The organism is Pseudomonas sp. S2_F03, from assembly GCF_054668335.1.
The window spans coordinates 3,033,493-3,148,835 of record NZ_CP162759.1 but is presented as its reverse complement, the minus strand read 5'-3'; the positions used below and the strand labels follow the sequence as shown (position 1 = coordinate 3,148,835).

The following is a 115,343-nucleotide window of genomic DNA, read 5'->3' as shown; positions in this document are numbered from 1 at the left end:
GAACAGTTCGGAGACGATACCGCCTTCAAGGTTCTGGATTTTCTGGATCTTGGACGAAGGAATCGCCTTGCCGTCGCCCTTGGTGACCTCATCGATCACGGCGTAATTGGCCCAGAGCATCAGGAACACGAAGAAGGCGATGATCGCCCAGATCGTCAGCCGCACCACACGCGGCGCGTCTTCGATCAGGGCTTTTTTAACCTCAGGCAATGGCTGCTCATGCAGCGACTCGGAGCCTTTGAAGTAACGACCGATAGAATCCTTGAAACCCGTCTTAAGCAACACTGATCTGCCCCTTCTTCAACGCTTCCATCACGGCGGCTTTCGGGCCATCGGCGAGAATCTGTCCACGGTCGATAACGATCAGGCGGTCCACCAACGACAACAGTGACGCCCGGTGCGTGACCAGCACCACGGTCTTGCTTTCAATCACCGCCGCGAGGCGTTGTTTGAGGCGTTCTTCGCCGGTGTTATCCATGGCGCTAGTGGGTTCGTCGAGCAGCAGCACCGGCGGGTCGAGCAGCAATGCGCGGGCCAGCGCAACGTTCTGGCGCTGACCGCCGGACAGGTTCTGCCCACGCTCACCGACTTGCAGTTCATAGCCTTGCGGGTGCAGGCGAGCGAACTCATGCACGCCTGCCAGTTCGGCGGCTTGCAGGACCAATTCGTCTTCGACATAACGTGCGCCCGACACCAGGTTGTCGCGCAAGGTGCCTGCCAGCAATTGGATGTCCTGGGCCACGTAGCCGATGTTGTGGCGCAATTCGCTCACGTCGATCTGCCGGATATCGACGCCATCCACCAACAGCGCGCCGTCGTCCGGCTGATACAGCCCAACCACCAGTTTGGCCAGAGAGCTTTTGCCCGAACCGCTGCGCCCGATGATGCCAATCTTCTCGCCGGGCTTGATGGTCACGTTGATGTTTTTCAGCGCCAGGTTCTGCTGGCCCGGGTAGGTGAAATTCAACTGCCGGCACTCGATGGCACCTTGCAATGTCTTGCGGCTCAGTGGGCGCTCTTCGAAGTTGCGCTCTTGCGGCAGCTCCATCATTTGATCGACCGAGGTCATGGTCACTCGCGCCTGCTGGTAACGGGTCAGCAGGCCGGACAACGAAGCCAGCGGGCTGAGGGCGCGACCGCTGAGCATGTAGCAGGCAATCAGGCCGCCCATGCTCAGGTTGCCGGCGATGATCTGGTACACGCCGAAGACGATCATGATCACCCCGGCCAGTTGCTGGATCAGCAAGGTGATGTTCATCGCCAGGCCGGAGAGCATTTTCACCCGCAGTTCGAGGCGACTGAGGGTGCCGATGGTCTGCTCCCACTGATACTGGCGTTCGCTTTCGGCGTTGTTGACCTTCACCGCGTCAAGGCCGGCAAGGGTTTCGATCAGGCTCGATTGCCGCTCGGCGCCCAGGGCCATGGTTCGTTCCATGGTCGCCACCAGCGGTTTCTGCAGGGCATAACCGATCAACAAGGCAATCGGGAATGCCAACACCGGAATCCACACCAGGTGCCCGCCGAGAATGGCAATGACCATGAAGATCAGCAGTGTAAACGGCAGATCGATCAGGCTGGTCAGCGTCAGCGAGGCGAGGAAGTCGCGCAGGCTCTGAAACTCATGGATGTTCTGGGCAAAGCTGCCGACCCGGGCCGGTCGGTATTTCATGGCCATACCGACGATGCGCTCGAACAACGTGGCGGAGATGATCAGGTCGGTTTTTACCGGCCAGGTCCAGGCACAAGCTGCGCAAGCTTTTGAGGATCAGGTCGAACAAATAAGCGCCAGTGATGCCGATGGCCAAGACCCACAGGGTCGATTCGGCCTGGTTCGGTACAACGCGGTCGTAGACGTTCATCACGAACAGCGGCGCGGCCATGGCGATGATGTTGATCAGGAAACTCGCGGCGATGGCGTCGGCGTACAGCCAGCGCGAGCGCTTGAGGGTGTCGCGAAACCACGAGCGCGCGCGCGGGATCAGCGTGCCGTGATTGACGTCGAATTTATGCTGGGGTTGGGCGAAAAACACTTTGCCGGTGTAGTCGTCGGCCAGCAATTGGCGGCTGACAACACTTTCGCCACCATCGCTTTCGCTGAGCAACACGCGAGCCTGATCGTCACCCTGCCAGCCGAGGAGAACGGCGCTGCGACCCTCCTTGAGTAACAGCAACGCCGGCATCGCGATCGCCGGGATCTGCTCAAGCTTGCGTTGCAACACCCGCCCTTGCAGGCCGGCGCGCGCGGCTGCGCGGGGCAGCAATTCGACGCTCAGGCGTTGCTTGGGCAACGGCAGGCCGGTGGTCAACATCGCGGCGCTGGCCGGCTTCTGATGCAGAGTGCAGAGGGCTAGCAAGCCATCCAGTAACGGATCGTCATGCAGCGTGCGTGGATCATGGATGAGTTCGACTCGACTGACTTCTGATTCCACGCTCGACACTCTTGGCTAACGGTAAAAAGGGAGGACTCAATTCATCCCGGGGAGCTGAACCTGCGGCTTCACGTTGTTCCGCACAATGGCGGCCAACAGTGCGACCACTCCCTGGCCCTTGAGCAACTTGCCCATGGTCGCCTTGATTCGGTATTGAGTAAATAAATGAATGTTTTTGATCTCCGCGGATTATTGACGCCCCACTTCACTGGACGTCGAAAAGCCGTCGAAAACCTTTTGTGACAAACGCAAATTCGACTCGCTACGGTTCAGTGTCTCCCAACGACTATTATTTGAAGCCTCTCGCGTAGTGACGTTGTCACTGTCGTCACGAACATAACCGCCCAGCAGGTCAACCCGTGGAAGGTATCCCCCTTTAACCGCCTTTAACTGATAATCCGCGGCTAATCGACTATTAACACCTGCCTGGATTTCCGAATGGACATCCAGCGCCTGTTGCATGGTCTGCGCAATGGCTGTGCCTTAACAAACGTGGCGGCTAGAGCGAAGGGTAAAGCCTTGAACAGTTGCAGACGGACGGTTCGAATTTCCCGCAACTACTTGTCGTGAATCACCTCACAACGCACGGCCGCGGCGGATGATGGCATCTGGCGCGACCGTATGTCGGAAAGTTTAAAGTTCGAACTGGATCACACTCGGCAGGACAACTCTGCAGGCAAATATCAATGTGACATTACGGGGTCGAGTGTTTAGGATGACAACTGCAAGGTCAATAGTTTGGCATATAGTTAATAGCGAAAAAACATAGACGGTTTATTGACGAATAACCGCGTCAAAGTTGCGTCTACCCTGTTTCAATGTACGCCAGGACTGGTCAGGCAAAAGAGCCGGCAGGTCATGGAAGTCAACTGAATGCGTTACCCGGAGAGTCTTCAATGAGCAGTGTTGTTGCCATCGTCAAAAGCATTGTTGGTCAAGTTTTCGCGGTGTCCCCTGAGGGCGTCCGTCGTGTACTCATTGAAGGCGATCGGCTGTTGGTTGGCGATCAGATAGACACTGGCGCATCGGGTGCCGTAACGCTCGAACTGGCTGATGGCCGGACCCTGGACCTGGGCCGCGATACCCAGTGGAGCGGCAGCCAGCCAGACTCCGGCGCCGACCTTGCGCAAGCAACCGCTCAAGCCGCGCCGTCGGTTGACGAACTGCAACAAGCCATCGTGGCCGGTGCCGACCCGACCACCGACCTCGAAGCCACCGCCGCCGGCCCTACCGCCGCCGGCCCTACCGCTGCCGGCACGGGCGGCGCGGCAGGTGGGGGCCACAGTTTCGTGATGCTGGATGCAACCGCTGGCCGGGTGGACCCGACCATTGGTTTCCCGACCGCAGGCTTTGGCACCGCGGCTTTGGCTGCACAGGACACTTTCGGCGGCCAGACAGCCGACACCAACCCGAACCCGCAACGTGAGTCGACCCTGAGCCTGAGCGCCACGCCGACCATCACCGAGGCCGGCGGCGTACTGGTTTACACCGCGACCCTGACCCAGGCGCCGCTGACCGACCTGACCATCACCTTGTCCAACGGCGCAGTGATCGTCATCCCGGCCGGCCAATTGACGGGCACCGTCAACGTGCCATTCGCGCCGAACGACACCGTTTATAACGACCCGACCCAGATCGACGTGACCGTTACCGGCACCACAGGCGGCAACGGCATCATCGTCACCCCGCCGACAACGCCAGCCGTGACCCAGGTCACCGACACCGTCGACACCACCACCGTCACCCTGAGCGCTGCCGCCAGCGTGACCGAAGGTGGCGTGATCACGTACACCGCGACCCTGACCAACCCGGCTCAGACCCCGGTGACCATCACCCTGTCCAACGGCTCGACCATCACCATCGACGCCGGCAACACCACGGGCACTGTCAACGTGCCTACCGCCGCCAACGACGTCTATAACAATGGCAGCACCGTCACCACCACGATTACCGGCGCCACGGGCGGCAACTTCGAGAACCTGGTGCCGAGTACGACACCGGCCGTGACCACCATCACCGACTCCAGGGACGACACAGGCCTCAGCCTGTCGGCGTCCTCCGAAGTGGCCGAAGGCGGCCAAATTCTATACACCGCGACCCTGACCAACCCGGCGGGCACCCCCGTCACCGTTACGTTGAGCAACGGTGCGGTGATCACCATCGCGGCCGGCGCCACTACGGGCAGCGTAAGCGTTCCGGCGCCAGCCGATGACGTCTACAAAGACGCCGGCAAAGTCGAAGTCACTATCAAGGACGCCGCAGGCGGCAACCTCGAAAACCTGGTCACCGACCCGGCGGCAGCAGTCACCAGCGTCACCGACACGATCGATACCAGCACCGTGTCGCTGACCGCCACCGCCGACGTTGCGGAGGGGGGCACGGTCGTTTACACCGCGTCCGTTACCGCGCCTGTGACCGGTTTGCCAGTGGTTGTGACCCTGTCCAACGGCCAGACCATCACCATTCCCGTCGGTGAAAGCAGCGCCAGCGTGAACTTCACTGCGCCGAACGATGCACTGGCCGGCGGCAGCTCTCTGAGCGTCACGATCGACGACGCCAAGGGCGGTAACTACGAGAAGCTGGAAGTCGACGGCAAGTCGGCGGACACCTCCGTCACCGATACCCAGGACACCACCACAGTCAGCTTGACGGCAACTGAGTCGGTCGCTGAAGGCGGTTCCATCGTCTACACCGCGAACCTGACCAACGCTGCCGGCACGGCCATGACCGTGACCCTGAGCAACGGCGCGGTGATCAACATCGCGGCAGGCGCCACCAGCGGCTCCGTGACCTTCGCCGCACCGAAAGATGACGTTTACAAAGACGCCGGCCAAGTCGAAGTCACCATCAAGGACACCACGGGCGGCAACTTCGAAAATCTGGTCAAGGATCCGTCAGCCGCAGTCACCAGCGTGACCGACACCGTCGACACCACCACCGTCTCTCTGACCGCCACCGGCAACGTCAACGAAGGTGGTTCGATTGTTTACACCGCGACCCTGACCAACCCGGCCGGCACGCCAGTGACCGTGACCCTGAGCAACGGCGCGACCATCACCATCGATGCCGGTAAAACCACCGGCACCGTCAAAGTCGATGCGCCGAAGGACGACGTCTACAAAGACGCCGGCAAAGTCGAAGTCACCATCAAGGATGCGGCTGGCGGCAACTTCGAAAACCTGGTCAAGGACCCGGCCCCGGCCGTGACCAACGTGGCTGATACCACCAACACCACACGCCTGAGCCTCAGCGCCGACTTGGTGGTCCTTGAAGGTTCGCACATCACCTACACCGCGACCCTGAGCAACGCCGCGCAAACCCCGGTGACCATCAAGCTGAGCAACGGCGAGACCATTACCATTGCCGCCGGCCAGACCAAAGGCTCGGTGACCATCGCGGCGCCGAGCGACGACGTCTACCGCGACCCTGATCTGCTCACCGTGAAGATGACCGACGCCAGCGGCGGCAACTTCGAAAAACTCGACGTCAGCAAGGTACCCGTCACCACCCTCGTCGTTGACACCATCAACACGACGTCGCTGTCCCTGTCGGCCAGCCACACCGTCAACGAAGGTGGCCAGATCACCTACACCGCCACCCTGAGCAACCCGACAGACACGGCCATGACCGTGAAGTTGAGCAACGGCGCGGTCATCCAGATCGCCGCCGGCGCGGCCAGCGGTTCGGTCAACTTCGCGGCACCGGCTGACACGCCGTACGTCGATGGCGGCAAAGTCGCAGCGATCATCGTCAGCCAAAGCGGTGGCAACTTCGAAAACGTCGCGGTCAATTACACCCCAGCGGTGACTACCGTCACCGATACAACAGACACCACCGGCCTGAAACTGAGCGCCACCGCTTCGGTGGCCGAAGGCGGCACTATCGTCTACACCGCGACATTGACCAATGCCGCCGGCACCGCCATGAGCGTGACGCTGAGCAATGGCGTGGTGATCCATATTGCCAAGGGTGCGCTCACCGGTTCGGTGAACTACGCCGCGCCATCGGATGACGTCTACAAAGACGCCGGCCAAGTCCAAGCCAGCATCACCAAGACCACGGGCGGCGACTTCGAGAACCTGGTCGCCGACAAGACACCAGCAGTCACTGACGTCACCGATACCATCAACAATGTAGTTGCCAAACTGACGGTGGATAACTCCAGCGTCACCGAAGGCGGCCAGATCACCTACACCGTGACCCTGACCAGCGCCGATGGCCTGCCGGTCAACAATCACGGCGACCTGAGCTTCACCCTGACTGACGGCACCGTGGTTAACATCGCCGCTAACCAAATTAGCGGCAGCACCGTGGTGACCACCCAAGACAACCACTCCGTTAATCAGCCGGTGACGGTGGTTAATCAACTGACGGGCGTCACGGGCACCAACAACTACGAAAACCTGGTCCTCGGCACCGACAAGACCAGCGTCACCATCACCGACAACGACCACGCGCCAGTCTCCGCTGGCGGTGCGGTCACCGGCCTCGAAGATTCGACCATCACCCTGAGCTGGAACGACTTCAAGGTCACCGACGTCGATAACGACAGCCCGTTGGGCATCACCATCACTCAGGTCGAGGGCGGTGGCACCCTGTTCTTCAACGGCGTGCCGGTCACCTTGGGCCAGACCATCAGCCAGGCCGATATTGCCGCAGGCAAACTGACGCTCCACCCCGGCGTCAACGAATCAGGCGCGGACGGTTACGGTGGTTCGGACATCGGCAACAAGGCAGTCGACTACGCGCAGATCAAGTTCACGCCTACCGACGGTTTCAACCAGGGCACTGAAGCGACGTTGAAAGTCGACATCACCCCGGTGGCGGATTCGCCAACGCTGAACGTCGCCGGCAACAACGTCACTTCAACGGGCTTGATCAAGGACGTCTGGACCGGCCTGTCCGGCCTTGGCACCAGCGGGAGTGGTGCGCCATCCGATACGCTGAAATCGGTGATCGATGCCGCCGGCAAACCGAACAGCAGCAGCACCGTCAGCAACGTGCAATCCAGTGGCGACGTTGCCGCCGGCACCGCGTCGAAAACTTCCGGCCTGATCTACCTCGAAGCCGGCAAGACTTACACCTTCAGTGGCACCGGCGATGACAGCCTGCTGGTGACCATCGGTGGCAAGAACGTGGCGGCCATTACGTGGGGCGCGGGTGCGAACTTGAACGGTTCGTTCACCCCGAGCACCAGTGGTTACTACACCCTGGACATCTACCACCACAATCAGAATGGCCCGGGCAACTATGACGTCAACCTGTCGGTCAACGGTGGTGCGGCAGTCGACCTGAGCAGCGCTGGCGTGCCGCTGTACACCGGCGTGGCGGATCTGGCCGCTGCCGGCGTGACAGTTTCCGACCTGCACGGCAGCAATGGCGAAGGCTATTACGATGGCTACAAACTCAACGAAGGCGCGCAAGGTACCAGCGTTCATCTGTCCGCCATCAACACGGCGCTGACCGACACCGACGGCTCCGAAAGCCTGAGCGTGAAAATCAGCGGCATCCCGGCGGGCTCGGTACTCACCGATGGCGCCGGCCATACCTTTACCGCGACCGCGACCTCTGGCGAAGCCAACGTCAGCGGCTGGAACCTCGGTTCTCTGACCCTGACCCCGCCGGCGTCCTACACCGGCCAGTTCAACCTGACCGTGACGTCGACCTCCACCGAGTCCCTCGGCGGTTCGGCGCCAAGCACCGCGACGATCCCGGTCACGATTTACCCGCCGGCTTCCGTCAGCGAAGTGGTCGCGACCCTCACGGTGGATAAGACCACCGTGGCTGAAGGCGGCCAGATCACTTACACCGTGACCCTGTCCAATAAAGACGGCATCGCCATCAACAGTCACGGCGAACTGACCTTCAAACTGTCCGACGGCACCCTTGTCACCGTGCCAGCCGACAAGACGTCCGGCTCGTTCACCATCACCGCCCCGGACGACATTCTGATGGGCGGTCAACCGTCCATCGTCAACAAAATCGAAAGCGTCAGCGGTGCAGATCACTTCGAAGAACTGACCCTGAGTCAGAACTCGTTGAAAACCAATGTGACTGACGAAGCCGGTTCGGGAACCTCAATCGACAACCACGGCGACCAGGTCGGCATCACCATCGTCGGCAACGGCGCGGTGCTGGAAAACCAGGCCCCGAGCTTCACCGTCAAGCTCGACAAGGCCCAGGATGTTGCCCTGACCGTGACGTTGAGCAACGGCCAGACCGTGACCTTCGCCGCGGGCGAAACGGAAAAAACCCATACCCTGTCGCCTCAGGGCGAAGACGTCTACAACGACGGCAGCACCGTGACGCTGGGCATCAGCGGCGCGACTTCCGGTGGCACCGCACTGGAAAATCTGGTGATGGGTAACCCGGCGTCGGTGATCATCACCGACACCACCAGCGAAGTCATCGCCAAACTGACCGTGGACAAAACCACCGTCACCGAAGGCGGTCAGGTCACCTACACCGTGACCTTGACCAACAAGGACGGCATCGCCATCGGCAACCACGATGCGCTGACCTTCAAGCTCACCGACGGCACCTTCATCACCGTGCCGGCCAACAGCACCAGCGGTTCCGCGACCGTGGCCACCCATAACGACGTGTACACCGGCGGCCAGCCGTCGCTGGTCAACAAGCTCGAATCGGTGACAGGCAGCGGCAACTTCGAAAAGCTGACCCTGAGCGACACCCAACTGACCACCACGGTTACCGATGAGCCTTCGGACCAAGGCGACAGGACCACCGTGGGTATCAGCGGCGACACGTCGGTGAACGAAGGCCAGGCTGCGCATTACACACTGACCCTGAGTAATACCGCTCAGACCGATGTGTTCGTCACCCTGAAGTACAGCGGCACCGCGACCAATGGCGTGGACTACTCCGGTGTGCTCGTCGTCAAGATTGCGGCCAACAGCAATAGCGCCGGGTTCGATATCAACACCGCGCATGACAAGCTGGTCGAAGGAACCGAGAACTTCAAGGTCACCATTGATTCGGTCAGCGGCGGCAACTTCGAGAACCTGGGTATCGACTCGGGCCACAAAGATGTCAGCACAAACATCATCGACAACGACCACGCGCCCGTCTCCGCCGGCGGTGCGGTCACCGGCCTCGAAGATTCGACCATCACCCTGACCTGGAACGACTTCAAGGTCACCGACGTCGATAATGACAGCCCACTGGGCATCACCATCACTCAGGTGGCGGGCGGTGGCACCCTGTTCTTCAACGGTGTGCCGGTCAGCTTGGGCCAGACCATCAGCCAGGCCGATATTGCCGCCGGCAAACTGACGTTCCGCCCCGGCGTCAACGAATCAGGCGCGGACGGTTACGGTGGTTCGGGCATCGGCAACAAGGCCGCCGACTACGCGCAAATCAAGTTCACGCCTACCGACGGCTTCAACCAGGGCACCGAAGCGACCCTGAAAGTCGATATCACCCCGGTGGCGGATGCGCCAACACTGAACGTCGCCAGCAACAACGTCACTTCGACGGGCTTGATCAAGGACGTCTGGACCGGCCTGACCGGCCTGGGCACCAACGGCAACGGCGCGCCAACCGATACGCTGAAATCGGTGATCGATGCCGCCGGCAAACCGAACAGCAGCAGCACCGTCAGTAACGTGCAATCCAGTGGCGATGTTGCCGCCGGCACCGCGTCGAAAACCTCCGGCCTGATCTACCTCGAAGCCGGCAAGACTTACACTTTCAGCGGCACCGGCGATGACAGTCTGCTAGTGACCATCGGCGGCAAAAGTGTGGCCAGCGCCTTGTGGGGCGCGGGTGGCGGCTTGAACGGTTCGTTCACCCCGAGCACCAGCGGTTACTACACCCTGGACATCTACCACCACAACCAAAGCGGCCCGGGCAGCTATGACGTCAACCTGTCGGTCAACGGCGGTGCGGCAGTCGACCTGAGCAGCGCGGGCGTGCCGCTGTATACCGGCGTGGCGGACCTGGCGGCTGCCGGCGTGACGGTTTCCGACCTGCACGGCACCAACGGTGAAGGCTATTACGATGGCTACAAACTCAACACCGGAGCCGAAGGCACCAGCGTTCATCTGTCCGCAATCACCACGAATCTGACCGACACCGACGGCTCCGAAAGCCTGAGCGTGAAAATCAGTGGCATCCCGGCGGGCTCGGTACTCACCGATGGCGCCGGTCACACCTTCACCGCCACCGCGACGTCCGGCGAAGCCAACGTCACCGGCTGGAACCTCGGCTCCCTGAGCGTGACCCCGCCGCCGTACTACAACGGTCAGTTCAACCTGACCGTGACGTCGACCGCCACCGAGTCTCTCGGCGGCTCGGCGCCAAGCACCGCGACGATACCGGTCACGGTTTACCCGGCGGTCTATAACGCGGTCACGGCCACGGCAGCCAGTGACATCCTCACCGGCACTGACGGCAACGACATCATAGTCGCCGACATCGGCGGCCTGACCGTGGTCCCAGGCACCAACTACAACATCGCGTTCATGGTCGACAGTTCGGGCAGCATGAGTTCGTCGTCGATCAACGCCGCCAAAGACTCGCTGACGTCGGTGTTCAACACCCTCAAGCAGAGCATGGGCGGCAACTCAGGAACGGTGAACATCTTCCTGGTGGACTTCGATACCCAGGTCAACAGATCGGTATCGGTCGACCTGAAAAATCCGGATGCCCTGACCTTGCTCAAATCGGTACTGGACTCGATGTCGTCCGGCGGCGTGACCAACTACGAAGATGTATTCAAAACCACGGCCAACTGGTTCCAGAGCGCCGCCGCCGTGGCCAACACCGGGGCGAAGAACCTCACGTACTTCATCACCGACGGCCAGCCGAACTACTACCAGACGGGCGAGCAGCCCAACCCGACGCTGTACGGTAGCGTGACGCTCGATGACGTGGTGAAAACCAGCAATTACAAGCCGGGCGATACCTTCTCCACGACAATCGACAGTACTCACAAACTGACCATCGACAGTGACGGGTTTGCGACGCTGTACACCTTGGTAGGCTCCAAGAACTGGAAAGCCAGCGACGTGGGCACCATTCACGCGCAGGGCGATGGTACTTACGAGTTGTCGACCCTGACGGACAGCGGCAATACACAGACCCTCGTCGATAACTCCACCTCCAGCTTCGCGCTGCTGAGCAATGTGTCCAACGTTGAAGCCATTGGTCTGAACAAGGGTGTCACCCTTACCGACCTGAAACCGTACGACTCGGACCATGCGCCGCAAACCAACATTGATCCGAGTAACCTGGCCAACTCGATCATCGGTCACACCGAAGCGACGCAACCAGGTTCCGACACGGTCAATGGCGGTGACGGCAATGACATCCTGTTCGGCGACCTCGTGAGCTTCAACGGCGTTGCCGGCGAGGGTTATCAGGCGATGCAGGCGTTCGTTGCCCAGCAGACCGGCGTCGACGTCAGCAAAGTCACCACCAGCAACGTGCACCAGTTCATCACCGAGCACTACACCGCGTTTGATGTGTCCGGCGCCCATGACGGCAGCGACACATTGTTGGGCGGCGCGGGTAACGACATCCTCTTCGGCTCGGGGGGCAACGACAGCCTCGACGGCGGCAAGGGTAATGACATCCTGCTCGGCGGCACTGGCAACGACTCGCTGATGGGCGGCCAGGGCAACGACATCCTGATTGGCGGTTCGGGTGGCGACACCTTCGTGTGGAAGTCTGGCGACACCGGTAATGACGTGATCAAGGACTTCAAGGCCAGCGAAGGTGACCGCATTGACCTGGGTGATCTGTTGCAGGGCGAGAGCGGCAGCACCATCGACAACTTCCTGAAAATCAGCACCGTCGATGGCGTGTCGTCGCTGCAAGTCAGCTCGGGCGGCAAGTTCAACTCCGGCGACGCGGCAGCCGCAACACCGGACGTGACGATCAAGCTCGAAGGCAACAACTGGTCCAGCGCCAACATCAACTCGTTGATTGCCGGCAGCGACCCGACCATCAAAATCGACCACAACAATAGCTGATCAAACGAAAAACGGCCGCCCTTATGGGGCGGCCGTCACGTTTGCGACCTTCACCACGGTGACGATTTCGTCGCCGCACCGCATACTCGCGTCCAGTTGGCCTATGCTGCTGACAGCATGACGCTGGTCCATTTCTGAGGGATGCTCAATGTTCTACGTGCAACGCGATGCGCAAGGCCAGTTAGTGCGCGTGGAAGCCGCGGCCTACGCCGAGGCCACGGAAACGCTGCCGGCTGACCACCATGAAATCCAGGCCTGGTATGCCAACGAAGTGATGGAGACCAGCCTCAAACAGCTCAAGCAGAGCGACCTGGAAATGATCCGGGTACTCGACGACTTGATCCAGGTGCTGACCAGCAAAGGCGTGATCCGCGTCACCGACCTGCCGCCAGCGGCACAGGCCAAGTTGATGGACCGGACCCAGGCCCGTGAAGCCTTGGGCGGATTGAGTCATTTGATTGATGATGAAGAGACGGGGTTGATCTAAGGCCCCGCCTTTTTTGGTGTCTGTTCTGGCGCCATCGCGAGCAAGCTCGCTCCCACAGTTGATCTTCAGTGAACACAGTTTGTGTGAACGACTGAAGACCAATGTGGGAGCGAGCTTGCTCGCGATGGCGGCCTTCAATTCACCTCAAAACCATCCCGCTAAACCTTGACCGACCCCGGCGCCAACTCTGGCGATTCAAGGAGATCCAGCGCTCGCTCCACCAGTAAATGAACCCCATCGGCCATTCGGCTAATCGCTAGCGCAACGCAGCGGCGTGAGCCTTCTACATCGTCTGCAAGATCGGCGGCGATGGCGCTGATGGAGCGCAGGTCTTCGGAGGCGTTGGCGAGAAGGGCTTCGGTGGGGATGTCGGGGGAGACAGTAAAGAGGTGCCTCTGCGGGGAGAAGGCGGATTTGGCGTTACTTTGAACATAAGAAAAACTCCTAAACAGTCAGTTAAGACCGTCACCGTTCACTTGCACGCGAATAGGGTGGCGGCCGTGCGCAGGTGTGCAAGACCGGGACTGTTTAGGACACCCAGCAGATCCGAAGATCTCCTGCGCGCAGCCGCCATAAAGCAGCGAGCATACAAATGCTCATCGTGAGATATGGCAATACGCAACCTAAACAGTTTGGTCGGACTTGCACGTCCGTGTCACCGAATTTTCAGTGACAAGGCCAGACTAGACCTGCGCATTACCCGGAACAAGTTCACCAAAACCGACGCAACTCGCAGGAAATATCCTAGGAATTTGCCTTCAGATTTTTCGGTGGCTGCACTGACGCCATCGCGAGCAAGCTCGGCTCCTACAGGGATTTCGGTCGTTCCAGATCGTTCCCACGCTCCGCGTGGGAATGCCTCAAGGGACGCTCCGCGTTCCGGTTCCAGCCTCGCCACCGGCATTTCGCCTGGCACCGATGTGACGCAGAGCGTCACGGGCTGCGTTCCCACGCAGAGCGTGGGAACGATCAAGAACTAGCCTGGCAATCCTTCCGAACCCGGCGCCAACTCTGGCGATTCAAGGTGATCCAGCGCCCGCTCCACCAATAAATGAACCCCATCGGCTATCCGGCTAAGCCCCAGCGCGACACAGCGGCGTGAGCCTTCGACATCGTCTGCAAGATCGGCGGCGATGGCGCTGATGGAGCGCAGGTCTTCTGAGGCGTTGGCGAGAAGGGCTTCGGTGGGGATGTCGGGGGAGACGGTGAAGAGATGGCCTCTGCGGGGAGAAGGCGGATTGGGCGTTACTTTGAACATGGCGTGGTCTCAATGATTACAAAGAGGCTGACCCGGTTCGCTTGCACGCGAATAAGGTGGCAGCTATGTGCGGGGTGCAAGACCGAGTAACCGACGCCCTAACCTCGGCAGACCCGAAGGTCTCCCGCACACAGCCGCCATAAAGCCGCCATAAAGCAATCGCAACAAGCATGAAAAATGCCTGATGAACGGCCAGAGGCAGTGTTTGGATGTGGTTTTTACCCGGACTTGCACGTCCGCGTCACCAATTATTCAGTGACAAGGCCAGACTAGACCTGCGCATTACCCGGAACAAGTTCACCAAAACCGACGCAACTCGAAGGAAGTCTCCTAGGAATTTGCCTTCAGATTTTCCGGTGACTGCACGGACGCCATCGCGAGCAAGCTCGGCTCCTACAGAGATTTTGGTCGTTCACACACGTTTCCAGATCGTTCCCACGCTCTGCGTGGGAATGCCTCAAGGGACGCTCCGCGTTCCGGTTCCAGCCTCGTCATCCCCTGTAGGAGTGAGCCTGCTCGCGATAGCGGTATCAGCCTCACTGCCAAGGCTTGGGCTCACCAAACAACTGCCCCTGAACCCCATAAATCCCCATCTCCCGAATTACCGACAGCTCCCCTTCGGTTTCGACCCGCTCGGCAATCAACGGCAAATCGATACTGTGCGCCGCGCGCTGGATCGCCTCGATGAACAGACGCTTGTCGCTCTCCTGATCAATCGCCCGAATGTACCCACCATCGATCTTCAGGTACGCCAACCCCAGCCGCGCCAGGTTGCCGATCATGCTGAAGCGGCCGCCAAAGCGCTGCAGGCTCAAGGAGAAGCCGAGTTCTCGCAGGCGCCGCGTCAGCTCTTCCAGCATCGCTTGCTCTGGCAGTTGTTCCTCGCCGATTTCCAGCGTCAGGCGCGGGCCCAGATTGGAATGGGCGCGCAAAATCTCGAAGATTTTATTCAGCGCCTGCGGATCGCCCAACGTCGCCGACGACAGGTTCAACGCCAGCGACTCTTCGTGGTCGGCCATCTGCTCAAGCACCAATTCCAGCATCAGCCGATCCAGCCGCGCGGTCCAGCCAAAACGCTCCAGCCATGGCAGGAAGCGCCCGGCAGGAATGGTCTGCCCCTGTTCGTCGAGCAAACGCGAAAGCACTTTGTAATGCAGCACCAACCGGGTGTCCTGGCTGGCCACGACCGGCTGGAAATACAACTGGAACCGCCGCTGCTCCAACGCCTGGTCCAGCAAGTTGTTCCACGCATGATGGTCATCGCCGACACTGGCCGATGCGCTGTGATCCAGGCACGCCCAACTCGGCTCGCCCTGGGCTTCCGCCTGGGCCAACGCCTGATCACCCAGCCCGAGCACCGCTTGCGGCGAGTCGCCATGAACGAAAGGCGCCAACCCGATCGACGCCACCGAGGCTACATCGGTGGCGCCTGTCGCATGCAGGCTCGCCAAGGCACTGTCGAGGTTCTGCGCCAGTTGCAACGCTTCTTCACGCACCAGCCCCGGCGCCAGCACAGCGAACTCACCGCCGCGAATCCGCGTGACGAGGTTTTGGGTTTCGGGGTACTTGGCACACTCGCGGGACAACTGCTCGCCCACGGCTTTCAACAACTGGTCGGTACGCTGGCCGCCCAACCGCTGGTTCAATCCGGCCAGGTCCTTGACCCGCAACAGCAGCAGATATCCCGAACTGGCCTGCTCCGGGTTGCTCACCCGGGCGTTCAACTGCATCTCGAAATAACGACGGTTGGCCAGCCCGGTCAGGTTGTCCTGATAGCTCTCGACCCGCAGTTTTTCACTGCGCTCGGCCTGCTCCTGGAACAGCGCCTTGAGCTTCTCGACCATCTGGTTCATTGCCTGCACCACGCGGCGCAGTTCCGGGGTGCGTGGCAGTTCCGGCAGGCTGAGGAACTCGCGGCGGGCGATGGCGTGGGATTGCTGGACCATGTAGTCCAGCGGCTTCAATTGCCGGCGCAACAACAACGCGCCCAGCGCCGCGCTCACAGCGCCGCAAAGCAACAACCAGCCCAGACTGCCCAACGCGCTCTGCCACAACTTGGCCAACGCGAACATCGGGTGGCTGACCACCTCGACCCGTGCCGCCTGCTCCCAGCCCCGGCTGACAATCGCATCGCCGCCCGCGGCTTCAAGGCCGATCATTTTGACGAACCAGTCCGGCACGTTGTTCACCGCCGGAATCCCGCTGCGTTCGACAATGGTTTGGTCGTTGCTCAGGTCGACCACGCGAATATTTGCGTAGTAACCGCTGTCGAAAATCGAGCTCACCAACAGCTCGACCATCGCCGGGTCGTCGATGTTCGGCGTCAGGGACAGCGCCAGTGCCGTCGCGGCGTCCTGGGCGTGGGAGCGCAACTGGTTGACGTACTGCGTGCGCGAGCTTTCCAGACTGACCATGAAGCTACCGGTGAAGGCGACGACCAGGAACAGACAGATTGCGATCAACAGCTGTTTGAACAAAGACATCTGAGCGCGTGCTCCTAGTTAGTCGTTTCGACCGGGAAACCTTCGGCCTGCATTTTCTTCAACACGTCCTGCCAGCGGGACAGGCGCTTGGTGTCGCCGACTTTTTTATTGCCCTTGGCGCCGGGCAAATACAGACCTTCGGCATTGAAAGAGTAGACGGGTAACAGATCGGTCCGCTGGCTGGCTGGTTTTATCTCGTTGATCAGGCTGTCGAGCACCAGCGGCATGGCCTCGGGGCTCGAATAGTAGGTCAACACCATGTGCGCCCGATTCTGGCGCAACGCCTTGACGTAGGTGATGCGTAACTTGTCACTGGAGACGCCGAGATGACGCAGGCTGAAATACTTGGCAATCGCATAATCTTCGCAATCACCGGCGCCCTTCCACAGCGCTTCGATGGGCGTTTCCCAATAGTCGACCTCGTGCCACAGGTCGATATCCTCGACGTAACGCACCTGCTTGTTGAAGAACAGGTTGACCACTTTGAGCTGTTCTTGCTCGCTGACTTGCTTCTGAGTGGCCAGCAAATGCTGCCAGGCATCGATCCGTTGCTGCCCTTCACCTAACGGTCCGTATAAGGCTTGCGCACGGCGGCTAATCAGCGAAAAATCCCAATCGGCCTGCAAGCCGCCCAGCATGAGGCCGGCCAGTAGCAGCGCACAGCACAGCCGGCGCAAAGTCCGTGGGATCGCGAAACGTACCGCCAATGCGAGGCATCCAGATCAGGCAAATGGTATTCGGTCGATGGTGCAGGTTAGCCCGATAAAAGACAATGGCACGGTGCAATCACGAACGGCACGCTAGACTTGTATTGTGATTGACATAAAAAGAGTGCGATTGAAAACCTGACTTGTTTGACAAGCTCCATTGCAGTCTCTAGTGTCCATTTGGATCCAAATATTTCAGTCGAATAGGGTGCGTAGTAGTGCCACAAAAGACCAACCCTCTCAGCAGCATCAAGGTCAGCGGGCCTATTCCCGCCCACCTTGCACGTTCGGTGATCGAAGAAACGCTGCGCGCGGCGATTCTCGATGGACGCATCCCTTGCGGCACTGCATTGCGCCAGCAAGACCTGGCCGATTTGTTCGGGGTTAGCCGCATGCCCGTGCGCGAAGCCTTGCGCCAGCTCGAAGCCCAGGCGCTGCTCAACGTAGTCGCCCACAAAGGCGCCGTCGTCGCACCGCTGGTGCAGGGCGATGCGGTTGAAACCTATGCACTGCGGATTTTGTTGGAATCTGAAGCGCTGCGACTGTCGATTCCACTGCTTGAGAAAGAAGACTTCGAAGCAGCGGCCCGTCATATCGACGACATGGAGACAGAGCACGACTACTCGGAGATCGGTCGGCTCAATCGCCTGTTCCACATGTCGCTGTACGTCAAGGCGCCTAACCGTCGCCTTCTCGGTCTGATAGAAGAAGGGTTGAACGAGGAAGAACGCTTCCTGCGCTTCAACCTCGAAGCGATGGGCTTGGGCAAACTGTCCCAGGATGATCACCGAGCGATGTTACTGGCGGTGGAAGACCGCGACATCGAGCGCGCGGTAACGATGCTCGAGAATCACCTCAATCGGGGTGTCGAGGTCATTACACGCTACCTCGCCAGCCCTGAAGCGCTGAACAAGAAAACCTCCCGGTAAACCGTTCTGGCAAGTTGAGCGAGCAGATCAAACTGCTCGTTTTCGCTTGTCACGACGGCGCAGAACCCCACGCTAAAGCCTTGCCCTCGATTTCCCCCTCCCAAGCCCCGTTATTGCACTGAGAAGATGACATCTCAGCGATAGCGGCTGCCGTGATTTACGCTCACTCTTGGACTGCCAACAACCAATGAACGGGCGACGCTGCGCACCTGTGCAACAGTCCCCGCACCAAGAACCTAAGGAAGGAGTCTTGTCACGGGAACGGAAGCACCGGCGTTGGTCCCGGCCAACTTCCACCCTCTAAAGTCACCTCATTGATTTATCTAAGAAAGTTGCTACGAGTGAGGCATTCACTCTTCATTTGAATTTTGACTTTCATTAGTCGAAAGGAGCAGCTACGTCCAAATAAAACTTAAACCCAAAGTTTTATCGGAACTTGTCGCACTCGAAAAATATGAACTTTCATTTAATTAAAAAATAACTTGCCGGATACTTTATTCGTGTATTAGTTTTTGTTCGCCCCACTGAACACAGGCCTGCAACCCTTTATCTGCGGACCACTACTCACTCATACAGCCCCATTAGCCTGAGGCCTTTGCTCGCCCACAGAAAACTTTAAACGACAGAGGCTTATTGGCCGAAACTTCCTTAATCGCACTTTCGATCACATATAGGTTCGCTCATGAAACCGAACAAAGACCGCCTCAACCAGAAGAAAGCAGAACTTAGTGCGCACCCGATCTTTTCTGAAATACATTCGCTGTCGGTACTTCAACGCTTTATGGAAACCCATGTATTTGCCGTGTGGGATTTCATGTCGCTGACCAAGCGCCTGCAACAAGAACTGACCTGCGTTCAGCTGCCCTGGCTACCGCCACGAGATCCGCAGGCCGCGCGCCTGATCAATGAAATCGTGTTGGGTGAAGAGTCCGATGATCGTCCTGCCCACGGTCATTACAGCCATTTTGAGTTGTATCTGGATGCGATGCGCGAAGTCGGCGCCAGTACGGTCGCGGTGGAGCGCTTTGTCGCGTTGCAACAAGAAGGCGTTAGCTACGACGTCGCGTTGCAAAGCGTGGACGTTGATCCGGCGGCGGCGCAGTTCGTGCGGCACACCTTGCACACGGCGTTGCATGCCCCGGGGCACAGTGTTGCCGCGGCGTTTTTACATGGTCGTGAGAGTGTGATTCCGCAGATGTTCCAGCGCATTCTCGACGATTGGGGTATTGGCATCGAACAAGCGCCGACCTTCCGTTACTACCTGGAGCGGCACATCGAAGTTGACTCCGAAGACCACGGCCCGGCAGCGGAAAAACTGCTCGCCCGGTTGGTCGATGGCAATCCGCAACGCGAAGAAGACGTCTACGCCAGCGCCATTGCCGCCGTAGAAAGTCGCATCGCACTGTGGGACGGCCTGCGTCTGAGCATGGGCGAGCCTTTGCCGGAGGTGAGCGCATGAACGCCGCCGACTACCAATCCTTCGCCGACGCCTGGGAAAGCCGCGCGACGATCCGCACTCGCCCACGGCGGATGTTGGAAAACGACGACAAGCTGATCTATCCCTTGAGTCGCCAACCGCTGGTGCTGAGCGAAACCTTCCTGCGCGAATGCCCGGAGCAACGGGACTTCGCCTTGGTGCAGACGCTCTACAAGTTCATCAATGATGTGGTGATTTTCGAAACCGAGATCGTCGACAAGACCGCTCGCAGCATCGCCAAGAATCGCTTCGCCGTGGCGTTCCCGTTCGCTTGCCGTTACGACGCCATGACCGTGGTGGTGGACGAGGATTACCACGCCTTGGTCGCCATGGACTTCATGCAGCAGACCATTGCCCTGACCGGCATTGCGCCGATGGTGCTGCCAGATGAAATCGAACTCAGTCGAGCCATCCCGGCAGCCGTGGCGCTCGCGCCGGAGCACCTGCGCAGCCCCGTCGAATTGATTTGCGTGGCCATTGCCGAGAACACCGTGACCGGCGATGTCGCGGCGTTTGCCAAGGACGACACGGTCAAGCAGTCGATCAAAGGCCTGATGGCCGATCACTTGCTCGACGAAGGTCGCCACTCCGGCTTCTGGGCGCGGCTGGTGCGCATCTACTGGCACACCGCGAGCGAAGACGATCGCCATTGCATTGCGCAGATTCTGCCGGTGTTCATTGGCCATTACCTGACCAACGATATTCAGAAGTCCTTCGACTTGCGCCTGATCGAGTCCTTGCAGATCAGCGAGACGGCTCGTCAGGCACTCAAGCGCGAAGTCTCGGGACTGGCCTTCCCGATCAACCGTCATCACCCGTTAGTCGCCAACATCGTTCGGTTTTTCCGCAGCAGTTCGCTGCTCGATTCGCCGTGCGTGCAAGACGCCCTCTGCGACTACCTGGTTTAACGAGGAGAACACCATGAGACGTCTCGACATTTTACTCATTGGGCAAAGCCAGGCCTTGACCGACCTGGCGCTGGAACTTGAACAGCACGGTCATTCGTTAGTGCGGTTCGACGCGCTCAACGAGCAGTCGTCGTTTGATTTGCTGATCGACGATGCGAGTCTGCCGTTTGCCGGCTTCGACGCAACACCGCGACTGACGCTGCAACTGGGTGTCGGCGCATCGCAGGCTTGCGGTTTGCCGCCGCTGGACGTGTTGTGCACGTATAACTCTGCCTTGTTCACTCGCGTACCGATCACCGACGAACCTGGCGGCAATGGCCAGGCATTGCGCCTGCGAGCCGTGGCAGAGTTGCTGGATCACGTCGCGCTGCTGGTCAGCCGCTTCTCCCGCGATGCCGACTATTTCCTGCACACCGAACCGGCCGCTCCCGCTCATTTTGAGCGGGTGGAAAACCTGCTGTTTCTGGAACACCTGGCCTTCGTCCACGCGCTCAACCTGACCGAGCAATCCTGGCTGCGGAAGCTGGCTCAGATCCCGATGATCGAGCGTCTCGAACAACGCCTCCACCAGTCGGCCGAGCGTCCCGCGCTGACGATCGGCGAGACGACGCTGAGCTATCGGCAATTGCACGCGCACAGCCGTGCTATTCAGCAGCGGTTACAGCCACTGCTCGATCAACATGAAGGGCCGTTGGTGGTCGCAATCTGCCTGCCCAAATGCAGCGCGCTGTATGCGGGGATCCTGGCGATTCTCGGCAGCGGCGCGGTGTATTTGCCGCTGGAGCCGAGCCATCCTCTGCAACGTCAGCAGTACATTCTTTCCAATGCCGGGGCCGTGTTGTTGCTGCATGACGGCCAGCATCCACTTGCCGATGACACGCCGGGGCTGGACATCAGCCGTATCAACGCCGAAGACGCGGACCTCGAACAACCGTTGATGCGCCACCGACCCGATCTCGATGCGCCGTGCATGGCGCTCTATACCTCGGGCACCACCGGGCATCCCAAAGGCGTGCTGCTCAGTCAGGCCAACCTCGCGCATTTCACGGCGTGGTATGCCGACTACGTGCAACTCACCGAGCACAGTCGGGTGCTGCAGTTTTCTTCGTTGAGTTTCGACTCATCGCTGATCGACATTTTCCCGACCTTGCTTCAGGGCGCCGAACTGGTCGTGCCCAGTGACGATCAACGTCGTGACCCCTTGCAACTGGTCGAACTGATCCGCCACCGACAACTCAGCCACGGTTTTTTGCCACCGGCCTTGTTGAGCATTCTGCCGCTGGATCAGTTGCAGGTGCTGGATCATGTGATGACTGGCGGCGACGTTTGCGAACCCTGGGTAATCGAGCAACTGACGCGCCAGGGCAAGCTCTACAACCTGTATGGCCCGACCGAAGCCACGGTGCTGATTACCGCGCGACAGTTGCGTACCGGTGACAGCAATCGAACCCTCGGCGCGCCAATTGCCAACAGCCAGGTGCTGATCCTCGATGAAGACTTGCAACCGGTCACCGACCACACGGTAGGCGAGTTGTACATCATCGGTCCGGGGGTTTGCCTCGGGTATCTGAACAACCCGCAGCAAACCGCTGAGCGCTATCTGAACCTGAATGTGTCAGGCGGCCAAACCCTGCGCGCCTACCGTACCGGCGACATGGCGAAGTGGACCGGCGACGGCGTCGAGCTGTGTGGGCGCCGGGATAATCAGGTGAAGATTCGCGGCTTTCGGGTGGAACCGGAAGAGATCGAGCGCTGCCTGCGCGACAGCCAGTTGTACCGCCAGGTGGCGGTGGTCATCGACAGTCAGCGGCGAATTCTGGCCTTCCTCGCGCAGCCTCAGGAAGACCGGCCCGGCGCCGCTCGCGAAGCCTTGAAGGCTCACGCGGTGCAGTTTTTGCCGGACTACATGCAACCCGGCGCCTGGACCGAATTGCAAAGCATGCCGTTCGCCAGCAACGGCAAAGTCGACCGCAAGGCGTTGCTTTCAATGTCGGTCAGCGTCTTGGAAAACACCACGCGACGTTTGCCGGCCAGTGCCGATGAGGGGCTGCTGTTGGAGATCTGGGCCGAGTTGCTGGAGCTGCCGGCCAGCGATATTTCTACCGACGAAAGCTTCTTCAATCTGGGCGGCCACTCGATTCTGTTGTCGCGCATGTTGCTGCGATTACGCGAGGAGTTTGGTCGCAGCATCTCCATCAATCGCTTCATCGAGCTGCCGACCATTGCGAAGTTGGCGACCTTGGTGCGTGGCTCTGGTACTGAAGAAGTGCTGAGCGAAAAGGCACTGGCCGATGCTTTCCGTGAGCTGGATATTCAGCCGTTGCCGGTCAGCAAAATGGGCGATGTGCACAAGGTGATCGTCACCGGCGCCAACAGTTTTGTGGGTGTGCACATTGTCGAGGCGCTGTTGGGTTGGGGCGCCACGGAAGTCGCGTGCCTGGTGCGCGATGGCGGGGGGCAAACGGCGGCTGAGCGCTTTGCTCATGCCTTGCGCGAAAACCGCTTGGAGCATCTGGACCTGAGTCGGGTGCGGGTTTACGCAGCGGACATTGCCCGTCCATTCCTGGGGCTTTCCAGTGAAGTTTACGAGCGCCTCGACCAAGAGTTTGGTGCACTGGTGCACAACGCGGCCAACGTCAATCACGTACTCGATTACGAGTCGCTGGCGCGGGACAACGTCGAGCCGATTTTCGAGTGTCTGAGGTTGTGTGAAGGGCGCAGCAAGAAAATTTTCAATTTCGTCTCCACGCTCTCGGCCTCCAGCACGATTACCGCCGATGGCCGAGTCCTGGAGTTACCCGCCGCGCCGACCCCGCCGATCTACATCAAGAATGGCTACAACCTCTCCAAGTGGGTTGGCGAACGGATTCTTGAACGGGCGCGCGAGCGTGGGGTGCGGGTCAACCTTTATCGCCCCGGCAACATCAGTTTCAACAGCCTGACCGGCGTCTGCCAGCCGCATAAAAACCGCTTGATGCTGATGCTCAAAGGCTCGATCCAGCTCGGTCGTGTACCGGAGTTCGCGCTGAATTTCGACCTGATGCCGGTGGATTTTCTCGCCCGCTTCATCGCCTTCCATGCCAGCCGCTATCAGCCTGAAAAAGCGGTGTTCAACCTGCACAACCCCGAGCCCCTGAGCTGGGACGACTACGTGGCGTCCTTTCGCGAGGCCGGGCGGGAGTTCTCCATGGTCAGCGTCGCCGACTGGCAGCAGCAACTGGACCGGGTCGACAGCGACAACGCTCTGTTCGGCGTGCTCGGGTTTTACCTCAACGGCTTTGAAGAAGACATCGGCGACATCTCGATGATCGGCCACGACAACGCCCAGGCCGGCGTGCGGCAAATGGGTGCGCATTACCCGGAAAAATCCCCGGCGCTGCTGCGTCGTGGCTGCGACTACCTGAAAGAAATCAACTTCATCTGATTCAACCCAAACGGAGCAAAACCATGAGCACTCTGCAACCCGATACCCTGATCAAAAATCCTCAAGGCTGCCACGTCGTGTCCTCGGTGGAAGTGCCGGCCGATGCCAAGGAAGTCTGGGCAATCGTCGGCAACTTTGCCGGCTTCGATCGGTTCATTCCGGCGCTGTCGCACATCGAAATGACGGGTGAAGGCGTGTCGTCCTTGCGCAAGAAATTCTTCAAGGACGGCAACCTCGTGGTCGAACAACTCAACTCGCGAAATGACCACGCGTTGAACATGACCTGGACCACGATCTACAACACGTTGGGCGTGGCCAATTTGTGGGCAGCGATGAGCGTTGAGCCCCTGGGCGCGGGCAAGTCCCGCGCGACCTGGACCATCATCGCCGAGCCGGCGCAGGGAGGTGCCGAGGCACTGCCGGGCTTCAAGGACTTTGTGCAGGGGTTTGCCGATGATGCGATGAACAATGTGTTGAAGTTGTTTGCGTAGGGCTTTCGTTCGGTGGTGATTGATCTACCGCCATAGCGGGCAAGTCTGCTTCCACAGGGATCACCGGAAACCTGTGGGAGCGGCGGTGCGACTTGCCCGCGATTGAACGATAACGCGGTTTTGAATCAGATTTTGAAGCTATCAACCAACTGCTTCAACCGGTTCGCCTGCTGAGACAAGGCATCGCAATCCTTCAATGTTTCATTGAGGTTGGCCACGCTCTGCTGGTTCAGCAGGTTGATCTGATTGACGTCGACGTTGAGCGTTTCCACCACGGCGGTCTGCTCTTCGGTGGCCGCCGCGACTGATTGGTTCATACCGTCGATTTCGCCGATGCGCCGGGTCACGCTGACCAGTCGCAGGCCCGCCTGGTTAGCCACTTCGACGCTCTGTTCACTGGAGAGCTGACTGGCGTTCATGGTGGTCACCGCTTCACGAGAACCGATCTGCAGCGAGGTGATCATCTTGTGGATCTCCTCCGCTGACTCCTGCGTGCGGTGCGCCAGGTTGCGTACCTCATCCGCCACCACCGCAAAACCACGACCCGCTTCACCGGCACGGGCCGCTTCGATGGCCGCGTTCAGGGCCAGCAAATTAGTCTGCTGGGAGATGCCTTTGATCACATCGAGAATGTGCCCGATGTTATCGGTGCTGGCGTTCAGGGTTTCGATTTGGGTGCAGGACAGGCTGATTTTCTGCGACAGTTCGGTCATCGCCAGAATCGTTCGCTCAACCACCTGACGACCATCGTCCGCCTGCTCGCTGGCACCACTGGCATGCTGCGAAGCGTCAGCAGCGTTGCGTGCAATTTCCTGGGTAGCAGCACCCAATTGGTTAATCGCTGCGGCCACACTGTTGGTGCGAGCGCTTTGCTCGTCGGAGCCGATGATCGAGGCGTTGGACGATGTCATGACCCGTTGCGACAGGTCATGAACCTGGCGGGTGGCCGAAGACACTTCGCTGATCGAGGCGTGAATGCGTTCCACAAACTGATTGAATGAACCGCCCAGCTCACCGAACTCGTCGTTGCTTTCGACGGATAGCCGTCGGGTCAAATCGCCTTCACCCTGAGCGATGTCTTGCATCGCGCGGCCCATGGTCGTCAACGGACGCATCAGCACATTGATCAGCAAGCTCAGCAGCACTGCAATGGCCGTCACGGCGATGAACATTGCGATCAATGCCGAGGTGCGGAACTGGCTCAATGGCGCGTAGGCCTTGTCCTTATCAATCGACAGACCGATGTACCACTGGGCATTCGGCAAACCACTCACCGGGGTGAACGAGAGGATGCGATCCTGCTTGTTCAACGTGACGTTCTGATTGCCCTTCTCGATCCGCACACCGGCGTTCGGGTAGATATCCTTCAGGTTCTTCATGACATGGTCTTTGTCCGGACTGACGATCACCTGGCCGTCGGCGCTGACCAGGAACGCGTGACCGATACCACCGAAGTCCACTGAGTTGATGATCTTCACCAAGGTCTCCAGGCTCAGGTCACCGCCGACTACACCAAGTAACTCGCCGTTCTTTTTCACCGGCATGGCGATGGTCACCACCAGACCGCCAACGGCTGCCATGTAAGGTGGGGTCAGCATGGTCTTGTCGACCGCAACGGCTTGTTTGTACCAGGGACGCTGACGCGGATCGTAGCCGTCCGGCATCTTCGCGACAGGACGCTGGGTGAACACGCCATTGGCCTGGCCAACGTAAGTGAACTGGAAGTTAGAGGTGAACGCCGGTTGGTCGATCAGGCCCGCAAGGTCCGCGCTGACGCCTTGGTGTGCAACGTTTTGCGCAAGGCTCTCCAGAACCAGCACCCGGCCACTCATCCAGTTCTGCACGCTGCTGGCGGTCAGATCACCGGCTTGCTGGACAGAGGTTTCGAGATTTTGCCGGATGGTGTTCCGCTGCAAATAGTCGTTGTACAAAGTGAACAACGCGAATGCCAGCACGACGACGCCGGAGGCGGCCAACAAGATTTTATGGCTGAACTTGAGATTCATTTCATAGGACTTCTTATGCAGAAAGTGGGGATGCGTTCCGAGTTGCAACATTCCATGTAACAGCGCAAACGGCATTCTGCGACCGCTCTACTTTGGTGCACGCATGTCTCAACAGTCTGTCGGCACCAGAGCGGGAAATCTTAGAAATTTGTATGAAATGCCCAGGACTCCGGTCGAACGGCGTACCAACGGGAATAGACACAAATAGAAAAGCCAGTTCCTGATTTCCAGAGGCTGGCTTTTTAGTTTCTGTGGTTTTTGGCGTCCTGAAACGACAAAACCCCTGTCTGCGTTAACAGACAGGGGTTTTTGAATTTAATCTTGACGATGACCTACTCTCACATGGGGAAACCCCACACTACCATCGGCGATGCATCGTTTCACTGCTGAGTTCGGGATGGGATCAGGTGGTTCCAATGCTCTATGGTCGTCAAGAAATTCTGTGACCAGCCCGTTACAGCCGTAACGTGCCAGCAAAATAGGTGACTTCTACTAAAACAAAACCCCAACTGCTTTCGCAATTGGGGTTTCGGAATTTAATCTTGACGATGACCTACTCTCACATGGGGAAACCCCACACTACCATCGGCGATGCATCGTTTCACTGCTGAGTTCGGGATGGGATCAGGTGGTTCCAATGCTCTATGGTCGTCAAGAAATTCGGGTACCGAATCGTGGCCAGTCGGCCGCGCTTCAGCAAATTGGGTATGCGATAGTTTGGTGTTTTGTGAGTATCTCGAACTTTCGGTTCGTTGCGTCTTCACACACCGCAATCTGGCCTTTCGACGCAAATTGCTTGGGTGTTATATGGTCAAGCCTCACGGGCAATTAGTATTGGTTAGCTCAACGCCTCACAGCGCTTACACACCCAACCTATCAACGTCGTAGTCTTCGACGGCCCTTCAGGGGACTCAAGGTCCCAGTGAGATCTCATCTTGAGGCTAGTTTCCCGCTTAGATGCTTTCAGCGGTTATCTATTCCGAACATAGCTACCCGGCAATGCCACTGGCGTGACAACCGGAACACCAGAGGTTCGTCCACTCCGGTCCTCTCGTACTAGGAGCAGCCCCTCTCAAATCTCAAACGTCCACGGCAGATAGGGACCGAACTGTCTCACGACGTTCTAAACCCAGCTCGCGTACCACTTTAAATGGCGAACAGCCATACCCTTGGGACCGGCTTCAGCCCCAGGATGTGATGAGCCGACATCGAGGTGCCAAACACCGCCGTCGATATGAACTCTTGGGCGGTATCAGCCTGTTATCCCCGGAGTACCTTTTATCCGTTGAGCGATGGCCCTTCCATACAGAACCACCGGATCACTAAGACCTACTTTCGTACCTGCTCGACGTGTCTGTCTCGCAGTCAAGCGCGCTTTTGCCTTTATACTCTACGACCGATTTCCGACCGGTCTGAGCGCACCTTCGTACTCCTCCGTTACTCTTTAGGAGGAGACCGCCCCAGTCAAACTACCCACCATACACTGTCCTCGATCCGGATAACGGACCTGAGTTAGAACCTCAAAGTTGCCAGGGTGGTATTTCAAGGTTGGCTCCACGCGAACTGGCGTCCACGCTTCAAAGCCTCCCACCTATCCTACACAAGCAAATTCAAAGTCCAGTGCAAAGCTATAGTAAAGGTTCACGGGGTCTTTCCGTCTAGCCGCGGATACACTGCATCTTCACAGCGATTTCAATTTCACTGAGTCTCGGGTGGAGACAGCGCCGCCATCGTTACGCCATTCGTGCAGGTCGGAACTTACCCGACAAGGAATTTCGCTACCTTAGGACCGTTATAGTTACGGCCGCCGTTTACCGGGGCTTCGATCAAGAGCTTCGCGTTAGCTAACCCCATCAATTAACCTTCCGGCACCGGGCAGGCGTCACACCCTATACGTCCACTTTCGTGTTTGCAGAGTGCTGTGTTTTTAATAAACAGTCGCAGCGGCCTGGTATCTTCGACCGGCATGGGCTTACGCAGTAAATGCTTCACCCTCACCGGCGCACCTTCTCCCGAAGTTACGGTGCCATTTTGCCTAGTTCCTTCACCCGAGTTCTCTCAAGCGCCTTGGTATTCTCTACCCAACCACCTGTGTCGGTTTGGGGTACGGTTCCTGGTTACCTGAAGCTTAGAAGCTTTTCTTGGAAGCATGGCATCAACCACTTCGTGTACTAAAAGTACACTCGTCATCAGCTCTCGGCCTTAGAATCCCGGATTTACCTAAGATTCCAGCCTACCACCTTAAACTTGGACAACCAACGCCAAGCTGGCCTAGCCTTCTCCGTCCCTCCATCGCAATAACCAGAAGTACAGGAATATTAACCTGTTTTCCATCGACTACGCTTTTCAGCCTCGCCTTAGGGACCGACTAACCCTGCGTCGATTAACGTTGCGCAGGAAACCTTGGTCTTTCGGCGTGGGTGTTTTTCACACCCATTGTCGTTACTCATGTCAGCATTCGCACTTCTGATACCTCCAGCAAGCTTCTCAACTCACCTTCACAGGCTTACAGAACGCTCCTCTACCGCATCACCTAAGTGATACCCGTAGCTTCGGTGTATGGTTTGAGCCCCGTTACATCTTCCGCGCAGGCCGACTCGACTAGTGAGCTATTACGCTTTCTTTAAAGGGTGGCTGCTTCTAAGCCAACCTCCTAGCTGTCTAAGCCTTCCCACATCGTTTCCCACTTAACCATAACTTTGGGACCTTAGCTGACGGTCTGGGTTGTTTCCCTTTTCACGACGGACGTTAGCACCCGCCGTGTGTCTCCCATGCTCGGCACTTGTAGGTATTCGGAGTTTGCATCGGTTTGGTAAGTCGGGATGACCCCCTAGCCGAAACAGTGCTCTACCCCCTACAGTGATACATGAGGCGCTACCTAAATAGCTTTCGAGGAGAACCAGCTATCTCCGAGCTTGATTAGCCTTTCACTCCGATCCACAGGTCATCCGCTAACTTTTCAACGGTAGTCGGTTCGGTCCTCCAGTTAGTGTTACCCAACCTTCAACCTGCCCATGGATAGATCGCCCGGTTTCGGGTCTATTCCCAGCGACTAGACGCCCTATTAAGACTCGCTTTCGCTACGCCTCCCCTATTCGGTTAAGCTCGCCACTGAAAATAAGTCGCTGACCCATTATACAAAAGGTACGCAGTCACCTAACAAGTAGGCTCCCACTGCTTGTACGCATACGGTTTCAGGATCTATTTCACTCCCCTCTCCGGGGTTCTTTTCGCCTTTCCCTCACGGTACTAGTTCACTATCGGTCAGTCAGTAGTATTTAGCCTTGGAGGATGGTCCCCCCATATTCAGACAAAGTTTCTCGTGCTCCGTCCTACTCGATTTCATGACCAAGAGATTTTCGCGTACAGGGCTATCACCCACTATGGCCGCACTTTCCAGAGCGTTCCGCTAATCTCAAAGCCACTTAAGGGCTAGTCCCCGTTCGCTCGCCACTACTAAGGGAATCTCGGTTGATTTCTTTTCCTCAGGGTACTTAGATGTTTCAGTTCCCCTGGTTCGCCTCTTGCACCTATGTATTCAGTACAAGATAACCATCTTATGATGGCTGGGTTCCCCCATTCAGACATCTCCGGATCAAAGTCTGTTTGCCGACTCCCCGAAGCTTTTCGCAGGCTACCACGTCTTTCATCGCCTCTGACTGCCAAGGCATCCACCGTATGCGCTTCTTCACTTGACCATATAACCCCAAGCAATCTGGTTATACTGTGAAGACGACATTCGCCGAAAATTCGATAATACTCAATTAAGAGCAACTCACAAATTTTACCTTAGCCTGATCCGTTACCAGTGAAAGTAACGTTCAGTCTATCTTTCTATCACATACCCAAATTTTTAAAGAACGAACTAGTCAAAGACTAGAAATCAACATTCACCATCTCAACGATGGAATGCTCATTTCTAAGCTTTCAAACTTCAGAAGCAGTAGTGGTGGAGCCAAACGGGATCGAACCGTTGACCTCCTGCGTGCAAGGCAGGCGCTCTCCCAGCTGAGCTATGGCCCCGTATTTCTACAGGCGTTTCCCACACAAAATTGGTGGGTCTGGGCAGATTCGAACTGCCGACCTCACCCTTATCAGGGGTGCGCTCTAACCAACTGAGCTACAGACCCAATTTCGGGCTGCTTCTTTCGTCTTCTTCAATGAATCAAGCAATTCGTGTGGGAACTTATGGAGCAGCTGATGTCGTCGATTAAGGAGGTGATCCAGCCGCAGGTTCCCCTACGGCTACCTTGTTACGACTTCACCCCAGTCATGAATCACACCGTGGTAACCGTCCTCCCGAAGGTTAGACTAGCTACTTCTGGTGCAACCCACTCCCATGGTGTGACGGGCGGTGTGTACAAGGCCCGGGAACGTATTCACCGCGACATTCTGATTCGCGATTACTAGCGATTCCGACTTCACGCAGTCGAGTTGCAGACTGCGATCCGGACTACGATCGGTTTTCTGGGATTAGCTCCACCTCGCGGCTTGGCAACCCTCTGTACCGACCATTGTAGCACGTGTGTAGCCCAGGCCGTAAGGGCCATGATGACTTGACGTCATCCCCACCTTCCTCCGGTTTGTCACCGGCAGTCTCCTTAGAGTGCCCACCATAACGTGCTGGTAACTAAGGACAAGGGTTGCGCTCGTTACGGGACTTAACCCAACATCTCACGACACGAGCTGACGACAGCCATGCAGCACCTGTCTCAATGTTCCCGAAGGCACCGATCCATCTCTGGAAAGTTCATTGGATGTCAAGGCCTGGTAAGGTTCTTCGCGTTGCTTCGAATTAAACCACATGCTCCACCGCTTGTGCGGGCCCCCGTCAATTCATTTGAGTTTTAACCTTGCGGCCGTACTCCCCAGGCGGTCAACTTAATGCGTTAGCTGCGCCACTAAGAGCTCAAGGCTCCCAACGGCTAGTTGACATCGTTTACGGCGTGGACTACCAGGGTATCTAATCCTGTTTGCTCCCCACGCTTTCGCACCTCAGTGTCAGTATCAGTCCAGGTGGTCGCCTTCGCCACTGGTGTTCCTTCCTATATCTACGCATTTCACCGCTACACAGGAAATTCCACCACCCTCTACCATACTCTAGCTCGACAGTTTTGAATGCAGTTCCCAGGTTGAGCCCGGGGATTTCACATCCAACTTAACGAACCACCTACGCGCGCTTTACGCCCAGTAATTCCGATTAACGCTTGCACCCTCTGTATTACCGCGGCTGCTGGCACAGAGTTAGCCGGTGCTTATTCTGTCGGTAACGTCAAAATTGCAACGTATTAGGTTACAACCCTTCCTCCCAACTTAAAGTGCTTTACAATCCGAAGACCTTCTTCACACACGCGGCATGGCTGGATCAGGCTTTCGCCCATTGTCCAATATTCCCCACTGCTGCCTCCCGTAGGAGTCTGGACCGTGTCTCAGTTCCAGTGTGACTGATCATCCTCTCAGACCAGTTACGGATCGTCGCCTTGGTGAGCCATTACCTCACCAACTAGCTAATCCGACCTAGGCTCATCTGATAGCGCAAGGCCCGAAGGTCCCCTGCTTTCTCCCGTAGGACGTATGCGGTATTAGCGTCCGTTTCCGAACGTTATCCCCCACTACCAGGCAGATTCCTAGGCATTACTCACCCGTCCGCCGCTCTCAAGAGAAGCAAGCTTCTCTCTACCGCTCGACTTGCATGTGTTAGGCCTGCCGCCAGCGTTCAATCTGAGCCATGATCAAACTCTTCAGTTCAAACATCTTTGGGTTTTTAAGAAACCCTAAACTTGGCTCAGCAATCGTTGGTTACATCTTTGATTTCTCGCGGAGTAACTTGTGATGCTGATAATCTTGTTGACTATCAGTCTGACTCCACAAGCACCCACACGAATTGCTTGATTCAGTTGTTAAAGAGCGGTTGGTTAAGATCTTTCGTCTCAACCGAGGCGCGCATTCTACAGCAGCCTCTGTTGCTGTCAAGTGGTTATTTTCAGAAGTTTTCAAAGTTTCCTTTGTAACTTCAACCACTTGCGCTTCCGATCACTCGGTAGCGGGAGGCGAATTCTACAGCGTTACACGCTGCTGTCAACACCTCTTTTTCAACTCCTTTCGGACTTCGATGAACTGAAGCCACTCACTGCCGAAAACTGCGTAACTCTTTGTTTACCAAGGAGTTTTCCGTTTCGACTGCGCCGGAAGTGGGGCGAATTATAGACATCCTGAATCTGCCGTCAAGCACTGATTTGGGCTTTCTATCAATAACGCCCCAAAAGCCGACAAACAACCCAATTCCCCTCTATATAACGAGCGAAACAGCCGGCCTCTATATAGAAGGAATCCTCAAAGCACCCCAGCCTCTTTGAAAGCAGCCACCGCACCAGCTCCCAGGCCCAGCACACGCTGCAGAACCTCTTGCGTATGCTCACCCAGCAATGGAGGGGCATTGCGGTACTCCACCGGAGTCTTGGATAGACGAATAGGGCTCGCCACCTGCGGCACCATCCCAGCCAACACATGGGGCAACTCCATCGCCAACCCACGTGCCTTGACCTGAGGATCAGCAAACATCTGAGCCAGATCATTGATCGGGCCACATGGCACGCCAGCCTCCTCCAGCTGCAACACCCACTCAGCCGTGGTCTTGAACACCGTCGCCTGACGGATCAGCGGAATCAAGACCGCCCGATTTGCCACCCGCAGTTTATTGGTCGCAAAGCGCGGATCATCCGCCCACTGCGGCTGACCCGCTACTTCGGCAAACTTGCGGAATTGACCATCGTTACCCACGGTCAGGATGAAGTCGCCATCAGCCGTAGGAAAGTCCTGATAAGGCACGATGTTCGGATGGGCGTTACCCAAGCGCTTAGGCGCATTGCCTGTCGTCAGGTAGTTCATCGCCTGGTTAGCCAGGCATGCAACCTGAACATCCAGCAATGCCATGTCGATATGCTGGCCGCCGCCATCGTGATCCCGATGCGCTAGCGCCGCCAGAATCGCCACTGTCGAATAGAGCCCGGTCAAGATGTCTGTCAGCGCTACACCAACCTTTACCGGCCCGGCACCCTCATCCCCTTCCGGTCGCCCCGTCAGGCTCATCAGACCACCCAGGCCCTGGATCATGAAGTCATAACCCGCACGCTTGGCGTAAGGGCCGGTCTGACCAAACCCGGTGATGGAGCAATAAATCAGGTTCGGGTTGATGGCTTTGAGCGATTCATAGTCCAGCCCGTAGGCCGCCAGCCCACCAACCTTGAAGTTCTCGATCAGAATGTCCGACTTGGCCGCCAGCTCACGCACCAACTTCTGACCTTCAGGGCGTGTGAAGTCGATGGTGACCGATTGCTTGTTGCGATTGGCCGACAAGTAGTAGGCGGCCTCGCTGGTGTTCTCGCCATAGGCGTCTTTAAGAAAAGGAGGCCCCCAGGCGCGCGTATCATCGCCATTGCCCGGGCGCTCCACCTTGATCACCTCAGCGCCAAGGTCCGCCAGGATCTGCCCGGACCAAGGTCCGGCCAGTACCCGCGATAAATCCAGTACCCGCAGATGCGAAAGCGCGCCCATGGACGTTCTCCTATTAATAGAACGCCTGGATGCCGGTTTGCGCGCGGCCGAGAATCAGTGCGTGGACGTCATGCGTACCTTCATAGGTATTCACCACTTCCAGGTTGACCAAGTGACGAGCAACACCGAACTCGTCGGAGATGCCATTGCCACCCAGCATGTCACGCGCCATACGAGCGATGTCCAGGGACTTGCCGCATGAGTTGCGCTTCATCATCGACGTGATCTCGACCGCCGCAGTGCCTTCGTCTTTCATACGACCCAGGCGCAGGCAACCTTGCAGCGCCAGGGTGATTTCAGTCTGCATGTCGGCCAGCTTTTTCTGGATCAACTGAGTGGCGGCCAACGGACGACCGAACTGCTGGCGGTCCAGGGTGTATTGGCGAGCGGTGTGCCAGCAGAACTCGGCGGCACCCAGCGCGCCCCAGGAAATGCCATAACGCGCGGAGTTGAGGCAGGTGAAAGGGCCTTTCAAGCCACGGACGTCAGGGAAAATGTTCTCTTCAGGGACAAATACGTTGTCCATGACGATTTCGCCTGTAATGGATGCACGCAGGCCGACCTTACCGTGAATCGCCGGAGCGCTCAGGCCTTTCCAGCCCTTCTCCAGCACGAAACCACGGATGTCGCCGGCGTCATCTTTACCCCAGACGACGAACACATCTGCGATAGGGCTGTTAGTGATCCACATCTTGCTGCCGGTCAGGCTGTAACCGCCTTCCACTTTGCGCGCACGAGTAATCATCGCACCCGGGTCAGAACCGTGGTTAGGCTCAGTCAGACCAAAGCAGCCAATCCACTCGCCGGAGGCCAGTTTCGGCAGGTACTTCTGCTTTTGGGCTTCGGTGCCAAATTCATTAATAGGCACCATGACCAACGAGGACTGCACGCTCATCATCGAGCGGTAGCCAGAGTCGACGCGCTCGACTTCACGAGCGATCAGACCGTAGCTGACATAGTTCAGGCCGCTGCCGCCGTACTGCTCAGGGATAGTTGCCCCCAACAGACCGACTTCGCCCATTTCGCGGAAAATTGCCGGGTCGGTTTTTTCATGACGGAAAGCTTCGAGGACGCGCGGCGCAAGCTTCTGCTGAGCGAATTGCTCGGCGGTGTCGCGAATCATGCGTTCTTCTTCAGTGAGCTGTTGATCCAGCAGCAGGGGATCGATCCAGTTGAAGCTAGCTTTACCGCCCATGAGTGTATCCTCTCGAATCGGGTCAAATAACGTGGACTGATCCTAGGCCGGGTTCGGCATTACGGCAAACGAGGATTTCGCATACTGTTGTGCTAAATTCTCACTTCGAAACATCGCAAAAGAGCCTTTATGCGATGTATTAGTGAGGTTGACGTACATGCGCAGGAAAATCCCCAGCACCACCGCCCTGATCAGCTTTGAAGCGGCCGCACGGCATGAAAGCTTCACCAAAGCCGCCCAGGAGCTTTCGCTGACCCAGGGTGCGATTTGCCGACAGATCGCCAGCCTGGAGGAGTTCCTCAGCGTCGAACTGTTCCGACGCTCGCGGCGCGGGGTGAAACTGACGGAGGCCGGCCTTTCCTACAGTCGCCGCGTGGCCACACAGCTCGACGCAGTGGAACGGGACACGTTGTCGGTAATGGGGCAACAGGGCGCCAATGTGATCGAACTGGCGGTGGTTCCGACTTTCGGCACTCAATGGCTGCTGCCAAGACTCAAAGACTTTCAGCACAAGCACCCGGAGGTGACGGTCAACCTCACCAACCGCACCCGCCCGTTCCTGTTTGCCGACACTGATTTTGATGCGGCGATTTACTTCGGTGACGCCGATTGGTCCGGTACCGAGTCCCACAGGTTGATGGGGGAAAATCCGATGCCGGTGTGCAGTCCGAACCTACTGGGAAAAAAGACTCGGCTGACACCCGTCGAGATCGCCGACCTTCCCCTATTGCAACAGACCACCCGCCCTTATGCATGGCGTCAGTGGTTCAACTCCCAACAGCTGAATATCCCTCGGGACATGACAGGTCCGCGCTACGAGCTATTCTCCATGCTTGCTCAAGCCGCGATGCATGACATGGGGATTGCGCTAATCCCGCCGTTCCTGATTCAGCGTGAACTGGCGGAGAAACGACTGGTGATTGCCAACCCCCAGGCACTGTCTAGCATCAAGGCGTATTACCTGATGATTCCCGAGCGAAAGGTGGAATCAGCCTCTTTGAAGGCATTTCGCGACTGGCTTATCAATCAAGCGCATAGCTACAACCTAGAAGGATAAAGGCTTTTGCTCATTAGCTGACCCCGTAGTCAAATAATTGAAAGCCCTACAGATATAACTATATGTCGCATATTCACAGACTGTACCTACAAGCAGCACCAACGTCCCACAAGCCTCTGGTGACGTGGCTTTGAGCCTCTATTTGCGGTCTATAACGCCTCATTCAGCGTAAAGATATGTAATTTCTGTAATTTCGACAGAAACCCCTGTAAGTCACGGCCTGCATGGGATGCAGCCGGTTAGTTGCGACATTCGGTCACGGGGTGACTTGTAGTTAATTTTCCGTCACCCGTCATAACCCCTTGAAGGGCACAAAGTTCGCCTGCAAAATGCCGCGCCCCGCCTTGATTCGGCGGGATCGTGCTGATCGGCCGCCCCAGCCGCACCATCCGTAGTGCCTGGGTTTACTCAATAAGATCACGCAGGAGATTTGACGTGCACATTGGTGTTCCTCTCGAAACCCAGACGGGTGAAACGCGGGTTGCTGCAACCCCGGAAACCATCAAGAAGCTGATCGGCCAGGGTCATAAAGTCACTGTGCAAAGCGGCGCCGGCGTTAACGCCAGTGTTGTCGACAGTGCCTATGAAGCGGCAGGCGCAACCATTGGCAGCGCCAATGATGCGTTTGGTGCAGAGCTGATTCTCAAGGTGGTCGCCCCCAGCGACAGCGAGCTGACGCTGATTAAAAGCGGCACCGTTGTGGTGGGCATGCTCAATCCGTTCAGCAATGAAACCATTGCCAAGCTGGCCGAGCGCGGCATTACCGCCTTTGCATTGGAGGCTGCGCCACGCACTTCCCGTGCACAGAGCCTGGATGTGCTGTCCTCCCAAGCGAACATCGCCGGCTATAAAGCGGTGTTGCTGGCTGCTCATCACTACCCGCGCTTCATGCCGATGCTGATGACAGCAGCAGGTACCGTGAAAGCAGCGCGCGTGCTGATTCTGGGCGCAGGCGTGGCCGGATTGCAGGCGATTGCCACCGCCAAGCGTCTGGGCGCGGTCATCGAAGCCTCGGACGTACGTCCGGCGGTGAAGGAACAAATCGAATCCCTGGGTGCGAAGTTCGTCGACGTGCCGTACGAAACCGATGAAGAGCGCGAGTGCGCTGTCGGTGTCGGCGGTTACGCGCGTCCAATGCCCGCCAGCTGGATGCAACGTCAGGCCCTGGCCGTACACGAACGCGCCAAGCAGGCTGACATCGTTATCACCACGGCACTGATCCCGGGCCGCAAGGCACCGACTCTGTTGAGCGCCGAAACGGTGGCGCAGATGAAGCCGGGCTCGGTGGTCATCGACCTCGCGGCGGCCCAGGGCGGCAACTGCCCGCTTACCGTGGCGGATCAGGTCGTCGTTGCAAACGGCGTGACCATTTGCGGCCCGACCAATCTGGCCGGTGAAGTGGCGGCAGATGCCTCGGCGTTGTACGCCCGTAACCTGCTGGACTTCCTGAAGCTGGTCTTCAACAAAGAAGGCCAATTCGAAGTGAACCTAGAAGACGATATCGTCGCCGCGTGCCTGATGTGCCGCGACGGCCAAGTCATCCGCAAAAACGCCTAAGCAGGGATTCAGACGATGGAAGAGCTTATCTCCCCCGGTATCTACAACCTGATCATCTTCGTGCTGGCGATTTATGTCGGTTATCACGTGGTCTGGAACGTTACGCCTGCGCTGCACACACCGTTGATGGCGGTGACTAACGCCATCTCGGCAATCGTCATCGTCGGCGCCATGCTGGCAGCGGCCTTGACGGTGACGCCGCTGGGCAAAACCATGGGCACCCTCGCGGTGGCCCTGGCAGCGGTGAACGTGTTTGGTGGCTTCCTGGTCACCCGCAGAATGCTTGAGATGTTCAAGAAAAAAGCCCCGAAAGTCGTAAAAGAAGAGGCGCCTAAGTAATGAGCATGAACCTTGTCACGACGCTCTACTTGATCGCGTCGATCTGCTTCATCCAGGCCCTCAAAGGCCTGTCGCACCCAACCACGTCTCGGCGCGGCAATGTCTACGGCATGCTCGGCATGGCGTTGGCGATCCTCACCACCGTGGGCCTCATCTACAAGCTGGGCGCTGAACTGGCCACCGCCGGCATCGGTTACGTTATCGTTGGCCTGCTGGTCGGCGGCACCGCCGGCTCGATCATGGCCAAGCGCGTCGAGATGACCAAGATGCCGGAACTGGTCGCCTTCATGCATAGCATGATCGGTATGGCCGCCGTGTTCATCGCTATTGCTGCTGTCGTTGAGCCGCAGTCACTGGGCATCGTCAAGCAACTGGGCGATTCGATTCCGGCCGGTAACCGCCTGGAACTGTTCCTCGGCGCAGCCATCGGTGCAATCACCTTCTCCGGTTCGGTCATCGCTTTCGGCAAGCTCTCGGGCAAGTACAAGTTCCGCCTGTTCCAAGGAGCACCGGTACAGTTCAGCGGTCAGCACAAACTGAACCTGCTGCTGGGCCTGGCCACACTGGCTCTGGGCGTGACCTTCATGATGACCGGCAATCTCAATGCCTTTGCGCTGATGCTGGTCCTGGCCTTCGTGATGGGCGTGCTGATCATCATCCCTATTGGCGGCGCAGACATGCCGGTGGTTGTGTCGATGCTCAACAGCTATTCCGGTTGGGCGGCAGCCGGTATCGGCTTCTCGCTGAACAACTCGATGCTGATCATCGCCGGTTCGCTGGTGGGCTCAAGCGGTGCGATCCTCTCGTACATCATGTGCAAGGCGATGAACCGTTCCTTCTTTAATGTGCTGCTTGGCGGCTTCGGCAACACGGCCGACGCAGGACCGGCCGGCGCCCAGGAAGCCCGCCCGGTGAAATCCGGCTCGGCTGACGACGCGACGTTCCTGCTGACCAACGCCGATACCGTGATCATCGTTCCGGGCTACGGCCTGGCAGTGGCCCGTGCCCAGCACGCGCTCAAGGAGCTGACCGAGAAGCTGACTCATCGCGGCGTGACCGTGAAGTACGCGATCCACCCGGTTGCCGGTCGTATGCCTGGCCACATGAACGTGTTGCTGGCCGAGGCAGAAGTGCCTTACGACCAGGTGTTCGAGATGGAAGACATCAACTCCGAGTTCGGCCAGGCCGACGTGGTGCTGGTGTTGGGCGCCAACGACGTGGTCAACCCGGCCGCCAAGAACGATCCGAAATCGCCGATTGCCGGCATGCCGATTCTCGAAGCGTTCAAAGCCAAGACGATCATCGTCAACAAGCGTTCGATGGCCAGCGGTTATGCCGGCCTGGATAACGAACTGTTCTACCTGGACAAAACCATGATGGTCTTCGGCGACGCCAAGAAAGTCATCGAAGATATGGTTAAAGCGGTCGAGTAACCCTCCGCTGCTACACTGAACGCCCCGACTTGTCGGGGCGTTTTTGTTTGCACAAACGCTGGACAATTTGCCGCGTTGTTACCGATCCGGTAACAGTGTTTTACTTGAAACCCGCTGAATAGACGCCTCGTTTTCGACCTTGGTAGCGGGACAGGCGCCCGCGAAATTCACTAGACTGCGCATCCTGCTACCCGTTGCCCGAGATAACAATCCATGTACCGTGACCGTATTCGCCTGCCTTCGTTGTTGGATAAAGTGATGAGCGCTGCCGACGCTGCCGCTCTGATTGAGGACGGCATGACCGTCGGCATGAGTGGTTTCACCCGCGCCGGCGAAGCGAAAGCCGTACCTCACGCGCTGGCCGAACGCGCCAAGGTCACGCCGCTGAAAATCACCCTGATGACCGGTGCCAGCCTGGGTAACGACCTCGACAAACAGCTGACCGAAGCCGGTGTACTGTCGCGGCGCATGCCCTTCCAGGTGGACAGCACCCTGCGCAAAGCCATCAACGCAGGCGAAGTGATGTTCATCGACCAGCACCTCTCGGAAACCGTGGAGCAACTGCGCAACCAACAACTCAAATTGCCGGATATCGCGGTGATTGAAGCCGTTGCCATTACCGAACAGGGCCATATCGTACCGACCACATCGGTCGGCAACTCGGCCAGCTTCGCGATTTTCGCCAAACACGTGATCGTCGAGATCAACCTGGCGCACAACCCGAACCTGGAAGGCCTGCACGACATCTATATCCCGACGTACCGCCCGACCCGCACGCCGATTCCACTGGTGAAGGTCGATGATCGCATTGGCAGCACCGCCATCCCGATCCCGCCGGAGAAGATCGTCGCGATCGTGATCACCAATCAATCCGACTCCCCCTCCACGGTGTTGCCACCGGACACCGAGACCCAGGCCATCGCCGACCACCTGATCAACTTCTTCAAGCAGGAAGTGGCTGCCGGACGGATGACCAACAAGCTTGGCCCATTGCAGGCCGGTATCGGCACCATCGCCAACTCAGTGATGTGCGGCCTGATCGACTCACCGTTCGAAGACCTGACCATGTATTCCGAGGTACTGCAGGATTCGACGTTCGACCTGATCGATGCCGGCAAGCTGAGCTTTGCGTCGGGCAGTTCGATCACCTTGTCGAGTCGTCGAAATGCCGACGTGTTTGGCAACCTTGAGCGCTATAAGGACAAATTGGTGCTGCGCCCACAGGAAATCTCCAATCACCCGGAAGTGGTGCGTCGACTGGGCATTATCGGTATCAACACGGCGCTGGAGTTCGACCTCTATGGCAACGTCAACTCCACGCACGTGTGCGGCACACGGATGATGAACGGCATTGGCGGCTCGGGCGACTTTGCACGCAATGCCCATCTGTCCATCTTCGTCACCAAATCGATTGCCAAGGGCGGGGCAATCTCCAGCGTCGTGCCGATGGTCAGCCACGTTGACCACACGGAGCATGACGTCGACATCCTCGTCACCGAAATCGGTCTGGCTGACTTACGTGGTTTGGCACCACGGGAACGGGCGCGGGTCGTCATCGACAACTGTGTGCACCCGGACTATCGCCAGGCCCTGGACGACTACTTCACCGCAGCTTGCGCAATCGGCGGACACACGCCACATATCCTGCGCGATGCGCTGAGTTGGCACATCAACCTGGAAGAAACAGGGCGCATGCTCAAGGCGTAATTGGTACAGATAGCGGCTGACGCAAACACAGTTTCGTCAGCGCGCTATTGTTTCGTGGAAATCTGTTTAAAACTGTACTGCTGTACTGGTCATTTCCTACCGTAATTCCCTACCTTTTCAAACCATTCACACGAAAACGCACTAAATAAGTGCAGATAGATACAGTTGCCTCAATTTTGACCAGTACACCGCCTATAAACAGTTAACTGAGCCCTCACAATACAGATGAACTGTATCTACAGTGACTAGGCAAACGAGAGGATCATGGGCACCAGTTAAACCACTACCTAATCCCGCCACAAGCGGAAGGATGTCAATCATGGAACGTACACTCAGTTCCGGCCTGTTCTTCGAAGACACTGCTGCAAAAACCCAAGCCTCGATGCCTCTGCGCGTTATCGCCAACCTGATGCTGTGGCAGCGCCGCATCTCCAGCCGCCATCAACTGGCTCGCCTGGATTCGCGTCTGCTGGCTGACGCCGGGATTAGCGAAGCACAACGCTACGAAGAGCTGAGCAAGCCGTTCTGGCGCTAAGCTAGCGTCGCTGGCCCTGACCCCTCGGGTCCACTGCCAGCACTCCAGATTGAAAAAACAAAGCCCGTCGTGGGAAACCACGACGGGCTTTGTCGTTTTCGCGCCATCGAACTCGGAAAAACAACAGCGTTATGCAAGAGCGGTACAGTTTGTTAAAACCGATCACTGTACAAGTACAATTTCTACGCGGTGTATCTGTTTAGCAAAAACGGGGAGGGCCACCATGGAGGCTCATTCCAAAGCACACGGATCGCGCCATGAATCACTTACAAGATATTTCCGCTCCTGCGCCGCAAGCGAAACCTTGTTTCACCTGGCTACAACGTACGTGGGCAGCACTGTCCCGCGGCCTGGAACGGGCCAGAACCCGGCGCCTATTGGGTCAGCTAAACGATCAACAGCTTTCAGACCTGGGCATCAGCCACGCCGATCGCGTCAATGAACTGGATAAACCGTTCTGGCGCTAGCGACCGGCCCTGAACAGACGGGCTGTGCGAACTGTTAAAAGCAGGCCTAATATCAACCGGAACGTGGCGCACGCTGTACAACAGGCGTCTGATCCAGCAGATACCTTGCCACCTCTCAATTGGTTTTCCTGAAGGAGATACACCATGTCCCGTCTTCGCTTGCTCAGCGTCGCAGCCCTGCTTGCAGTGGCTGCCAATGCCAACGCCACCAGCTTTGTCGTGACCACTGACGCTGTCGTCAAAGCGTTAAAGGCCACGTCCGATGCAACCACCGACGTCGTTTCCTCTTCTTTTAAGGACAACAAGATTGTGCGTGAAGCGCGCGATGATGCCGCCAGCTTCGTCGCCAGCGAAGGTGCCATCCGCGGCGTAAAACTCGAAAGTGCGCTCGATTACATTCGCCACCAGGCGCCACAGCTGAACGCAACGGATGCACAGCTGGCTCAAGCCATCCTGACCATCTAAGCGAAAGCCCTGACGTGGGACACGCCCAACGTGTCCCCATGTTTCGGCGCTGGCTCTAGACCGGACGTTGCGCTAGCCTTGGGGCTCGCTTTCAGCTATCGAGTCTCATGCGTTTTCATTCCAGGTTGTTGCTCACGCCCCTATTGCTTGTGGCCTGCTGGTCGGGCTCGGCACATGCTTTCGATGCCTTCAATCTTTCCACACAAGGTACTGTCGCCAGTGGTTATGGCAGCAGTCTGGTGACCTCCGCGCCCTTCGACCGTAAACTGCTGCTCGCCGCTCACGATGATGCTGCGACATTCATCGCCAGCGACACCCAATTGCGAGGAGCACAGCTGGAGTCCGCCCTGATTTATCTGCGCCAGACCCAGCCCAAACTTCATGCAAGCGACCTTGAACTGGCACTGGCAATTCTCGTCCAATAGTTATCCTTGTTTCCCCGGAGTCGTTCCATGCGTAGCCCGCTGATTGCTGCCACCCTTGGCCTGTTGTTGCTGGCCGATGTGGCCCAGGCCCATACCCTGGTTGCCACCAGTAACATGCTCATTCGTGCCACCCAGCGCACGCTTGATTTCACCTCTGATACCACCACCTCCATCCGTGACTCGAAGATCATTCGTGAAGCCCACGACGACGCAGCCACGTTTGTTGCCAGCGACGGCGATATCCGTGGCGCGCACCTCGAAGCGGCTTTCAACACCCTGCGCGATCGCGTGCCTGAGGCCCGGGATGCCAGTGATCAGGTACTCGCCGAAGCCATCCTCGCCCTGTGAAGTCGCCAGCCGCCTGGCTGCTGGCCGGGGTCATGTTGCTGTTCGGCAACGCGGCTCACGCCAGTCTGCAATTACAACTCAAGACTGAAGGTCTCAGCCCGGCACAACAGCAGGCCAGCCAGGCACTGTTAGATGAAGCCATGCAGGCGCTGCCGCCTCGTTTCATCGAGCAACTGGATCGGCGCATTGATGTCGGCTGGACCGACAACATGCCAAGCAATGCCTACGGCCAGGCATCGCTGGTGTCCGAACTCGACCTGAACCGTAACCTGCTCGCCAGCCTTACCGATGGCAGCGCCGCGACCAGGAAAACCTATCGCCCTCACGGCACCGTACGCAGGGAAATGCTCGCCACGGTGGTGCACGAGCTCACCCACATTTACGACCGCTCGCGCCTGTGGCCAGACGCGGAGCGCAAACTGATTCAACGCTGCACCCGGCGCAACAACAGTGCCGGACTGGTCGGTATTCCTGACGAGTGCCGTGGCCAGAATGATCGTCGCTTCACCCTCAGCGACGATCCACGCCTGCTCGACCTGGCCGGCTGGCAACAATACGTCGGCCGTCGCGGTGAACGTGAACAACACAACAAGCAGATCGCCCGCAGTCCGGACATCTACGAAACGGACAGTCCCAAAGAGTTCGTCGCGGTCAACATGGAGTATTTCCTACTTGACCCGAGCTACGCCTGTCGTCGTCCAATGCTGTATCGCTACTACCAGGAACACTTCGGCTGGGCGCCGGCAGCCAAAAACACCTGCGCCAAAACCTTCGCCTTCCTCAATGCTGGCAATGACTTCGCCAAGCAACCCCTTGGGCAGGTGGATCCGGAACGGGTCTATGCCGTCGACTATCTGCTGGCCGAAGCCAATCAGAACTGGGTCAGCCGCTGGGGCCACAGCATGTTGCGACTGGTGATCTGTGCGCCAGGACGACCACGGGGGCCCGACTGCCGTCTCGACCTGGACCAGCATCTGGTCTTGTCTTATCGCGCCTTCGTCGGTGACGTACAGCTCTCGAGCTGGGACGGATTGGTCGGTAAATACCCGTCGCGCCTGTTTGTCCTGCCACTGGCCCAAGTGATCGACGAATACACCAAGACCGAACTGCGCAGCCTCGCCTCGGTGCCGCTCAATCTGTCGCGCAGCGAGATCGAAGGCGTCGTGGAGCGCGCCGCCGAGATGCACTGGAGTTACGACGGCAGCTACTTTTTCCTGTCCAACAACTGCGCGGTGGAGGAGCTGAAGCTGCTGCGCAGCGGCACCAATAATGCACAACTGGTCGGACTGGATAACATCATGCCGAACGGCTTGCTCAAAGTGCTCAAGGGGCGCGGGCTGGCGGATACCAGCGTGCTGGATGACCCACGTGAAGCGCTCCGACTGGGTTATCGCTTCGACTCCTTCCGCGATCGTTATCAAGCCATGTTCGACGTGTTGAAGAAGCGCTTGCCGATCAAGCAGGAAAAAGTCGAAGACTGGCTGGCATTGAAAGCGGTAGAGCGCCGGCAATGGTTCGAACAGGCTGACCTGCGCGCCAGCGCGGCGTTGTTGTTGTTGGAACAGGCAGCCTTGCGCCAGCAATTGCTGCTGGCTCAGGACGAAGTAAAGCAGCGTTACCTGGGTGCTCGGAATCTGGAAAACGGCGGTATGGACAAGGCCAATGCGACCTTGAAGGATATTCTGGCCAACAGCGGCTACCTCAGCCGTCCGGCGGAACTGCTCGGCAGCGGCGGTTATGGATTGCCCCAACCGAGTGAATGGCAACGCCTGGAATCAGAAAGCAGCCTGCGCCAAAAGCAACTTCTGGTGCTGACAGGCGACCTGGACAAGGAAGTGAGAGCGCTGCTCGAACCGAGTCGTGCAGCCGAAATGGCCGCCAATGAAGCCAACCTGAAGCAAGTTGGCGAACATCTGAGAAAGCTGCACAAGGCAGCTGGCGGGTTGGAGCTGCCCTAGTAAAAAGGGCTTCGTGGATGATCCACGAAGCCCTTTTTTTGCTTGCACGTTAAATCAAAGAACCCCTTCCAGAATTTCGTAAACAACCCCGCTGCCTACGGCAATCAGCACAATGTCGCCGCCTGCACGACGCCATTCATACCCCGGGTAATACGGCAAGCGACCCAGCGCGCGATTGTCCAGACGCTCACCATAATAGCCGTGGGGCAACGGCCGGCCGCGTTCCAGATGAATACCCGGAGGTGGTGGCGCACCGCGCACAAAATACCCATGATTGTCGTGAATCGTCTGGCGCACCGGGCCGAAGTCCCGGGGCGGAGGGCCGCCGCGATGGTTGTCCTGATGACTACGGTGATCATCGCCATGATTGTCGCCATGGTTATCGTATTGACCCTGCTGAGGGCCGCCATGGCCGTGATCGTCGCGCTGATCAGCGCTCGCGTGCAGCAATGGGGTGGCACTCAGCATCAGCACGCCCAGGCTGGCAATCAGACGTTTCGGCATTTTCATCGGGGCTTTCCTCACCGCACATACAGCAAAAAGGGCCTCAGAACGTAGTCCTGAAGCCCTCGGTCTTGCTGGTTAGTCTGTGCCGCGAGGCTCTAATTCCTCTGTATCAGGAACTTTACCTTCAGCTGACCCGCGCTTGACGCACGCCTTCCGACAGCGCTGCGCAAAGGCTGAGCACACCATCAATCGCCTGATCCGGCGTCGACGCGTTGGCGATGTGATCGATCAATGCCGACCCCACGACAACACCATCTGCCAGGCGAGCAATGGAAGCCGCTTGCTCCGGAGTACGAATGCCAAAACCAATGCTGATCGGCAAATCTGTGTGGCGACGCAGACGCGTAACCGCCTCTTCAACGTGTTCCAGCGTCGCCGCCCCTGCACCGGTCACACCCGCAACCGACACGTAGTAAACGAAACCGGAGCTGCCGTTCAGAACCGTCGGCAGGCGCACGTCATCAGTGGTTGGCGTGGTCAGACGAATGAAATCCAGACCCGCTGCCTGAGCCGGGTCGCACAACTCGCCGTTATGCTCGGGCGGCAAGTCGACCACGATCAGGCCATCAACACCGGCCTCTTTGGCTTCAGCGATGAAGCGTGGCACGCCGTACATGTGGATAGGGTTGAAATAACCCATCAGCACCAGCGGAGTCTCGGTGTTGCCTTCACGGAACTCGCGAACCATTTGCAGGGTTTTCGCCAGGTTCTGCTTGGCGCCCAAGGCACGAATGTTGGCCAACTGGATCGCCGGGCCATCAGCCATCGGATCCGTGAAGGGCATGCCCAGCTCGATCACGTCGGCGCCAGCCGCGGGCAAGCCTTTGAGGATTGCCAGGGAAGTGTCATAGCTCGGGTCGCCAGCGGTGACGAAGGTCACGAGGGCAGCGCGGTTCTGTTCCTTGAGTTCGGCAAAGCGCGTTTGCAGGCGGCTCATCAGTGTTTCTCCTGCTTGGATTGCTCTTGTTGGGAGTGTTCCATGTGGTGCATCACGGTTTGCATATCTTTGTCGCCACGACCGGACAGGTTGACCACCATCAGGTGATCCTTCGGCAAGGTCGGTGCGCGTTTGAACACTTCGGCCAGGGCGTGGGCGCTTTCCAGTGCAGGAATAATCCCCTCCAGGCGGCAGCATTTGTGGAACGCATCGAGGGCTTCATCGTCGGTCACCGAGGTGTACTGAACGCGACCGATATCATGCAACCACGCGTGTTCCGGGCCGATACCTGGATAATCGAGGCCGGCGGAAATCGAGTGAGCATCGATGATCTGGCCATCGTCGTCCTGCAACAGGAAAGTACGGTTGCCGTGGAGCACGCCCGGTACGCCGCCGTTCAGGCTGGCTGCATGTTTACCGGTTTCGATACCGTAACCGGCAGCTTCCACGCCGATGATCTCGACACTCTTGTCGTCCAGGAACGGGTGAAACAGGCCCATGGCGTTGGAACCGCCACCGATACACGCCACCAGGCTGTCCGGCAGGCGACCTTCTTGCGCTTGTAGCTGTTCACGGGTTTCCTTGCCGATAACGGCCTGGAAGTCGCGAACCATGGCCGGATACGGGTGTGGTCCGGCCACGGTGCCGATCAGGTAGAAGGTGCTGTCGACGTTGGTTACCCAGTCACGCAGCGCTTCGTTCATCGCATCTTTCAGGGTGCCGGTGCCGGCGACGACCGGAATCACTTCGGCGCCCAGCAACTTCATGCGAAACACGTTGGCTTGCTGACGTTCGATGTCGGTGGTGCCCATGTAGATCACGCAGTCGAGACCGAAACGAGCGGCTACGGTAGCGGTCGCCACGCCGTGCATGCCTGCACCGGTTTCGGCGATGATGCGTTTCTTGCCCATGCGCCGCGCCAGCAGAATCTGGCCAATGCAGTTGTTGATCTTGTGCGCGCCGGTGTGGTTCAGCTCTTCACGCTTCAGGTAAATCTTCGCACCACCGCAGAACTCGGTCAGGCGTTCGGCGAAATACAGTGGGCTCGGGCGTCCGACATAGTCGCGCTGGAAGTAGGCCAATTCTTCTTTGAACGCCGGATCTTCCTTGGCCGCTTCGTATTCGCGGGCCAGGTCGAGGATCAACGGCATCAGGGTTTCGGCGACGTAACGGCCGCCGAACGTGCCAAACAGGCCGTTGGCATCGGGGCCGTTGCGCAGATTAGTCTGGGTCATGGGTCGCTCCGGTTGAATGGGTGGGATGATGCTTTTGAAAAGAGAGTGGGCTTAACTCTACCCCTGACGCCCCACTCTGAAAACCGATAAGATCGCCGCAACCTGTCAGGAAAACTCACATATCCCATGAGCCATGACCTCCCCCCGCTGAACGCCCTTCGTGCCTTCGAAGCCACTGCCCGCCTGAACAGCGTCAGTCAGGCCGCCGAACAGTTGCACGTCACCCATGGTGCGGTCAGCCGGCAGTTGAAGGTACTGGAAGAGCACCTCGGGGTGAGCCTGTTCGTCAAGGATGGTCGCGGCCTTAAACTCACAGATGCCGGCATTCGATTGCGCGACGCCAGCGGCGAAGCGTTCGAACGGTTACGCACGGTATGTGCAGAGCTGACGCAGAGCACCGCCGATGCGCCCTTCGTACTCGGCTGCTCGGGAAGCCTGCTGGCGCGCTGGTTCATTCCACGCCTGGGACGGCTGAATACGGACTTGCCTGACCTGCGCCTACACCTGTCCGCTGGCGAAGGCGATCTTGACCCGCGCCGGCCAGGTCTCGATGCGTTGCTGGTATTTGCCGAACCGCCGTGGCCGGCGGACATGCAGGTCTATGAACTGACCAGCGAACGGATCGGCCCCGTCATGAGCCCGCGATTCGCCGGCTACGAGAGGTTGCAAGGCGCACCGGCGGCTGCGCTGCGGAACGAGCCTTTGCTCCACACCACATCAAGGCCCCAGGCGTGGCCGAGCTGGGCGCAGCACAACGGCCTCGATCCCAAGGATTTGAAGTATGGTCAAGGTTTTGAGCATTTGTACTATTTGCTGGAAGCCGCAGTGGCCGGCCTGGGAGTGGCCATTGCACCAGAGCCGTTGGTGGCCGAGGACGTGAAGGCCGGTCGCCTGGTTGCGCCATGGGGTTTCAGTGAAACCCCGGCGCAACTGGCGTTGTGGCTACCCAAGCGCGCCGCGGATGGGCGGGCTCGGCAGTTGGCGCAGTGGCTGAAGAATGAACTGCGCCAGGCAGATTAATCCCCGCGCTTGCACAGCAGATAGGCCGCGAGAAGACCCAACGCCCCCACGGCAACACCGGCCGTCGTCCAAGGGTGTTCTTGGGCGTAGTCCCGAGTGGCGACCCTGGTTTCACGGGTTTTGACTTTGACTTCTTCGTACGCATCGCTGAGCAAGTGACGCGAATGCTTCAGCGCACTTTCGGCGTTGGCCTTCAAGGTTTTAAGGGTTCTACGCGACTCGTCCGACGCATCGTCTTTCAAGCTTTCCAACGATTTGAGCAAACTCTCGATTTCGGCTTCCATGCTTTGCAATGAGGCTTTACGTAAAGAGGTGTTGGCCATGGTGGCTCTCCTGCGTTGATTGAGTTGCGTGTGTTGATTGGGACTTCAGGGGTTGGAGAAAGTGCAGTATTTCGGAACTTCCCCTTCCGATTGACCGACACAAGTCATACGAAAAATCACTGCTAGGCTGTATCTCACACCCTGAGGAGAACGCCATGACTGACCATCACACCTACAAAAAAGTCGAACTGGTCGGCTCGTCCACCAGCAGCATTGAAGACGCCATCAATAACGCGCTGGCCGAGGCCAGCAAAAGTCTCAAGTACATGGAATGGTTTGAAGTGACCGAAACCCGTGGGCACATCAAGGACGGCAAGGCGGCCCACTTTCAGGTAACGCTCAAGGTCGGGTTCCGGATTGCCAGCAGCTGAGATTGCGCTAGTCTTCTGAACTTGCGCGCTGGCCGAATGCCATAGGGAATGGCAAAGCGCTGTATGTGCGCATCCAGCGAATGACTGGATGCCCCTTTTGATCCGACCAGGGAGTGCGACCGATGAAGAAGTTTGTGTTGGCAGTAGGTTTGTTGAGCCTTGCGGGGACAGCGCTAGCTAACGGCAAGCCATGCGAAGAGCTGAAAGCCGAAATCGCCGCGAAGCTGGATGCCAAGGGCGTTTCTGGTTACTCGCTGGAAATTGTCGATAAAGGCGCAGACCCTGCCGGGAAAGTCGTTGGTACTTGTGAAAAGGGAACCAAGGAAATCGTCTATAAACGTTGATTTCGCGAAGATGTTAAAAAGCCGACGCAATGCGTCGGCTTTTTTTATGGGGAGGTCTGAACGTCAGCCCTTCATCACCTGCGCCAGCAGTTCGTAAGAATGAACACGATCAGAATGTTCGTACAGGTCGCAGGTAAAAATCAGTTCGTCGGCTTGCGTCTGCTCAACCAGCACGTCCAGTTTGGCGCGGATTTTCTGCGGGCTGCCCACCATCGCCAACCCGAGGAAATCACTGACCGCTTCGCGCTCATGCGGCAGCCACAGCCCGTCCATGGTTTTCACTGGCGGACGCTGGACCAGGCTTTGGCCACGCATCAGGGCGAGAATTCGCTGATAGACCGACGTCGCCAAGTAATCGGCCTGCTCGTCCGTGTCAGCCGCCACCAGCGGCACACCGAGCATTACGTAGGGCTTATCCAATACCGCTGAAGGCTTGAAGTGATTGCGGTAGACGCGAATCGCCTCGTGCATGAAGCGCGGTGCAAAATGCGAGGCGAAGGCGTAGGGCAAACCGCGCTCACCGGCCAGTTGCGCACTGAACAGGCTGGAACCCAGCAACCACACCGGGACGTTGGTCCCGGTGCCGGGCATGGCGATGATCCGCTGGTCCGGGGTGCGTGGACCGAGGTAGCGCATCAGTTCGGCCACGTCATCAGGGAAGTCGTCGGCGCTGCCGGAACGTTCGCGGCGCAACGCGCGGGCCGTCATTTGATCGGAGCCGGGTGCGCGGCCCAGGCCCAGGTCGATCCGCCCCGGGTACAGACTTTCGAGAGTACCGAACTGCTCAGCGATCACCAGCGGCGCGTGGTTCGGCAGCATCACGCCACCCGAGCCGACACGAATGGTCGAGGTCCCCCCCGCCAGATAGCCGAGCAGCACGGAAGTTGCCGAACTGGCGATGCCATCCATGTTGTGGTGTTCGGCGACCCAAAAGCGGTTGTAGCCGAATTTTTCGACATGCTGCGCCAGGTCCAGGGAGTTGCGCAGCGACTGGGCTGCGTTACCGTTCTCGCGCACAGGCACCAGATCAAGGGTCGAGAATTTGATGTCGGACAGTCGTTTCATAAACCTGCTTCTCCAGTTAGGGCGCAGGTTTTTCTTACAAACGAAAACCTGCCGAATCCATAAGCGTGTTTCATGCAATGAGGGCATATACCCGAGTTTCAATAGCCAAGGCAAAAAAACCTACGAAAACAGTAGGACAAACAAGATCGGGTGAACTTTGCACTGCCGGCTATCCTCAGAACCCTTGGCAACCGAAAACCACAAAGGCGCGACGCTCGTGCCGGATCTTGAGGAGGCAGGTATGGCTATTACGAAGAAAGCATCGGCTCATTGGGAAGGTGACCTGAAAACCGGCATCGGCTCGATCTCCACTGAAACCGGCGTGCTCAGGGAAGCGCCTTACGGCTTCAAGGCACGTTTCGAGGGCGGCAAGGGTACGAATCCGGAGGAGCTGATTGGCGCAGCCCACGCGGGGTGCTTCTCCATGGCGTTTTCGATGATTCTTGGCGATGCCGGCCTCAAGGCTGACAGCATCGATACCCAAGCCGAAGTCACTCTGGATCAAGTGGACGGTGGTTTTTCAATCACCGCCGTGAAACTGATCCTCCAGGCGAAAATCCCGGGGGCGACGCAGGCGCAATTCGAGGATCTGAGCAATAAAGCCAAAGAAGGCTGCCCGGTTTCAAAAGTGTTGAATGCGAAAATCACGCTGGAGGCGACGTTGCTCAGCTGATGGCGGCTGTTCGCGCAACCGATAAAAGATCGCAGCCCTCAACAGGCTGCGTTCTTTTTTTGCGCCCGGACAAAACCTGACCAGCGAAATTGTGGTCGAATAAATGACAGCAGTGAATACGCATAACCCTGCGCGCTGCCTCAAAGGAGCTTCAACCATGAAACGTTTTACCTTGGCGGTTATCTGTTGCGCATTGGCCACATCGGCCCTTGCGGCACCGAAACCCTGTGAAGAACTCAAGGCCGAGATCGAAACCAAGATCCAGGCACAAGGGGTTTCGTCCTACACCCTGGAAATCGTCACCAATGACGAGGTGCACGATCAGAACATGGTCGTGGGCTCATGCGAAAACGGCACCAAGAAAATCATCTATCAGAAAAACGACCGCTGATTCGCCTCACAGGCAATAGGACTCCCGGTCTTCTGCGACGATTTCGCGCTTGGCGTTGTACAATCGGGCGCCCGGAACAAGCGTGATCGACTGGCCTACCAGTACGTAACGCTGACCTGCTTCGAAATGATCATATTGGATGGTCAGGTAGCACAGCCGTTCCGTTGGACCGTCCATGACGCCCAAGCCACCCCCACCCGGTATTTCAAAATCGAATCGGACGAGCAGCTCGTGGCTGCCAGGCGTAACCTGGAAAAAGCGTCCGTCATTCAATCGCCGCTTGTCCAATCGCTCGGCCATCAGCAACTTATCGTTGGGGAATGGCACAGAGAAGTCGACCCAAGCCATCTGTGGATCAACCGGCGGCAACGGACTCTGACAGCCAGCAACAACGCTGGCAGCGAGCAACAGCATTAACCTGCGCATGATGAATGTCCCAATGATTTGGTCATTCAGCATACCGCCGATCAGGTGTGTTGGCAGCCTGCCGGTGTGCCGTGGCCAATGACTTTTCGCTGTTGGTTATAGAGTTTCGCCCACGGTCTGAAGCCGATATTCCCCGCTTGCAGCTGATAACGCTCCCCGGCGTTGAAGTCGCTGAATTTCACGTTTAGCTGACAGTCACGCCATAACGGCTCGGCATCCGGGCCGATATTGGTCGGCGCGACCGGGAACCGGTAACGCACCGTCAGCTCGTGGCTGCCGGGTTGCACCTGAAAATAGCGTTTGTCGGTCGTGGCTTTATCATCGACTTCCAACGCTTGCAGCGCCGAGTCTTTTCGTTGCGAGTCCAGGTCGATCCACGCCTGCGCCGGATCAGGGTGAGGCAATCCAAATACAGCACAGCCCGTCAGCATCAACAGGCCCCCCGTCAGCATCATCTTGTGCATAGCGCAGCTCCAGTCAGGCGGGATAGTCTTGCGGGCAGACTTTCCAAGGATGTTTTTATTTTGATCAGGCCGTTTCCAAGCCTTGGGTTACTTGATCGCGTTTTGCGCGTTTTGTTTCCGGGTATGTTGCTTTTGCTGCTCAACGGTTGCACCAGCGTCAGCTATTACAGTCAATTGGCAACGGGTCAGCTGCAACTGCTGCGGGCTCGTGAACCGGTGGCCGAGGTGATTGCCGATCCATCGCGCGATCAGACACTGCGTGCGCATCTGGCCCAGTCACAAAAAGCCCGGACATTCGCCAGCGAGCATTTGCACCTGCCGGACAATCAAAGCTATCGCCTGTATGCCGACATTGGCCGGCCGTTCGTTGTCTGGAATGTCTTCGTCACGCCGGAGTTTTCCCTGAAGCCACAGAACCATTGTTTCCCGATTGCCGGCTGCGTCGCTTATCGCGGTTACTACAGCCAGAGCGCGGCACGCGGCGAGGCGGCCTTGCAGCGCCTGCAAGGTATGGACGTTTCGATTGGGGGTGTCGAGGCGTACTCGACACTTGGCTGGTTCAACGACCCGATTATCAGCTCAATGATGGGCTGGGGTGACGAACGGCTGGCGACGCTGATTTTCCACGAACTGGCGCATCAACGTATTTATGTGAAGGACGACACGGAGTTCAACGAATCTTTCGCAACCTTCGTCGAACAGGAAGGCACTCGCCAATGGCGTGCAACCCGCGGTCTGGCGCCAGACACCGGAGCACAGGCACTACGACGGGATCAATTCACTCAGCTGGTGCTGGACACGCGCACGCGCCTTGAAAAGCTGTACGCCCAGCCTTTGCCAGCGGATCAAATGCGCCAGCGCAAGGCCGATGAGTTCGAGCGACTGCGCAGCGAATACCGGCAGTTACGTGACAGCCAATGGGTGGGGGACAGGCGCTATGACGCCTGGGTCAACGCGCCGATGAACAATGCCCGGCTGTTGCCGTTTGGGTTGTATGACCAATGGGTGCCTGCGTTTGCTGTGCTGTTCAAGCAAGAAGGTGGGGACTGGGTGAGGTTTTATGCGGCCGTCGAGAAGCTGGGGGCATTGCCGGTTGGGGAACGTAAGGCGACGTTGAAAACCTTGGCAGATAAGATCTCCGTCGACTGAACTGCCGCCATCGCGGGCAAGCCTTGCTCCTACAGATTTGGAAATCTGTGCATACCCCTTAGGAGCAAGACTGAACTGGTCAAGTAATCTCGGACACCGATTACGGTGTTTATGCCGCTTTTTGCTCCATGGCTATTGGCGACAGGTAGTCGTTATAGCTATGGAGTCTGGTGCGGTTGTAGTACATGAAGAAGCGCACGATATCGGTTTTGGCTTCCTCGATCAGGCTGTAACCGCCACGAGGCACCCACTCTGACTTGAGCGTGCCGAAAAAGCGTTCTGTCGGCGCATTATCCCAGCACTGCCCGCGATGACTCATGCTTTGCAAAATGTCGTGTTGCAGCAGCTCTTCTTGAAACTTGCGACTGGTGTACTGACATCCCTGATCTGAGTGAAACATCAGTCCAGGAGGACACGTTCGTACCTCTGTCGCCATACGCAGCGCTTTGCTGACCAAGTTGGCGTCATTGACCAGAGAAAATGCCCAGCCAATAACCCTTCGGGCATACAGATCGATCACGATGGCCAGATGAACCCAACGTTTGCCCACCATCAAACTGGTGACGTCGCCACACCAAACCTGATCGATTGCAGTCGGTTTGAAGTTGCGCTTGAGCCGATTGGGCGCGACAAATGCTTCCACTCCTTTGGATCTGAAAGGGTGAGGCTGGCGTTGTTTACTGACGATATTGGCCTCTCTCATCAGCGCTCTGACAAGACTCCTTCCAGCTGTAATGCTTTGGGATTTCAGGCCTTTACTGATCATTCTGGAGCCCATGGCTTCGCGGCTTTCGCTGTGCAGCTCAACTACTTTCAGCTTGAGCTCTTCGCGTTTGCGCCTCGGTTTGGCGCGTCGCTGAATCCACTCATAAAAGCTGCTGCGCTTCACACCGAAAACACGACACACCACAGCCGTCGGGAATGACTCTCTTAGCTCTGCGATCATCGAAAACGATCGGGATCCGACATCAAGAGAGCGGTAGCCTTTTTTAGGATATCGGCTTCCATCTCCATGCGCTTGATCTTGGCTTTTAGTTCCTGGATCTGGCGCTGATCTTCGGTGATTGCCTTGGTGCCTTTGACTGGCTGCCCTTCACGTTCCTTACGAACCTGATCGACCCAGCGCCGTAAAGCGGTGGGCCCGATATCCAGCGATGCACAAACATCTGAAACCGGGCAGTTATCATCAAGCACCATGCTGGCAGCATGAAGCTTGAACTCGCGCGTATAGACCTTTCTTTCGTTCATGGAGCCTCCAAGTTGGCGAAATCATATCGCCCTTAAGAGGTGTCCGAAATTATTAGGCCAGTTCAGACTTGCCCGCGATAGACCTCTGACTAGCGCTGCAAAAACGCCCTGTGCATCGCGTCCAGCGTTTCAAAGTGATAGGTCGGTGCTTCTGCACTCAACTCTTCGTGGCTGCCAAACCCGTAACCCACAGCCGCTGCATCCAGCCCATTACTGCGCGCACCGATCAGATCATGCTTACGATCGCCAATCATCAGGGTGTTGGCAGGATCCAGCCCCTCTTCAGCCATCAGATGCGCAATCAGTTCGACTTTATTTGTGCGCGTGCCGTCCAGTTCGCTGCCGTAAATCACTTTGAAGTGTTTGGCGAAATCAAAGTGTCGGGCGATTTCCCGGGCGAAAACCCAAGGCTTGGATGTCGCGATGTACAACTGCCGGCCCTGCCCTACTAACGTTTCCAACAGTGGGGTTACACCGTCGAATACGCGGTTTTCGTACAGGCCGGTCACCTTGAAGCGTTCACGATAGTAGTTCACCGCGTCCCAGGCCTTGGGCTCGTCGAAGTCGTAAAACTGCATGAACGCCTGTAACAACGGTGGGCCGATGAAGTGTTCCAGCTTGGTCAGGTCAGGTTCGTCGATCCCCAGTTTGCTCAGGGCAAACTGGATCGAACGCGTGATGCCCTCGCGCGGGTCGGTCAGGGTGCCATCGAGGTCGAATAAAACGGTTTGGTAATGCATGAATAATCCTGGGCAATATTGGAAGAGAGTCAGAGCCGGTCGTAACCTTCAGCCAGATGCAGATCCTTGAGCTTCACGTAATTCGCCGCACTGTAAGTGAAAAAAGCCTTTTCCTTGTCGGTCAGCGGTCGGATCTGTTTCACCGGGCTGCCCACATACAGGAAGCCGCTTTCCAGGCGTTTGCCCGGCGGCACCAGGCTGCCAGCACCAATGATCACGTCATCCTCGACCACCGCACCGTCCATGACGATGCTGCCCATGCCGATCAAAACCCGGCTGCCCACGCTGCACCCGTGAAGCATGACTTTATGCGCGATGGTCACATCGTCGCCGATCAGCAGCGGAAAGCCATCGGGGTTGAACGGGCCGGCGTGGGTGATGTGCAACACGCAGCCGTCCTGAACACTGGTGCGCGCGCCGATACGGATGCGGTGCATGTCGCCACGGATCACGGTCAGCGGCCAGACAGAGCTGTCTTCGCCGATTTCGACGTCGCCGATCACCACCGCCGAGCCATCGACAAAAGCGCCTTTACCCAGCAGCGGCGTGTGGTTCTGATACTTGCGAAGGTTCACGATAGGGTTTCTCTCTGTTGCCGATAGCTGCGGTGAGCGTCGATTGTAATTAAGATGGCCGCATGTTTCTTCCAGCCAAGGTGCCAACCGTGAGCGTGAACAACCCTCTTTTGCAGTCCTACGACCTGCCGCCGTTCTCCACGATCCGTGCCGAACACGTGCAACCGGCCATTGAACAGATCCTGGCTGACAACCGCGCCGCCATTATCGAGATCCTCAAAACCCAAGGCAAACAACCCACCTGGGCCGGTCTGGTGTTGGCGATGGACGAACTCAATGATCGACTGGGTGCTGCCTGGAGCCCGGTCAGCCATCTGAATGCCGTGTGCAACAGCGCCGAACTGCGTGAAGCCTACGAGTCCTGCCTGCCCGCCTTGAGCGCGTATTCCACCGAGCTGGGCCAGAATCGCGAACTGTTCCAGGCGTTCGAAGCGCTCGCCAATAGTCCCGAAGCCGCCGATTTCGATGTGGCGCAAAAAACTATCCTGGAACACTCCCTGCGTGACTTCCGCCTGTCGGGTATTGACCTGCCAGAGGCTGAGCAAAAACGTTACGCCGAAGTGCAGAGCAAGCTCTCGGAGCTGGGCAGCCGCTTCTCCAATCAGTTGCTCGACGCCACTCAAGCCTGGACCCGGCACGTCACCGATGAAGCCACCCTCGCCGGCCTGACCGATTCGGCCAAGGCGCAAATGGCGGCGGCAGCGCAGGCCAAAGGCCTGGACGGCTTCCTGATTACCCTGGAATTCCCGAGCTACTACGCGGTGATGACCTACGCCCACGACCGCGCCTTGCGCGAAGAAGTCTACGCCGCCTACTGCACCCGTGCCTCGGACCAAGGCCCGAATGCCGGTCAGAACGATAACGGCCCGGTCATGGAAGAAATCCTCGACCTGCGCGAGGAACTGGCCAAATTACTCGGTTTCGCCAGCTTCTCGGAGCTGAGCCTGGCCACCAAAATGGCCGAGTCCAGCGATCAGGTGCTGAGTTTCCTGCGCGACCTGGCCAAGCGCAGCAAGCCGTTTGCCGCTCAGGACCTGGAACAGCTCAAAGCCTATGCCGCCGAACAAGGCTGCCCGGACCTGCAAAGCTGGGACAGCGGTTTCTACGGCGAAAAACTTCGCGAACAACGTTACAGCGTGGCTCAGGAAGCCCTGCGCGCCTACTTCCCGATCGACAAAGTGTTGAGCGGGTTGTTTGCCATCGTTCAGCGTCTGTACGGCATCGAGATCGCCGAACAGAAAGGCTTCGATACCTGGCACCCGGACGTTCGCCTGTTCGAGATCAAGGAAAATGGCCAGCACGTCGGCCGATTCTTCTTCGACCTCTACGCTCGCGCCAACAAGCGCGGCGGGGCATGGATGGACGGCGCCCGCGATCGTCGCCGCACCGCTGAAGGCATGCTGCAAAGCCCGGTGGCCAATCTGGTGTGCAACTTCACCCCGGCCGACAGTGGCAAGCCGGCGCTGCTGACTCACGATGAAGTCACCACCCTGTTCCACGAATTCGGTCACGGCTTGCATCACCTGCTGACCCGCGTCGAACACGCAGGCGTCTCCGGCATCAACGGCGTGGCCTGGGATGCGGTCGAGTTGCCGAGCCAGTTCATGGAAAACTGGTGCTGGGAGCCAGAAGGCCTGGCGCTGATCTCCGGTCACTATGAAACCGGCGAGCCACTGCCTCAGGACCTGCTGCAGAAAATGCTCGCGGCGAAAAACTTCCAGTCCGGCCTGATGATGGTGCGTCAGCTGGAATTCTCGCTGTTCGACTTCGAGCTGCACGCCACCCACGGCGACGGTCGTAGCGTGGCGCAGGTGCTTGAAGGCGTACGCGACGAGGTGTCGGTCATGCGCCCACCGGCCTACAACCGCTTCCCGAACAGCTTCGCCCACATCTTCGCCGGCGGTTACGCGGCGGGTTATTACAGCTACAAGTGGGCGGAAGTGCTGTCGGCCGATGCCTTCTCCAAGTTCGAGGAAGACGGCGTGCTCAATGCCGACACCGGTCGCGCATTCCGCGAGGCCATCCTGGCGCGTGGGGGTTCTCAGGAACCGATGGTGCTGTTCGTCGACTTCCGTGGCCGTGCGCCATCGATTGACGCACTCTTGCGCCACAGCGGCCTGAGTGAGGACGCGGCAGCATGAGTGAGGGACCTGTGATTACCAAAAGACGCTTTATCGCCGGGGCGGTTTGCCCGGCTTGCAGCGAGCCGGACAAGCTAATGATGTGGAGCGAAGACGACGTGCCACATCGCGAGTGCGTGGCCTGCGGTTATTCTGACACCCTGAATGAACAAGGCCTTTCCGTGCCCAAGGAACTGGGCACGCGGGTCAACACCTCGGCACTGAAAGTGCCGGACGCCAAGGTTCAGGCCGTACAGTTTTTCCCGAACCCGAAGCTGAAGAAAAAACCTGACGAGCAACACTGAGTCAACACCACCTTCCACTCTTTGACGGGTGGAAGGTGGTATCTATCTACCGCCCTTCCTGCGTGCTTCCCGCTTAGGCTGATCCCTTCAGCCACTATCAAGGAAGACGCCATGCCTGATACCAATCCGCTTTTGCACCACTGGGATCTCCCGCCTTGGTCGGCCATCCGCGCCGAGCATCTGGTGCCGGCCATCGAATCAATCATTGCCGACAATCACCAAACCATTGCCGAGATCACGGCCAGTCAATCCGAATTTCCGACCTGGGATGACCTGGTGCTGGCCATTGTTGAAACCGATGCTCGCCTGGATGAAGCGATGGGCATTATCGAAACCCTGATGACGGTCAAACACGACAATAAAGCGTGGGACACCGCAAGCCGTCGCTGTGGAGACGCCCTGGCGCAGTACAAGTCGCAGAAGATGAGCAATCGGGAACTCTGGAAAGCCTGCCTGCGTCTGGCGCAAAGCTCGATTGCTCAGAATTTCGACGATTCACGCAAAGCCGTCATGAGCAAGATTCTGCGTGAGTTTCGCTTGTCGGGAATCGATTTACCCACCGAGCAACAGCAACAGCTGACGCGGCTGAACCTCGATATCAGCCTGTTCGAAGACCTTTTTTTGAGCAATCTGCACAGTGCCAGCTCGGCCTGGAGCAAGCACATCGACGACATCACCCGGCTCAATGGCCTACCCCAAGAGACCAAGGACCGTCTATCGCGCAACGCCCGACAGGCAGGACAAGATGGCTGGCTGATTCGTCTTGACCAGCACACCCGCCATCAAGTCATGACCTACGCCGAGAACCGCGCCCTTCGCGAAGAATACTTTATCGCCTACCTCACACGCGCTTCCGATCAGGGCCCAAACGCAGGGTCATTTGATAATGGTCCCGTATTGGAGCGTCTGTTGTCCCTGCGTCAGCAGAAAGCCCGACTGCTTGGGTACGAAAACTTCGCGCAATTGAGTCTCGCATCAGAAATGGCCGAATCCACGGCGCAAGTCAGCGAGTTTCTGCGTCGACAGGTGACGCTTGAGACACCGGCGCTTGTGCGGGACACCCAAGCGCTCGATGCGTTCGCGCTAGAGCGTGGCCTGAGTGAAGTCCACGCCTGGGACCATGATTTTCTCGCCGAACAATTGCGCCAGCAAAGTCTCGCAGGTGCCCTGAATGATCTGCGGGCCTATTTTCCCCTCGACGGGACTTTGCATCGGCTTTGCCTGTTCAGCGAACGTATGTTCGGGATCAAGATCGCCGAACAGACAACGTTCAGTCGCTGGCATGACAGCGTGCGACTGTTCGAAGTCAGCGAGCATGAGCAGGTGATCGGACACATTTACCTCGACCCCTTCCATCGAGAGGAGGCTTCGGACTATGCCTGGACCGCCACACGACGCAATCGACGAGTGAATGCCGAGGGTCGATTGATACTGCCGATTGCGATACTTCACCCCAACTTCACCCCAGGGATCGCCGATCATCCGTGCCTGCTTACCCACCAGGACCTGCGGGTGCTTTTTCATGAGTTCGGCCATTGTTTGCAGCACACCCTGACGCGATCACCTCATCACAACCTTTCCGGTATTTCACAACTGGGTCGTGATACCGCGGAGTTCGCCGGTCAACTGTTCGAGCGATGGTGCCTGTCGCGCGAGTTTCTATTGTGGCTGGCAGCGCACTACCAAACTGGCGAGCGATTGAGCGAGGAACGTATCGACAAAGCGCTGGCCGCTGTTCAAACACAAACCAGCCGGGAAACCGCGAGACTGCTGCTGGGTGCCTTGCTCGACTTCGATTTGCATCATTGCCAGGGTGATAGCCGCAGCCTTCAGCAAGTCTTCGAGGACGTTCAGAGGAGGATTCCCGGCCTGCAACTGCCGTCCTATTGCCGGTTCGCCAACAGCTTTGACTACATGGTGACCGGCTACGCGGCCACGGTTTACGCCTACCAATGGTCGGGGGTGCTGGCGACCGAGGTGTTCAAGCGGTTTCAGCAGGAGTGGTTATTCAACCCCCAAACCGGCAGGGCCTTTCGCGAAGCCTTTTTTCACCTGGCGACTCACGCTCACTGCTGATTGCCTTGAATGAGTTCCTGGGGGCGGTCGGCCACCGATCAACTGTTAACGGCCTAGCCAGAGATCATTGCCAGCTAAACCCGTGATTACTCAACGTGAGCCGATTTGAACCAGCTCTTCATCGAACAAGTGGCGAACGGGCTGGTGCTGCAATCACCATTGGCCAACGCGATGCGGAGTTTATCGACGTCGGCCTGCATCATGTAACGCACGCCATCCTTGAAATGGGTGCTATCACCAAAGCCGCCCCGAGTCATTTCATTCAGGGCGTCTTCCTTGCTCCAACCCTGGATCACGACCCGGTACATGGCCGCCATCAAGCCCGTGCGGTCCGAACCGTGTTTGCAGTGCATCAGCACCGGGCCACTGGCCTCGGCCGCTTGAATGGCACGAAGGGCCTTGAGTACATCCGCGTCGTCCACGTGATTGGTCCGATAGGGCAACTGAACCTGAGCGATACCCGGCACAGACAACCAACTCGAGTCTGACTCTGGCAGGAAATTGATGACGGTTCCCACCTGCAATTTTTCCAGTAATGCAATGGCGCCGCGATCGGGCAAAGCGCTGCGGTAGAGCGTCGGGGACATCTGAAAGAGGTTGTATTTCGCTTCGACCGGTTGCGCCCATTCCGCCGGACGAGGGGACGCGCTGTCATCCGCAAGGGCGAGAGTCAGGTTGAAAAGTGCAACCAGTGACAACAGAAATGTGGCTGGCATGAGGCGCAGTCGGGACATGCTCGGACAACCGTATGAAAAAGTGTGGATAGGTGTCACGCAGCATCAGCCTTGAGCAGTCAAAGGCCTGTGAGCCTGCTGTCAAAGAATTGTGAACTGGCCACGCTCGTGGTACCGATACATTTCAATACTATAAAGCGACACGAAAAAATCCGCATCGCTTTACAAGTTCGCCGTTAAATCGTCGACTCGTCAATATTTATATATTGCGTGAGTTAAGGATTAATAATCTTCGAATAGGCTTTTGCCAATGCAACCAGAACTACTTTGTCCTGTGCATCAATCTCGCCATTGCCGTTTACATCGGGTGCGCCACTCAGGGTGAAGGTCATGCCGCCGTCATTCGACACGGCCTCGCGGGTGCTGGTGTCCAGCAGAGAGTAAGTAGACGTTCGGCTCTCAGGGTCATAGCCCTCTTCCTTCAGCGCAAACTGCATGGAAACCCGAACTTCTTTTGGACTAACAAGCGTAGGTGCCAACAGTTGAAGGAATACGCCACGCTGATTGTAATTCGACATTTATTAAATCCTTTTAATATGATTAACACGATAACTTCGTGCGAAATGAAGAATACTAACAACGCCACTAAACTTGCCATGCGCATTATGTTTCTCATAATGACCGGCCTATTCACACGCCGAACGGCACTGGTCGATTGCATCGAGTCCGTATACTGTATGCACATACAGCTAAAGGATTTTGTCGATGGCTACTCCCTTGCCCCCTCGCGGACGCGGCACCGCGACCAACCCGCACAACCGCTTCGCGCCGAATCGCTCGGTGGCCGAGGATGACGGTTGGTATCAGGAAGCGCCGCTCACCCAGGGCACCGAAGTACGCATCGAAACGGCGAAAACCATCATCACCCGTAACAACTCGCCGGACTTGCCATTCGATCGTTCGATCAACCCCTATCGCGGCTGCGAACATGGCTGCATCTACTGCTATGCACGGCCCAGCCATGCGTATTGGGACATGTCGCCGGGGCTGGATTTCGAGACCAAATTGATCGCAAAGACCAACGCCGCCGATGTGCTGGAAGAACAGCTGTCCAAACGCGGTTATCAGTGCGCGCCGATCAACCTGGGGTCCAACACCGATCCTTACCAGCCAATCGAGCGTGAGCACAAAATCACTCGTAAAACCCTCGAAGTGCTGCTGCGTTACCGCCATCCGGTGACCATCATCACCAAAGGCTCGCTGATTCTTCGTGACCTCGACCTGCTGGCCGAACTCGCCGGGCAACGGCTGGTGGCGGTGATGATCAGCCTCACCACCCTGGACGATGAGCTCAAACGTATCCTCGAACCGCGTGCCGCAGCGCCCAAGGCCCGGTTACGGGCGATACGCGTCATGCATGAAGCGGGTATTCCGGTAGGTGTGTTGTGTTCGCCGATGATTCCGATGATCAACGACAGCGAACTCGAAAGCCTGCTGACCGAGGCGCATGCGGCCGGCGCGCAAAGCGCGGCCTACATGATGCTGCGCCTGCCGCTGGAAGTGGCGCCGCTGTTCGAAGAATGGTTGGCCGCCCATTATCCGCAGCGTGCCGCTCATGTGCTGAGCCTGATACGCCAGAGCCGTGGCGGTGAGCTCTATGACAGTCGTTTTGGTGCCCGGATGCGCGGCGAAGGCCCCTTTGCAGACCTGCTGGCACAACGTTTCAACAAAACCATCAAGCGCCTGGGGCTTAATCGTCGGGAAGGTTTTAATCTGGACTGCGATGCCTTCTGTCCGCCGGGTCGCCAGATGTCACTGATTTAAGGACAATTGGCCTATGGTTGAGTGGTGAGGAAATCACCGCACCTTTAGGCTGGTCACGTTTTTTGTGACCTGTAACACGCGTTCCAGAGCGGTCGACTCAGTTTGATTCAAGTTTCGGTAGCGACCTTGTTCGTAGAGTGACTGATGGGTCGAGGTTTTCGACCTGGATGTTTTTTAAACAGCCACTGGCTTCACACTGGACAAAACGGGACACTTCCCTGACTCCGCCATTGAGGATGAATTGATGAGTGAGAAGGATAAACAGCCGTTGGCTGCGTCGGCACAAGCCCAACCCGAGGCGGAAACCGCCGATGCAGCGTTGCAGCATATCGTTGACGGCTTTTTGCATTTTCACCATGAGGTCTTTCCACAGCAGGAGGAGCTCTTCAAAAAACTCGCCACGGCCCAGAGCCCCAGAGCGATGTTCATCGCCTGCGCCGATTCGCGCATCGTTCCTGAGCTGATCACCCAAAGCGCTCCCGGCGATCTGTTCGTGACCCGCAACGTGGGCAATGTGGTACCGCCTTATGGGCAAATGAACGGTGGTGTTTCCACCGCCATCGAGTACGCGGTCCTCGCCCTTGGCGTGCAGCACATCATCATTTGCGGGCACTCCGACTGTGGCGCGATGCGCGCAGTGCTGAACCCGCAAAGCCTGGAAAAAATGCCGACGGTAAAAGCCTGGCTGCGACACGCCGAAGTGGCGAAAACCATGGTCCAGGAAAACTGCCATTGCTCTGACGAGAACGAAAGCATGCACATCCTCACCGAGGAGAATGTGATTGCTCAGCTTCAGCATTTACGCACGCACCCATCGGTGGCCTCGCGCATGGCCAACGGTCATCTGTTCATCCATGGTTGGGTCTACAGCATCGAAACCAGCGAAATCAAAGCTTACGACGCGGACCAGGGGCGTTTCCTGCCACTCGATGGCAGCCATCCGATTCCGGTGGCAACGCCCAAAGCGCGGTTCTAAAAACGCCTGAATCCTCGAGTGGGACCAGGCGAATTGAAATGAGGGGGAGTGAAGCGCGGGTTGGCAATGTGGGAGCGAGCCTGCTCGCTCCCACGGGAACATATTGTTCGATGGATCAAGCTGCCGGCTGATCCAGCTCCAGGCCTACACCCAAACGGCGCGACATGCAGGGCCAGCGTTTCCACGCGGCGCCGGTGTCCGGGCTGTTGAGTTTTTCGCGGTAGGCTTCCACTGACTCCAGTGCGAAGCTTTCGTCGTTGAGCATCTCGTCGATGGCGTGATGCACTGCTTCATCCAGTTGGTTGGCAAATTCCTCACCGATCAATTGGTGAGCAATCAGATTGGCGACCGTCATGTCCAAGGGGATCAGTGGCTGGCCGAAATGCTTGATGTACAGGTCGTTGACCTCTTCTACAAAACGGTGCGCCAGATAGGCTTCATCCAGCAGGCTGTCGAGCCCGACATGGCCGGCCATGATGGTTGGCGGCTGGAGGAAGTACTGCTCGGCGATGTTCAGCACCGGTTTGATTTGTGAATCGATACCCGCTTCCCTTGCCACTTCATTGGCTGCGTCCAGCAGATCGGGTACTTCATCGATGTAGGCGCTAATAAAACGCGTCAGTACGCCATTGGGATCAGCCTCTGGCAATTGGATAGCAGGGTGTAGATGAGGCAGTTTGGTCTGCAGCTGACGCGCCAGCAGGCCAGTGTCTTTCTCGTGTTGTTGGGCTTTTTGGATCTGCTCGCGCAATGCGGCGGTGTTCATGAAAACTCCAGGAAACAAAGGCAATGAAATAGGGAAGACATAACTTAGCTGCCTTATGAAAAATGCTAAGACGCATTTGTCATAATTGTTTCATCCTTGAGACGCCTCCGTTATATCGATTTGCCACCACTCGTCTGCATCCTTCTCCATTCGTGCCCTTGAACGCAAGTACCAGCTGTTTCAGATCATTTACGCCATCACATTGCGAGGTAGCAGTCGCTGTCTATACTCGGGTGGGAATGGAGTTAGCTGATGACGCCCGACTGCACACGCAGCAAGGCTCGGCGATTCAAGTTCGTAGTCTGAAAAAGCCGCTCCCTTGCCGCAGGTGAAAGCCGGCGGGATAACAAGAACGATAAGGGGAACCCGCAATGATGCGACATCCACACGTCTGGATGGGCCTCCTGTTGTGGTCGATTTTCGGTCAGGCGCAAGCAGCCTGGACTGTGAATATGGCGCCAGGAGCGACTGAAATCAGTCACGCAGTATTTGACCTGCACATGACCATTTTCTGGATCTGTGTAGTGATCGGCATCATCGTCTTTGGCGCCATGTTCTGGTCGATGATTCTCCACCGCCGCTCGACCGGGCAGGTGGCCGCAAAATTTCATGAAAGCACCACCGTCGAAATCCTTTGGACCATCGTGCCCTTCATCATTCTGGTGGCCATGGCGGTTCCCGCGACGGCAACCCTGATCAAGATGTACGACGCCAGTGAGCCGGATATCGACATCCAGGTCACGGGCTATCAGTGGAAGTGGCACTACAAGTACCTGGGCCAGGACGTTGAATTTTTCAGCAACCTGAACACTCCCGCCGACCAGATCCACAACAAGGAAACCAAGGGCGAGCACTACTTGCTCGAGGTCGACAAGCCGCTGGTGTTGCCGATTGGTGCGAAGGTGCGCTTTTTGGTGACCTCCGCCGACGTCATCCATTCCTGGTGGGTCCCGGCCTTCGCGGTCAAGCGCGATGCGATCCCGGGGTTCGTCAATGAAGCCTGGACCCGCGTCGACAAGCCCGGCATCTACCGTGGCCAATGCGCCGAGTTGTGCGGCAAGGACCACGGCTTCATGCCGATTGTGGTCGAGGTCAAGGAAAAGGCCGATTACGAAAAATGGCTCGCCGACCGCAAGGCTGAAACCCTGCAACTCAAAGAACTGACCAGCAAAGAGTGGACCCTCGACGAACTCAAGGAACGAGGCGACAAGATCTACCACACCACCTGCGTGGCCTGTCACCAGGCCGAAGGTCAGGGGCTGCCGCCGATGTTCCCGGCACTCAAGGGCTCGAAAATCGCCACCGGACCGAAAGAAGGTCACCTGAGCATTGTCTTCCACGGCAAACCCGGCACCGCCATGGCGGCGTTCGGCAAACAGCTCTCGGAAGTCGATATCGCGGCGGTCGTGACCTACGAACGTAACGCCTGGGGCAACAACAAGGGCGACATGGTCACTCCTAAAGAAGTGTTGGAGCTGAAACAGGCGGAAAGCAAATGACCCGGTCTATTGCGTACTTAAGGAACGGGTTGGGGCTACGCGCCCCGACCTGCCCAGCCCATCTGTTTGCAGGAGACAGGACATGACTGCTGTAGTCGATGAACATGTTCATACCGCCACCGACCACACCCACGTCCACGGCCCCGCCAAAGGCCTGATGCGTTGGGTGCTGACCACCAACCACAAGGATATCGGCACGCTGTACCTGTGGTTTGCGTTTTCCATGTTCCTGCTCGGCGGCTCGTTCGCGATGGTGATTCGCGCCGAGCTGTTCCAGCCGGGGCTGCAAATCGTCCAGCCGGAATTCTTCAACCAGATGACCACCATGCACGGTCTGGTGATGGTGTTCGGTGCGGTGATGCCGGCCTTCGTCGGCCTCGCCAACTGGATGATCCCGTTGATGATCGGCGCACCGGACATGGCGCTGCCACGGATGAACAACTTCAGCTTCTGGCTGCTGCCGGCCGCGTTCCTGCTGCTGGTGTCGACCCTGTTCACCCCCGGTGGCGGTCCGAACTTCGGCTGGACGTTCTACGCCCCCCTGTCGACCACCTACGCACCGGAAAGCGTGACGTTCTTTATCTTCGCCATCCACTTGATGGGGATCAGTTCGATCATGGGCGCGATCAACGTGATCGCGACCATCCTCAACCTGCGCGCCCCCGGCATGACGTTGATGAAAATGCCGCTGTTCGTCTGGACCTGGCTGATCACCGCATTCCTGCTGATCGCGGTGATGCCAGTACTGGCCGGATGCGTGACGATGATGCTGATGGACATCCACTTCGGCACCAGCTTCTTCAGTGCCGCCGGTGGCGGTGATCCGGTTCTGTTCCAGCACGTGTTCTGGTTCTTCGGTCACCCCGAGGTGTACATCATGATCCTGCCGGCCTTCGGTGCCGTCAGCTCGATCATCCCGACCTTCTCGCGCAAACCGCTGTTCGGCTACACCTCGATGGTCTACGCCACGGCGAGTATCGCGTTCCTGTCGTTCATCGTCTGGGCGCACCACATGTTTGTGGTCGGCATTCCTTTGGTGGGCGAGTTGTTCTTCATGTACGCGACGCTGTTGATCGCGGTGCCGACCGGGGTGAAGGTGTTCAACTGGGCCAGCACCATGTGGCAAGGCTCACTGACCTTCGAGACGCCGATGCTGTTTGCCGTGGCGTTCGTGATCCTGTTCTCCATCGGCGGTTTCTCCGGGTTGATGCTGGCCATCGCCCCAGCGGACTTCCAGTACCAGGACACCTACTTCGTCGTCGCGCACTTCCACTATGTGCTGGTGCCGGGGGCGATTTTCGGGATCTTCGCCTCGGCCTATTACTGGATGCCGAAATGGACCGGCCACATGTACGACGAAACCCTGGGCAAGCTGCACTTCTGGCTCTCGTTCATCGGCATGAACATGGCGTTCTTCCCGATGCACTTCGTGGGCCTGGCCGGCATGCCGCGACGGATTCCGGACTACAACCTGCAATTCGCCGACTTCAACATGGTCTCCTCAATTGGCGCGTTCATGTTCGGTGCAACGCAGCTCTTCTTCCTGTTCATCGTGATCAAGACCATTCGTGGTGGCCCGCCTGCACCGGCCAAACCATGGGATGGGGCCGAAGGCCTGGAGTGGAGCATTCCGTCACCGGCGCCGTATCACACCTTTACTACGCCGCCGGAAGTGAAATGAAACGCCTGGCCTTTGTAGGAGTGAGCCTGCTCGCGATGGGTTCGACGCGGTGTGCCAGACACACCGCCATTGCGAGCAGGCTCACTCCTACAGGGTTTGGCGTGGAGGTTGGAAACCATGGCTGATTCGATTTCGATGAAAAAACTGGTCACCCGCCTGCTGCTGGTGGTGGTGGCCATGTTTGTCTTCGGGTTTGCCCTGGTGCCGATCTACGACGTGATGTGCAAGGCCTTCGGCATTAACGGCAAGACCGCCGGGCAATACGAAGGCGAGCAAACCGTGGACACCTCGCGGCAGGTTCGCGTGCAGTTCCTGTCGACCAACACTGCCGACATGCCATGGGACTTCTATCCCAAGGCTGAGGAGTTGACCGCCAATCCGGGCGCTGTGAACGAGATGATTTTCATCGCGCACAACCCCACCGATCGGCCGATGAGCGCCCAGGCCGTGCCGAGCATCGCGCCCAGCACAGCCGCGGCGTACTTCCACAAGACCGAATGTTTTTGCTTTACCCAGCAAGTGCTGCAGCCCGGTCAACGGATCGAGATGCCGGTACGTTTCATCGTTGACCGTGACATGCCCAAGGATGTGAAGCACCTGACGCTGTCCTACACGCTGTTCGATATCACCGCCCGACATCCACCGGTAGCTGTAAACACTGGCGGCTGAGCGTGCCCGATAAGGAGAACAATAAATGGCAACTCATGAACACTATTACGTACCGGCCCAGAGCAAATGGCCGATCATCGCCACGTTCGGCATGGTCACCACGGTGTTTGGCCTGGGTACCTGGTTCAACGATCTGAAGGCCGCGCGGCCGGAATCCCACGGCCCGCTGATCTTTTTCGTCGGCGGCCTATTGCTGGCCTACATGCTGTTCGGCTGGTTCGGGACGGTGATCAAGGAAAGTCGTAGCGGCTTATATAGCGCTCAGATGGACCGCTCGTTTCGCTGGGGCATGAGCTGGTTCATTTTCTCCGAGGTGATGTTTTTCATCGCTTTCTTCGGCGCGCTGTTTTATGTACGTCACGTCTCCGGCCCGGCCCTCGGCGGTGAAGGCACCAAAGGCATCGCGCACATGCTCTGGCCGACCTTCGAGTGGACCTGGCCACTGCTGAACAACCCCGACTCGAAACTGTTTCCACCGCCCAAGGAAGTCATCAGCCCCTGGGGCTTGCCGCTGCTCAACACCGTGCTGCTGGTGAGTTCCAGCGTGACCGTGACCATCGCCCACCACGCGCTGAAAAAAGGCCATCGCGGCGCACTGAAACTCTGGCTTGCGCTCACCGTATTGCTGGGCTGCGCATTCCTCTTCTTCCAGGCTGAAGAATACATGCACGCCTACCGGGAACTGGGCCTGACCCTCGGCTCCGGCATCTACGGTGCGACGTTCTTCATGCTCACCGGTTTCCACGGCGCCCACGTGACCATCGGCACGATCATTCTGTTTGTGATGCTGATGCGGGTCATGCGCGGGCACTTTGATGCCGATCACCAGTTCGGCTTTGAAGCGGCGAGTTGGTATTGGCACTTCGTGGACGTGGTGTGGATCGGCCTGTTCGTTTTCGTCTACGTGCTATGAGGCTTACCAAGGCGCGTGCGACACCAACTGGCCGCTGAAGAAGCCCCAGGCGATCAAGCCGACGGTGACAGCGGCCAAGGCCACACGAACACTCAAGGCAATGACGAGGCGGTTTGAGCTGCTGTCGTCCTTGACCAGAAAAAACAGGCCGCTGAACAGGCTGACAACCGTGGCAATCAGCATCAGGACGATGGCTGCTTTGAGCATGGTGAGACTCCGGGGGAAAGGCGATGCACTTGAGTATAGCTATCGCGACCAGCGACTTTTTGGCCTCGCCATGAAGCGCTTCCGGCCGGGCATCGTGCCGACCCTGGTGGTGGCAGCATTGCTGCCGCTGCTGGTGTCGCTCGGGTTCTGGCAACTGGGCCGAGGCGCGGAGAAAAGCGCGTTGCTGCAAAGCTATGCCGAGCGCCGCGCCGCCGAACCGATGGCCAGTACCGAGTTGCAACACACCGAAGACCCGGCCTTTCGCCGGGTTCACTTGCACGGCCAATTCGATGCCGCGCACAGCCTGCTGCTGGACAACCGCCAGCGTAACGGCAAGGTCGGCGTTGAGCTGCTGCAACCGTTTCAGGACCAGGCCTCCGGGCTCTGGTTGCTGGTCAATCGCGGCTGGCTGCCCTGGCCGGACCGGCGCATACCGCCGCAGTTCACTACACCTGAAGAGGCCTTGAGTCTTGACGCCTCGGTCTACGTGTCCCCTGGCGCGACCTTCCAGTTGCATGCCGATCCGAGCACCACGACCTGGCCACAACTGATGACCGCCGTTGAGCCGGCCAAGCTGTGGACGGCGCTGAACCGTGCAGGGTTCGCCTACGAATTACGTGAAGAAACCGGCCCCGCGTCCTACCAGGCCGATTGGCCAGTAGTGGCCATGGGGCCGGAAAAACACCTCGCTTATGCCGTGCAGTGGTTCGCCATGTCGCTCGCCCTGTTCGGCCTTTATCTCTATCTAGGCTGGCACAACGCAAAGGAGAAACACCATGGGAGCGGCCATGAATCCACCCAACATGTCTGAGGCGAAAACGCCGGCGAGTCGACGCAAGGGCCGCTTTCAGCTGCTGCTGATTTTGCTCGGGGTGATCGGTCCGATGATCCTCGCCACCGGCATGTACAAGTTGCAGTTCTGGGTGCCGGAGGGTCGCAGCTATCACGGCGAACTGATCGGTAACGGCCAGACACGCGCCGATCTGGGCGTGCAGGCACAAGAGGATCGCTGGCAGTTGCTGGTAACAGCGCCCAAGGATTGCTCGGTCGACTGCCAGCAACTGGTGTACCTGGCGCGACAAATCCAGATCGGCCTTGGCCGTGATGCCTCCCGCGCCAGCCACGCCTTGGCTGCCGCGCAACCGCTGAGCAGCGAGTACGACGCCAAGCTGACCCGCGAGTATCCTCAACTACAACGCTACCCCATGGACCTGACCACTTTCAGCAAGACGACAGGGGATAAAACTGCACCGCAACTGTGGATCATCGACCCGCACGGCAACCTGGTGCTGCGTTATGACCCGACGGTGAAGGGCAAGGATCTGCTTAACGACCTGCGTCATCTGCTGAAACTGTCGAACATCGGATAAGGGCATCGTCATGGCCAAACCTGGATTTCGCCTCGCGCTGTTTGCCACCTTGCTGGCACTGATTGTGGTGTTGCTCGGCGCCTACACCCGCCTGACCCACGCCGGCCTCGGCTGCCCGGACTGGCCCGGTTGCTACGGTTTTATCAGCGTGCCGAAAAGCGAAGCCCAACTGGCGCATGCCGAATTGCACTTTCCCGATGCTCCGGTCGAAGCCCACAAAGGCTGGAACGAGATGGTCCACCGCTACTTCGCCGGTACGTTGGGGCTGTTGATTTCGATCCTGGCGGGCCGGGCCTGGTTGCACCGTCGTCATCCGGGGCAACCGGTGAAGTTGCCATTGTTCTTGCTGGCGGTGGTGTTCGCCCAAGCCGCGTTCGGCATGTGGACGGTGACGCTCAAGCTCTGGCCGCAAGTGGTCACCGGGCATTTGCTCGGCGGGTTTGCGACGCTGAGTTTGTTGTTTTTACTGACGTTGCGCCTGTCTGGCGTATTGCCGGCGCTGACCGTGCCACGGCGTTTGCAGTATTGGGCGACGGCAGGGTTGCTGCTGGTGATCCTGCAAATTGCCCTCGGTGGCTGGGTCAGTTCCAACTATGCCGCCGTGGCCTGCATCGATTTCCCGACCTGCCATGGACAATGGATGCCACCGGCCGATTTCGCCAACGGCTTTCATCTGACTCAACACATCGGCCCCAATTACCTTGGTGGACAACTGGACAGCGATGCCCGTACCGCGATTCATCTGACCCACCGAATTGGCGCGTTGCTGGTCACGCTGGTGCTGCTCGGGCTCGCCTGGCAACTGAAAGCCGTCGGCATGACGCGTCTTGCAGGGATGGTGCTGATCGCACTCACTGCACAAATCACCCTTGGAATCAGCAACGTGCTGTTCCATCTGCCGCTACCGGTGGCCGTCGCCCACAACGCGGGCGGCGCGGCACTCCTGCTGACGATGGTGCTGGTCAATTATCACGCACGGACCAGTCTGGTTCGGGTCAAGCAGCAATCCCTCGCGCGTTGGCACTTCAGCCCGCGTAAACACTCAGCCGGGCCCATAACAATAAAAGGAGAGATGCCATGGCGACATTGATCGGCGAACGTCACAGTCAGGCGATCTGGCGTGACTACCTGGAGCTGACCAAGCCGAAAGTGGTGGTGCTGATGCTCATCACCTCGCTGGTCGGCATGTTCCTCGCGACCCGTGCCGGGGTGCCATGGACGGTGCTGGTGTTCGGCAATCTGGGGATCGCCTTGTGTGCCGGTGGCGCCGCGGCCGTCAACCATGTGGTGGACCGGCGCATCGATACGATCATGGCCCGCACGCACAAACGTCCGTTGGCGCAAGGCCGGGTGTCACCGGCCTCTGCGCTGACGTTTGCCCTGGTGCTGGCCGTGCTGGGTCAGGCCTTGTTGCTGGCGTTCACCAATCCGCTGACCGCCTGGCTGACCCTCGCATCGCTGCTCGGGTATGCAGTGGTCTACACCGGTTTCCTGAAACGTGCGACCCCGCAGAACATCGTCATCGGCGGCCTGGCCGGGGCTGCCCCGCCGCTGCTTGGCTGGACCGCTGCCACCGGACACGTCAGCGCCGAACCGCTGCTGCTGGTGCTGATCATTTTCGCCTGGACCCCGCCGCACTTCTGGGCGCTGGCGATTCACCGCAAAGAGGAATACGCCAAGGCCGACATTCCAATGCTGCCGGTCACCCATGGCGAGCACTACACCAAGGTGCACATCCTGCTTTATACCTTTGCGTTGCTGGCCGTCAGCCTGATGCCCTACGTGATCCACATGAGCGGCCTGCTCTACCTGGTTTGCGCCGTGGTGCTGGGCGCAAGGTTTCTGCAATGGGCCGTGGTGTTGTACCGTGGCACCCGGCCGCACGCGGCGATCAACACGTTCAAGTATTCTATTTACTACTTGTTCCTGCTGTTTATCGCGCTGCTCGTAGACCACTACTTACTGTTGAACCTATGACTCGAACCCAGAAAACCGTCTTCATTCTCGTCGCCCTGATCGCACTGGTTCTGGGCCTGACCATCAACAAAGTGCTGTCTGGTAAAGGTCAGGGCGACCCGACGGCACTGATCGACGCGGGGATCATCCTGCTGCCGCAAAGTCGCAACTTGCCTGACGTGAAAATGACCGATCAGGACGGCAATCCAGTGACGGTCAATCAGCTGAAAGACAAATGGAGCCTGCTGTTCTTCGGCTACACCTTCTGCCCGGATATCTGCCCGACCACCCTCGCCCAGTTGCGTCAGATCAAAAGCGAGCTGCCACCCGAGGCGGTGGCCAAACTGCAGATCATCCTGGTCAGCGTCGACCCGAACCGCGATACCCCGCCTCAGCTCAAGCAGTACCTGGGCTACTTCGATCCACAGTTCAAAGGCCTGACCGCTTCCTCGGTGGATGACATTCAGAAGCTGGCCAATGCCGTGAGCATTCCGTTTATTCCGGCCGACACCAGCAAGCCGAACTACACGGTTGATCACAGTGGCAACCTGGCGGTAATCGGCCCGGATGGCACACAACGAGGGTTTATTCGGGCGCCGCTGAACAATGCGAAGCTGGTGGCGCAGTTGCCGGTGATGCTTAACCGCAAATAATCACCACGCTTTTCTGTAGGAGCACGGCTTGCCGGCGATGGCGGTCTCAAGGATGCCATCGCCGGCAAGCCGTGCTCCTACAGGGAGCGGTGTTTTGGCACAAAAAAAAGGGAACGCACATGGCGTCCCCTTTTTCGTTGCGTTCAGACAATCAGAACGCCGGCACTACCGCGCCTTTGTACTTCTCGAGGATGAAGGCTTTGACTTCCGGGCTGTGCAGCGCGGCAACCAGTTTCTTCATCGCGTCGCTGTCCTTGTCGTCCGGACGGGCCACGAGGATGTTCACGTACGGCGAGTCGCTGCCTTCGATGACCAGCGCGTCCTTGGCTGGATCGAGCTTGGCTTCCAGCGCGTAGTTGGTGTTGATCAGCGCCAGGTCGACCTGGGTCAGCACGCGTGGGATGGTCGCGGCTTCCAGTTCACGGAATTTCAGGTCCTTGGAGTTCTCGGTGATGTCCTTCACGGTCGACAGGATGTTGTTCGAGTCCTTCAACTTGATCAGGCCAGCCTTCTCCAACAGCAACAGCGCACGGCCGCCATTGGTGGCGTCATTCGGGATCACCACGTTGGCACCACCCGGCACCTCGGCGAGGGTTTTGTACTTGCTGGAGTACGCGCCCAGCGGCTCCAGGTGCACACCGACCACGGAAACCAGGTTGGTGCCCTTGGCCTTGTTGAACTCATCGAGGTACGGCTGGTGCTGGAAGAAGTTGGCGTCCAGACGTTTTTCCGCTACCTGCACGTTCGGCTGAATGTAGTCGGTGAAGACTTTGACCTTCAGGTCCACGCCTTCTTTGGCCAGGGCCGGCTTCACGAATTCGAGGATTTCTGCGTGCGGGACCGGGGTGGCAGCGACAGTCAGGGTGTCTGCGTGGGCGGAGAAGGCCGCAACAGCAGCGAACGCGACGAGTAGTTTTTTCATTCAGCTAACTCCATATAAGGCGCCCGTCTGGCGCCGGCCAGCGAATGGCCGGCTCATTTGTTATTGACGAGAATTCTTTATTTTCTGGAAAAATGGACAACCAACTTGTCGCCAAAGGTTTGCAGCACCTGAACCAGCACCAGCAGCAGCAACACCGTCACAACCATCACGTCGGGCTGGAAACGCTGATAACCAAAACGGATCGCCAGGTCGCCCAGGCCACCAGCGCCGACTACACCGGCCATTGCCGTATAGGACACCAGCGTAATCGCTGTCACCGTAATTGCGGCGAAGATGCCGGGACGGGCTTCTGGCAGCAAGGCATTGGTGATGATCTGACGCGTCGTCGCGCCCATGGCCTGGGTGGCTTCGATGATGCCGCGATCCACTTCACGCAATGCGGTTTCCACCAGTCGCGCAAAGAACGGCGTGGCGCCCACCACCAGCGGTGGGATCGCACCCGCGACGCCCAGCGATGTGCCGGTTATCAACACGGTGAACGGGATCATCACGATCAGCAGAATGATGAAGGGCAGCGAACGCAGCACGTTCACCATCAGCGACAGTATCGCGTAGACGCCTTTGGCTTCCAGCAACTGGCGCGGGCTGCACAAGAACAGCAGCACGCCCAGCGGCAAGCCGAGCAATACAGTGAACAGTAAGGAACCGCCGAGCATCATCAGCGTGTCGCCGGTGGCCAGCCAGATTTCGTACCAATCGATATTAACGAAGAAACTTGTCAGGACTTCCATCAGCGCAGCACCTCCATGTGAACGTCAGCCGCGGTGAAGCGGGCAAACGCCGCCTCCATGTCGCCACCGGTGACGGCCAGGGTCAGTTGCCCGTAGGGGATGTCTTTGATGCGGTCGATACGACCGGCCAGGATGCTGTAGTCCACACCCGTTTCGCGGGCGACGGTGCCCAGCAGTGGCGCGTAGGTCGCTTCGCCCTGGAAGGTCAGGCGTACGATGCGGCCCGGCACATGAGCGAAGTCGTCGCGCTGCTCGCTTTCGTCGATCTGCTCGTCTTCTTGCACAAAACGCTTGGTGGTTGGGTGCTTCGGATGCAGGAACACCTCGGCCACCGAACCTTGCTCGACGATCACACCGGCGTCCATCACCGCGACCTGGTCGCAGACTCGGCGAATCACGTCCATCTCGTGAGTGATCAACACGATGGTCAGCTTCAGCTCGCGGTTGATCTCGGCCAGCAACTGCAGGACCGACGCCGTGGTCTGTGGGTCCAGGGCGCTGGTGGCTTCATCGCACAGCAGGATTTTCGGCTTGGTCGCCAGGGCACGGGCAATGCCGACGCGCTGCTTCTGGCCACCGGACAACTGAGCCGGGTACTTTTTGGCGTGGTCGGACAAACCCACCCGCGCCAGCAATTCGGCCACCCGCAGGTCGATCTCGCTGCGCGACAGTTCGCCGGCCAGGGTCAACGGCAACGCGACATTGTCGGCCACTGTCTTGGACGCCAGCAGGTTGAAGTGCTGGAAAATCATCCCGACTTGCTGACGGAAGCGTCGCAGGCTGTTGGCATCCAGCGCGGTGACTTCTTCGCCGTCGACGATGATCTTGCCGCCACTGGAGTTCTCCAGGCGATTGATCAGACGCAGCAGGGTACTTTTTCCCGCACCGGAATGACCGATCAGGCCGAAAACCTGACCGTTCTCAATCGTCAGACTGGTCGGATGCAGGGCGGGAATATCCTTACCGGCGACGCGGTAGGTTTTGTGGACGTTTTGAAACTCGATCACGTAGCGAACCTTGTGGGGCGCGTTAGAAAAAGGATCAGCGGTTAGCCGGGCGCGCATTTTAGCCTGTCCGTATAGAGGTTATTAGCATTTATTCCGCATTCATCCTTCGATTTGGCAATAACGCGATCAAAGGTCATAAAAAAGGAACGGCTAAAAACCCCATCAGTCACTAATAAGGCAACTCGAAAACGCCCCCGGTGCCGTGCCTGGGGAATGCACAGAGTCCTGGCTTCGGCGGGAATCGAACGAGGAGTTTAGCCTGATGAGCATCAAGAAGCCTGCCGCAAACAAAAGCGCAATGGCCGGTACCGATGCCCCGGACCGGGGCAACACCAATGCCAAGCTCGACAGCCTGGAAAAATTTCGCTCCGACGCCACCGACCAGGCCCTGCGCACCAATCAGGGCGTGAAGGTATCGGACAACCAGAACACCCTGAAAGCCGGCGCCCGCGGGCCTTCGCTGCTGGAAGACTTCATCATGCGTGAGAAAATCACGCACTTTGACCATGAACGCATTCCCGAACGCATCGTCCATGCTCGCGGAACCGGCGCGCATGGTTACTTCCAGGCATACGAAAACCATTCGGTATTGACCAAAGCCCGCTTCCTACAAGATCCAAGCCAGAAAACCCCGGTCTTCGTGCGTTTTTCCACGGTGCAAGGCCCTCGAGGGTCAGGCGATACGGTGCGCGATGTTCGAGGTTTCGCCGTGAAGTTCTTCACCGAAGAAGGCAACTTCGACCTGGTGGGCAACAACATGCCGGTGTTTTTCATACAGGACGCGATCAAGTTTCCTGACTTCGTGCATGCGGTAAAACCCGAGCCACACAACGAAATGCCTACGGGCGGCTCGGCACATGACACGTTCTGGGACTTCGTCTCCCTGGTGCCGGAGTCGGCGCACATGGTGATCTGGGCCATGTCCGACCGGGCGATCCCGAAAAGCCTGCGCAGCATGCAAGGCTTCGGTGTTCACACGTTCCGGATGATCAACGCCGAAGGCAAATCGCGCTTCGTCAAATTTCACTGGCGCCCCACCGCCGGCACCTGCTCGCTGGTGTGGGATGAGGCGCAAAAGCTTGCCGGCAAAGACACCGATTACCATCGTCGCGACCTCTGGGAAGCCATCGAGAGGGGCGATTACCCAGAGTGGGAATTGGGTGTGCAGATCATCGAAGAGGAAAACGAGCACAGTTTTGACTTCGACATTCTTGATCCGACCAAGCTGATTCCAGAGGAACTGGTGCCGATTACGCCGTTGGGCAAGATGGTACTCAACCGCAACCCGGACAACTTCTTCGCCGAGACCGAACAGGTCGCGTTCTGCCCGGGCCATATCGTACCGGGGATCGATTTCTCCAACGATCCGTTGCTGCAAGGTCGGCTGTTTTCCTACACCGACACGCAAATCAGCCGACTCGGCGGGCCGAACTTTCATGAGATTCCGATCAATCGGCCGGTGGCCCCGTTCCACAACGGTCAACGGGATGCTCAACACCGCAGCACCATCGATAAGGGCCGCGCTGCTTATGAACCCAACTCCATCGACGGCGGCTGGCCCAAGGAAACGCCGCCCAGCGCGCAGAATGGCGGTTTCGAGAGTTACCCGGAACGCATCGACGCCAACAAAATCCGTCAGCGCAGCGAGTCGTTCAGCGACCACTTCTCCCAGGCGCGCCTGTTCTTTCACAGCATGAGCAAGCACGAACAAGAACACATCATTGCGGCTTACAGCTTTGAACTCGGCAAGGTGGAGCGGGAGGTCATCCGGGCGCGGGAGGTGAATGAAATCCTGGCCAATATCGATCTGGAACTGGCCAGGCGAGTAGCCGCCAATCTAGGGCTGCCAGCGCCGAAGACCGGGACCGTCGACGTGCCGAAAATCACCCTGGAGCGCTCGCCGGCATTGAGCCAGGCCAACCTCCTGCCGGGGCATATAAAAACCCGGAAAGTGGCGATACTCGCAGCAAATGGCGTCGATGGTGCAGCCATTGAAGCGATGAAGAGGGCATTGAAAGCGGAAGGGGCGCACGCCAAATTGCTCGGCCCAAGCTCAGCCCCGGTGAGCACCGCCGATGGCAAAACATTGCCGGTGGATGCTTCGATGGAAGGCCTGCCTTCAGTGGCGTTCGACGCAGTGTTCGTGCCCGGTGGCGCGACGTCGGTCAAGGCATTGAGCAGCGATGGCGTGGCGCTGCATTACCTGCTGGAGGCGTACAAGCACCTGAAGGCGATCGCTCTGCAAGGCGAGGCCAAACAGTTGCTGGATGTCTTGAAGCTGGAGGTTGATGCGGGGTTGGTCGTCGGGACGGACGCCAAGCTGATCAAGCCGTTTTTTGCGGCAATCGGGCAGCATCGGGTGTGGGATCGAGAGCCTAAGGCCAAGGGAATTCCGGCCTGAAGACTTGTGTTACAGGGAGGCTCGCTCCCACATAGATCAGCGATGATCATCCTGTGGGAGCGGGCTTGCTCGCGAAGCTTCTAAAGTTTACGAGGGCTCAAGACCATTTGCGCCGGAATGTTACGCATGATCTGTTTTTCCAGTTTCAAATCGAAGTCCGAATCCAGTTTCTTCACTCGTTTGGTCAGCAGTGTGGCCAGCCAGGGGTAATCATCGGTGCGCGGCGCCTGAATGCTCACATCGCATTGAAAATGCACCACATCGGCGGCAATAGCATCCAGTTGGCGACGTAACTGGCTCATATCGGAGATATTCAACGCAACCGTGGTGCTTTCAGCCGTCGGATCGATGACTTTGGCCTTTGGCTGGGCTTCGGCAGCCTTGAGAGCCGCTTCGGCTTTATCCAGCTCAGCCTTGCGGGCCTGAGTGATTGCGCCGTTGACTCCACCGGTCAGCGCTGGCGCCTTGGGCATCAGGGCACGGGCACGGCTCAGAGCGGTGGCGGCGGCATTCACGTCGCCTTTTTGCAGCACGATCTGGCTGCGACGAAGATAAGCCTCGGCCAGTTGTCGCTGGTAGGGCTCAAGGGACGGATCGTTGGGCGATTCGGCTTGCAACGTCGCCAGCTGGTCTTCGGCGGTGGCCAATTCATCACTGGCGATGTTTTGTTCCAGCTGCGCGATGGCCGTAGCCCGCGCATCAGTGGCCCCTTGGGCCGCCGGTGGCGTGCTTTGGCAGGCACCCAGCAGCAAAGAAAATGCGACAAGGAGCAGATAACGGGAGGCGAACGACTTCATTCCTGCGACTCTCTATTTGCGCAAAAAACGAGCAAGTCTACACCCCTCGACGGGGCAGGACAAAACTCAGCAGAAACAGTGCGGCAGCCGTCACAACAATCGATGGGCCTGCCGGTGTGTCCTTGAACCACGACAGCGCCAGCCCGCCACAGACCGCGAGCATGCCCAGCAGGCTCGCGCCCAGTGCCATCTGCTCCGGCGACCGGGCGTGACGTTGTGCCGCAGCCGCCGGGATGATCAACAGCGACGTAATCAGCAAAACGCCGACGATTTTCATCGCCACCGCGATCACCACGGCGATCAGCAGCATCAGGGCCAATCGTAGCGAGGCCACTGGCAAACCTTCGACCTTGGCCAGTTCTTCATGCACCGTGATTGCCAGCAACGGCCGCCACAACGTCACCAACAGGGCCAACACGGCTGCGCTGCCGCCAAGGATCCAGGCCAGATCGGTCGGGCTGATCGCCAGCAAGTCGCCGAACAGATACGCCATCAGGTCGATCCGCACTTCGTGCATGAAGCTTAGTACCACCAGGCCCAAAGAGAGGGTGCTCGGTGCGAGTATTCCCAAAAGCGTGTCAGACGCCAGCGGCTGGCGTTGTTGCAACGTCACCAGCAACACCGCCAGTAGCAGACAGCCGACGGTGACCGCAACGGCCGGGCTGACATCCAGCAGAAAGCCCAGCGCTACGCCCAGCAGAGCGGCATGTGACAAGGTGTCGCCGAAATAGGCCATGCGCCGCCAGACCACGAACGAACCCAGCGGGCCCGCCACCAGTGCCAAGGCCAAACCTGCAAGCAGGGCGTAGAGCAGAAAATCAGCCATGCTTGCAGCTATCTCCATGAACGTGGGGTTGGGCTGCCGAAGCGGCGGTGACCACTGAGCCATGCAGATCATGGGCGTGGTCGTGGTGGTGGTGATAAATCGCCAGGCTTTGTGCGTTCTTGCCGAACAGCTCGACGAACGCCGGATCACCACTGACTTGTTCAGGATGGCCGGAGCAGCAGACGTGGCGATTGAGGCAAACCACTTGGTCGGTGGTGCTCATTACCAGGTGCAAATCGTGGGAAACCATCAACACACCGCAGCCATGACGGTCGCGCAGTCGCGTGATCAGGCTATAGAGTTCGGCCTGGCCAGCGACGTCGACACCTTGCACCGGTTCGTCGAGCACCAGCAATTCCGGCTCGCGCAACAGGGCTCGGGCCAGCAGCACGCGCTGCATTTCACCGCCGGAAACGCTTTGCACCGGACTGTCAATGACCTGCTCGGCGCCGACTTCCTGCAGTGCCGCCAAGGCCATGGCACGATCCACGCCCGGTACAAGGCGCAAGAAGCGCAGCACTGAAAGCGGCAGCGTCGGGTCGACATGAAGTTTTTGCGGCATGTAGCCAACGCGCAGTTTCGGCTTGCGCCAGACACTGCCACTGTCCGGTTTCAACAGGCCGAGCACCGCGCGCACCAGCGTAGTCTTGCCGGCACCGTTAGGGCCGATCAGGGTGACGATCTGCCCTGGCTCGACACTCAGCTCGATGTTATCCAGCACAGGTTGCCCGGCAAACGTGACGGCAACTTGCTTAAGACGGATCAGCGCATTGCTCATCAAGCCCCCTGGCAGCCCGAGCAGAGGCCGACCACTTCTACGGTCTGGCCTTCGACAATAAATCCAACATCCTTGGCGCTACCAATGATGGCGTCACTGATGGACTGCTGTTCGAGTTCAATGGCGGCGTGGCATTCGCGGCAAATCAGGAACTGCCCTTGGTGAGCGTGCCCCGGATGATTGCAGCCGACGAAGGCGTTCAGCGAGGAGATGCGGTGTACGAGGCCGTTGTCCAGGAGAAAATCCAGCGCGCGATACACGGTCGGCGGCGCGGCACGACGGCCGTCCTGCTCACTGAGCACCGCGAGAATGTCGTACGCACCCAGCGGCTTGTGGCTTTGCCACACCAGTTCCAGCACCCGGCGGCGCAACGCGGTCAGGCGCAATCCCTGACGAGCGCACAAGGCATCGGCCTCAGACAATGCGCTATGCACGCAATGAGAGTGGTCGTGGGGACGGCTGGCAATCGGTGTTTTAGGCATGAGCGGCGACGAGTTTTGTGAGAGACGTTATTATGTTACCCGTTCTCGCCTCTTCGAGTGGTCATCGTGTCCCGACTTTTTTCTATCTTTGTCGCATTTGTCGCAAGTTTTTTGCTGATCGGTTCGGCGCACGCCGAGGTCAAAGTCCTCACCAGCATCAAACCCCTGCAGCTGATTGCCGCTGCGGTGCAGGATGGCGTGGCGATTCCGGAAGTGTTGCTACCGCCAGGGGCTTCGCCGCACAACTATGCCTTGCGTCCTTCCGACGTACGGAAGGTGCAATCGGTCGATCTGCTTTACTGGATCGGGCCGGACATGGAAGGCTTCCTGCCGCGCGTGCTTAACGGTCGTACGCTGCCGAGCGTCGCCGTGCAGGATTTGCCTGGGCTTAAACTTCGACATTTCGCCGAAGATAGTCAATCTCACGCCGAAGATGCCGACGAACATGACCACGATCACCGCCCGGGCACGCTGGATGCGCATTTGTGGTTATCACCGGTCAATGCTCGCGTGATCGCCTCAAAAATGTCCGCCGACCTGAGTGCTGCCGATCCGGCCAATGCGGCGCGTTATCAAAGCAACCTGAAAGCGTTCGACGAGCGACTGGATGCGCTGGACCTGCGCTTGAAGGCGCGACTGGCGGGGATCGCGGGCAAGCCGTATTTCGTATTCCATGAAGCGTTCGACTACTTCGAAGACGCTTACGGCCTCAAGCACACTGGCGTATTCAGCGTCGCTGCCGAAGTACAGCCGGGCGCCCAGCACGTCGCGACAATGCGCGCGCGATTGCAGGAAGTCGGCAAGACTTGCGTGTTCAGTGAACCGCCGTTGCGTCCGCGCCTGGCGGAAACGTTGGTGGCCGGTTTGCCAGTGAAACTGGCGGAACTGGAGGCGCTGGGCGGATACACACCCGCGACTGCACAAGGATATGAGCAGGTGCTGGAGAAGTTGGGGAATGATTTGGCGGGGTGCCTGGAGTCGTTGTAACCCGGACATTTGTGTCGCCCCCATTCGCGAGCAAGCCCGCTCTCACATTGGATCTCCTGTGCACACAAATTCTGTGGCTGGCGCAGTTCCAATGTGGGAGCGGGCTTGCTCGCGAAGCTTTTAAAGGGCGAAAGGAAGCGGTGTGCTGACTTTCTGCCGCTGCGCCAAGCGCAATTGAAACTCCATAGGATCGTGAATCAGCACGTCCTGCCCGGCGAAAGACTCTGCGGCAATCAACCGTGACAACCAGAACCGCACGCACGCCACGCGCAGCATCGTCGGCCACAACTCGGCCTCGGCCGCTGTAAACGGGCGCAACGCCGCATAAGCCCCCAGCAATGCCCTCGCCCTTGGCCCGTCGATCAAACCGCCCTCATCGGAACACCAGTCGTTCAAGGCAATCGCCACGTCGTAGAGCATCGGCCCGGAACAAGCGTTGTAGAAGTCGATCAACCCGGTCAGGTGCGTGCCTTCGAACATCGCGTTGTCGCGGAACAGGTCTGCGTGGATATTGGCCCGCGGCAGTGCCAGAATTTTCTCTTTCTGCTGTGTGATTTCGTCCAGCGCCCGCTGCAGCAGTTCACGCTGTTCGGCATCCAGATGAGAGAGAAACTGCGTGCCCTCCTCCAGCATCCAGTCCAGGCCACGATCGGTTTTGCGCTTGATCATGTTGGCCTGGGTGGCCAGGTGCAGATGGCCGAGCAGTTCACCGACCTGCGCGCAATGTTGTGCGTTGGCTTGCTTGATGTGCTTGCCCGCCAGGCGCGGCTGCAGCAGCGCAGGCTTGCCAGCCAATTCACGCAAGGCAATGCCGTCGGTGGTACGCAGCGCGTAAGGCACCGGCAAATCAGCTTCATGCAGAACGTCGAGCAGTTCGATGAAAAACGGCATTTCATCAACCGGACCGCGCTCGACCAGGGTCAGGACGAACTCGCCCTGCTCCAGGCTGATAAAGAAATTGGTGTTTTCGCTACCGGCAGCAATCCCCTGGAAATCAAGCAGGCGGCCGAGGCCATAAGGGGCGAGAAAAGCTTCCAGCTCGGGCCGAGCCAGGGGGGTGAACACAGACATGTTTAAACTGCCAGTACGGGCGCCGCTCGTGAGCCAGCGCCGATTGAAATTAAGAAACTACTTCCACTCAAAGATTTTCCACGACGGAATCAGCATATCCGGCTGATCCGAGCGGATGAAGTTTGCATCTGTTCCATCGGCGCGTACCAGAAAATACGGCGGCGCGCCCTTCGGCGTGACCTTGATCGCGTACAGGAAACCGTTTTGACGGTACTCCTGGATGACCTTGTCCCCTTCCGTGTGGATGGTCACTTCCGGTTCCGGTGTCGGCGCATCGTCCGCCGCCATGACGGCTATCGGTGTGATTGCAAACAAGCCAGCCAGCAACAGGCGATTTAGTGTGCGCATGATAACCTTGTCCCTTTGTCGTCAACGGTCCCGCTATTCTAGCGCCGGACCCGCCGAAAAGGTTGATCCTGCTCATGAGCCAAGCCCCCCTCGTCCTGGTGGACGGTTCTTCTTACCTGTACCGCGCCTTTCACGCGCTGCCACCGCTGACCACGTCCAAAGGCCTGCCGACCGGAGCGGTCAAGGGCGTATTGAACATGCTCAAGAGCCTGCGCAAGCAATACCCGGACAGTCCGTTCGCCGTGGTGTTCGATGCCAAGGGTGGGACGTTTCGCGATGACATGTACGCCGAATACAAGGCTAATCGTCCAAGCATGCCCGACGACATGCGCGTGCAAATCGAGCCGCTGCACCAGAGCGTGATCGCCCTGGGCTTCCCACTGTTGTGCGTCGAAGGCGTCGAGGCCGATGACGTGATCGGCACCCTGGCGCGCAGCAGCGCAGCGGCCGATCGCCCGGTGATCATCTCCACCGGCGACAAGGACATGGCGCAACTGGTCGATGGCCACATTACCTTGGTCAATACCATGACCGGTAGCAGCATGGACGTGGAGGGCGTGAAGGAGAAATTCGGCGTCGCTCCCGAGCAGATCATCGATTACCTGGCATTGATGGGCGACTCTTCCGACAACATCCCGGGCGTTCCGGGTATTGGCCCGAAGACCGCTTCCGGCCTGTTGGTGGGCGTGAATGGCGGCCTGACCGAGCTGTATGCGCAGCTCGATATCGTCCCGACCCTACCGATTCGCGGGGCCAAAACCCTGCCGGCCAAGCTCGAAGAACACAAGGAGATGGCGTTTCTCTCCTATCAACTGGCAACCATCAAGATCGACGTACCGCTGGACATCGGCCTTGATGACCTGCAAATGGGCAAACCGGATCACGACAAACTCGCCGAGCTCTACACCCTGCTGGAGTTCAAGAGCTGGTTCGAAGACAACCAGCGCGACGCCAAGCGTTCCGGGCAGGAAGTCACCGCTCCGGTGGCTGAAGAAGTTGCCGCCGAGACAGAACTCAAATACACGACGATCCTCACCCAGGCGGATTTCGACCTGTGGCTGAAGAAGCTCAACGACGCCAAGCTGATCGCCTTCGACACCGAAACCACCGGCATCGATGCGCAGCAGGCGCAACTGGTTGGCCTGTCGTTCGCGGTACAAGCCAACGAAGCGGCCTACATTCCGTTGACCCACTCCTACATGGGTGTGCCGGATCAACTGGACCGCGACACCGTGCTTCGCGCGCTGAAACCGATACTGGAAGACCCGAACAAGCTTAAGGTTGGCCAGCACGCCAAGTTCGACATGAACATCCTCGCCAACTGCGCCATCGGCGGCGATCAGGACTGTGGCATTACCGTGCGGGGCATCGCGTTCGACACCATGCTCGAATCCTACGTACTGGACTCCACGGCGACCCGTCACGACATGGACAGCCTGGCGCTCAAGTACCTGAATCACACCACCACCAGTTTTCAGGACATCGCTGGCAAAGGTGCCAAGCAGCTGACGTTTGACCAGATCTCTCTGGAACTGGCCGGCCCTTACGCCGCCGAAGACGCTGATGTGACGCTGCGCCTGCATCAAACCCTGCAAGAAAAACTCAATGCCATCCCGAGCCTGAGCAAAGTCCTGAGCGAAATCGAAATGCCGCTGGTGCCCGTGCTGGCACGCATCGAGCGCCAGGGCGCGCTGGTCGACGCCAACCTGCTGGGTATCCAGAGTGTTGAACTGGGCGAGAAAATGGTCGCTCTCGAGCGTGAGGCGTTTGCCATCGCCGGCGAGGAATTCAACCTCGGTTCACCGAAGCAATTGGGCGTGATCCTGTACGAAAAACTCGGCCTGCCGGTCCTCAGTAAAACGGCCAAGGGCCAGGCCTCCACCGCCGAAGCCGTATTGGCAGAACTGGCCGAGCAGGATTTCCCGCTGCCCAAAGTGCTGATGCAATACCGCTCGATGAGCAAGCTGAAAAGCACCTACACCGATCGTCTGCCGGAGCAGATCAACCCGCGCACAGGGCGGATTCACACCTCCTATCACCAGGCCGTGGCCGCGACCGGGCGCTTGTCGTCCAGCGATCCCAACCTGCAAAACATTCCGATCCGTACCGCCGAAGGGCGTCGAATTCGTCAGGCGTTTGTTGCACCAACCGGCTACAAGCTACTGGCGGCGGACTATTCGCAGATCGAACTGCGAATCATGGCCCACCTGGCCAAAGACGAAGGCCTGCTGCATGCCTTCCGCAATAATCTGGACGTGCACAAGGCCACCGCGGCCGAAGTCTTCGGCGTTGAACTGGCGGACGTGACCACTGATCAACGTCGCAGCGCCAAGGCGATCAACTTCGGCTTGATCTACGGCATGAGCGCGTTTGGCCTGGCCAAGCAGATCGGTGTAGATCGCAAACAGTCTCAGGCGTACATCGATCGCTACTTCGCCCGTTACCCAGGCGTGCTGCAATACATGGAACGCACTCGCGCCCAGGCGGCCGAGCAAGGTTTCGTGGAGACGATCTTCGGTCGTCGTCTGTACCTGCCAGAAATCAACGCGAAAAACCCGGCCCTGCGCAAAGGCGCCGAACGCACGGCGATCAATGCCCCGATGCAAGGCACGGCGGCCGACATCATCAAGAAAGCCATGGTAGCCGTGGACAACTGGCTGACCTCGTCAGGCCTCGACGCCAAAGTCATTTTGCAGGTGCACGATGAATTGGTGCTGGAGGTGCGTGAAGATCTGGTCGATCAGGTGCGTGAGGAAATTCGCATCCACATGAGCGACGCTGCGAAGCTGGATGTGCCGCTGCTGGTAGAGGTTGGGGTCGGAAATAACTGGGATGAGGCTCACTGAGCCGTCTGAAAGGCGCTTTCTGCTGCGGCATAGTGCCGCGGCAGACAAAGGCCAAGAGCCTTATTTCGAAAAATGCTGGGGCTTATTTCCAATGGGTTTGGAACTTCTTCGGAACTTATCCATCAACCACCACTCAGAGTAACTGAATGGCTGGTGAAGCCCTTCGATGCTCCTATGTTGTGTTAAGTGTTGGCAGATATCTGGACCCCGCCCTAGCGGTCCGGAACTTGGACCCCGGAACTTCCCCCTCCCCATAGAAGTCCGGGGTTTTTTTTGCCCTGAATTTGCTTAAAAGCCTTATTCAGCGGCCTCGGAACCCTTGTCCGCCAGCTCCATCCAGCCTGCCAATACAGTGTAGGCGTCTTCCAGGCCCAGACGTTTTGGCGCGGAAAAAAGCTGAATACTGACCGCATCCCCCCAGCCCTTACGGATATCTGCCTGCACTTTGAGCAGGACGTTTTTTGCCGCTCCGTAAGTCAGTTTGTCGGCTTTGGTCAGCAAAATGTGCATTGGCATACCGCTGGCGACGGCCCAATCGAGCATCAACAAGTCGAAGTCGGTCATTGGATGACGAATGTCCATCATCAAAATCAGACCTTTCAAACTCTCGCGACCACCCAGATATGCTTCCAGGTGACGCTGCCAGTGCAGCTTCAACGGGATAGGTACTTTGCATAACCGTAACCCGGCAGGTCGACCAGACGACGATCATCGTCTAGCTTGAAGAAGTTCAAGAGCTGCGTGCGCCCCGGAGTTTTCGAGGTTCGCGCAAGACTGGCGTGCGTCAGCGTGTTCAACGCGCTGGACTTGCCGGCGTTGGAACGGCCCGCAAAGGCCACTTCAAAGCCTTCATCGTCCGGGCATTGATCGACTTTGGCAGCGCTGAGCATGAAGGTGGACTGTTGGCACAGGCCGAGGATGGGATTCTTGAGTTGCATGGGATTTCCGATGTGGGCGGCGCCGGGAATGGACGCGGCAAGCGGTGTCGTTTCCGTTTCAGTGACGCCAGTATATAATGCCGCAGATTTTGTGTGCGCTTTGTCCCAGCGAAGGATGAAGTTCACGAGAGCGATTGACCATGATTGCGCACTAGAACGCAGCACGCTCTCAACCCTGAAAAGGTCGTTTTATGACGAAATGGCTGCTAGCTGCCGGTGTCTTGATACCGCTTTACAGCGCTCAGGCTACACAGGATCCGGAAGCTGTGTACAACCGTGTTTGTGGTGCCTGTCATTCTGGCCAACTACCCATGGCGCCCCAAAAAGGCGATCAGGAAGCTTGGACGCCGAGGTTGGCGAAAGGTATGGAGACGCTGGTGCAACACGTGACCCAGGGTTTCAAGGCGATGCCGCCGCGTGGTTTGTGCATGGACTGCAGTGCCGAGGATTACCAGGCCATCATCCAGTGGATGAGCGAGTGATCCCGGTCCATAACTCTTTAACCCTTAGCCGTAGTTGGATTAGCTGATGAACAAACTGATCGTGAGTCTGCTGTTGACCGTGGGGATCTCTGGCATTGCCCATGCTGCAGATGGTGCAGTACAGCCCGGTGACGCAAAAGCCGGCCAGGCAAAAGCCGCCGTCTGTGGCGCCTGCCACGGCCCGGATGGCAACAGCATGGCGCCTAACTTTCCAAAACTGGCCGGGCAAGGTGAACGCTACCTGACCAAGCAACTGCACGACATCAAGTCGGGCAAGCGCACCGTTCTGGAAATGACCGGCCTGCTGACCAACCTGAGCGACCAGGACCTGGCCGATATCGCCGCCTACTTCGCCAGCCAGAAAGGCAGCGTTGGCGCCGCCGACCCGAAAGTCGTTTCTCGCGGTGAAGCACTGTTCCGCGGCGGCGACCTGGCCAAGGGCCTGCCAGCCTGCACCGGTTGCCACTCGCCGAATGGCACAGGCAACGCAGCTGCCGGCTTCCCGCACCTGGGCGGCCAACACGCTCAATACATCGCCAAGCAACTGACCGACTTCCGCAAGGAAGAAGCCGGCCGCACCAACGATGGCGACACCAAGCCGATGCAGAGCATCTCCAAAAAGCTGAGCGACGAAGACATCGCGGCAGTGTCCAGTTACATTCAAGGCCTGCACTAAGGCCGGTTGATCGAGCGTTGCGAGCGATGGACACCTCCTGCAACGTTAACGCTCGATTAATCCGTCGATGCAAGCATAAAAAGGGTGGCTTTGGCCGCCCTTTTTTGTGGCCGCTGCCGTTACACTACAGAACTCACGCCCGCCATGACCTGTCTTAAAACAGGTCGCGCGAGGCGACTAAAATTGTCCAGGAGTAAAGCATGCGTAATCTGATCATCAGCGCCGCATTCGTCGCTGCCAGCCTGTTCGGCATGACTGCCCAAGCCGCCGAAGCCCCCGCCTCCCCTTATGTCGAACTGACCAATCCGGTTCCGGTCGCCGTGCCTGGCAAGATCGAAGTCGTCGAGCTGTTCTGGTATGGCTGCCCACACTGCTACGCTTTTGAACCAGTGATCAATCCATGGGTTGAGAAACTGCCTTCCGACGTCAACTTCGTCCGCATTCCAGCCATGTTCGGCGGCCCTTGGGACGCACACGGCCAGATGTTCCTGACCCTTGAAGCCATGGGCGTCGAGCACAAGGTTCACGCTGCCGTTTTCGAAGCGATCCAGAAAGAACACAAAAAATTGGTTACTCCAGAAGAAATGGCAGAGTTCCTGGCCACTCAGGGCGTCGATAAAGACAAGTTCCTAGCCACCTTCAACTCCTTCGCCATCAAGGGCAAAATCGTTCAGGCCAAAGAGCTGGCCAAGAAGTATGAGATTTCTGGCGTACCCACCATGATCGTCAACGGTAAGTATCGCTTCGACGTGGGCTCTGCCGGCGGTGCCGAGCAAGCCCTGCAACTGGCCGATAAACTGGTCGACAAAGAGCGAGCGGCTAACAAGGCTGCCGCCAACTAAGGGCTGCCTCTGCCATGCGCCGATGGGGTACTGAACGCATCGTTGGCCTGCATGATCCACGGGTCAACGAACATCATCTGGAGTCGACGGGCTTGCCCGCAGACAGTCGTCTGCGCTTGCTCAGTTTTAATATCCAGGTCGGCATCAGTACCGAGCGGTACCGGCATTATCTGACCCGGGGTTGGCAACACGTGTTGCCGCATACCGGGCGTGCCGACAATCTGCAAAAAATCGGCAACCTGCTGGGCGACTTCGATCTGGTCGCCTTGCAGGAAGCCGATGGCGGCAGTCTGCGCTCAGGCTACGTCAATCAAGTCGAACACCTGGCCCAACTCGGCGCCTTTCCTTACTGGTATCAACAACTCAACCGCAATCTCGGACGCCTCGGCCAGCACAGCAATGGCGTGCTCAGCCGCCTGCGCCCATGGGTGATCGAGGACCATCCGCTGCCGGGGCCCAAGGGTCGCGGGGCGATTCTGGTACGTTTCGGCGAAGGTCCGGAAGCGCTGGTGGTGGTCATGATGCACCTTGCGCTCGGTGCCCGCGCCCGCAGCATGCAACTGGCCTATATCCGCGAGTTGATTGGCGGCTATAAACACCAGGTGCTGATGGGCGACATGAACACCCATGCCAGCGACTTGCTGCAAAACTCCCCGTTGCGCGACCTCGGCCTGCTCGCGCCGCAACTGGAAGCGACCTTCCCCAGCTGGCGCCCACAGCGCTGCCTGGACCATATTCTGCTAAGCCCCACGCTGACCCTTGAAAAGGTCGAGGTCTTGGCACAGCCCATTTCCGATCACCTGCCGGTCGCGGTAGAAATTCGTCTGCCGGGTTCGCTCACGGCCGATGCATTGCCCGCGTTGAGTCCTGCCCTTCGCGGATCCCATGAATGAGCGACGAAACACAGCGCTGGAAAGAGAAATACCTTAAAAACATCGAACAACAGGAAAAGCTCGAACGTCGCTGGGACGCCCGACTCGACCTGTTGCGCCGTGGGCTGGTGCGTAGCACGCTGGCGGCAGAAGGTACGGACCGTGCCGTCGACCAATGCATGAAGGAAATGCGCGAAGTCGTGCGTACCGATGACATGGACGCCGGTTTGGCCGCCCTGCTGCCGCGCCTGGAAAAAGCCGTACTCGATTCCGAGCAGCGCCGGGCAACCCGGGTCAATCAAACCAGCGCCGCACTGACCGCGCTGGTCACGCAGCTGCAATCATTGCCGCTGCCCCGGGAAGTGAGTCGACCGCTCAAGAGCTTTGCCAAAAGGCTCGATGGAAGAGTCAGTCAGGCCCGTGAGATTCCGTTACTGCTCAGTGAACTAAGCGGCCTGCAAGGCAAAGCCTTGAACCAATTGGAGAACCCTGCCGAGCCTGAACGCCCCGGTTTTCTGCAGCGACTGTTCGGCGGTCGCGAAGCGGATGAGGACATTCCGCAAGTGGTTGCTCAAGCCGTGCACACACCGGCTGCGCAGCCTGTGGAAACGGCTGCCGAAATCGCGCCCGTCGTTCCCACACCCAACGAGGACACGCAGTCAACCGAGCAGCCGGCAATACATGCTCCTCTCCCCGACGCGGCTGCACCTGAGCCACTGGAAACTGAAGCGTCACCGGTAGTCACTGCTGAAGTGGTGGCGTTTGTCCCGCCCGTCCTTCACCCAGACACCCCATGCGCGTCCGCTGCAGAACCACACACGCCGTCAGACATTGAAGTCCTGGAAGTGCCCGCCCTTCCCGTCCTTGCGCCAGCCACTTCGGCAATCAATCCTGACGAGTTGACCCATACGGAACACACTGAACCAGAGCACTTCCTCTACGTCTTGCCCGACTCACCAGAGCCGTCCTATAGCTCCGTCGCCAAGCACATCGAAGACACGCTGCTGGGTCTTCTCGAGGACCTGACGTTACCGGAACGCCACCGCCCACAAGCTGAAGCGATGCGCGATCGCCTTCAACACGGTTTGAACTGGTACGAATTGATCCCGATCCTCGACGATCTGGCGACCTTGATGCTGGCGATCAACGACAGCGGTCAACACGAATTCGAAGTCTATCTACAGCAACTCAATGAACGCCTGGAGTCCTTCCAGAGTAACTTGCAGGCCGCCAGCGAAGGCCACGCGGACAGCCGTTCAGCGGCGCGCCAGATGGATTCGCAAATCCGCGAACAGGTCGATGGCCTGCAAAGCAGCATGCACGAAGCGGCGGACCTGGACGATCTCAAGCAGGTACTGGAGAGTCACCTTGAAGGCCTGCTCGGCACCATGGACCATCACCAGAAACAACGCGACGAGCGTGAGCAGGAGGTTGCGGCCCGGTTACACAGCCTGGCCGAACGGGTGGCGCACATGGAACAGGAAGCGCTGGGTTACCGTGAACACCTTGAAGAGCAGCGCCAGAAGGCCTTGATCGACCCGCTCACTGGCCTGCCCAATCGCGCCGCCTGGAGCGAACGCCTGGAGCACGAAATCGGCCAGTGGCAGCGGCACGGCAATACCTTGCTGCTGGCCATGCTTGATCTCGATCATTTCAAAAGCATCAACGACAACTATGGCCATCTGGCCGGCGACAAGGTGCTGAAAATCATCGCCAATGTGCTGCGCAAGCGACTGCGCGGGACTGATTTCATCGCACGATTTGGCGGCGAGGAGTTCGTTCTCATGATGCCCGGCACGGTGCCAGCAGTCGGTGCAAAACTGCTGGAAACCTTGCGCGCCGCGATCGAAGCCTGCCCTTTCCACTTCAAAGGTGAGCGAGTCACCATCACTATTTCGATGGGGCTTACAGCATTCAAACCCGGCGAACATAGCGATATGGCGCTGAAAAGAGCCGATCAGGCGCTGTATCGTGCGAAAAACGCCGGGCGCAATCGTGTGGAGGCCGGCTAACGGCCAATTGTTCCATTTTGTTTAAAACCGAGCATTTGCCGTCGGCACACAAGGCAGTACGTTACACTGTTGCATTACTGTCTTGTGTGTACTGTCTCTTGCCATGAAATATCTCGCTCTCATTGTGTCGCTGCTGTTGGCCGGTTGCGCCAGCGGCCCCCGGATCGACACCAGCCATCCTTCGGCCAATTACGACAGCCGTATCCAGTTCGTGGTGGTGCATTACACCAACGCCTCGCTAGAGCGCTCACTGCAGTTGCTGACCCATGGCGAAGTCAGCAGTCATTACCTGATTGGCGACGACAAGGGCGCCACCATCTATAAGCTGATGGATGAAAATTATCGCGCCTGGCATGCGGGTGAAAGCGAATGGCAAGGCCGGACGTGGCTGAACTCCAGCTCCATCGGCATCGAGATCGTCAACCCTGGCTTCAAAGACACTCCCACCGGGCGCCAGTGGTACCCCTACAGCGAAGATCAAGTGCAATCGTTGATCGTCCTGCTCAAGGACATCAGCAAGCGTTACCACATCAATCCCCGCGCCATCATCGGCCACAGCGACATTGCGCCGGGACGCAAGCTCGATCCCGGCCCGCTGTTTCCCTGGAAACGCCTGGCCGCCGAAGGCCTTGGTATCTGGCCAAACCAACAGGCCGTTGCGCGCCAGCAAGTACGGTTTGCCGCACAACTGCCGAGCATCAGCTGGTTTCAGGGGCAACTGGCAACGCTGGGTTATGCCACGCCACAAACCGGTGAGCTGGACGTAGCGACGCGTCAGGTACTGGCGGCTTTTCAGATGCATTTCCGCCCCTCCCGTTTCGATGGCACCCCGGACGCTGAAACCGCGGCGCTCCTGCAAGTCTTGAATCAGACAAAATAATGGCACCCGTCCGACGGTAAGAGCTTTTTCCCCATCAGCAGCTATAACTCATTGGTAATTCTTCGGATATCTATGATGGCTGTAGCTCGAGAGACACTCCGTAGCTGGTTCTATCGCCCCTGGTTTTTGGCGATACTGGCTGCTGCCCTAAGCGCGGCTATTTTGATGGCAGGCAGCCTGTTCGTAGCGATGCATCAGGTCGAACAGAGCGAAAGCGAGGAAATGAACGCTCAGGGCGAGCGTTTCCTCGCCCGCCTGGAACAGCTGTTCGGGCAGCTGCGCGAAAGCCTCGACGACCTGGAAGCCCAGCCACTGAGAGGCTGCGATGATGAAATGATCGCGACCTTGCAACAGGTCAGTTTCAATTACCGCTTTGTCTACGAAGCGGCCTACATCGATGCGTCACGCTTGTGCTCCAACCGTCCTCGCCAGGAAGGCCTTTCGCGCCTGCGACCTCCCGATATCAGAGGCCCCACCTACAGCTACTGGCTGAATACCACGACCGAGCCCGATGAAAACCGGGCCGCGCTGATGCTTGGCAGGGGCAATTTCCGGGTGGCGACGTCTCGCGGGCATTTGACGGATATGGTCGACTTGTCGCCCGGTAGCAGTTTGCTGGTGGTGCTGGACCATGGCACTCGCGCCATTCCCGTCCTGGGTGCCGCCCAAGTCTGGCCGCCGACGGAATCCTGGGCCCCCAAAAGCCGCGACGCACTGCAAGTCACGCAAACTCGTTTGATTTACCGCATGCCGACCGACAATCCGGAATACCAATTGGTCCTGATCACACCGCGCACCGGCATGCACGTGCCGGCGGTGTGGTGGTGGCTTCTTCCTGCCAGTCTCGTGTTGGGCATTATTGTCGGTTTTCTGGTGTTTCTACTGGTGCGTCAGCGCCAGTCGCTGGACGCCGAGCTACACGGAGCCATACGGCGAGGCGAGCTGCAGGTGTTGTACCAACCGATCTTCGATCTCGACAGCCGCAATTGTGTCGGTGCCGAAGCGTTGCTGCGCTGGCGAAGGCCCGACGGCTCACTGACCAGCCCCGATCTGTTTATTCCGATGGCGGAAAACACTGGCCAGATCCGGCAGATGACCGATTTCGTCCTGCAGCGCCTGCTCGAGCAACTGGGTCAATTGCTACGCGCAAACCCGCAGTTGTACATCTCGGTTAACCTGGCGGCATGCGATGTGATGGTGCCACGTATTGGCCAGGTGATGGCCCGCCTGCTGTCGCTACACCGCGTCGCTGCCAAACAGATTGCCTTCGAGGTGACCGAACGGGGTTTGATCGACGTGGTGGTGGCCAGGGATAACCTGCAAGCGTTGCGCGATGTCGGGCATCAAGTGCTGATTGATGACTTTGGCACCGGCTATTGCAGCCTCGCGTACCTGCAAACCCTGCCGGTGGACTGCCTGAAGATCGACAAGGCGTTTATCGACGCCCTGGGCCATGACGCCGCCAGCAGCGGCGTGGCACCGCATATCATTCACATGGCACAAGCGCTGCAACTCAGGGTGATCGCCGAAGGCATCGAGCATGAAGCCCAGGCGGCGTTTCTAAGCAGCGAAGGGGTGAAATTCGGTCAGGGCTGGCTATTCGCTCATGCCTTGAGCGCCGTGCAGTTCATAGAACTGATTACCCGTGGGCGCCGAATGTCGGGCCGACGCATGAACGACGAACCGTGAAAACAACTTACACCGCCAGCGCCATGTAGAACTGCGTGCCCTGCCCCGGCCGTGAATAGACGCCCATCCGCCCACCATGCAACTGCACGATTTCCTTGCACAGTGCCAAACCCAACCCGGCCCCGCCCTTCTTGCGGCCGACCTGGACAAAGGGCTCGAAAATCCGCCCTTGCTGGCCATAGGCGATTCCTTCGCCGTTGTCCTCGACACTGATAATCACCCGCTCGCCGTGGCGCCGTGCCTGCAACCGAATCAGCCCTTCCCGTGCGGTATGGCGCAAAGCATTGTCGATCAAGTTGTCGAGCACCCGATCCAATTGCGGTTGATCGGCCTGCAGTCGGGGCAGCGGCCCCTGTACTTCAACCCGCAATTCAATCCCCTGCTCTGCTGCGGCTTCGGCAAAACGCGCCTGAGCCTGCGACAGTAAATCTTCGATGGAACATGGTGCCAAAGTCAGTTTCTGCAATCCGTTCTGGTAGCGAGAGAAATTCAGCAGGTCGTTGATCAATTGCATCAAGCGCTGCATTTCTTCATTCACGGTATCCAGCAAGTCGGCTTCGCGCGAATCCTGCGCAAATTTCGCCCGCTCGCGAAACAGACCGAAGGCCATGTGCATGCCGGTGACCGGCGTTCGCAACTCATGGGACGCGCGCAGGACAAACTCGCTGCGCACCCGTTCAAACGCACGCTGTTCGGTCACGTCATGCAACACCATCACCGCACCAAGGATGTGACCTTGGGTATGGCTGACCGGCGTCAGGCTGTAGGTCAGCAACCTCGACTCGCCATCGACTTCGATGCTCAAGTCTTCCGGTGCACGCTCCAGCGTTCCACCTCGCAGCACCAGTTGCAGCTGTTCATCCAGCTCGGGACGTTCGAGGGCTGCGCCCAGCCCTTGGCCGAGACGATCGGTTTCCCAACCCAACTGGCGCTGAGCCACCGGATTGAGGTGTTCAAGATGACCTTCGCGATCGATCATCAACAAGCCATCGTCGATGCTGTCGAGTACAGCTTGCAGGCGTTGTTGACCGGCGAGCAACTCGTCGACGTTGGTGGCCTGGTGTTCACGCAATGCCTCGGCCATGATCCCGAAACGCTTGGTCAGCAGATTCATTTCCACGGCGGATGAAATCGGCAGGGTCACCTCGAAATTGCCCCGGCCAATATTATCGGCGGCCTGGGCCAAGGCTTCGATCGGAGTCCCGAATCGCCGTGCAATCCCATGGGCTGTCACGAACCCGATGATCAACACGGCCAATCCCACCAACCCGAGAAGCCCGGCGATCAGCAGCGCGCGCTCCCGGGACTGGCGCTCGGTGTCATTGATGTTATCCAGTGCGCGTTTGTGTTCAGTGAGCAGACCATTGCGCAGGGTGTTGAATTTTTCCGTCAGGACGTCATTGCCATTCAATACCTTGGTGGGATCCGTGACGTGGTCGTAGGCCTGAATAAAACTGAGATAGTCATCCTTGGCCTGCCTGAACCCGTACTCACTACCATTACCGGATTGCTCGAGTGCGATACCTTCCTCGAGCAATTCCATATAGTGCTTTCTGGCCGCCTCGAATTTTTCGGCATCAGGCTTCTCGCTGACCATGACCATCAATTGATCGCCCAAGGCCTGGCGTAGTTTGAGTCCCAGGTCCAGGGTGACGAAGTTGTCGCGAACAAGCACTTCCTGAGAGCCGGCCATCTGCATCACGCTGACCAGTCCGAGCAACAGCCCCAGCAGCGCCACGGTGATCAGTGCAGAAATACTCAAAAACAGCCGAGTACGCAGCTTCATCGCCAGTCTCATCGGTCAGCAGCTCACAAGTTGTACTGCTTGCGTTTGCGGTACAGGGTCGAGGCATCAATACCCAGTGTCTTGGCTGCCTGATCCAGTGTATCCGCCGTGGCGAGCACTGCACCGATGTGGGCTTTTTCCAGTTCATCCAGGCTCAACGCCGCACCGATGCGTGGCGTATTGTTGACCGGCGCTTCGGCCATGCCCAAATGGCTGATTTCGACTCGTTCTTGCGGACAGATGATGCTTGCCCGCTCCACCACGTTGCGAAGTTCGCGGATGTTGCCGGGCCAGCGATAACCCAGCAACGCCTCGCGGGCCTCATCGCTGAAGGCCCGGGCCGGGCGCGCGTATTCCTTGACGAAACGGGCCAGGAAACGGTCGGCCAGCGTCAGGATGTCTTCACGGCGTTCGCGCAGCGGCGGCAGGTGCAACGTGATCACGTTCAGGCGATAGAGCAAGTCTTCGCGGAATCGGCCGTCGCGCACCATGTCTTCAAGGTTCTGGTTGGTCGCCGCGAGAATGCGCACATCGGCGCGGCGGGTCACCGGGTCGCCCACCCGCTCGTATTCCTTGTCCTGAATGAATCGCAACAGTTTGGGTTGTAAAACCAACGGAAAATCGCCGATCTCGTCGAGAAACAGCGTGCCACCGTCAGCCTGATTGACGCGCCCCAACGTGCTTTCGCTGGCACCGGTAAAGGCGCCACGACTGTGACCGAAAAGTTCGCTTTCCATGAGTTCGGCGGTCAAGGACGGGCAATTGATCGTGATGCAGGACTTTTTCTGACGCTTGCTCCAGCCGTGGATGGCCTGGGACAGTTCTCCCTTACCGGTGCCGGACTCCCCCAGAATCAGAATGTTGGCATCCGTGTTGGCGACCTGGCGGGCGGTTTCGAGCACCACCTTCATGGCCGGGCTGTGGGAATCCAGACCATCCTTGGGTTTACGCACCTCCCCCTCAAGGGCCTCCAGGCGAGCGGACAGCTGCCGCACTTCCAATTGCTTGGCGGTGGCCAGGCGCAATTGATCGGGGCTGCACGGCTTGACGAGGTAGTCGGCAGCCCCTGCCTGAATCGCATCGACTGCCGTGTCCACGGCTGAGTGCGCAGTGACGATCACCACCCGCATCCATGGCGCCTGGATGCGCATTTGCGCCAGGACATCCAGGCCATTGTCCTCACCGAGGCGCAAATCAAGGAAGCAAAGATCGAACACCTGACGCTGCAACAAGGCGTCGGCCTGGGCCGCGCTGGTCGCGGTGGAGACGCTATAGCCTTCATCTTCGAGGCAGTAACGGAAGGTTCGCAGGATCGCGGACTCATCGTCCACCAGCAGAATGCGGCCTTGATGCACAGTGGCTGATTCCATGTTCCTACGCTCCTTTAGTGATTATCTTGGTTAGTCCCGGATAAATCGGGCAAGTTGCATGGTCGATTCTGATCCATTCCAGCACTGGCAGGGTAGCTATCTACTGTCACCTTGCCTAATCCACTGAATAGTCTGGTTTTTTACCCAAACATCGGGTTCCAGGCGAATGCCCGCCTCCCTCTCTGACATCTGCGCTGGTCGCTCAATTCAAAAATAATCAAAGCGGCGGTGAATCTATCGTGCAATTCGCACGACCCTGCCGGGGTCATCGTGCAGGATGCGTCGCAATCGATTTGCACAAACTTTATAACTAATTGTTTTTGTTGATTTTTATTTGCAAAAAAAGCTGGCATGCCGACTGCAATGGTCTGGGTAATCAGGGCATTTAAATAACCGCCTGACAAGATCACCACCAAAGTGGGAGGAGCTACAGGATGAATAGCCACCGTGCCGCCCAAATGCGTATCTCGCCACTGCACATCCAACAAGGCTTGTTTGTTGTGCTGGCATTGCTGATCACGCTGATCGCCGGCCAACAGTTCCTTCGTTGGGAACAGAGCCAGCAGCCAGAGACGCCGCACGTGTCGATTCAACATGCAGCCCAAACCCACTTCAGCGCCGCCAGCAGCAACCTGGCTGACACCGCTCCCATGCGGATGATGGATGTCGACCAGCCTCAACCGCTGGATGAGCTGCCGCGCCAGGAGCGTTGGGTGTTCTAGGTAAACGAACTTGGCGTGCACCGCGCGCCGGGAAAAGCACCACAAGCGACACTTCTAAATAATGAAGCGTAAGGAGAATCACCATGTTGAGCTGGGCAATCACATTCTTGATCATTGCCATCATCGCTGCAGTACTGGGCTTCGGTGGTATCGCGGGCACCGCCACGGGTATCGCCAAGATTCTCTTTGTCGTGTTCCTGGTGATGTTCATCGCCTCCTTCTTCTTTGGCCGTCGCGGCCGAGGGTGAACTTTAGGGTTATGTCAAAAGACACTGGCAGCCGCCCAGCTTCTGGGCGGTAGTGCCGTCGCAAAAGCGGCGTGGTGAAGGAAGTGCGATCAGGGCATGCAGGACTGATTGATGGAACGGCTCAAAAAAATCCGCACGGGTACCGAATTTGTCATATGAAAGAAGCACCATGCTTCTTTCTACTGCGCTACCCGAGGAAGGTAGACGCATGACCATGGGGCCGGGACGTTCTGACTGTTACAGGGTCGGAGTGACCTACGGGTACAGGGAGTACCTGCGCAAGGGCCGGGTCAGGCAAAAGCTGCGACGCAAGTTCGCCGGGTCATCGGGACTCGGCGAATTTGCGGAGAGCTTCACTCGCTGCACGCATTGTCCCCCAGACAACGGCTTTTATATCCCTATGCTGTTTCCGCTAAATCCCCGCAAAAACATTACGCAGTGTTTCTTATGGTTCTTCGCGACCGTATATCGAGAAAGCTGTGAACAAATAACACTGATTTTTCGCGGCTGAACGTAGGTTTTTTCTGAATTTTTAGCCCGTGATCCTTCGCACGAAAAATACCCAACCTCCTCTGAAATGGCCGGTTCGCGGCACTTATAGCTGCCGAAATGTCGTATTCGAACCGGTTGGGACGCCAGTTTCATTTAGAAAAGATCATGCCGATTCGGCATAGGGTAGGCGTTTACGGCATTAGACGTCGCCCCCTTGCATCGGAATAGTTGCGCCTTTTTTCGCCTGCCAGAGAGCCATAACAAGCGCTCCGGGGCTCCTTATACGGGGGCAGATGCAAACACTTTTTCGCCACAAGCGTTCCAGTGACCGCGTCTGTCTGAGTCAAACGCAAGTAAGGGTAATGATATGAAGAAGGCAAAGCTTAGCCTCGCCTGGCAGATCCTCATCGGTCTGGTATTGGGGATTGCAATTGGTGCGCTGCTCAACCATTTCAGTGCCGAAAAAGCCTGGTGGATCAGCAACGTCCTGCAACCGGCAGGCGATATCTTTATCCGTCTGATCAAGATGATCGTGATCCCGATCGTGATCTCCTCGCTGATCGTCGGTATCGCTGGCGTCGGCGACGCGAAGAAGCTCGGGCGCATCGGCCTGAAGACCATCGTCTACTTCGAAATCGTCACCACCATCGCCATTCTGGTGGGTCTGGTGCTGGCCAACGTGTTCCATCCGGGCACCGGCATCGACATGAGCACCCTGGGTACCGTGGATATTTCCAAGTACCAGGCCACGGCCGCCGAGGTTCAGCATGAACACGCGTTCGTCGAAACCATCCTCAACCTGATCCCGTCGAACATCTTCGCGGCCATGGCGCGCGGCGAGATGCTGCCGATCATCTTCTTCTCCGTGTTGTTCGGCCTCGGTCTGTCGAGCCTGCAATCGGACCTGCGCGAGCCGCTGGTGAAGATGTTCCAGGGCGTATCGGAAAGCATGTTCAAGGTCACTCACATGATCATGAACTACGCCCCGATCGGCGTGTTCGCCTTGATCGCGGTGACCGTGGCCAACTTCGGCTTCGCGTCCCTGCTGCCGCTGGCCAAGCTGGTGGTGCTGGTGTACTTCGCCATCGCCTTCTTCGCATTTGTGGTGCTGGGCCTGATCGCTCGCCTGTTCGGCTTCTCGGTGATCAAGCTGATCCGCATCTTCAAGGATGAGCTGGTGCTGGCCTACTCCACCGCCAGTTCCGAAACCGTGCTGCCGCGTGTGATCGAGAAAATGGAAGCCTACGGCGCGCCGAAAGCCATTTGCAGCTTCGTGGTTCCAACCGGCTACTCGTTCAACCTCGACGGCTCGACTCTGTACCAAAGCATCGCGGCCATCTTCATTGCCCAGCTGTACGGCATCGACCTGTCGATCAGCCAGCAGTTGTTGCTGGTACTGACCCTGATGGTCACCTCCAAAGGCATCGCCGGCGTTCCAGGCGTGTCCTTCGTGGTGTTGCTGGCCACCTTGGGCAGCGTGGGGATTCCGTTGGAAGGCCTGGCATTCATCGCCGGCGTCGACCGCATCATGGACATGGCCCGTACCGCACTGAACGTCATCGGCAACGCCCTCGCCGTGCTGGTCATCGCACGTTGGGAAGGCATGTATGACGATGCCAAGGGTCAGCGCTACTGGAACTCCCTGCCGCACTGGCGCAGCAAGGAAAAGCTGCCGGCAGGTGAAACCACCCGCAACTGATCACGCCCTCTGTAGGAGCATGGCTTGCCCGCGATGAACGATGACGCGGTTTAACTGATACACCGCGGCGCCCGCATCGCGAGCAAGCTTTGCTCCTACAAGAAGAGCCAAACCAAACCCCGGAGAAATCCGGGGTTTGTCGTTTCTGGCTACCCCGCTATCATTCGCCGCATCTTCCGGGGGATTTGACTGATGCTTAATGGCCTGTGGCTTGGCTTTTTCATCGTGGCGGCCGTTTCGGCGCTGGCGCAATGGCTGATTGGCGGTAACGCCGGGATCTTCGCGGCGATGGTGGAAAGCATTTTCGCCATGGCCAAGCTGTCGGTGGAAGTGATGGTATTGCTGTTCGGCACCCTCACCCTCTGGCTCGGTTTTCTGCGCATTGCCGAGAAAGCCGGGATTGTCGAGTGGCTGGCCAAGGCGCTGGGGCCGTTGTTCCTGCGATTGATGCCGGAAGTGCCGCCCGGTCACCCGGCCATCGGCCTGATCACCCTGAACTTCGCCGCCAACGGCCTGGGCCTGGACAATGCCGCCACACCGATCGGCCTCAAGGCGATGAAGGCGCTGCAAGAGCTCAATCCCAGCGCCACCGTGGCCAGCAACGCACAGATCCTGTTCCTGGTGCTCAACGCCTCCTCCCTGACCCTGCTGCCGGTGACGATCTTCATGTACCGCGCCCAGCAAGGTGCGCCGGACCCGACGCTGGTGTTCTTGCCCATCCTGCTGGCCACCAGTTGTTCGACCATTGTCGGCTTCCTCTCCGTAGCGTTCATGCAACGCCTGCGCATCTGGGACCCGGTGGTGCTGGCGTATCTGATTCCCGGCGCCCTCGTCCTCGGTGGCTTCATGGCGCTGCTGGCGACGATGTCGGCGACGGCGCTGGCCGGTTTGTCGTCCATCCTCGGCAACCTGACGCTATTCGGGCTGATCATGCTGTTCCTGGTGATTGGCGCGTTACGCAAAGTGAAGGTCTACGAAGCGTTCGTCGAAGGCGCCAAAGAAGGCTTCGACGTGGCCAAGAATCTGCTGCCGTACCTGGTGGCGATGCTCTGCGCGGTGGGCGTACTACGGGCGTCCGGCGCGCTGGATTTTGGCCTGGATGGCATTCGTCATCTGGTGGAGTGGGCCGGTTGGGACACGCGGTTCGTCGATGCCTTGCCGACTGCCATGGTCAAACCATTCTCCGGCAGCGCCGCGCGGGCGATGCTGATCGAAACCATGAAGACGTCCGGCGTAGACAGCTTCCCGGCGCTGGTGGCGGCCACGGTCCAGGGCAGCACCGAGACGACGTTCTATGTGCTGGCGGTATACTTCGGCGCGGTAGGCATCCAGCGCGCGCGGCATGCGGTGGGGTGTGCGTTGCTGGCTGAATTGGCCGGGGTGCTTGGCGCCATCGGGGTTTGTTACTGGTTCTTCGGTTAACCGAGATCCCCTGTGGGAGCGAGCTTGCTCGCGATAGCGGCGTGTCAGTCGACTCAGATGTTGCCTGTTAGACCGCAATCGCGAGCAAGCTCGCTCCCACATTTGCTCCGTGCTGGTTTCAGGGTCTCGGTGGCGGGGCGCCTTTCTGCCCTTGCTCAACCGCCCAATTCACCACCTGCACCGTCAATTGGTCACTCGCCTGGCCAAACCCGACCACGACCGCTGGCACCTTCACATCGCTCAACGGCTGGCGCACTTCGAAGCGCCGGCTGGCGAGGATTCGCTGATCGTAGCCACGCACCAGCACGGCATCCAGGCTCACGACCACGCTAGCGGTCGTGCCCTGATATTCGGTCTGAAACGACTGCAAATGGCCACCCAACTCCAGGTCCGCGTGGAAAATACTGTCATCGGTGCTCAGCAGCGGTACCCGGCCGTCCTGCTGGAAGCCGTCCAGCAGACGATTGCGCAGTAGCACCGGTGCCGGGTCACTCCAGCGTGAGCCTTTGTAGGTGCTGATCAAATCGCCTTGAGGAATTACCGCAATGTTCGGGCCGTCCAACGCATCGCTGGCGTGGAGCTTATTCAAGCGCAACGACCAGCGTTGCGGCGTGCCATGACTGGCTGACACGTTGCTCTGGGCCGAAGGCAATCGATACACATCGAACGGCTCTGGCTTGGGCAGAATCGAGCACGAACTGATCAGCGTGAAGCCGGCGAGGAGGGCGATACGAGTCAGTTTCATGGGGTGAATTCCTTATTCTTGTCGCTGCCCAGCAGGTAACCGCTGGGGTTTGCCTCCAGGCGCTGAGAGATGGCGCGCAATGAAGTCAGGGTTTCGCGCAACTCGCGAACCGCCGGGGCCAGGCCGTTGAGGCCCTGCATGCCGTTGTTGAGTGACTCCTGATTGGTGACGAGCAACTTGTTGATCGTCGCCGTGGACTGCTCCAGCGACTTCATTGCCTGTTCGGCGCTGCCGATGGCCTGCTTGCCATGGTCATTGAGCAGGCCATTGGCGTTGCGCATCAGCGCGGTGGTTTGCTCCAGCATGGTGTTGGCTTGCTTGCCCACCGACGCCAGTTGCTGCATCGCCTGACGGATATCGCCACGCTGATCGGCAATGGTGCCGGTGGTCTGTTCCAGATGCTCCAGCGTCTTGCTGATGCGCTCGACGTTTTCCGTGGAGAACAGCTGGTTGGCGTTATGCATCAACGTGTTTACGCCGGCCATCAACTCGTTGCTGTCACTGAGCAGGAGTGCGATGGGCGAGGGTGAGGCGATGATGGTCGGCAGGTTGCCGTCCTTGCCCTTGAGCGCCGAGCTCTGTGGCGTGCCGCCGCTGAGCTGGATGATCGAGGTGCCGGTCACGCCGGTCAGCGCGAGCTTGGCCTTGGTGTCCTCCTTGACCGGGGTGTCACCGCCCAGGCGAATTCGCGCCAGCACCCGGCGTGGGTCTTTGGGGTCCAGGCGCAACGTCACCACGTCGCCAACCTTGATCCCGCTGTACTGCACGGAACTGCCCTTGGACAGGCCGCTGACCGCCTCGTTGAAGACGACTTCGTAATCCTTGAACTCGGTGTCGACGCTGGACTTGGCCAGCCACAAGCCGAAGAGCAGGGCGCCCGCCACCACAATCACGGTGAACAGGCCGATCAAAACATGATGGGCTCGGGTTTCCATGTCAGACCTCATTAAGCTGTTGAGCGGCCGTCAGCGCCGCGCGGCCGCGAGGGCCATGGAAGTATTCGTGAATCCACGGATCGTCGGTTTCCGAGACCTTGTCGATGGCGTCCGCCACCAGCACTTTTTTCTGCGCCAGCACCGCCACGCGGTCGGTGATGGTGTAGAGCGTGTCGAGGTCGTGGGTCACCAGAAAAACACTCAGCCCAAGCGCGTCACGCAGGGTCAGGATCAACTGATCGAATGCCGCCGCGCCAATCGGGTCGAGGCCGGCGGTGGGTTCGTCGAGAAACAGGATGTCCGGGTCCAGCGCCAGCGCACGGGCCAGCGCCGCACGCTTGATCATGCCGCCGGATAGCGCAGCGGGGTACTTGTCAGCTGCCGACAGCGGCAGCCCGGCCAGTGCCAGTTTGACCGCCGCCAGGTGTTCGGCATCTTCACGACTCAGGCCGGCGTGTTCGATCAGGGGCAGGGCGACGTTTTCGGTCACGGTCAGCGAAGTGAACAGGGCGCCTTGCTGGAACAGTACGCCGAAGCGTCGCTCAATCATCGAGCGTTCATGTTCCGACAATGTCGGCAGGTTTTTCCCGAAAACCCTCACCACCCCTTCACTGGGCTGCCGCAAACCGATAATGCTGCGCAGCAGCACCGATTTGCCGCTGCCGGAGCCGCCGACCACGGCGAGAATTTCACCTTTGTACAAATCGAGGTCGAGATTTTCGTGCACGCTCTGACTGCCGAAGCGATTGCACAGCCCGCGGACTTCGATCACCGCCTCAGTAGGCGCTCGGGGTAAACGACTCATCAGCCCATCTCCATGAAAAACAACGCGGCCACGGCGTCAAGCACAATCACCACAAAAATCGACTGGACCACGCTGGACGTGGTGTGAGCCCCCACCGACTCGGCACTGCCGCTGACCTTGAAGCCTTCGAGGCAGCCAATCGCGGCAATCAGGAAAGCGAAAACCGGCGCTTTGACGATCCCGACCAGAAAGTGCTGAACGCCGATGTCGGTTTGCAGCAGCGACAGGAACATCGCCGGCGAAATATCCAGCGCCACCGCACACACCACGCCGCCGCCGACAATCCCCGAGACCATTGCCAGGAAGGTCAGCATCGGCAACGACACCAGCAACGCCAGGACGCGCGGCACCACCAACAATTCCATCGGGTCGAGGCCCAAGGTGCGGATGGCGTCGATTTCTTCGTTGGCCTTCATCGAGCCGATCTGCGCAGTGAACGCACTGGCGGTGCGCCCGGCCATCAGGATGGCTGTGAGCAACACGGCAAATTCACGCAAGAATGAAAAGGCCACCAGGTCCACGGTAAATACCGTCGCGCCGAAATTGGCCAACACGGTCGCCCCGAGAAACGCCACCACCGCGCCCACGAGAAACGTCAGCAGGGCGACGATGGGCGCGGCATCGAGACCGGTTTGTTCGATGTGCGCCACCATCGGCGTGATGCGCCAGCGCTTGGGACGAAACAGCCCGCGAACGATGGTTTCCAGAATCAGCCCGACGAAGCCCAGCAGTTGCAGGGTGTCTTGCCATACCGTGTCCACGGCGCGGCCAATTCGGGTCAACAATTGAATACTGACGCTGACTTCCGGTTCCTTGATCGGTACGCAGAAATTGGTCATTGAGCAGTAGATGGTTTGCAGCAACGCGCGATCGGCAGTGGAGAGCGTGCAATCGGGATGTTCGGCGGAGCGACCGAGCCGCTCGGCCCCCAGCAGCTCCACCAACAACGAGGCGCCGGCCGTATCGAGGGCGCCCAGATGATTGAGGTCGATGTGGGTGTCGTCGTTGTATTGGCCGCGAAGTTTTTCGCACAGGTGCTTGAGATCAGCGTAATGGGCGAGCGTCCAGTCACCCGTAACCCGCAGCTGTGCAGGGGAGTGAGAAGCGTCCAGTTGGGCATTGCCGGCCATTGTGCTGCTGGTCATAAACTCCGTGCTTGTTCGGTAAATGCGTAGAGCTACGTAATAGCACGAACCGCGTTACTTTTCTTTGGTCGGTGTGCTGTCCGTTACGGTGAAGCGCAGCACACCGATAACCTGACCGTCTTCGGTCAGCACCCGGACCTGCCATTTACCTGCCGGGTTGCCCGGGAAGTTCTGCTTATGCGTCCAGGCGCGGTAGCCTTCCTTGCGTCCACCGTGGATATCCAGCGGGATGCGGTCAACTTCTTTACCGTTGAACTGCCACACGTGATAAATCCGCTCATCCAGGCCGCGCGGGGCGTTGATCGCGGTGTAGGCGTACAACCCGTCACCACGGATCTGCTCGGCGCTGACTTGATCCAGACTCTTGCCGGGGGTGCGGTCTTGCATTTGCGTGCTGATCGCCACGTCGGTCATCCACAGGGTCGCCGGCGGCACCCACGAACGCATGACCCAGCCGAGGCCACCGATGCCCAGCGTGATACTCAGAATCGCCAAGGCGTTGCGCACTGTACGGATCGGGAAGATCGACGCCAGGCTCGGGAACGACAGCAGCACGGCGATACCCAGCGCCCACTTGAAACTCTGGGACGTGGTGAGGTGCATGATGACAGGCAGGGCGGTCAGCAACGCGGCAAACAGCGTCAGCGTGTGCAGCGCCAGGAACGCCCAACGCCGGGGGGCCAGCCATTTGTAGTAGAGCGGGTCGGTGATGGAAATCAGCGCCGCGATACCCAGCAGACCGGTGAAGAACAATTGGCCGCTGTTCCAGGTGGTGGTGATGAAGAAGAACGGCAGGACAAAGAACAGGCTTTCCTGGTGGATCATCTGCGTGGCGTAACGCAGCAGCGGCTGGGGAATTTCGCGCTTGAAGATTTTGGCGAACAGCTTGGTCAGGCTGTTTTCCAGCATCAGCCAGACCCAACTGAGCACCATGATGATGGTGATCCAGGTCGCCAGGCCTTGCTGGCGATCCACCAGGATGAAGCTGCCGACACCGGAAATGAACCCGCCGAGCGCAATGACCCCAGGATAGCGCTTCATCAATTCCAGGATGCGCTGGACGAAAAGGGTCAGGGTCGGCATTTGGCGGTTCACATTCGTCGTAGGAAAAATCCTCGACAGGTTACCCGCCGGGGGGCGGTGTGGCGAGGCCCGCGGCCGGAGCCGGAGTCCGTGCAGCAGCTGCCGAAGGCTGCGTTCGGCTGCGCAGCAGTCGCAAATCTATTGTGTCAAATATTCCTGATACACCGTGGTGAAGGGTTTAACGACTGCTTCGCAGCCGAACGCAGCCTTCGGCAGCTGCTACTCAGTCGGCGGCGATTTTCGGTGCAAGCGCCAGCTCAGCAGTATCAGCGCAATCAGCGCCAACACCCCGCCAATCACCCAAACCAACTGGTCATCACTCATCAGTGGCTTCTCGATCCGCAAATACCCCGGTTGCAGCAACAACTCGCGCAACGCCTTGTTGGCTTCCTCCAGTGTTACGCCTTGCAGTTCTTTGGCCGGGTCAGCGAAGCGTCCGTCCTCGTAATCTCCAAGGGCACTCCAGTAATAATCGGCCAACGCGCTATTGCCCTGCACGGCCCAGGCCTGGCGGGCAATAGCCACCTGTTTGAGACGGTTGAACGTGTCGCTGTCGAGGCCGTCCTTGAGCAACCGGGCTTTCAACTCATCGAGGACTTGTTCAGCCTCCGACACATTGTCACGCTCAAGGTCGGCGTTCAGGCTCATGAAGCCCACACCGCCAAACAGCTCGCGCTCGGCGGAAGGCCCGTAGGACAAACTGTGGACCAGGCGCATTTGGCGATACAGCGCCCAGTCCAGATAGTCCTTGAGCAGGTCCAACGTTTCGTCTTGCTGATCGTCCAGTACAGGCTCCGGCACCAGCCAGTGCAGCTTGGCCGCGCCGCCAAGGAAACCGCTACTCAGCGTGCGCTCGTGAGCGGCACTGGCGCGAATTTCCGGCAGGGGCATGTGTTCGCTCGGGTCGACCGCTTTCAACTCACCCCATGCCCGCTCCAGATAGGCCGGCAGCAATCGGTCGAGGTCGCCGACCATGATCAGGGTCATGTTGTTGGGCGCGTACCAAAGCTTGCGTACTTTCTCCAGTTGCTCGCGGGTCAGGTGATCGACTTCGGCGCGCTGCGGGCATTTGAGGCCCAGCTCCACCGCCAGTTGATTACTAGCCGTGTGACCGAGGTCCTGACGATCGAGCCAGCGTTGCAGGTGTGTGTAATGACCGCCATCTTCGCGCTCGACCACTTGCTTGGCAGCGTTGATGGCGTTGTCGTCGATTCGGGTCTGGGTCAACAGCGCCAGCAACAGGTCGAGGACCTTGCGCTGGTTTTTTGCCGGTGCCTCGATGACGAATGTCGTGTCGGCGTTACTGGTGAACGCGTTCCACTCACCCCCCAGCGCTTGCATGCGCTCTTCCAAGCCGCCTTCGCCGGTGGCATCGATACCACTGAACAGCAAGTGCTCCAGCAGGTGGGGCAGTTCTTTGTCTTCGCAGCTGAAATCATCCAGACCGACGCCGACGACCAGACGAATCGCCACATGCCCGCGCTCGGTGCCCGGCTTGAGCAGCAATTGCAGGCCATTGGGCAGCGTATAACCCTCGACCTGAAAGCGATCCAGGGCAAACGAAGGGAGTGAGCCAAGCAACAAACAGGCGAACAACAGGCAACGCATAACGAGCTTCCATACGGCGAGCGCAGTTCAACAGACTTCAGACAACGGTGGACGTTCAGGGTGAATGCGTGATGTCAGCCAAATCGTCGACCGCCAGCGCGCCGGTGTCGGACGTTTCAAGCACCACGTAAGCACTGCTGCAGAACAGCGAATTCAAACGTTTCATGTCGGCGATCAGCTCCAGATGCAACGAGCTGGTCTCGATACTTTGCACAATCTTAAGCTGCAACCGGCTGACATGGGCATGGGCCAGACGCCGCTCCTGTGCGCGAAAACGGCGTTTCTCACGCAGTAACTGGCGAGCACTTTCCTTGTCAGCGCTCAGGAACACCGACAATCCTAGCCGCAAATTGGAGATCAACTGACGTTGCAATCCTGACAACTCCTCCAGCCCGACCTCGGAAAAGGACCGGCGGTGTGAGGTTTTCTGCTGCTGAACCTTGCGCAGCATGCGTTCAATCAGGTCGCTGGCGAGCTTGAGGTTGATCGTCAACTCAATGATTTCTGCCCAGCGCCGGCTGTCCTGGTCGCTGAGGTCTTCGCGGGGCATTTGCGCCAGATAGAGCTTGATCGCGCTGTAGAGCGCGTCGACATCATCGGTCAGACGACGCACTTCCTGGGTAACGGCCGTTTGCTTGCCATTCAACACATCGAGCATCGCTTCCAGCATGTTGTCGATCAGATCGCCCATGCGCAGGGTTTCCCGGGCCGCATTGGCCAGCGCCAGGCTCGGTGTGACCAGCGCGGTGAGATCGAGATGGCGGGGTTTGGCGGTTCCGTTGACTTCCGGCCGCTCTGGCAACAGCCAGGCGCACAGCCTGGCCATCGGACCGACGGTCGGCAGCAGGATCAAGCAGCGGACGCTGTTGTAGAGCAAGTGAAAGCCAATGACTGTTTCCTGGGGACTGAAGTCCAGGCTATCGAGCCAGTGTACCAATGGGTTCAGCACCGGAATGATCAACAACAGGCCGATCAGTTTGTACAACAGGCTGCCCAGCGCCACTTGGCGCCCGGCGGGGTTCTGCATGCTGGTACTGAGGAACGCGAGAACGCCGCTGCCAATGTTGGCGCCAATCACCAGACCGATGGCCACCGGCAAGCTGATCACCTTGGCACCGGCCAGGGTCGCGGTCAGCAGCACGGCGGCCAGGCTCGAGTAGGAGATCATCGCGAACAATGCGCCGACCAGGGCATCGACCAAAATGTCGCCGGTCAGCGAGGCGAAGATCACTTTTACCCCTTTGGCGTGGGTGATCGGCGCAGCAGCCTCCACAATCAGTTGCAACGCCAGAATGATCAGCCCAAGGCCAATCGCCACGCGCCCCATCTGCCCGAGTCGGGTCTGTTTGCGCGACAGAAATAAAATCACCCCGACAAAGATCAGCAGCGGCGACAGCCACGACAGGTCCAGGGTCAGCACCCGCGCCATCAGCGCCGTACCAACATCCGCCCCGAGCATGGTTACCAGTGCCGGAGTCAGCGCCATCAGGCCCTGGCCGACAAACGAGGTGACCAGCATGGCGGTGGCGTTACTGCTCTGGACCATCGCGGTCACCGCGATCCCGGAGAGAAACGCCAGCCAGCGCTTGGACATGTTCTGGCCAATCACATGGCGCAGGTTGGACCCGTAGACCCGCAAAATGCCGGTTCGGACAATGTGCGTGCCCCAGATCAACAAGGCCACGGCCGATAACAAATTGAGCAGGGTGAGCATAAAGGCCCCCCTGTGATGGTCGCGCCCCAGCGGGGCAAGTTGACGGTACCGCGCGTTTTTCTACGTTCTGTACTTAAGCTGTAGTTGGCTAACGGTCTGAGCGCCAGCATTACATAGCCAAGGAAGTGATTGAAACAAAAGTGTCATGAAAACGGTTTTATGCAGGCGTGAAAAAAGGGGCCCGAAGGCCCCTTTTTCTATCGCATGACAATCGGGTTATTGGCCCGGAATGTCCTTACGCAGTTTCACCGGATCTTGCTGCTTCTTCTTTTTTCGCAATCGCGGTGCGCATCTTGATGTTGATCGCTTCAACCGCCAGCGAGAACGCCATGGCGAAGTAGACGTAGCCTTTTGGTACGTGTACGTCCAGGGACTCGGCAATCAGCACGGTACCGACGATCAACAGGAACGACAGCGCCAGCATTTTCAGCGACGGGTGTTTGTCGATGAACTCGCTGATGGTGCCGGAAGCCCACATCATCACCAGTACGGCAACGACGATCGCCGCGACCATGACCGGAACATGGGAGACCATGCCGACAGCGGTGATCACCGAATCCAGCGAGAACACGATGTCGATGATCGCGATCTGCACGATGGTGTAGAGGAAGTTGCCGCCCTTGCCGCTCGGTTCCTCGTTGGTTTCGTCTTCGCCTTCCAGCGCGTGGTACATCTCTTGCGAGCTCTTCCACAGCAGGAACAGACCACCGAAGAACAGAATCAGGTCGCGGCCGGAAATGCCCTGGCCAAACACCACGAACAGGTCCGCCGTGAGGCGCATGACCCAGGTGATCGACAGCAGCAACAGGATCCGCGTGATCATGGCCAGCGCCAGACCGAAAATCCGGGTGCGCGCCTGCATGTGCTTGGGCATGCGGCTGACCAGGATCGAAATCATGATGATGTTATCGATGCCCAGAACGATTTCCAGGGCGGTCAGGGTAAAGAAGGCAACCCAGATTTCAGGGTTGGTCAGCCATTCCATGTGTATTCCTTTGAGCGATTGTTAAACCGCAACGGGCCCAGGCTTCAAACCGCGAAGCCGGGACCCGTTGTGGTGAGTCTTGGGCTTATAGAGTGCTGAAGAGCGGAAAAATCCCCATCAGCAACGCTGCAACCAGTATGCACATGCACACCAACACTGCCCATTTCAGGGTAAAGCGCTGATGGTCACCGAATTCGATACCGGCCAGAGCCACCAACAAGTAGGTCGATGGTACCAGCGGGCTCAACAAGTGGACGGGCTGACCGACGATCGAGGCACGTGCCATTTCAACTGCGGTTATACCGTAATGACTGGCGGCTTCGGCAAGTACTGGTAACACGCCGTAATAAAAAGCGTCGTTCGACATGAAAAACGTGAACGGCATGCTCACCAGCGCAGTAATGACTGCCAGGTACGGACCGAGGAATTCAGGGATGACCGCCAACAGGCTCTTGGACATCGCATCGACCATACCGGTGCCGGTCAGGATACCGGTAAAGATACCGGCCGCGAAGATCAGGCCGACCACCGAGAGAACGCTACCAGCGTGGGCCGCAATGCGATCCTTCTGCTGTTGCAGGCACGGGTAGTTAACGATCATCGCGATACTGAACGCCACCATGAACAGCACTGGCAGCGGCAACAGGCCGGCGATCAGGGTGCACATCAGCGCCAGGGTCAGGAAGCCGTTGAACCAGATCAGCTTCGGACGACGTGCATCCGGGAACTGCGAAACGCTGATTTCACTGTGGTCGATTTCATCGCCGACCAGGTGCAATTCACCCAGGCGAGCACGCTCGCGCTTACCGTAGAAGTAGGCAATCGCCAGGATCGCCACCACACCGGCCAGCATGGCTGGAATCATCGGTACGAAGATATCGGACGGGTCCACATGCAGTGCACTGGCCGCACGTGCGGTCGGGCCACCCCACGGGGTCATGTTCATCACGCCACCGGCGAGGATGATCAGACCGGCCATGATCCGCGGGCTCATGCCGATGCGGCTGTAGAGCGGCAGCATCGCGGCCACGCAGATCATATAAGTGGTCGCGCCGTCACCATCGAGGGAAACAACGAGCGCCAGAACGGCGGTGCCGACCGAAACTTTCAACGGGTCGCCCTTGACCAGTTTGAGGATCTTGCGCACGGCCGGGTCGAACAAGCCGGAGTCGATCATCAGGGCGAAGTACAGAATGGCGAACATCAGCATCACACCGGTCGGCGCGAGCTTGGTGATGCCTTCGAGCATCATCGGACCGATCTTCGGTGCAAAACCGCCAAACAGGGCAAAGAGGATCGGGATGATGATCAGGGCGATCAGCGCGGACAGGCGCTTGGTCATGATCAGGAACATGAACGTGATGACCATGGCAAAGCCAAGGAAAGTCAGCATGGGAATACTCCAGGCGTAGCGCGGCGAGGGGAAATGGGCGAACCGGGTGGGGTCAGCGCAGAACGGGGAGCACGAGGCGTACGGACGGAGTGACAGCGAAGCGGCGGGTAGCAGAGAACATCAGGATCACCATTGTTGTTGTTAAATGGGCCGTGCGAGCGATAAAACACTCATTGGCCAACCGGTCTGTTGCCGGCAGTGGGGCGATCCTAATCGGGGAAGCTTTCAGCCAGCTTTCGCCGATGAAAGCTTTGCGCGGATGTGCGACCGGTCGTCGGACGGGTTCAAAGCCCCTGAATACGGGGCAGGAGGCGAAATATGGGTGAAATTCATACAGGCGGATGCCACTGCGGACACATACGCTACCAATTCAGCGGGCCGCTGCACGACATCGCCCACTGTCATTGTTCGATTTGCCGAAGGGTCAGCGGCGGGATCGTGACCACCTGGATCACTGTGCCGACATCGGCGTTTGAATGGGTGAACGGCACACCGGCGCAGTACGATTCTTCAACAACCGGCGTACGTTACTTCTGCCCGAATTGTGGGGCGCAACTGGCGTTTATGACCCGTCTCAGCCCGCAGAGCATCGACCTGACCATCGCCACCCTCGACCACCCGGAGCAGGCTCCCGGCCGAGCGGCATATCTGGATGGACAGCCGCTTGCCCTGGTTGCACCTGGACGAGCACTTGCCGGGCGAAGCCGAAGAAAGCCTCTGATCAAAAAATAGACAGATCCAGCGGCCGGATTGCACCCATCCAGATCGCGTGCTCGGTGTGGTCGAGCAAGT

94 protein-coding genes, 2 tRNA genes, 4 rRNA genes and 6 pseudogenes (2 of these 106 only partly in view) are annotated in these 115,343 nt (G+C 58.4%); 53 read left to right on the top strand and 53 right to left on the bottom strand.

The annotated features are described in order from the left end of the window. The 3 genes and pseudogenes from AB4N76_RS14775 to AB4N76_RS14765 all read right to left on the bottom strand — a co-directional run. A protein-coding gene (locus AB4N76_RS14775) for an HlyD family type I secretion periplasmic adaptor subunit (RefSeq protein WP_046033207.1) crosses the window boundary here: on the bottom strand, positions 1-285 show its beginning. The gene continues 1,083 nt to the left of window position 1, outside the view; the window shows 285 of its 1,368 coding nt (coding positions 1-285); the start codon lies at positions 283-285; the stop codon falls past the left edge of the window. Next, positions 275-2,429 (bottom strand): annotated as a pseudogene (locus AB4N76_RS14770) (type I secretion system permease/ATPase). The gene AB4N76_RS14775 and the pseudogene AB4N76_RS14770 overlap by 11 nt, the downstream one beginning before the upstream one ends. Before the next feature lie 192 nt (positions 2,430-2,621). Beyond that, positions 2,622-2,977 (bottom strand): annotated as a pseudogene (locus AB4N76_RS14765) (TolC family protein); the annotation flags it as partial. Positions 2,978-3,247: 270 nt separating this feature from the next. Between AB4N76_RS14765 and AB4N76_RS14760 the strand changes: the two are divergent. After that, a complete protein-coding gene (locus AB4N76_RS14760; RefSeq protein ID WP_460164592.1) occupies positions 3,248-12,424 on the top strand; it encodes a retention module-containing protein in 9,177 nt (3,058 codons plus the stop codon). Positions 12,425-12,572: 148 nt separating this feature from the next. Continuing rightward, on the top strand, positions 12,573-12,911 hold the full coding sequence (locus AB4N76_RS14755) for a hypothetical protein (protein ID WP_007948790.1): 339 nt from the start codon (positions 12,573-12,575) through the stop codon (positions 12,909-12,911). A 158-nt stretch (positions 12,912-13,069) separates the two neighbouring features. On the opposite strand, the pseudogene AB4N76_RS14750 reads toward AB4N76_RS14755, so the two are convergent. The 4 genes and pseudogenes from AB4N76_RS14750 to lapG form a co-directional block, all read right to left on the bottom strand. Further along, a pseudogene (locus AB4N76_RS14750) lies at positions 13,070-13,300 on the bottom strand (DUF6124 family protein); the annotation flags it as partial. A gap of 587 nt (positions 13,301-13,887) precedes the next feature. Then, positions 13,888-14,169 carry a DUF6124 family protein gene (locus tag AB4N76_RS14745; protein ID WP_460164591.1) on the bottom strand — a complete coding sequence of 94 codons (282 nt, stop codon included), beginning with the start codon at positions 14,167-14,169 and terminating at the stop codon, positions 13,888-13,890. Positions 14,170-14,705: 536 nt separating this feature from the next. Further along, positions 14,706-16,652: a cyclic di-GMP receptor LapD gene (gene lapD / locus AB4N76_RS14740; protein WP_460164590.1), complete on the bottom strand. Its 1,947-nt coding sequence runs from the start codon at positions 16,650-16,652 to the stop codon at positions 14,706-14,708. Positions 16,653-16,666: 14 nt separating this feature from the next. Next, positions 16,667-17,359 carry a cysteine protease LapG gene (gene lapG / locus AB4N76_RS14735; protein ID WP_046033201.1) on the bottom strand — a complete coding sequence of 231 codons (693 nt, stop codon included), beginning with the start codon at positions 17,357-17,359 and terminating at the stop codon, positions 16,667-16,669. A gap of 218 nt (positions 17,360-17,577) precedes the next feature. Between lapG and AB4N76_RS14730 the strand changes: the two genes are divergently transcribed. The 5 genes from AB4N76_RS14730 to AB4N76_RS14710 all read left to right on the top strand — a co-directional run bounded on the left by AB4N76_RS14730 (position 17,578) and on the right by AB4N76_RS14710 (position 24,588). Next, positions 17,578-18,288, top strand: coding sequence for a GntR family transcriptional regulator (locus AB4N76_RS14730; protein ID WP_046033200.1), 711 nt, complete (start codon positions 17,578-17,580; stop codon positions 18,286-18,288). A gap of 682 nt (positions 18,289-18,970) precedes the next feature. Then, on the top strand, positions 18,971-19,747 hold the full coding sequence (locus AB4N76_RS14725; RefSeq protein WP_046033199.1) for a DUF3050 domain-containing protein: 777 nt from the start codon (positions 18,971-18,973) through the stop codon (positions 19,745-19,747). Next, a complete protein-coding gene (locus tag AB4N76_RS14720) occupies positions 19,744-20,673 on the top strand; it encodes a diiron oxygenase (protein WP_046033198.1) in 930 nt (309 codons plus the stop codon). The genes AB4N76_RS14725 and AB4N76_RS14720 overlap by 4 nt, the downstream gene beginning before the upstream one ends. A gap of 13 nt (positions 20,674-20,686) precedes the next feature. After that, positions 20,687-24,097, top strand: coding sequence for an amino acid adenylation domain-containing protein (locus tag AB4N76_RS14715; RefSeq protein ID WP_460164589.1), 3,411 nt, complete (start codon positions 20,687-20,689; stop codon positions 24,095-24,097). 23 nt (positions 24,098-24,120) lie between these two features. Next, positions 24,121-24,588 carry an SRPBCC family protein gene (locus AB4N76_RS14710; protein WP_046033196.1) on the top strand — a complete coding sequence of 156 codons (468 nt, stop codon included), beginning with the start codon at positions 24,121-24,123 and terminating at the stop codon, positions 24,586-24,588. Positions 24,589-24,713: 125 nt separating this feature from the next. On the opposite strand, the gene AB4N76_RS14705 is transcribed toward AB4N76_RS14710, so the two are convergent. From AB4N76_RS14705 to AB4N76_RS14665, 9 genes are all read right to left on the bottom strand, one after another. Next, positions 24,714-26,594, bottom strand: a complete 1,881-nt coding sequence (locus AB4N76_RS14705; RefSeq protein WP_046033195.1) for a methyl-accepting chemotaxis protein — start codon at positions 26,592-26,594, stop codon at positions 24,714-24,716. Positions 26,595-26,913: 319 nt separating this feature from the next. Further along, positions 26,914-27,029 (bottom strand): 5S ribosomal RNA (gene rrf / locus AB4N76_RS14700). A gap of 105 nt (positions 27,030-27,134) precedes the next feature. Further along, positions 27,135-27,250 (bottom strand): 5S ribosomal RNA (gene rrf, locus AB4N76_RS14695). Positions 27,251-27,401: 151 nt separating this feature from the next. After that, a 23S ribosomal RNA gene (locus AB4N76_RS14690) occupies positions 27,402-30,292 on the bottom strand. Positions 30,293-30,541: 249 nt separating this feature from the next. Next, a tRNA-Ala gene (locus AB4N76_RS14685) sits at positions 30,542-30,617 on the bottom strand. A gap of 30 nt (positions 30,618-30,647) precedes the next feature. Next, a tRNA-Ile gene (locus tag AB4N76_RS14680) sits at positions 30,648-30,724 on the bottom strand. An 81-nt stretch (positions 30,725-30,805) separates the two neighbouring features. After that, positions 30,806-32,342, bottom strand: a 16S ribosomal RNA gene (locus tag AB4N76_RS14675). Together the 16S, 23S and 5S rRNA genes with 2 tRNA genes alongside form the textbook arrangement of a ribosomal RNA operon. A 585-nt stretch (positions 32,343-32,927) precedes the next feature. Continuing rightward, entirely contained in the window at positions 32,928-34,148 is a 1,221-nt protein-coding gene (locus AB4N76_RS14670; RefSeq protein WP_046031104.1) for a CaiB/BaiF CoA transferase family protein, read from the bottom strand. A gap of 13 nt (positions 34,149-34,161) precedes the next feature. Beyond that, positions 34,162-35,343, bottom strand: coding sequence for an acyl-CoA dehydrogenase (locus AB4N76_RS14665; protein ID WP_010465741.1), 1,182 nt, complete (start codon positions 35,341-35,343; stop codon positions 34,162-34,164). Positions 35,344-35,500: 157 nt separating this feature from the next. Here AB4N76_RS14665 and AB4N76_RS14660 point away from each other — a divergent pair, with 157 nt between their 5' ends. The 11 genes from AB4N76_RS14660 to AB4N76_RS14610 all read left to right on the top strand — a co-directional run bounded on the left by AB4N76_RS14660 (position 35,501) and on the right by AB4N76_RS14610 (position 45,634). After that, positions 35,501-36,400, top strand: coding sequence for a LysR family transcriptional regulator (locus AB4N76_RS14660; RefSeq protein ID WP_046031103.1), 900 nt, complete (start codon positions 35,501-35,503; stop codon positions 36,398-36,400). Between the two features lie 435 nt (positions 36,401-36,835). After that, positions 36,836-37,957: a Re/Si-specific NAD(P)(+) transhydrogenase subunit alpha gene (locus AB4N76_RS14655; RefSeq protein ID WP_046031102.1), complete on the top strand. Its 1,122-nt coding sequence runs from the start codon at positions 36,836-36,838 to the stop codon at positions 37,955-37,957. 15 nt (positions 37,958-37,972) lie between these two features. Further along, positions 37,973-38,296 carry an NAD(P) transhydrogenase subunit alpha part 2 gene (locus AB4N76_RS14650; protein ID WP_007947884.1) on the top strand — a complete coding sequence of 108 codons (324 nt, stop codon included), beginning with the start codon at positions 37,973-37,975 and terminating at the stop codon, positions 38,294-38,296. Further along, the gene (locus AB4N76_RS14645; protein WP_046031101.1) at positions 38,296-39,729 is read left to right on the top strand and encodes an NAD(P)(+) transhydrogenase (Re/Si-specific) subunit beta; all 1,434 of its coding nucleotides are present in this window, start codon (positions 38,296-38,298) and stop codon (positions 39,727-39,729) included. The genes AB4N76_RS14650 and AB4N76_RS14645 overlap by 1 nt, the downstream gene beginning before the upstream one ends. A gap of 213 nt (positions 39,730-39,942) precedes the next feature. Further along, entirely contained in the window at positions 39,943-41,436 is a 1,494-nt protein-coding gene (locus tag AB4N76_RS14640; protein ID WP_046031100.1) for an acetyl-CoA hydrolase/transferase family protein, read from the top strand. A 382-nt stretch (positions 41,437-41,818) separates the two neighbouring features. After that, a complete protein-coding gene (locus AB4N76_RS14635) occupies positions 41,819-41,971 on the top strand; it encodes a DUF1127 domain-containing protein (RefSeq protein WP_370694728.1) in 153 nt (50 codons plus the stop codon). A 257-nt stretch (positions 41,972-42,228) separates the two neighbouring features. After that, positions 42,229-42,438: a DUF1127 domain-containing protein gene (locus AB4N76_RS14630; RefSeq protein ID WP_077430952.1), complete on the top strand. Its 210-nt coding sequence runs from the start codon at positions 42,229-42,231 to the stop codon at positions 42,436-42,438. Positions 42,439-42,582: 144 nt separating this feature from the next. Further along, the gene (locus tag AB4N76_RS14625) at positions 42,583-42,903 is read left to right on the top strand and encodes a DUF2388 domain-containing protein (protein ID WP_046031098.1); all 321 of its coding nucleotides are present in this window, start codon (positions 42,583-42,585) and stop codon (positions 42,901-42,903) included. 107 nt (positions 42,904-43,010) lie between these two features. Next, positions 43,011-43,328, top strand: a complete 318-nt coding sequence (locus AB4N76_RS14620; RefSeq protein ID WP_046031097.1) for a DUF2388 domain-containing protein — start codon at positions 43,011-43,013, stop codon at positions 43,326-43,328. A gap of 27 nt (positions 43,329-43,355) precedes the next feature. Beyond that, entirely contained in the window at positions 43,356-43,676 is a 321-nt protein-coding gene (locus AB4N76_RS14615; protein ID WP_046031096.1) for a DUF2388 domain-containing protein, read from the top strand. Then, positions 43,673-45,634, top strand: a complete 1,962-nt coding sequence (locus tag AB4N76_RS14610; RefSeq protein WP_046031095.1) for a DUF7844 domain-containing protein — start codon at positions 43,673-43,675, stop codon at positions 45,632-45,634. The genes AB4N76_RS14615 and AB4N76_RS14610 overlap by 4 nt, the downstream gene beginning before the upstream one ends. A gap of 54 nt (positions 45,635-45,688) precedes the next feature. Here the strand turns inward: AB4N76_RS14610 and AB4N76_RS14605 are convergent, their stop codons facing one another. The 3 genes from AB4N76_RS14605 to trpB all read right to left on the bottom strand — a co-directional run bounded on the left by AB4N76_RS14605 (position 45,689) and on the right by trpB (position 48,313). Next, positions 45,689-46,144 (bottom strand): anti-virulence regulator CigR family protein, encoded by a 456-nt coding sequence (locus AB4N76_RS14605; RefSeq protein ID WP_046031094.1) that lies wholly within the window; start codon positions 46,142-46,144, stop codon positions 45,689-45,691. A 121-nt stretch (positions 46,145-46,265) separates the two neighbouring features. Next, positions 46,266-47,078, bottom strand: a complete 813-nt coding sequence (gene trpA, locus AB4N76_RS14600) for a tryptophan synthase subunit alpha (RefSeq protein ID WP_077430954.1) — start codon at positions 47,076-47,078, stop codon at positions 46,266-46,268. Then, the gene (trpB, locus tag AB4N76_RS14595) at positions 47,078-48,313 is read right to left on the bottom strand and encodes a tryptophan synthase subunit beta (RefSeq protein WP_460164588.1); all 1,236 of its coding nucleotides are present in this window, start codon (positions 48,311-48,313) and stop codon (positions 47,078-47,080) included. The genes trpA and trpB overlap by 1 nt, the downstream gene beginning before the upstream one ends. A 126-nt stretch (positions 48,314-48,439) precedes the next feature. Between trpB and AB4N76_RS14590 the strand changes: the two genes are divergently transcribed. After that, a complete protein-coding gene (locus AB4N76_RS14590) occupies positions 48,440-49,333 on the top strand; it encodes a LysR family transcriptional regulator (protein ID WP_046031092.1) in 894 nt (297 codons plus the stop codon). On the opposite strand, the gene AB4N76_RS14585 is transcribed toward AB4N76_RS14590, so the two are convergent. Next, positions 49,330-49,656 carry an ElaB/YgaM/YqjD family protein gene (locus tag AB4N76_RS14585; protein ID WP_046031091.1) on the bottom strand — a complete coding sequence of 109 codons (327 nt, stop codon included), beginning with the start codon at positions 49,654-49,656 and terminating at the stop codon, positions 49,330-49,332. The two genes, AB4N76_RS14590 and AB4N76_RS14585, sit on opposite strands and share 4 nt — an antisense overlap. A 155-nt stretch (positions 49,657-49,811) precedes the next feature. On the opposite strand from AB4N76_RS14585, the gene AB4N76_RS14580 reads away from it, so the two are divergent. Both AB4N76_RS14580 and AB4N76_RS14575 read left to right on the top strand, forming a co-directional pair. Continuing rightward, a complete protein-coding gene (locus AB4N76_RS14580; RefSeq protein ID WP_008027736.1) occupies positions 49,812-50,027 on the top strand; it encodes a dodecin in 216 nt (71 codons plus the stop codon). Positions 50,028-50,149: 122 nt separating this feature from the next. After that, a complete protein-coding gene (locus AB4N76_RS14575; protein WP_046031090.1) occupies positions 50,150-50,371 on the top strand; it encodes a DUF1161 domain-containing protein in 222 nt (73 codons plus the stop codon). A 63-nt stretch (positions 50,372-50,434) separates the two neighbouring features. Here the strand turns inward: AB4N76_RS14575 and AB4N76_RS14570 are convergent, their stop codons facing one another. Further along, positions 50,435-51,436 (bottom strand): LLM class flavin-dependent oxidoreductase, encoded by a 1,002-nt coding sequence (locus AB4N76_RS14570; protein WP_046031089.1) that lies wholly within the window; start codon positions 51,434-51,436, stop codon positions 50,435-50,437. Positions 51,437-51,677: 241 nt separating this feature from the next. Between AB4N76_RS14570 and AB4N76_RS14565 the strand changes: the two genes are divergently transcribed. Together AB4N76_RS14565 and AB4N76_RS14560 are read left to right on the top strand one after the other, a co-directional pair. Next, positions 51,678-52,109, top strand: coding sequence for an OsmC family protein (locus tag AB4N76_RS14565; RefSeq protein ID WP_046031088.1), 432 nt, complete (start codon positions 51,678-51,680; stop codon positions 52,107-52,109). A 157-nt stretch (positions 52,110-52,266) separates the two neighbouring features. Beyond that, positions 52,267-52,500: a DUF1161 domain-containing protein gene (locus AB4N76_RS14560; RefSeq protein WP_046031087.1), complete on the top strand. Its 234-nt coding sequence runs from the start codon at positions 52,267-52,269 to the stop codon at positions 52,498-52,500. A 6-nt stretch (positions 52,501-52,506) separates the two neighbouring features. On the opposite strand, the gene AB4N76_RS14555 is transcribed toward AB4N76_RS14560, so the two are convergent. Further along, entirely contained in the window at positions 52,507-52,926 is a 420-nt protein-coding gene (locus AB4N76_RS14555; RefSeq protein ID WP_046031123.1) for a PA0061/PA0062 family lipoprotein, read from the bottom strand. A gap of 41 nt (positions 52,927-52,967) precedes the next feature. Further along, complete coding sequence (locus AB4N76_RS14550) at positions 52,968-53,390, bottom strand: PA0061/PA0062 family lipoprotein (RefSeq protein WP_046031086.1); 423 nt, start codon at positions 53,388-53,390, stop codon at positions 52,968-52,970. Between the two features lie 60 nt (positions 53,391-53,450). Here AB4N76_RS14550 and AB4N76_RS14545 point away from each other — a divergent pair, with 60 nt between their 5' ends. Next, positions 53,451-54,539, top strand: a complete 1,089-nt coding sequence (locus AB4N76_RS14545; RefSeq protein ID WP_460164587.1) for an aminopeptidase — start codon at positions 53,451-53,453, stop codon at positions 54,537-54,539. A gap of 109 nt (positions 54,540-54,648) precedes the next feature. Here AB4N76_RS14545 and AB4N76_RS14540 read toward each other — a convergent pair whose 3' ends face one another. The 4 genes from AB4N76_RS14540 to AB4N76_RS14525 all read right to left on the bottom strand — a co-directional run bounded on the left by AB4N76_RS14540 (position 54,649) and on the right by AB4N76_RS14525 (position 57,102). Next, positions 54,649-55,485 (bottom strand): IS3 family transposase, encoded by an 837-nt coding sequence (locus tag AB4N76_RS14540; protein WP_223525384.1) that lies wholly within the window; start codon positions 55,483-55,485, stop codon positions 54,649-54,651. Further along, complete coding sequence (locus tag AB4N76_RS14535) at positions 55,482-55,787, bottom strand: IS3 family transposase (protein WP_046033372.1); 306 nt, start codon at positions 55,785-55,787, stop codon at positions 55,482-55,484. The genes AB4N76_RS14540 and AB4N76_RS14535 overlap by 4 nt, the downstream gene beginning before the upstream one ends. An 89-nt stretch (positions 55,788-55,876) precedes the next feature. After that, positions 55,877-56,527 (bottom strand): HAD family hydrolase, encoded by a 651-nt coding sequence (locus tag AB4N76_RS14530; protein WP_046031084.1) that lies wholly within the window; start codon positions 56,525-56,527, stop codon positions 55,877-55,879. 29 nt (positions 56,528-56,556) lie between these two features. Beyond that, a complete protein-coding gene (locus AB4N76_RS14525; RefSeq protein ID WP_460164586.1) occupies positions 56,557-57,102 on the bottom strand; it encodes a gamma carbonic anhydrase family protein in 546 nt (181 codons plus the stop codon). 89 nt (positions 57,103-57,191) lie between these two features. Here AB4N76_RS14525 and prlC point away from each other — a divergent pair, with 89 nt between their 5' ends. The 3 genes from prlC to AB4N76_RS14510 all read left to right on the top strand — a co-directional run bounded on the left by prlC (position 57,192) and on the right by AB4N76_RS14510 (position 61,603). Further along, positions 57,192-59,243: an oligopeptidase A gene (gene prlC, locus AB4N76_RS14520; RefSeq protein WP_077432178.1), complete on the top strand. Its 2,052-nt coding sequence runs from the start codon at positions 57,192-57,194 to the stop codon at positions 59,241-59,243. Continuing rightward, entirely contained in the window at positions 59,240-59,527 is a 288-nt protein-coding gene (locus AB4N76_RS14515; protein WP_046031082.1) for a YheV family putative zinc ribbon protein, read from the top strand. The genes prlC and AB4N76_RS14515 overlap by 4 nt, the downstream gene beginning before the upstream one ends. A gap of 111 nt (positions 59,528-59,638) precedes the next feature. Then, positions 59,639-61,603 (top strand): M3 family metallopeptidase, encoded by a 1,965-nt coding sequence (locus AB4N76_RS14510; RefSeq protein WP_460164585.1) that lies wholly within the window; start codon positions 59,639-59,641, stop codon positions 61,601-61,603. A gap of 86 nt (positions 61,604-61,689) precedes the next feature. Here AB4N76_RS14510 and AB4N76_RS14505 read toward each other — a convergent pair whose 3' ends face one another. Both AB4N76_RS14505 and AB4N76_RS14500 read right to left on the bottom strand, forming a co-directional pair. After that, a complete protein-coding gene (locus tag AB4N76_RS14505) occupies positions 61,690-62,337 on the bottom strand; it encodes a phosphatase domain-containing protein (protein ID WP_046031080.1) in 648 nt (215 codons plus the stop codon). A 215-nt stretch (positions 62,338-62,552) separates the two neighbouring features. Then, positions 62,553-62,855 (bottom strand): hypothetical protein, encoded by a 303-nt coding sequence (locus AB4N76_RS14500; RefSeq protein ID WP_046031079.1) that lies wholly within the window; start codon positions 62,853-62,855, stop codon positions 62,553-62,555. Positions 62,856-63,042: 187 nt separating this feature from the next. Between AB4N76_RS14500 and AB4N76_RS14495 the strand changes: the two genes are divergently transcribed. Both AB4N76_RS14495 and AB4N76_RS14490 read left to right on the top strand, forming a co-directional pair. Next, complete coding sequence (locus AB4N76_RS14495; protein WP_046031078.1) at positions 63,043-64,101, top strand: PA0069 family radical SAM protein; 1,059 nt, start codon at positions 63,043-63,045, stop codon at positions 64,099-64,101. 244 nt (positions 64,102-64,345) lie between these two features. Continuing rightward, positions 64,346-65,077, top strand: a complete 732-nt coding sequence (locus AB4N76_RS14490) for a carbonic anhydrase (protein ID WP_046031077.1) — start codon at positions 64,346-64,348, stop codon at positions 65,075-65,077. A gap of 115 nt (positions 65,078-65,192) precedes the next feature. On the opposite strand, the gene AB4N76_RS14485 is transcribed toward AB4N76_RS14490, so the two are convergent. Next, positions 65,193-65,843: a hypothetical protein gene (locus AB4N76_RS14485; protein ID WP_046031076.1), complete on the bottom strand. Its 651-nt coding sequence runs from the start codon at positions 65,841-65,843 to the stop codon at positions 65,193-65,195. Between the two features lie 371 nt (positions 65,844-66,214). Here AB4N76_RS14485 and coxB point away from each other — a divergent pair, with 371 nt between their 5' ends. From coxB to AB4N76_RS14465, 4 genes are all read left to right on the top strand, one after another. Further along, the gene (coxB, locus tag AB4N76_RS14480; RefSeq protein ID WP_046031075.1) at positions 66,215-67,342 is read left to right on the top strand and encodes a cytochrome c oxidase subunit II; all 1,128 of its coding nucleotides are present in this window, start codon (positions 66,215-66,217) and stop codon (positions 67,340-67,342) included. Positions 67,343-67,424: 82 nt separating this feature from the next. Next, on the top strand, positions 67,425-69,023 hold the full coding sequence (gene ctaD, locus AB4N76_RS14475; RefSeq protein ID WP_046031074.1) for a cytochrome c oxidase subunit I: 1,599 nt from the start codon (positions 67,425-67,427) through the stop codon (positions 69,021-69,023). A gap of 117 nt (positions 69,024-69,140) precedes the next feature. Further along, entirely contained in the window at positions 69,141-69,692 is a 552-nt protein-coding gene (locus tag AB4N76_RS14470; RefSeq protein WP_046031073.1) for a cytochrome c oxidase assembly protein, read from the top strand. A gap of 25 nt (positions 69,693-69,717) precedes the next feature. After that, a complete protein-coding gene (locus AB4N76_RS14465) occupies positions 69,718-70,605 on the top strand; it encodes a cytochrome c oxidase subunit 3 (RefSeq protein WP_460164584.1) in 888 nt (295 codons plus the stop codon). A 3-nt stretch (positions 70,606-70,608) separates the two neighbouring features. On the opposite strand, the gene AB4N76_RS14460 is transcribed toward AB4N76_RS14465, so the two are convergent. Further along, positions 70,609-70,812 (bottom strand): twin transmembrane helix small protein, encoded by a 204-nt coding sequence (locus AB4N76_RS14460; RefSeq protein ID WP_046031071.1) that lies wholly within the window; start codon positions 70,810-70,812, stop codon positions 70,609-70,611. Positions 70,813-70,882: 70 nt separating this feature from the next. Between AB4N76_RS14460 and AB4N76_RS14455 the strand changes: the two genes are divergently transcribed. Genes AB4N76_RS14455 through AB4N76_RS14435 form a run of 5 tightly spaced genes read left to right on the top strand, consistent with a single transcriptional unit; the run spans position 70,883 to position 74,791 of the window. After that, positions 70,883-71,623: an SURF1 family protein gene (locus AB4N76_RS14455; RefSeq protein WP_460164583.1), complete on the top strand. Its 741-nt coding sequence runs from the start codon at positions 70,883-70,885 to the stop codon at positions 71,621-71,623. Continuing rightward, positions 71,589-72,182 carry a hypothetical protein gene (locus AB4N76_RS14450; protein WP_046031070.1) on the top strand — a complete coding sequence of 198 codons (594 nt, stop codon included), beginning with the start codon at positions 71,589-71,591 and terminating at the stop codon, positions 72,180-72,182. Before AB4N76_RS14455 ends, AB4N76_RS14450 begins: the two co-directional genes overlap by 35 nt. A gap of 10 nt (positions 72,183-72,192) precedes the next feature. Further along, positions 72,193-73,272 (top strand): COX15/CtaA family protein, encoded by a 1,080-nt coding sequence (locus tag AB4N76_RS14445; protein ID WP_460164582.1) that lies wholly within the window; start codon positions 72,193-72,195, stop codon positions 73,270-73,272. Further along, positions 73,260-74,159, top strand: a complete 900-nt coding sequence (gene cyoE / locus AB4N76_RS14440) for a heme o synthase (protein ID WP_046031068.1) — start codon at positions 73,260-73,262, stop codon at positions 74,157-74,159. Before AB4N76_RS14445 ends, cyoE begins: the two co-directional genes overlap by 13 nt. After that, positions 74,156-74,791 carry an SCO family protein gene (locus AB4N76_RS14435; RefSeq protein ID WP_046031067.1) on the top strand — a complete coding sequence of 212 codons (636 nt, stop codon included), beginning with the start codon at positions 74,156-74,158 and terminating at the stop codon, positions 74,789-74,791. The genes cyoE and AB4N76_RS14435 overlap by 4 nt, the downstream gene beginning before the upstream one ends. Positions 74,792-74,942: 151 nt before the next feature. Here AB4N76_RS14435 and AB4N76_RS14430 read toward each other — a convergent pair whose 3' ends face one another. The 3 genes from AB4N76_RS14430 to AB4N76_RS14420 form a co-directional block, all read right to left on the bottom strand. Beyond that, on the bottom strand, positions 74,943-75,713 hold the full coding sequence (locus AB4N76_RS14430) for a MetQ/NlpA family ABC transporter substrate-binding protein (RefSeq protein ID WP_046031066.1): 771 nt from the start codon (positions 75,711-75,713) through the stop codon (positions 74,943-74,945). 77 nt (positions 75,714-75,790) lie between these two features. Further along, positions 75,791-76,465 (bottom strand): methionine ABC transporter permease, encoded by a 675-nt coding sequence (locus tag AB4N76_RS14425; protein ID WP_046031065.1) that lies wholly within the window; start codon positions 76,463-76,465, stop codon positions 75,791-75,793. Continuing rightward, positions 76,465-77,472: a methionine ABC transporter ATP-binding protein gene (locus AB4N76_RS14420; protein WP_046031064.1), complete on the bottom strand. Its 1,008-nt coding sequence runs from the start codon at positions 77,470-77,472 to the stop codon at positions 76,465-76,467. The genes AB4N76_RS14425 and AB4N76_RS14420 overlap by 1 nt, the downstream gene beginning before the upstream one ends. A 262-nt stretch (positions 77,473-77,734) precedes the next feature. On the opposite strand from AB4N76_RS14420, the gene katE reads away from it, so the two are divergent. Then, complete coding sequence (katE, locus tag AB4N76_RS14415) at positions 77,735-79,873, top strand: catalase HPII (protein WP_460164581.1); 2,139 nt, start codon at positions 77,735-77,737, stop codon at positions 79,871-79,873. A gap of 80 nt (positions 79,874-79,953) precedes the next feature. Here katE and AB4N76_RS14410 read toward each other — a convergent pair whose 3' ends face one another. The 4 genes from AB4N76_RS14410 to zur are packed head-to-tail and all read right to left on the bottom strand — an operon-like array spanning position 79,954 to position 82,756. Further along, positions 79,954-80,670: a PA5502 family lipoprotein gene (locus tag AB4N76_RS14410; RefSeq protein WP_077430962.1), complete on the bottom strand. Its 717-nt coding sequence runs from the start codon at positions 80,668-80,670 to the stop codon at positions 79,954-79,956. Positions 80,671-80,707: 37 nt separating this feature from the next. Beyond that, complete coding sequence (gene znuB / locus AB4N76_RS14405; RefSeq protein WP_046031061.1) at positions 80,708-81,496, bottom strand: zinc ABC transporter permease subunit ZnuB; 789 nt, start codon at positions 81,494-81,496, stop codon at positions 80,708-80,710. Then, positions 81,489-82,274, bottom strand: coding sequence for a zinc ABC transporter ATP-binding protein ZnuC (gene znuC, locus AB4N76_RS14400; protein WP_046031060.1), 786 nt, complete (start codon positions 82,272-82,274; stop codon positions 81,489-81,491). The genes znuB and znuC overlap by 8 nt, the downstream gene beginning before the upstream one ends. Further along, positions 82,274-82,756, bottom strand: a complete 483-nt coding sequence (gene zur / locus AB4N76_RS14395) for a zinc uptake transcriptional repressor Zur (protein WP_046031059.1) — start codon at positions 82,754-82,756, stop codon at positions 82,274-82,276. Before zur ends, znuC begins: the two co-directional genes overlap by 1 nt. Positions 82,757-82,822: 66 nt before the next feature. On the opposite strand from zur, the gene AB4N76_RS14390 reads away from it, so the two are divergent. Then, positions 82,823-83,743 (top strand): zinc ABC transporter substrate-binding protein, encoded by a 921-nt coding sequence (locus AB4N76_RS14390; protein ID WP_046031120.1) that lies wholly within the window; start codon positions 82,823-82,825, stop codon positions 83,741-83,743. A 120-nt stretch (positions 83,744-83,863) separates the two neighbouring features. Here AB4N76_RS14390 and AB4N76_RS14385 read toward each other — a convergent pair whose 3' ends face one another. Together AB4N76_RS14385 and AB4N76_RS14380 are read right to left on the bottom strand one after the other, a co-directional pair. Beyond that, entirely contained in the window at positions 83,864-84,814 is a 951-nt protein-coding gene (locus tag AB4N76_RS14385; RefSeq protein WP_460164580.1) for a homoserine kinase, read from the bottom strand. A gap of 57 nt (positions 84,815-84,871) precedes the next feature. Continuing rightward, on the bottom strand, positions 84,872-85,162 hold the full coding sequence (locus tag AB4N76_RS14380) for a DUF2782 domain-containing protein (RefSeq protein WP_046031057.1): 291 nt from the start codon (positions 85,160-85,162) through the stop codon (positions 84,872-84,874). 74 nt (positions 85,163-85,236) lie between these two features. On the opposite strand from AB4N76_RS14380, the gene polA reads away from it, so the two are divergent. Further along, positions 85,237-88,008, top strand: coding sequence for a DNA polymerase I (gene polA / locus AB4N76_RS14375; RefSeq protein ID WP_460164579.1), 2,772 nt, complete (start codon positions 85,237-85,239; stop codon positions 88,006-88,008). Positions 88,009-88,305: 297 nt separating this feature from the next. Here the strand turns inward: polA and yihA are convergent. Beyond that, positions 88,306-88,946: pseudogene (gene yihA / locus AB4N76_RS14370) on the bottom strand (ribosome biogenesis GTP-binding protein YihA/YsxC). 191 nt (positions 88,947-89,137) lie between these two features. Between yihA and AB4N76_RS14365 the strand changes: the two are divergent. From AB4N76_RS14365 to AB4N76_RS14335, 7 genes are all read left to right on the top strand, one after another. After that, entirely contained in the window at positions 89,138-89,428 is a 291-nt protein-coding gene (locus AB4N76_RS14365) for a c-type cytochrome (protein ID WP_046031055.1), read from the top strand. Positions 89,429-89,474: 46 nt separating this feature from the next. Beyond that, positions 89,475-90,104 (top strand): c-type cytochrome, encoded by a 630-nt coding sequence (locus AB4N76_RS14360; protein WP_077430967.1) that lies wholly within the window; start codon positions 89,475-89,477, stop codon positions 90,102-90,104. A gap of 200 nt (positions 90,105-90,304) precedes the next feature. Beyond that, positions 90,305-90,946, top strand: coding sequence for a thiol:disulfide interchange protein DsbA/DsbL (locus AB4N76_RS14355; RefSeq protein WP_460164578.1), 642 nt, complete (start codon positions 90,305-90,307; stop codon positions 90,944-90,946). A gap of 14 nt (positions 90,947-90,960) precedes the next feature. Beyond that, the gene (locus AB4N76_RS14350; RefSeq protein WP_046031052.1) at positions 90,961-91,839 is read left to right on the top strand and encodes an endonuclease/exonuclease/phosphatase family protein; all 879 of its coding nucleotides are present in this window, start codon (positions 90,961-90,963) and stop codon (positions 91,837-91,839) included. Then, a complete protein-coding gene (locus tag AB4N76_RS14345; RefSeq protein ID WP_460164577.1) occupies positions 91,836-93,830 on the top strand; it encodes a GGDEF domain-containing protein in 1,995 nt (664 codons plus the stop codon). The genes AB4N76_RS14350 and AB4N76_RS14345 overlap by 4 nt, the downstream gene beginning before the upstream one ends. A 103-nt stretch (positions 93,831-93,933) precedes the next feature. Further along, a complete protein-coding gene (locus tag AB4N76_RS14340; RefSeq protein WP_046031050.1) occupies positions 93,934-94,710 on the top strand; it encodes an N-acetylmuramoyl-L-alanine amidase in 777 nt (258 codons plus the stop codon). Between the two features lie 75 nt (positions 94,711-94,785). After that, entirely contained in the window at positions 94,786-96,399 is a 1,614-nt protein-coding gene (locus AB4N76_RS14335) for an EAL domain-containing protein (RefSeq protein ID WP_046031049.1), read from the top strand. 7 nt (positions 96,400-96,406) lie between these two features. Here AB4N76_RS14335 and AB4N76_RS14330 read toward each other — a convergent pair whose 3' ends face one another. Next, complete coding sequence (locus AB4N76_RS14330) at positions 96,407-98,197, bottom strand: ATP-binding protein (protein WP_046031048.1); 1,791 nt, start codon at positions 98,195-98,197, stop codon at positions 96,407-96,409. A gap of 11 nt (positions 98,198-98,208) precedes the next feature. Beyond that, positions 98,209-99,555 carry a sigma-54-dependent response regulator transcription factor AlgB gene (gene algB, locus AB4N76_RS14325; RefSeq protein WP_460164576.1) on the bottom strand — a complete coding sequence of 449 codons (1,347 nt, stop codon included), beginning with the start codon at positions 99,553-99,555 and terminating at the stop codon, positions 98,209-98,211. A gap of 434 nt (positions 99,556-99,989) precedes the next feature. On the opposite strand from algB, the gene AB4N76_RS14320 reads away from it, so the two are divergent. From AB4N76_RS14320 to AB4N76_RS14305, 4 genes are all read left to right on the top strand, one after another. Further along, positions 99,990-100,277 carry a hypothetical protein gene (locus AB4N76_RS14320; RefSeq protein WP_077430968.1) on the top strand — a complete coding sequence of 96 codons (288 nt, stop codon included), beginning with the start codon at positions 99,990-99,992 and terminating at the stop codon, positions 100,275-100,277. 83 nt (positions 100,278-100,360) lie between these two features. Next, entirely contained in the window at positions 100,361-100,525 is a 165-nt protein-coding gene (locus AB4N76_RS14315) for a DUF1328 domain-containing protein (protein ID WP_003177151.1), read from the top strand. Between the two features lie 859 nt (positions 100,526-101,384). Continuing rightward, on the top strand, positions 101,385-102,716 hold the full coding sequence (gene gltP / locus AB4N76_RS14310) for a glutamate/aspartate:proton symporter GltP (protein ID WP_046031045.1): 1,332 nt from the start codon (positions 101,385-101,387) through the stop codon (positions 102,714-102,716). A 192-nt stretch (positions 102,717-102,908) separates the two neighbouring features. Continuing rightward, the gene (locus AB4N76_RS14305) at positions 102,909-104,138 is read left to right on the top strand and encodes a nucleoside recognition domain-containing protein (RefSeq protein ID WP_046031044.1); all 1,230 of its coding nucleotides are present in this window, start codon (positions 102,909-102,911) and stop codon (positions 104,136-104,138) included. A gap of 118 nt (positions 104,139-104,256) precedes the next feature. Here the strand turns inward: AB4N76_RS14305 and AB4N76_RS14300 are convergent, their stop codons facing one another. From AB4N76_RS14300 to AB4N76_RS14260, 9 genes and pseudogenes are all read right to left on the bottom strand, one after another. Further along, the gene (locus AB4N76_RS14300) at positions 104,257-104,883 is read right to left on the bottom strand and encodes an ABC-type transport auxiliary lipoprotein family protein (protein ID WP_046031043.1); all 627 of its coding nucleotides are present in this window, start codon (positions 104,881-104,883) and stop codon (positions 104,257-104,259) included. After that, positions 104,880-105,818: an MlaD family protein gene (locus AB4N76_RS14295; protein ID WP_046031042.1), complete on the bottom strand. Its 939-nt coding sequence runs from the start codon at positions 105,816-105,818 to the stop codon at positions 104,880-104,882. Before AB4N76_RS14295 ends, AB4N76_RS14300 begins: the two co-directional genes overlap by 4 nt. 1 nt (position 105,819) lies before the next feature. Beyond that, positions 105,820-106,623, bottom strand: a complete 804-nt coding sequence (locus tag AB4N76_RS14290) for an ABC transporter ATP-binding protein (protein WP_046031041.1) — start codon at positions 106,621-106,623, stop codon at positions 105,820-105,822. Then, on the bottom strand, positions 106,623-107,768 hold the full coding sequence (locus AB4N76_RS14285; RefSeq protein ID WP_460164575.1) for an MlaE family ABC transporter permease: 1,146 nt from the start codon (positions 107,766-107,768) through the stop codon (positions 106,623-106,625). Before AB4N76_RS14285 ends, AB4N76_RS14290 begins: the two co-directional genes overlap by 1 nt. Before the next feature lie 54 nt (positions 107,769-107,822). Continuing rightward, on the bottom strand, positions 107,823-108,851 hold the full coding sequence (locus AB4N76_RS14280; protein ID WP_077430970.1) for a DUF5924 family protein: 1,029 nt from the start codon (positions 108,849-108,851) through the stop codon (positions 107,823-107,825). A 219-nt stretch (positions 108,852-109,070) separates the two neighbouring features. Next, the gene (locus AB4N76_RS14275; RefSeq protein ID WP_460164574.1) at positions 109,071-110,459 is read right to left on the bottom strand and encodes a M16 family metallopeptidase; all 1,389 of its coding nucleotides are present in this window, start codon (positions 110,457-110,459) and stop codon (positions 109,071-109,073) included. Between the two features lie 55 nt (positions 110,460-110,514). After that, positions 110,515-112,173 (bottom strand): Na/Pi cotransporter family protein, encoded by a 1,659-nt coding sequence (locus tag AB4N76_RS14270; protein WP_046031036.1) that lies wholly within the window; start codon positions 112,171-112,173, stop codon positions 110,515-110,517. 216 nt (positions 112,174-112,389) lie between these two features. Beyond that, positions 112,390-113,158, bottom strand: a pseudogene (locus AB4N76_RS14265) (TerC family protein). Positions 113,159-113,243: 85 nt separating this feature from the next. Further along, positions 113,244-114,551 (bottom strand): CitMHS family transporter, encoded by a 1,308-nt coding sequence (locus AB4N76_RS14260; protein ID WP_046031030.1) that lies wholly within the window; start codon positions 114,549-114,551, stop codon positions 113,244-113,246. A 318-nt stretch (positions 114,552-114,869) separates the two neighbouring features. Here AB4N76_RS14260 and AB4N76_RS14255 point away from each other — a divergent pair. Beyond that, positions 114,870-115,272: pseudogene (locus AB4N76_RS14255) on the top strand (GFA family protein). Here the strand turns inward: AB4N76_RS14255 and AB4N76_RS14250 are convergent. Beyond that, positions 115,273-115,343: the 3' end of a DOPA 4,5-dioxygenase family protein gene (locus AB4N76_RS14250; protein ID WP_046031026.1), read on the bottom strand. 256 nt of this gene lie beyond the right edge of the window; 71 of the gene's 327 nt are visible here — the last part of the coding sequence; its start codon lies off the right edge, out of view; the stop codon is at positions 115,273-115,275.

What these genes read in the sequence shown, in the direction of transcription:
- AB4N76_RS14460 (WP_046031071.1), bottom strand. Translation starts at nt 70,812, where the DNA reads ATGCTCAAAGCAGCCATCGTCCTGATGCTGATTGCCACGGTTGTCAGC.
- AB4N76_RS14470 (WP_046031073.1), top strand. Translation starts at nt 69,141, where the DNA reads ATGGCTGATTCGATTTCGATGAAAAAACTGGTCACCCGCCTGCTGCTG.
- AB4N76_RS14315 (WP_003177151.1), top strand. Translation starts at nt 100,361, where the DNA reads ATGTTGAGCTGGGCAATCACATTCTTGATCATTGCCATCATCGCTGCA.
- AB4N76_RS14340 (WP_046031050.1), top strand. Translation starts at nt 93,934, where the DNA reads ATGAAATATCTCGCTCTCATTGTGTCGCTGCTGTTGGCCGGTTGCGCC.
- AB4N76_RS14295 (WP_046031042.1), bottom strand. Translation starts at nt 105,818, where the DNA reads ATGGAAACCCGAGCCCATCATGTTTTGATCGGCCTGTTCACCGTGATT.
- AB4N76_RS14510 (WP_460164585.1), top strand. Translation starts at nt 59,639, where the DNA reads ATGCCTGATACCAATCCGCTTTTGCACCACTGGGATCTCCCGCCTTGG.
- AB4N76_RS14640 (WP_046031100.1), top strand. Translation starts at nt 39,943, where the DNA reads ATGTACCGTGACCGTATTCGCCTGCCTTCGTTGTTGGATAAAGTGATG.
- AB4N76_RS14330 (WP_046031048.1), bottom strand. Translation starts at nt 98,197, where the DNA reads ATGAGACTGGCGATGAAGCTGCGTACTCGGCTGTTTTTGAGTATTTCT.
- AB4N76_RS14650 (WP_007947884.1), top strand. Translation starts at nt 37,973, where the DNA reads ATGGAAGAGCTTATCTCCCCCGGTATCTACAACCTGATCATCTTCGTG.
- AB4N76_RS14410 (WP_077430962.1), bottom strand. Translation starts at nt 80,670, where the DNA reads ATGAAGTCGTTCGCCTCCCGTTATCTGCTCCTTGTCGCATTTTCTTTG.
- AB4N76_RS14320 (WP_077430968.1), top strand. Translation starts at nt 99,990, where the DNA reads ATGAATAGCCACCGTGCCGCCCAAATGCGTATCTCGCCACTGCACATC.
- AB4N76_RS14380 (WP_046031057.1), bottom strand. Translation starts at nt 85,162, where the DNA reads ATGCGCACACTAAATCGCCTGTTGCTGGCTGGCTTGTTTGCAATCACA.
- AB4N76_RS14275 (WP_460164574.1), bottom strand. Translation starts at nt 110,459, where the DNA reads ATGCGTTGCCTGTTGTTCGCCTGTTTGTTGCTTGGCTCACTCCCTTCG.
- trpB (WP_460164588.1), bottom strand. Translation starts at nt 48,313, where the DNA reads ATGACCCAGACTAATCTGCGCAACGGCCCCGATGCCAACGGCCTGTTT.
- ctaD (WP_046031074.1), top strand. Translation starts at nt 67,425, where the DNA reads ATGACTGCTGTAGTCGATGAACATGTTCATACCGCCACCGACCACACC.
- AB4N76_RS14560 (WP_046031087.1), top strand. Translation starts at nt 52,267, where the DNA reads ATGAAACGTTTTACCTTGGCGGTTATCTGTTGCGCATTGGCCACATCG.
- AB4N76_RS14350 (WP_046031052.1), top strand. Translation starts at nt 90,961, where the DNA reads ATGCGCCGATGGGGTACTGAACGCATCGTTGGCCTGCATGATCCACGG.
- AB4N76_RS14435 (WP_046031067.1), top strand. Translation starts at nt 74,156, where the DNA reads ATGACTCGAACCCAGAAAACCGTCTTCATTCTCGTCGCCCTGATCGCA.
- polA (WP_460164579.1), top strand. Translation starts at nt 85,237, where the DNA reads ATGAGCCAAGCCCCCCTCGTCCTGGTGGACGGTTCTTCTTACCTGTAC.
- AB4N76_RS14635 (WP_370694728.1), top strand. Translation starts at nt 41,819, where the DNA reads ATGCCTCTGCGCGTTATCGCCAACCTGATGCTGTGGCAGCGCCGCATC.
- AB4N76_RS14555 (WP_046031123.1), bottom strand. Translation starts at nt 52,926, where the DNA reads ATGCGCAGGTTAATGCTGTTGCTCGCTGCCAGCGTTGTTGCTGGCTGT.
- AB4N76_RS14355 (WP_460164578.1), top strand. Translation starts at nt 90,305, where the DNA reads ATGCGTAATCTGATCATCAGCGCCGCATTCGTCGCTGCCAGCCTGTTC.
- znuC (WP_046031060.1), bottom strand. Translation starts at nt 82,274, where the DNA reads ATGAGCAATGCGCTGATCCGTCTTAAGCAAGTTGCCGTCACGTTTGCC.
- AB4N76_RS14645 (WP_046031101.1), top strand. Translation starts at nt 38,296, where the DNA reads ATGAGCATGAACCTTGTCACGACGCTCTACTTGATCGCGTCGATCTGC.
- AB4N76_RS14290 (WP_046031041.1), bottom strand. Translation starts at nt 106,623, where the DNA reads ATGAGTCGTTTACCCCGAGCGCCTACTGAGGCGGTGATCGAAGTCCGC.
- AB4N76_RS14585 (WP_046031091.1), bottom strand. Translation starts at nt 49,656, where the DNA reads ATGGCCAACACCTCTTTACGTAAAGCCTCATTGCAAAGCATGGAAGCC.
- AB4N76_RS14365 (WP_046031055.1), top strand. Translation starts at nt 89,138, where the DNA reads ATGACGAAATGGCTGCTAGCTGCCGGTGTCTTGATACCGCTTTACAGC.
- AB4N76_RS14455 (WP_460164583.1), top strand. Translation starts at nt 70,883, where the DNA reads ATGAAGCGCTTCCGGCCGGGCATCGTGCCGACCCTGGTGGTGGCAGCA.
- AB4N76_RS14500 (WP_046031079.1), bottom strand. Translation starts at nt 62,855, where the DNA reads ATGTCGAATTACAATCAGCGTGGCGTATTCCTTCAACTGTTGGCACCT.
- znuB (WP_046031061.1), bottom strand. Translation starts at nt 81,496, where the DNA reads ATGGCTGATTTTCTGCTCTACGCCCTGCTTGCAGGTTTGGCCTTGGCA.
- AB4N76_RS14450 (WP_046031070.1), top strand. Translation starts at nt 71,589, where the DNA reads ATGGGAGCGGCCATGAATCCACCCAACATGTCTGAGGCGAAAACGCCG.
- AB4N76_RS14425 (WP_046031065.1), bottom strand. Translation starts at nt 76,465, where the DNA reads ATGGAAGTCCTGACAAGTTTCTTCGTTAATATCGATTGGTACGAAATC.
- AB4N76_RS14710 (WP_046033196.1), top strand. Translation starts at nt 24,121, where the DNA reads ATGAGCACTCTGCAACCCGATACCCTGATCAAAAATCCTCAAGGCTGC.
- zur (WP_046031059.1), bottom strand. Translation starts at nt 82,756, where the DNA reads ATGCCTAAAACACCGATTGCCAGCCGTCCCCACGACCACTCTCATTGC.
- AB4N76_RS14305 (WP_046031044.1), top strand. Translation starts at nt 102,909, where the DNA reads ATGCTTAATGGCCTGTGGCTTGGCTTTTTCATCGTGGCGGCCGTTTCG.
- AB4N76_RS14720 (WP_046033198.1), top strand. Translation starts at nt 19,744, where the DNA reads ATGAACGCCGCCGACTACCAATCCTTCGCCGACGCCTGGGAAAGCCGC.
- AB4N76_RS14620 (WP_046031097.1), top strand. Translation starts at nt 43,011, where the DNA reads ATGCGTTTTCATTCCAGGTTGTTGCTCACGCCCCTATTGCTTGTGGCC.
- AB4N76_RS14625 (WP_046031098.1), top strand. Translation starts at nt 42,583, where the DNA reads ATGTCCCGTCTTCGCTTGCTCAGCGTCGCAGCCCTGCTTGCAGTGGCT.
- AB4N76_RS14665 (WP_010465741.1), bottom strand. Translation starts at nt 35,343, where the DNA reads ATGGGCGGTAAAGCTAGCTTCAACTGGATCGATCCCCTGCTGCTGGAT.
- AB4N76_RS14660 (WP_046031103.1), top strand. Translation starts at nt 35,501, where the DNA reads ATGCGCAGGAAAATCCCCAGCACCACCGCCCTGATCAGCTTTGAAGCG.
- katE (WP_460164581.1), top strand. Translation starts at nt 77,735, where the DNA reads ATGAGCATCAAGAAGCCTGCCGCAAACAAAAGCGCAATGGCCGGTACC.
- AB4N76_RS14575 (WP_046031090.1), top strand. Translation starts at nt 50,150, where the DNA reads ATGAAGAAGTTTGTGTTGGCAGTAGGTTTGTTGAGCCTTGCGGGGACA.
- coxB (WP_046031075.1), top strand. Translation starts at nt 66,215, where the DNA reads ATGATGCGACATCCACACGTCTGGATGGGCCTCCTGTTGTGGTCGATT.
- AB4N76_RS14670 (WP_046031104.1), bottom strand. Translation starts at nt 34,148, where the DNA reads ATGGGCGCGCTTTCGCATCTGCGGGTACTGGATTTATCGCGGGTACTG.
- AB4N76_RS14260 (WP_046031030.1), bottom strand. Translation starts at nt 114,551, where the DNA reads ATGCTGACTTTCCTTGGCTTTGCCATGGTCATCACGTTCATGTTCCTG.
- AB4N76_RS14705 (WP_046033195.1), bottom strand. Translation starts at nt 26,594, where the DNA reads ATGAATCTCAAGTTCAGCCATAAAATCTTGTTGGCCGCCTCCGGCGTC.
- AB4N76_RS14570 (WP_046031089.1), bottom strand. Translation starts at nt 51,436, where the DNA reads ATGAAACGACTGTCCGACATCAAATTCTCGACCCTTGATCTGGTGCCT.
- AB4N76_RS14550 (WP_046031086.1), bottom strand. Translation starts at nt 53,390, where the DNA reads ATGCACAAGATGATGCTGACGGGGGGCCTGTTGATGCTGACGGGCTGT.
- AB4N76_RS14300 (WP_046031043.1), bottom strand. Translation starts at nt 104,883, where the DNA reads ATGAAACTGACTCGTATCGCCCTCCTCGCCGGCTTCACGCTGATCAGT.
- trpA (WP_077430954.1), bottom strand. Translation starts at nt 47,078, where the DNA reads ATGAGCCGCCTGCAAACGCGCTTTGCCGAACTCAAGGAACAGAACCGC.
- AB4N76_RS14270 (WP_046031036.1), bottom strand. Translation starts at nt 112,173, where the DNA reads ATGCTCACCCTGCTCAATTTGTTATCGGCCGTGGCCTTGTTGATCTGG.
- AB4N76_RS14605 (WP_046031094.1), bottom strand. Translation starts at nt 46,144, where the DNA reads ATGAAAATGCCGAAACGTCTGATTGCCAGCCTGGGCGTGCTGATGCTG.
- AB4N76_RS14285 (WP_460164575.1), bottom strand. Translation starts at nt 107,768, where the DNA reads ATGACCAGCAGCACAATGGCCGGCAATGCCCAACTGGACGCTTCTCAC.
- AB4N76_RS14565 (WP_046031088.1), top strand. Translation starts at nt 51,678, where the DNA reads ATGGCTATTACGAAGAAAGCATCGGCTCATTGGGAAGGTGACCTGAAA.
- AB4N76_RS14335 (WP_046031049.1), top strand. Translation starts at nt 94,786, where the DNA reads ATGGCTGTAGCTCGAGAGACACTCCGTAGCTGGTTCTATCGCCCCTGG.
- AB4N76_RS14535 (WP_046033372.1), bottom strand. Translation starts at nt 55,787, where the DNA reads ATGAACGAAAGAAAGGTCTATACGCGCGAGTTCAAGCTTCATGCTGCC.
- AB4N76_RS14505 (WP_046031080.1), bottom strand. Translation starts at nt 62,337, where the DNA reads ATGTCCCGACTGCGCCTCATGCCAGCCACATTTCTGTTGTCACTGGTT.
- gltP (WP_046031045.1), top strand. Translation starts at nt 101,385, where the DNA reads ATGAAGAAGGCAAAGCTTAGCCTCGCCTGGCAGATCCTCATCGGTCTG.
- AB4N76_RS14540 (WP_223525384.1), bottom strand. Translation starts at nt 55,485, where the DNA reads ATGATCGCAGAGCTAAGAGAGTCATTCCCGACGGCTGTGGTGTGTCGT.
- AB4N76_RS14755 (WP_007948790.1), top strand. Translation starts at nt 12,573, where the DNA reads ATGTTCTACGTGCAACGCGATGCGCAAGGCCAGTTAGTGCGCGTGGAA.
- AB4N76_RS14515 (WP_046031082.1), top strand. Translation starts at nt 59,240, where the DNA reads ATGAGTGAGGGACCTGTGATTACCAAAAGACGCTTTATCGCCGGGGCG.
- lapD (WP_460164590.1), bottom strand. Translation starts at nt 16,652, where the DNA reads ATGTCTTTGTTCAAACAGCTGTTGATCGCAATCTGTCTGTTCCTGGTC.
- AB4N76_RS14715 (WP_460164589.1), top strand. Translation starts at nt 20,687, where the DNA reads ATGAGACGTCTCGACATTTTACTCATTGGGCAAAGCCAGGCCTTGACC.
- AB4N76_RS14430 (WP_046031066.1), bottom strand. Translation starts at nt 75,713, where the DNA reads ATGAAAAAACTACTCGTCGCGTTCGCTGCTGTTGCGGCCTTCTCCGCC.
- AB4N76_RS14745 (WP_460164591.1), bottom strand. Translation starts at nt 14,169, where the DNA reads ATGTTCAAAGTAACGCCCAATCCGCCTTCTCCCCGCAGAGGCCATCTC.
- AB4N76_RS14530 (WP_046031084.1), bottom strand. Translation starts at nt 56,527, where the DNA reads ATGCATTACCAAACCGTTTTATTCGACCTCGATGGCACCCTGACCGAC.
- AB4N76_RS14465 (WP_460164584.1), top strand. Translation starts at nt 69,718, where the DNA reads ATGGCAACTCATGAACACTATTACGTACCGGCCCAGAGCAAATGGCCG.
- AB4N76_RS14590 (WP_046031092.1), top strand. Translation starts at nt 48,440, where the DNA reads ATGAGCCATGACCTCCCCCCGCTGAACGCCCTTCGTGCCTTCGAAGCC.
- cyoE (WP_046031068.1), top strand. Translation starts at nt 73,260, where the DNA reads ATGGCGACATTGATCGGCGAACGTCACAGTCAGGCGATCTGGCGTGAC.
- AB4N76_RS14345 (WP_460164577.1), top strand. Translation starts at nt 91,836, where the DNA reads ATGAGCGACGAAACACAGCGCTGGAAAGAGAAATACCTTAAAAACATC.
- AB4N76_RS14725 (WP_046033199.1), top strand. Translation starts at nt 18,971, where the DNA reads ATGAAACCGAACAAAGACCGCCTCAACCAGAAGAAAGCAGAACTTAGT.
- algB (WP_460164576.1), bottom strand. Translation starts at nt 99,555, where the DNA reads ATGGAATCAGCCACTGTGCATCAAGGCCGCATTCTGCTGGTGGACGAT.
- AB4N76_RS14495 (WP_046031078.1), top strand. Translation starts at nt 63,043, where the DNA reads ATGGCTACTCCCTTGCCCCCTCGCGGACGCGGCACCGCGACCAACCCG.
- AB4N76_RS14360 (WP_077430967.1), top strand. Translation starts at nt 89,475, where the DNA reads ATGAACAAACTGATCGTGAGTCTGCTGTTGACCGTGGGGATCTCTGGC.
- AB4N76_RS14580 (WP_008027736.1), top strand. Translation starts at nt 49,812, where the DNA reads ATGACTGACCATCACACCTACAAAAAAGTCGAACTGGTCGGCTCGTCC.
- AB4N76_RS14485 (WP_046031076.1), bottom strand. Translation starts at nt 65,843, where the DNA reads ATGAACACCGCCGCATTGCGCGAGCAGATCCAAAAAGCCCAACAACAC.
- AB4N76_RS14385 (WP_460164580.1), bottom strand. Translation starts at nt 84,814, where the DNA reads ATGTCTGTGTTCACCCCCCTGGCTCGGCCCGAGCTGGAAGCTTTTCTC.
- AB4N76_RS14280 (WP_077430970.1), bottom strand. Translation starts at nt 108,851, where the DNA reads ATGCCGACCCTGACCCTTTTCGTCCAGCGCATCCTGGAATTGATGAAG.
- AB4N76_RS14445 (WP_460164582.1), top strand. Translation starts at nt 72,193, where the DNA reads ATGGCCAAACCTGGATTTCGCCTCGCGCTGTTTGCCACCTTGCTGGCA.
- AB4N76_RS14760 (WP_460164592.1), top strand. Translation starts at nt 3,248, where the DNA reads ATGTACGCCAGGACTGGTCAGGCAAAAGAGCCGGCAGGTCATGGAAGT.
- AB4N76_RS14490 (WP_046031077.1), top strand. Translation starts at nt 64,346, where the DNA reads ATGAGTGAGAAGGATAAACAGCCGTTGGCTGCGTCGGCACAAGCCCAA.
- AB4N76_RS14630 (WP_077430952.1), top strand. Translation starts at nt 42,229, where the DNA reads ATGAATCACTTACAAGATATTTCCGCTCCTGCGCCGCAAGCGAAACCT.
- AB4N76_RS14615 (WP_046031096.1), top strand. Translation starts at nt 43,356, where the DNA reads ATGCGTAGCCCGCTGATTGCTGCCACCCTTGGCCTGTTGTTGCTGGCC.